This is a genomic window from Salinisphaera sp. T31B1 (assembly GCF_040361275.1).
Classification (GTDB): Bacteria; Pseudomonadota; Gammaproteobacteria; order Nevskiales; family Salinisphaeraceae; genus Salinisphaera.
Genome location: NZ_APNH01000001.1, coordinates 797984 through 912294, shown reverse-complemented (window position 1 = coordinate 912294; position 114311 = coordinate 797984). Strand labels below are relative to the sequence as shown.

Sequence of the window (114311 nt, the reverse complement as noted above, 5' to 3'; positions counted from 1 at the left end):
TTTTTGGGTAAAGTCGATCACGATGCGTGGCAATCCTTCAGCAAGCGCGTTTGCTGAAGCTTCCTGGGCATCCTTGGGTGCGTTCTGATCGATCGCCAGATCGACATACAGCGCGTTCATATTGAATAGCGCGGTCTTGAGCGCCTGGGACCGAAGCAGGTTGTCAGTGCTCGACAGCCCGGATTCGATCGCGAGTTCACGATAGACCGGGTTATCGCTGTCCATCATCAGCTGGAAGGCCGCGAGCCGCAGATTGCGGTCCGGACTGTCCATGACCTTTTTCAGTTCTTCGATTTCACGCGACTGGGCACGCGCCTTTTCGATCAGCTCCGCAGCTGTCAGCGTTTCAGCCTGCACGACAGCTGCTGCGCAAACGAGCGTTGAAAACAGCAATAGAGCAAAAGGGACTCGATATTTCATCTGTTCCTCCCGGCTTACCGTACACACTCTCTCGATACGTCGTACTTGCGCAGCTCTCACCAACGACAGTCAGGCAGCGGGCAACGCCTCCCATTGCCTTCACGCGGGTCGGTTGTCGACCTGATCGCCTTGAAAAGACGCCAGACTCCGTGCGGACGATTCTACGGTTGCTCAGACCCCCAGATACTGGTGCAGTATTTCGGGCTGGCCGTTCAGGTCATCGGGCGTGCCTTCGTAGACCACATGTCCATTGTTGAGAATATAGGCGCGGTGGGCGAACTTGAGCGCGGCATAAACGTTCTGCTCGACCACCACAATGGTCTGGCCTTCGGCCGCAATCCGCTCGCAGACGGCCATCAGGTTCTGGACGATGACTGGTGCAAGCCCTTCGAAGGGTTCGTCCAGCAGAATGATCTCGGGTTTGCGAATCAGCGCGCGTGCGATTGCCAGCATCTGCTGTTCGCCGCCCGACAGCATCTTGCCGCCACTGCGCCGCCGCTCTTCCAGACGCGGGAACAGTTCGTAGATCCGCGCGAGCGGTTCGGCCTGCTCGGCCGAAAAGGCGGCCAGCTTGAGATTTTCCTCGACCGTCAGCGCGCCGAATATACGCCGCTCTTCGGGCACCAGTTGGAGCCCGTGGCGGGCGACCTCGAAGGCCGGTCGGCCGCAGACCTCGTGCTCGCCGAGCCGGATACTGCCGCTGCGCGGCTTGATCGCGCCGGCGATGGATTCGAGCGTCGTCGTCTTGCCTGCGCCGTTGCGCCCCAGCAGCGCCACCACCTCACGGCGTTCGACGGTCAGGCTGACATCGAACAGGACATGCGAATCGCCGTAATAGCTGTTGAGTTTGTCGACCGCGAGCAGACTCATGCCTCGACTCCGCCCAGATAGGCCTGCTGTACTTTCGGATGCGACCGGATCTCTTCCGGCGCCCCCTCGACGAGGATCTCGCCTTCCACCAGTACACTGATGCGATCGGCCAGTTCGAACACCGCATCCATGTCGTGCTCGACCACGATCACCGTACGCCCCTTGCGCAGCGACTTGATCAGCGCCACCGTGCTGGCCCGCTCTTCCGGACCCATGCCGGCGAGCGGCTCGTCGAGCAGCAACAGCGACGGCTGCGTGGCCAGGGCCAGCCCGATTTCGACCCGGCGCTTTTCGCCGTACGGCAGATGCGAGACCGGCGTATCGGCGCGGTGCGACAGTCCCACCAGCGCCAGCGTTTCGTCGATCCGTTCATCGAGACCGGCCACCCGTTCGGCACGGCGCAGCATGTCGAGCTTGAACCGGCCCCGCGACTGGCCGAGGCAGGGGATCATCAGGTTGTCGCGTACCGACAGTCGGTCGAACAGCTGATTGATCTGGAAGCTGGTGCTCATGCCGAGCTGACAGACCCGGGTGACGCCTGCGCCCGTGATATCCCGGCCCTGGAAATAGATGCTTCCCTCGCTCGGCGGCATCACGCCGGCCAGCATCTTGAAGAACGTGCTCTTGCCGGCTCCGTTCGGCCCGATCAGCGCACGCACCTCGAACTCGCGCACCGAGAAATCGATGTCGTGGTTGGCGGCCAGGCCGCCAAAATGCTTGCTCACGCCGCGCGCCTCGAGAATGACCGGCCCGTATTCGGGCAGCGGCTCTGCGACGGACGCATTCGCCGCGTTGACCGCGTGCGCGGACTGATCGGCATCGGCATCGTCGCCTGAGCGCGTTCTGCCCCAGCGCCACTGGCCCAGGCGTCGTGCCTCGCCCAGCAGCCCGGTGGGCAGGAATGTAATCAGAAGCACGAAGATCACGCCCAGCACCAGCTTCCAACTCTGCCCGAGCCCCAGCGTGTGCTGGAGCAGATCCTGCAGATACAACCATACGCTGGCGCCGACCAGTGGCCCGAGCAGCACGCCCGCGCCGCCGATGACGGTCTGGATGAGCAACTGCGCCGAACTTTCGAACGCGAATGCGCCCGGAGGCATATAGTTCTGGAAGATACCCAGCAGCCCGCCGGCCAAGCCGCCGTAGGCTGCCGATAGCACAATGGCCACCAGCTTGTAGAGATGCGTCGCATTGCCGGTGGCCTTGGCTCGTTCCTCGTTGTCGCGTACCGCCACCAGCATGCGCCCGACCGGCGAGGCGACCACGCGCCGGGCCAGAAGATAGCCGCCGAAGAACAGTACGGCCACAAAGTAATACATGCCCAGGCTCGACCGGATGACATACGAGCCGATCAGCGGCACGGGCACGCCGGCCATGCCGTTCTCGCCGCCGGTATAGGCCGACAGCGTCGAGTAGTCCAGATGAAACAGCATCTCGCCGAAGGCCAGCGTGATCATCGCGAAATAGATGCCCTTGCGACGCTCGACGAGCAGCCCGATACCCAACCCCAATACCGCGGCGGCCAGCGTGCCGATGAACAGCGCGACCAGCGTCTGCTCCAGTACACCGTGGGTGAGCAGATAGGCCGTGATGAAGCCACCCGAACCGTAGAACGCGGCCTGGCCCAGTGACAGCAGCCCGGTGAACCCGAACAGGATCGAAAAGCCCAGGCCGAACAGGCCCCAGATCAGGCTCCGGGTCATCACATCCATGGTCATGTTGATCCAGGGCAGCACGAACGGCGCCGCCACGAGACCGACCAGAACGGCAGCCTCCACTGCCAGATGCCCCCACCGACGCGGCCGGGGCGACGGGGCGCCTGCGTTCGCGGTACCGGTAGTCATACCCGGCCCGCCTGTCCGAACAGGCCGCGCGGACGGAAGATCAGGATCAGCGCCATGGCCACGTACAGCATCACCTCGGACAGCGACGGATAGAACAGTGACGTCAGGGTCATGATCTCGCCGGCAATCAGTCCGCCGACGATCGCGCCGGGAAACGAACCCACCCCGCCCAGTACGACGACCACGAAAGAAAACACCAGAAATTTCTCACCACCGTCCGGCGTCGGTGCGGTGATCGGCGCATTGATCACCCCGGCCAGGCCGGCAGCCATCGCGCCGATCGCGAATACCACGAAAAAGGCGCGGAAGACATTGATACCCAACAGACTCACCATGCCGGAGTCTTCGATGCCGGCCCGCACAACCAGTCCGAGCCGGGTCCGGTATAGCACCAGGTAGAAGATCAGCAGGATGATCGCCGACAGCGCGATGGTCTCGATCTTGTAAAGCGGAAACGGATACTGGAGAAAACCGAGCTGCGAAGCGCCCTGGCCCCAGCCGGGCGTGGGCATGTTCTGGCTGGTCCCGCCGAAGAACGCTCGAATCGACTCGACGATGATGATGCCCAGACCGAAGGTCACGATGATCTGGTCCTCGTCGGGTCGCTTGTAGTAATAGCGGATGATGCCGCGCTCGATCACCAGCCCGATGACCAGCGTACCCAGCGCGCCGGCGCCGATGGCCAGCACGAACGAACCGGTGGCCTGGTAGGCCACGAACCCCGCATACGCGCCCAGCGTGTACAGCGCGCCGTGCGCCACGTTGAGCACCCCCAGCGTGCCGTAGACGATCGTTAGACCGGTGCTGATCAGCGCCAGCAGCATGCCTTGCTGCAGGCCGTTGAACATCTGCGCTTCCACCAGCCCCCAGGGCGGCAGACTATTGATGAAATCGGTGAACATCGTGGTGGGGACGACCTGTAACGCGGCCGCGCATGGCGGCCTGATGGACGAACATCAACAAAGCGGCCGCCGATCAGGCCGGCGGCCGCCACATGACTAACCCCGGATCAGGTATACGAGCCGAGCTTGCAGCCCAGCAGGTCCGGCGGCGGCATGACATCGTCGCCCGGCGTGAGGCTGACCAGGTCGAAGTAATCGTCGTCTGAGCGCATCTCCGACGGTTTCTTGCCACGGATGATCGGCACGTCGTGCACCAGTTGATGATCGTTGGCGCGCATGTGCACCTTGCCGAGCATGGTGTCGAGCTGTTTGCCGGCCTCATAAGCCTTGATGACTTCTTCGGGTCGGAACGTGCCGGCTCGCTCGCAGGCCTCGGCATACATCGCCATCTGCAGATAGGCCGCCTCGGCGCCCCATTCCGGCTTGTAGCCGTTCTTCTTCTCGAACTGGGAAACGAACGACTTCGCCAGATCGTTCTTCTCTTCCATCGTCCACCAGAAATCGGTGACGCAATAGATGCCCTGCATGATCTCCGGACCGACTTCCTTGGCCAGAAATGGCGTCATGTAGGGGATGACCATGGTCATCTTGTCGAGAATTCCGAAATTCTTGGCCTGCTTGATCGAGTTGACCGCATCCGCACCGAAGCAGATGTTGACGAACACGTCTGCGCCGGAGGCCGCCGCGTTGAGCAGATAGGAACTGAAGTCGCTGGTACCCAAGGGTGAGAGTTGCTCGGTGGCGGCCGACCAGCCGATCTGCTGGGTGAACTCCTTCATCGAGTCGCGAACCGTATGCCCGTAGGTGTAGTCGGGAATCAGATAGGCGACCTTCTTGTCCTTACCGATCTCGTCGCGCAACACGGGCAGAAGTGCCTTGGAAGCGGTGTAGCCGAATATGCAGGAACGGAAACCGTAGCGCTGACAATCGGCACCGGTGGTTTCGTTGGAGCCGGAAATGCCCGCCAGGTAGATGACCTTTTCGCGTTGGGCAAGTTTTTCACAGGCAATGGCCACCGCCGAGCTGACGCTGCCCGCCGTCATGATCGCCTTGTCCTGATTGATGAACCGCGTCATGCCCTGAATCGCCAGATCCGGCTTGGAGGCGGTGTCCACGTTGCCGTATTCGATCCGCTTGCCGAGAATGCCCTTCTTGGAATCGGGAGAGATCGCACGGACGAGTTCGTTCCCGCTGTTCAGGTGCTCGATCGCTAATTGAAAGCCCTTGAGCATATCGGTGCCCTGGGCGCTGTACGGCCCGGTGGACTCGCAGCCCAGACCGATGAAGCAGCTGTCCTTGGCCACGCCGGCCGGATAATTGCCCAGCGGCGAACCATCAGCGGCCAGCACACGGCCGGGAAACATCGACGTGGCCAGCAGCCCGCCCATGGCCATGGACCCGCTTTTCAAAAGTCCACGGCGGCTGATCGATGTGTCGATCCACTTCTTATTATCGCTCACCTGTTCTCCCCTCTCGTTATGACCTTGATTCAAGGTGAATAACAAATTAAGGAGCCGGCGCGTCCGTGGTAAATGCAACTTTAGTTGCAGGGTGATCGATCAATGCCCGTTCGTCACTTCGAAGCGCTTATTTTCTAACAAATTACGGTCGACCGGTCAGGGCCGGGTCTCGGCTTCGGCCGGACGATGGCCGGCGCGGACAGCGGTGCGGGCAATTCGACAGAGCCTGGCCGGCAGGACCGGGGCCCCGCCACGCCGCGCGATCTCCAGCGGCCGGGATGCGCTCTCGATCCGCGTCCGCGTTAGAATGGCCAAACACTCAGGGTCGAACGACCCGCTCAGACGAGGTATGAGAATGTTGAAAGTCGGATTCGTTGGTTGGCGTGGCATGGTCGGTTCCGTGCTCATGCAGCGCATGCTTCACGACAACGACTATCAGGGTCTCGAGCCGGTATTCTTCTCCACGTCCCAGGCCGGTCAGGACGGCCCGGATATCGGCATGGACGTGCCCAAGCTCCAGGACGCAAAGGACATCGATTCGCTCAAGGCCATGGATGTAATCGTGACCTGCCAGGGCGGCGACTACACCGGCGAAGTCTACGAGCCGCTGCGTTCAGCGGGCTGGAAAGGCTACTGGATCGACGCCGCCAGCAAGCTGCGCATGGCCGACGACGCGACGATCGTGCTGGACCCGGTCAACCGCGACGTGATTGATGCCCAGCTGGCGCGCGGCACCAAGACGTTCTGTGGCGGCAACTGCACCGTCAGCCTGATGCTCATGGGTCTTGGCGGGCTGTTCGAGGCCGATCTGATCGAGTGGATGTCGGCGATGACCTATCAGGCCGCCTCCGGATCCGGTGCACAGCATATGCGTGAGCTGCTCGTTCAGATGGGCGATCTGCGCGACAGCGTGGCCGATCAGCTGGCTACGCCCTCCTCGGCGATCCTGGATATCGATCGTGACGTCACCGCCAAGATGCGCTCGGCGGATTTCCCGGTCGAGCAGTTCGGCCATCCCCTGGCCGGATCGGCGCTGCCCTGGATCGACACGATCATGGAAACCGGCCAGTCCAAGGAAGAATGGAAAGCAGGCGCCGAGAGCAACAAGATTCTGGGCCGCGAGGGCGATCCGATTCCGATGGACGGACTGTGTGTACGTATCGGTTCGATGCGTTGTCACAGCCAGGCGTTCACCATCAAACTCAAGCGCGACGTGCCGATCGACGAAATCGAAGACCGGATCGCTCGTCATAACGAATGGGTCAAGGTCGTGCCCAATGAAAAGGAAGCAACCCTGCGCGATCTGACCGCCACAGCCGTCTCGGGCACGCTGAGCATTCCGGTCGGGCGGCTGCGCAAACTCGCCATGGGCGGCGAATATCTGTCCGCCTATACCGTCGGCGATCAGCTGCTCTGGGGTGCGGCCGAGCCGCTCAAGCGCATGTTGGCCATACTGCGCGAGCACCACTAAACGACCCCGCGCACGCGACAGATCGCGGCCCCGTGAAACGCCTCCTCCGGGAGGCGTTTCTCTTGGAGTCAGCACTCCGGCAGGGAACGGTTGTCGGCTCAGGCTTACGAACGTCGCGGCACTGATCGCCTGCGCGACCGTCGACACACCGGCCTAACGCTCACGGCTTGCCAGTGTGTTGGTCGAATGCCGGCCGGCCTCTAACCGAGGATCCGACACGGGTGCCGTCGCCACCCGGTCACGGCCTTCGGCCTTGGCTCGATACAAAGCCTGATCGGCACGACGGAACAGCATGGCAGCGGTGTCCGGCGCCGCACCCAACTCTGCCACGCCGACGCTGACCGTGGTGCGGATCGGATCCGCGCGCGAGGCGAATGCGCAGCGCAGACGTTCGGCGAGTCGGAGCGCAGCACGGCAATCCGCGCCCGGCGCCAGGATCGCCAGTTCGTCGCCGCCGGGGCGGCCCGGTATCGCCTGGTCGCCGGCGAGCAGCCGAAGCTGCCCGCCGAGCTGGCGCAGTACACGATCGCCCACATCGTGACCGTGCCGGTCATTGATCTGTTTGAAACGGTCGATATCGATGACCATCAGTGACAGCGGGTGGCCAGCCGAATGAGCGCGTTCGACTTCGTCGGCCAGGCGTTCACCGAAGGCGCGCTGATTCACACAACCGGTCAGCTCGTCGGTGGAGGCGAGTTGCTCCAGGCGCAGGCGCAGACGTCTGATCTCGCCTTTTTCCCAGTCCCGGGCCGTGGCCCCGATACCGGCCAGCAGCAACGCGATCGCCAGCGCGATGAAACGGAATATCGCCGTGAACACGTCGGCACCTGGATTCGACGTGACGAATACCGCCGCTGCCCCGGCCAGGATGGCCATGCCGCAGACCAGAACCGCCGGCCTGGGATAACCGATCGCCAGATATACGATCGGCAGGATCAGCAATCCGGCGACCGGGCTGCCGATACCACCGTCCAGCGCGCTGATCGCCAGGATGATTGCTGCAGCCAGGATATCGGCCAGCACCAGATAGACCAGCCGATAGCGCATGGTCACGATCTGATGGCGGCACAGGTAAAAACCCGCGGTGAACGCCAGCGTCGCCAGCAGAATGGCGTTGATCCAACCACGATTGGGCAGCGCCGAAGTCAGCCGGATATAGATATGGACGACGGCCAATACCGACAGGTAACCGGCCAGCGCCGCATACAGCATGGCCAACCAGAAACGCTGCTCGCGGCCGATATCGGTCGTGCTGTCGGCATAGCGCGATGCCGCCTGTTGCCCACGTCCGCCGCGCTTTCCCCGTATGCCTCGTGCCATCGATCGAATCCGAACTGGGCTTCGCACCGAAGACCCGACCTGGCGAACGGACCCGTGCCCGGCTGCTCCTGCCGCGGCCCGAAACCGCCGGATACGTCGTAACCCCCGATGCCTCCGGCCTGCCGCCAAGGGCGCTATCCAGCAGCGCGCAGATGCAATAGGCCAAGCCCCCAGACGATAGCACGCCATATGAATCCGCCCACAATCGTGCCAGGCGGTGTTCATCCGCGCCGCGACGGCGCCGCCGGACCCATCGCCGTACCCTTAGGCACTCGGCGACCACACGCTATCCAAGCCCGGGCGGCGGCTTTGCAACTACGGGCATAGCGGCCGGCCACGATAGCCAACAGGTCTGATCGCATGCCGCCGGAATCGGCCCGCGCGATCACCGGCGGGTACCGGTGTACGGACGTATCGTCTCGAATAAATTCTTGCAAGGCCCTAGGATGGTCGCTCAGCGGAGGCCGAGCCTCGATCGGCTGGCCTGTCGACAGACCTCGAAGGACAATCGAACATGCAGACACAGCTTGCCGGCCGCCGCGCCGTGATTACCGGGGGCAGCCGCGGCATCGGCCTGGCCATCGCCGAGGCCCTGGCCGCAGAAGGCGTTCAGCTATCGATCTGCGCTCGAGACCGGGAAGGACTCGATCAAGCCGCCGAGCGTCTCGGCGTACATGATGTGCCCGTACATACCGCCGTCTGCGATGTGGCCGACGGTCCGGCGCTCACCGCGTATATAGACCAGGCGGCCGACACGCTTGGCGGTCTGGATATCCTGGTCAACAACGCCTCCGGCTTCGGCGAGGGCGACAGCGAAGACGGCTGGGCGACCAGTGTCGAGGTCGACCTGCTCGGCGCGGTACGGGCCAGCCGTGCCGCCCGGCCCTGGCTCGAGGCCAGCGGTGCCGGCACGATCGTGCATATTGCCTCGATCGCCGGCCAGGCCGCGTCTGCACGAACCGCCGCCTACGGTGCCGTCAAGGCCGCGCTGATCCAGTACACCCAGTCGCAGGCGGCTGCCATGGCTGGCCAAGGCATTCGCGTAAACGCCGTCGCCCCGGATTCGATCGATTTCCCGGGCGGGCTCTGGCAGCAGCGCAAGGCGAAAAATCCCGCGCTGTATGAGGCCACGCTGGCCAGCATTCCGTTCGGGCGCTTCGGCCGCCCGGACGAGATCGCTCGAGCGGTCGTGTTTCTGGCCAGCCCGCTGGCCTCCTGGGTCACTGGCCAGACGCTCACCGTGGACGGCGGTCAACTCCTGCGCTGACCCCGCCGCCGGCCGGGCCTATAACGGCAAGACCGGCCATGCGGCGACGACGCCGGCCATCGAGCGGTAGCGGAAGCCGCCGGTTCGGGCGGTTCACTCTGGCCCGACGTGGCCCGCTCTGTTGTCGCTTCGACCACGATCACCGCGTCGACGAGCTTGCAGTCGGCCGCCGCGGGCTCTAGCGTCTCGCGTTGCTCAGCTATCCCACCTCCGGATCGTCATGCCCTACCCGTCCGATCGCCTCGACACACCCCGCTTCCTGGCCAGCGACAACACCTCCGGCATCTGTCCGCAGGCCCTGGAGTATCTCCTGCGAGCCAACGACACCGACGATCTAGCCTACGGAAACGATCGCTGGACGGCGCTAGCCAGCGATCGATTCCGAACGCTGTTCGAAACCGACTGCGAGGTGTTTTTCGTGTTCAACGGCACGGCCGCGAACTCGCTGTCGCTGGCAGCGTTGTGCCAGCCCTACCACAGCGTCATCTGCCATCAGCTCGCCCATATCGAGACCGACGAATGCGGCGGCCCGGAGTTCTTTTCCAACGGTTCCAAGCTGCTCACCGTACCGGGTGACATGGGGCGTATCGGCCCGGATCATATCGAGCGCACCGTCACCCGACGCAACGATATCCACTACCCGCGCCCGAAGGTCGTCTCGCTGACTCAGGCGAGCGAACTTGGCACGGTCTACGACCCCGACGCGCTCCGAGCGATTCGCGAAGTGGCCGATCGGCATGCGCTGCGCCTGCACATGGACGGCGCACGCTTTGCCAACGCCTGTGCCGGGCTCGACCTGGCCCCCGCCGAACTCAGCTGGCGGGCCGGTATCGATGTGCTGACCTTCTCGGGCACCAAGAACGGACTGGCCTTCGGTGAAGCGGTGATCTTCTTCGATCGTGAGCTGGCCCGCGATTTCGACTATCGCTGCAAACAGGCCGGACAGCTGGCATCCAAGATGCGCTATCTCTCAGCGCCCTGGCTCGGCTTGCTCGAAACCGGGGCGTGGCTGGACAACGCGCGTCACGCCAATGCCATGGCCCAACGCCTGGCCGCCGGCGTGCAGCATCTCGACGGCGTCAAGCTGATGTTCCCTGTCGAGGCCAACAGTGTATTCCTGGAGCTCGCCCCGGCCGTCCAACAAAGCCTGCGCGACGAGCGATGGACTTTCTATACCTTCATCGGCGAGGGCGGCGTACGGTTCGTGTGCGGCTGGAACACCACCGCCGAACTGATCGATCGGCTGATCGCCGATCTGTCACATGCGCTGTCGATGGCCTGATGGGCACGCCGCGACCTGCGCGCTCGGCCTCTAGCCGATACCGGCTGCCGCGCGCGGGTCTCGGCAACCCTGACGGCCCGATCGCGGCCGTTCACGGTAGCTACGCCCGGCCGGGCCGGCGGGCCAGCCGGCATGGCCCCCTGATTCGTGCGGGCAGCAGAGCGCTTGACTGACCGCAGTCGATCGCACGTCAGTGCCAGAGTCGATCGCGCGAGCCACCGGCTGCGCGGAGCCGCTCCAGATAATCGTTCCAGTTCGTCTCGTAGGCCGCGCCCAGCTCGCGCAGCGTTTCCCACGAATAGATGCCGGTGTTATGACCGTCATCGAAATGCAGCTGGATCGCATAGTTGCCCACCGGCTCGATTTCGGTCACACCGATCTCGCGCTTGCCGGTGACCAGTTCCATGGGCCCGCCATGACCCCGCACCTCGGCAGAGGGCGAGTACACGCGCAGATATTCCAGCGGTAGGCTGTAGGTGACGCCGTCGGTATAGACCACTTCCAGCGTGCGGGATTTGTTGTGCAGAACGATATCGGTCGGCGCGTCCATGTTCAAAACCTCCGGTGGCAATAAAAAGCCGGCGCAGGGCTGGCCTGCACCGGCTGTTGTCGCACGAATGCCGCGTCGCGGACAAACGCCGCGCCCGTTTTAAAGGATATAGCGCGACAGATCCTCGTCGGCCGCCAGATCCTTGAGCTTGGAATCGACATAGGCGGCATCGATCGACAGCGTCTCGCCCGCCTTGTCCGGGGCATCGTAGGAAATCTCTTCCATGAGCCGTTCCATGACCGTATGCAGCCGGCGTGCACCGATGTTCTCGGTACCTTCGTTGACCTTGAACGCCATTTCCGCGATGCGCGACACGCCGTCGTCGGTGAACGCAAGCGTCACCCCTTCGACGTTCATCAGTTCGCTGTACTGCTCGGTCAGCGAACAGTGAGGCTCGGTCAGAATGCGTACGAAATCCTCGGCCTTGAGCGCGTCCAGTTCGACCCGGATCGGCAGCCGGCCCTGCAACTCGGGAATCAGATCCGAAGGCTTGGCGACATGGAACGCGCCCGAAGCGATGAACAGGATATGGTCGGTCCGCACCATGCCGTATTTGGTGGAGACCGTGGATCCCTCGACCAGCGGCAACAGGTCGCGCTGAACGCCCTCACGGGACACATCGCCGCCCGACGAGCCGCCGGCATCCGAGCGCTTGCAGACCTTGTCGATCTCGTCGATGAATACGATGCCGCCGTTCTCTACCTCGTGAATCGCCTGAGTCTTGATCTGCTCCTCATCGACGAGCTTGGCGGCCTCTTCATCGACGAGCAGCCGATAGGCGTCCTGGATCTTGATCTTCTTGCGCTTGGTCTTCTCCGAGCCGCCCATGTTCTGGAACATGGACTGCAGCTGGTTGGTCATCTCCTCCATACCGGGCGGCGCCATGATCTCGACGCCCTTCTGCGACTGGCGCAGGTCGAGCTCGATTTCCTTATCGTCGAGCTTGCCTTCGCGCAGGCGCTTGCGAAACACCTGACGCGTCGCGGTGGATTCGGTGGCCTTCTGATCCGACTCGGCGGCCTCGTCCCAGTTCTTGGGGCGCGGCAGCAGCGCATCGAGGATACGCTCTTCCGCTGCATCTTCGGCCTTGACCCGTACCTGAGCCTTGGCGGCTTCCCGGGTCATCTTGATGCCGACTTCCACCAGATCCCGAATGATCGAGTCCACTTCCTTGCCGACATAGCCGACTTCGGTGAACTTCGTCGCCTCGACCTTCGTGAACGGCGCATTGGCCAGCTTGGCCAGGCGACGTGCGATCTCGGTTTTGCCGACGCCGGTCGGCCCGATCATGAGGATGTTCTTGGGCGTGATTTCGCCGCGGATCGCCTCGTCGAGCTGCATGCGCCGCCAGCGGTTACGCAGTGCAATGGCGACCGCCCGCTTGGCATCGGCCTGTCCGATGATATGCCGATCAAGCTCGGCGACGATCTCGCGCGGCGTCATTTCGTGTCTGGGCAGCGCGGTCGTCGCGCGCTCATCGACACTCAAGGTTTCAGGGGCTGTATCAGGCATGGTCCAACACCTCGACGGTGATGTGGTGATTGGTATAGATGCAGGTATCGGCCGCGATATGCATGGCAGTCTCGGCGATGGTCGGCGCATCCATGTCGGTATGCTCGACCAGCGCACGGCCGGCTGCCTGGGCGAACGAACCGCCGGAACCGATGGCCATGCAGGCGAACTCAGGCTCCATGACGTCGCCGTTGCCGGAGATCATGAGCGTCGCGTTGGTATCGGCGACCAGCAGCAGCGCCTCCAGACGCCGCAGTGCCCGATCGGTGCGCCAGTCCTTGGCCATGTCGACCGCGGCCTTGACCAGCTGTCCGCCGTGTTGCTGGAGCTTGCCCTCGAAGCGCTCGAACAGCGTGAATGCATCGGCCGTTCCACCGGCGAAACCGGCCAGCACCTTGTCGTCGTAGAGCCGGCGCACCTTGCGCGCATTGCCCTTGAACATGGTATTGCCCATCGACACCTGGCCGTCGCCGGCTATGGCGACCTGCCCCTTGTGTCGAACGGCGAGAATGGTTGTGCCGTCGAATTGTTTCAAAACGTCGAACCGGGTTGATATCGGTCTGACACGACTTGGGGCCGCCGCTCGGGCGATTCAAGCAACGCCGGCCGGACGCCGTTCTGCGCCCGTTCAGCCCAGCGGCTCGCCCCGATCCGGGGGGCCGTCGTCGCCGCCCAGCCGAGCCCGCGGGTGGGCGGCATCGTAGACCCGCGCCAGATGGGCGAAATCCAGATGCGTATAGATCTGCGTGGTCGCGATATGGGCATGGCCCAGCAGTTCCTGAACCGCGCGCAGATCGGCACTGGACTCCAGAACGTGAGTGGCGAAGGAATGGCGCAGCTTGTGCGGATGCAGATGGACCGGCAGCCCGTGCCGCCGTGCCCAGGCGTCCATGCGCGCAGCCACGCTCGAGCGCGAGATGCGTCGGCCGCGCTGGGACACGAACAGCGCCGGCTCGTCCGCATCGGCCCAGCCGGGACGTATCAGCAGCCAGCGTTCGAGCGCGTCGATGGCCCGTCGGCCGACCGGCACCGTGCGCTGGCGCGCGCCCTTGCCAAGGACCCGCGCTTCGCCGGCGCTCGTGTCCAGGTCGACGGTGTCCAGGCCAATGGCCTCGGCCAGCCGCAGGCCGGCCGAATAGAACAGCTCCAGCAACGCGTGGTCGCGTATATCGATCTCGGCCTCGGGCACGACGTCCAGCATGCCGGCCAGATCGTCGACATCCACGGTCTCGGGCAGCTTGGACGCCCGCTTGGGCGCGCGTACGTCGACTGCCGGATTGGCACGCACCCAGCCTTCGCGCATCTGCCACACATAGAAGCTGCGCAGTGCCGAGAGATTGCGCGCCAGACTGGCCGGCGCCAGACCGCCTCGATGACGGGCGGCCATGAATTCGCGCAGATCGGCCGGCGTGACACGCGACCAGTCATCCACCGCGCGTTCGCCCAACCACTCGGCGACCGCGTTGAGATCGCGCCGATATGCGCCGCGGGTATGGGCCGAGGCCCGTCGCTCGTGTGCCAGATGATCGATGAACGTGGCAATACGCTCGGACAGCCGATTCATCGCGGGCCTGCACCCATGGGCCGGTTCACCGCCGGAGAATCCTCACGACAGGGCGTCGTCGCCCAGCAGACGGCGCAGTGCCGCGGTGACCAGTTCGCCGGTGAGCTCCAAAAACAGCGTGCCGGCATCGGGCACGAACCGCTGCGGCTTGCGGCTGGCCAGCACGAGTGCACCATGCACGCCGTGAATACCCAGCGGAATCATCGCCGCGCTCGCCAGGGCCGGCACATCGTTCGTACGGGTGGCGAACAGGGCTTCCGAATGCTCTTCCGACAGCGGCCCGCAGATCGGCTTGCCGCGCCGGAATACGTTGGTCAGCGCGCGGCCGGCCGGGCTGTCGTGATCGATGACCTGTATCTCGCCTTCAGCGTGATCGGCCGGCTTTTCCAGGCCGATATACACGTGGTCGACGTCGAGATGCTGTTTCAGGCAGTAGGCCAGTTCGCGCACGAGCTCGGCCGGCGCGACGGCTGCGACCAGCACACGGGCCAGACGGTTGAGCTGCACCACCCGCTGCTCATTGTCGCGCGCGGTCTCGATGAGTTCGTTGAACCGCGACTGCAGCTGGCGGTTGGTCGCACGCAACGCGCCCACCTGGCGCTCGATCAGCGACACGGCGTTACCGCTGTCGTGACGCGTATCCAGCACCTCCAGCACTTCGGGATGCCGACGCAGAAAATCCGGATGCGCTTCCAGATAGGCTGCGACATCGGCGGCGTCGAGTTCGGGGGTCTGGCGCTGTTGTTCGGCTTCGTTCATGGCAACCATCGTAAGTGGCATCGATACACACCGATACGCATGACAGGCGTCGGGCGAGGCATGAAGTCCGCATTGGCGCGTCTCATGCCCGCACCTCAGACGATACCAGCTTGCCATCGAATACGCGCTCTGCCGGGCCGGAAAGAAATACCGGCTCGCCGTGCCCGGCCCAATCGACCTCGGCACGCCCGCCCGGCAGGTCCACGGCGACATGCGGATCCAGCCGTCCGGCGTCGATGCCGGCCACGACCGCGGCCGCCGCGCCACTGCCACAGGCCAGGGTCTCCCCCGCCCCGCGCTCGAACACGCGCAGGCGAACATGATCACGGGCCACGACCTGTACGAACCCGACGTTCACCCGTTCCGGAAACGCCGGATGCGACTCCAGCGCCGGTCCCAGCACTGCAACGTCGGCGGAGTCGATATCCGGGACCTGGATGATGGCATGCGGATTGCCGATCGCCAGCGCCGCGAAATCCACGGCCTGTCGGCCAGCCACATCGGTCAGGCAATAGTCGGCCGCCCGTTCGAAGCCGGCCAGCGGAATATCGGCCGGCTCGAAGACCGGTACACCCAGCGCCACGCGATAGCGGTGCTCGGCTCCGTCGAGCTGTTCGAGCACCATCTGGCCGTCGCGGATGTCCACCACGATCCGGCGCTTGTCGGTCAGGCCTTGTTCGCGCACGTAACGCGCAAAACAGCGCGCCCCGTTGCCACACTGCCCCGATTCGCTGCCGTCGGCGTTGAGAATGCGATAGCCGAAGTCCGCCTCGGGCGAGCGGGGCGGATCGACGATGAGGATCTGGTCGCAGCCGATACCGAAATGACGATCGGCGATCGCACGTGCCGAGGCGGCATCCAGGGTGATCGCGCGGCGGGTCCCGTCGAGCACGACGAAATCGTTGCCCAGACCGTGCATCTTGGTGAAAGCCAGCGCCATGTCGATCAGCTCGCGGTAGCCGCATCGTCGGCGGCTGCGCCCTCGTCAGCGTGATCGGCCGGTGCCATATCGTGATCCATGGCGTGGTCCATGCCGCGGGCCGTATCCCCCTCGTTCTGCGCGCCCGGCTGCTCGGCACGCACGGTCGCCGCCACCGGCAGTTCCGCATTCTGGCTGCCACAGGCCAGGATCAGCTCGACCTGGTCGCCGGCTGCATAGGGCTGGGTGGGGTTGAACAGCATCACGTGGCGACCACCCGGCTTGAAGTCGATGCTTTCGCCTGCCGGCACGGTCACCTTCTCCAACGGCTGCATGCTTGCCTGACCGTTGTCGTTGACTACGGTCTCGTGCATCTCGGCGCGATCGAACTGGCTGCTGGTCACACCGTTGACGACCACCTTCGCGTCGCCGGTATTGGAGAGCGTGAAATACGCACCCATCACTTCGGCGCCGGCAGGTGCAACGCGCACCCAGGGCTCTTTCACGGTCAATGCGCCGCAGTCCGGGGCCTCTGACTCGCTGCAGCCGGTCAGCGCCAGCGCGGCCAGTGTTGCGGCCAGCCCGACCGTCGCGCATCGAACGAATGTCCTGTGCATCTCGCCCACTCCTTTCCAAATGTTATATATTAACGCTCTGGCCCAACCCAGCCCAGCAGGGAAGCTCCGCTCGTGCGTTCCGACTCGTTCTCCGATTTTACCGGCAAACTGGATAAGACCGCAGTCGCGCTGTCGGGACTCTGCCTGGTGCATTGCCTGCTGCTGCCGTTCGCGATCGCCCTGTTCCCGGTCCTGGGCTTTTCGCTGGTCAGCCACGAGACGTTTCACCAGCTGATCCTGATCCTGGTGGTACCGACCACGGCCGTGGCCTTGGGCTTGGGCTGGGCGCGTCATCGCAGCCGGACCGTCGCCTTGCTGGGGGTGATCGGCATCGCCGCACTCATTGCTGCGGCGTTCATCGTCCACGAATACGGTGGCGAGCGTCTGGAGCGCGCGATCACCGTGGCGGGCGGGCTGGTGCTCGCGGCCGCCCATATCCGCAATTTCCGGCTCAGCCGGCGGCTGCACCGGCATGCGCATCATCGGCCGCCGGGCGTGGCGGTCGAGCCGGACGACCAATGCGGTATCGATCGCTAGAATGCGCGATACTGCGGTTCTGTTTGCGCACTGCCACCGGCCATGACTGAGAACGCCAACGCTTCGGTATTCGACGCCCGCGGACACGATCATTCGGCCTGTATCGCCGATGCACTGGCACGGGCAGACGCTCGATGTGCCCAGCGGGGCCTGCGCCTGACCGCCATTCGCCGGCGCGTACTCGAGCTGATCTGGGACAACCATCGCCCGACCAAGGCCTATGATCTGCTCGACGCGATCAGCGCCGAGCGCGGCAACGCCGCGCCGCCCACGGTCTATCGCGCGCTGGATTTTCTCCTCGACGCGGGGCTGATTCACAAGATCGAATCGCTGAACGCGTTCATCGGCTGCGATGCGCCCCACGAGTCCGGCCATCCGAAATTCCTGATCTGTCGCCAATGCGAGCGCGTCGCCGAGATCGCCAGCCAGCCGATCGATGCCGCGATCGCCGCCGAGGCGCGTCGGGCGGGCTTTGCCATCGACCACGAGACGATCGAAGTCGGCGGTATCTGCGAAGCCTGTTCGCAGCATCGCAGCGACTGATCGCGGCGATTACGCCGGGGGCCGGCGATGTCCGTACCGGCCTCCAATCCTGCGACTAAGGTGGGATAACCCCTGACGCGACCTGCGTCTAGACTGATTTCGCGCGTCTGACCAGGCGCGGCGAGGGGCAATACACCAAAGACTATCTATGGCGCAGGACGACGACACATCGACGGGCGCGGCCCGTTCGCGAACGGCATACCGGCTGTGAGCGAGGCGATTCTTCAGGCCCGTGGGCTGAGCAAGAAGTTCGCCGGTTTCACCGCGGTCGAAAGCATGGATCTGGACGTCCAGCGGGGCAGCATCCATGCACTGATCGGCCCGAACGGGGCAGGCAAGACAACCGTGTTCAACATGCTCACACGGTTCATCGAGCCCTCGGCCGGCAGGATCGTCTACGACGGCACCGATATCACCCGTCACAAGCCGACCGACGTCGCCAATCGCGGCATGGTTCGATCATTCCAGATATCGGCGATCTTTCCGCACCTGAGCGTGCTGGATAATGTTCGCGTGGCGCTACAGCAGCATCTGGGCCTGTCGTATCACTTCTGGCGCTCGTCCAGGGTGCTGGATTCGTTGACCGACCGGGCCATGGCGCTGCTCGAGGAAGTCGGCCTGGCCGAGTTCGCCGAGGTAACCAGCGTGGAACTGGCTTATGGGCGCAAGCGCGCACTGGAGATCGCCACCACTCTGGCGCTCGATCCGCGTCTGATGCTGCTCGACGAACCGACTCAGGGCATGAGCTCGGAGGACGTCGGCAAGGTCACGGCGCTGATCCAGCAGGTCGCTGCCAATCGCACCATTCTCATGGTCGAGCACAACCTCAAGGTGGTGGAGTCGCTGGCCGACCGGATCACCGTGCTCAATCGCGGCGAGATATTGGCCGAGGGCCCGTACTCGGAAGTGTCCCGCGACCCGGCCGTCAGACAGGCCTATATGGGGACCGAGGATGTCTGAACTGCTGCGTATCGAAAATCTCAACGCCTGGTACGGCGAATCGCACATCCTGCACGGCATCGACCTGTCGGTGGCGCGGGGCGAGGTGGTCACCCTGCTCGGGCGCAACGGCGCCGGGCGCACCACCGCACTCAAGTCGATCCTCGCCCTGGTGGACAAGCGAACCGGTTCGATCCGGGTCAATGGCACCGAAATCATCAAGCAGCCGACCCACAAGATCGCGCGTCTTGGCATGCTCGGCTACTGCCCGGAAGAGCGCGGCATCTTCTCGCGCCTGAACGTGGAGGAAAACCTCAACCTGCCGCCGCGCCTGAGCGACGATGGCATGAGCGTGTCCGAGATCTACGAGATGTTTCCGAACCTGGCCGAACGCCGGCGCAGCCTGGGCACGCAGCTGTCCGGCGGCGAACAGCAGATGCTGGCCATGGCGCGCGTGTTGCGCACCGGCGCCCAGCTGCTGCTGCTCGACGAAATCACCGAAGGCCTGGCGCCGGTGATCGTGCAGGCGCTGGGCAACACCATCCGGCAGATCAAGGAGCGTGGCCTGACCATCGTGCTCGTCGAGCAGAATTTCCATTTCGCCGCGCCGCTGGCCGACCGCCACTACATCATCGAACACGGCGAGGTCGCCGAAGTGATCGAGGCCTCACAGGCCAAGGCCAAGAAAGAACGCATCAACCAGTTCCTGAGCGTCTGAACCGGCCGGTGCTCACCCTGAAAGCGATGTCAACGAGGGGATAACCCGATGAACAAGTCACTACTGACCGCGGCGTGCACCGCTGGCCTGATGGCCTTCTCCGGCGCGCAGGCCGCCGACCAGGCCTCCAATGACAGCGTCAAGATCGGAGTCCTGACCGATATGTCCGGGGTCTACAAGGCGATCGAAGGGCCGGGAGCGGTGATCGCTGCGCAGATGGCCGCCGACGATTTCGGCGGCCAGGTACTGGGCGCACCGATCGAGATCGTCTCCGCCGACCACCAGAACAAGGCCGACGTCGCCTCGTCGATCGCGCGCAAGTGGATCGACCAGAACCATGTCGACATGCTCGTGGGCATGGACAATTCGGCAGTCGGGCTGGCTGTTCAGGGCCTGGCCTCGGAAAAGAACACCATCACCATCAACACCGGTGCGGGCTCTTCCGAACTCACCGAAAGCCAGTGCTCCAAGTACGGCATTCACTACGTCTACGACACCTACGCCTTGCCGGTCGGCACGGCCACGGCGATCGTCAAGAACGGCGGCAAGAAATGGTTCTTCATCACCGCCGACTACGCGTTTGGGCATTCGCTGCGTGACAACACCTCGCGCGTGGTCAAGGAACTCGGCGGCGAGGTACTGGGTAGCATCGAAGCGCCGCTGAGCAGCACCGATTTCTCGTCCTACCTGCTGCAGGCCAGCGGCTCCGGGGCGGACGTGATCGGATTGGCCAACGCCGGCGGCGATACCGTCAATTCGATCAAGCAGGCCAATGCGTTCGGCATCGTCGAACGCGGCCAGAAACTCGCCGGCATGCTGGTGTTCCTGACCGACGTGAAGGCACTCGGCCTGGATACCGCCAAGGGTCTGGAGTTCACCACCGCATTCTACTGGGACCGTAACGACGAATCGCGCAAATGGTCGCAACGCTTTTTCGACAAGCACGGCGCCATGCCGACCATGGTCCAGGCCGGCGTCTACTCGAGTGTGACCCACTACCTGGAAGCGATCAGGGCCGCAGGCAGCGACGAAGCCGCGCCGGTACGCAAGCAGCTCGGCGAAATGCAGCTCAACGACTTCTTCGTCAAGAACGGCAAGATCGAAGCCAACGGGCTCATGTCGCACGATATGTATCTGGCCCAGGTCAAGACGCCAGAAGAATCCAAAAGCGACTGGGACCTGCTCAACATCGTGAGCACGATTCCCGCCGAGAAAGCCTATATCGCTCTGTCCGACAGCGCCTGCCCGCTGCTCAAGTGACCCGCCGACGAGTAGTCGAATGACCACGATACGACGCATAAAGCCATGAGTCTCAACGCGATTCTTGCGCAAACCATGTTGGGGCTGAGCACCGGCGTGTTCTACGCCATGCTCAGCCTGGGTCTTGCGATCATCTTCGGGCTGCTGAACGTGATCAACTTCGCCCACGGCGCGCTCTACATGCTGGGTGCGTTCGTGGCGCTGATCGGCTATTCCTATCTCGGGCCGTGGCTGGGTTTCGACGACTACCACATGGGCTTCTGGACCGCGCTCATCGTCGCGCCGCTGGTAGTCGGCATTTTCGGCATGCTCATCGAACGGTTCCTGCTACGCCGTCTGTACGCCTTCGATCATATCTACGGCCTGTTGCTGACCTTCGGCATCGCGCTGATCCTGCAGGGTATTCTTTCGAACTACTTCAATATCTCGGGCACCGCCTACCCGGCCCAGCCCGATGTATTGAGCGGTATCGTGAATCTCGGCTTCATGTATTTCCCGAAATACCGGCTGTTCGCGATCGTGTTCTCGATCGTGGTGTGCTTTGCCACATGGTTCGTGATCGAGCGAACCACCCTCGGCTCGGTGCTACGGGCCGGCGTGGAGAACCCCAAGCTGGTGGAGGCGTTCGGTATCAACGTGCCACGCATGGTGACGCTGACGTTCGGGTTCGGTGTGGCGCTGGCCGCGCTGGCCGGCGTGCTGGCCGCGCCGATCTACTCGGTCAGCCCGCTGATGGGCGCCGATCTGATCATCACCGTGTTCGCGGTAGTGGTTATCGGCGGCATGGGCTCCATTCTGGGCGCGATTGTCACCGGGCTGGGGCTGGGGCTGGTACAGGGCCTGACCCAGGCGCTGTATCCGCCGGCCGCCAATACCGTCATCTTCTTCATCATGGTCGTGGTGCTGCTGATTCGTCCGGCCGGCCTGTTCGGCAAGGAAGTCTGAAACCATGCGTCACATCACCATGAACGGTGTCTTCTGGGTACTGCTGCTCGGCTTCGGCCTGGCCGCGCCGTATCTCGTCTACCCCGTGTTCGCCATGAAGCTGCTGTGCTTTGCGCTGTTCGCCTGCGCATTCAACCTGTTGCTCGGCTACACGGGCCTGCTCTCGTTCGGTCACGCGGCCTTTTTCGGCGGGGCGGCCTATATCACCGGCCACGTCATCAAGGTGATGCAGCTCGACCCGCTGATCGGCATTCTGGCCGGCACGCTGTTCGCGATGGTTCTCGGCGCGATCTTCGGTGCGCTTGCCATCCGGCGTCAGGGCATCTACTTCGCCATGATCACGCTGGCTCTGGCCCAGATCATCTTCTTTCTCGCGCTAAAGCTGCCGTTCACGGGCGGCGAAAACGGTCTGCAGGGAATTCCTCGTGGGCATATGCTCGGGCTGATCGATCTGAACGACCCGCTCGCGATCTACTACGTGGTGTTCGCGATCTTCATGATCGGTTTCCTGATCATCTATCGCACCATCCATTCGCCGTTCGGCCAGATTCTGACCGCCATCCGCGAAAACGAGCCTCGCGCCCGTTCGCTGGGCTACAACGTGGAACGCTTCAAGCTCATCGCGTTCATCATATCAGCCACCCTGGCCGGCACCGCCGGAGCGACCAAGGCGATCATCTTCCAGTTCGCCTCGCTCACCGACGTGCACTGGCAGATGTCGGGCGAAGTCGTGCTGATGACGCTGCTGGGGGGCATGGGCACGCTGTTCGGACCGGTCGCCGGCGCCGGCGTGGTGATTACCATGCAGGACGAGCTGGCCTCGTTCGGCTCGTGGGTTCAGGTCGCCATCGGGGCGATCTTCGTGGTGTGCGTGCTCATCTTCCGGCGGGGCTTCGTCGGTGAACTGGCGCGGCTGCTCAAGGCCAAATCCACCTGATACGCCCGCTCGCAAGGCCTTGGAGCGCACGCAGCTCTTCGGCGCAAGGCCGTAGCACGCCGTGGCCACGCGATCACTCGATCGGCGCGAGCCGTCGTGCTGCGACTCATCGGGCTACCAATTACCTGATCGTACTGATACACGAAAACCGGACATACCGGCCATCCGGGATTCGCCGCCGGTCTTTGGCCCGTGCCCAGCACTGTCGATAAGCACCGGCACCTGCCGTATGCCCGGTTTATGCCGTGCCCCGAACCGGCTGGAGAACGACAATAGCGCTCCGTGCGGACCGTAGCCCGGACGCAATCACGGCCGCAGCGCATGCGCTTGGCAGAACGCGCAACCGGCGTTTTTGACGACAGACAGTGCTCGACCCCGCCATAGCGGATACCGGCTTCGTGCGGGTGTCGCCCCGCCTGTCATCGACCGAGGGCGCCCGAGGCTGACGGCCCGGCGTTCGGGTTCGGGCGCCCGCCAACGCCCAAGAGCGCGTGCGATGCCGCCTATGGGCGCGGCATCACGCAGCCCGTTCCAGCCGAGCTAGACCTTCAATTCGGGGAAATCGCTCTCCGCGTACGCATGTTCGCCGTGCTCGTTGCCGGCTGCATGGGCACGCAGTTCGACCCGCCGAATCTTGCCCGAGATGGTCTTGGGCAGCTCGGCGAATTCGAGTTCGCGGATACGGGCATAGGGTGCGAGCCGCTGCCGGGAAAACTCGAACAGGGCCTTGGCGCTCTCGCGCGACGGCTCGAATCCTCGACGCAACACGACATAGGCCTTGGGCACGCTGAGCTTCATGTCATCGGGAGCCGGCACGACCGCGGCCTCGGCCACTGATTCATGCTCGATGAGGATCGATTCGAGTTCGAACGGGCTGATGCGGTAATCCGACGACTTGAACACGTCGTCGGCACGTCCGACGTACCAGAAATAGCCTTCGGAGTCGCGGCTGGCTACGTCGCCAGTGCGATAGTAGCCGTCACGCATGGCGGCCTTCATGCGCTCGGGATCGTCGCGATATTCAGCCATCAGTCCGAGCGGACGGACATCACGGATGTCGATGGCGATCTCGCCTTCGTCGTGTTCCTGATCGAACGGGTCGAGCAGCGCGATACGGTAGCCGGGCAGCGGTCGCCCCATCGAGCCGGATTTCATCGCCTGGCCCGGCGGATTGCCGATCTGGGCAGTGGTCTCGGTCTGTCCGTAGCCGTCGCGGATCTTGAGCCCCCACAGGCGTTCCACGCGGGCGATGACCTCGGGGTTGAGCGGCTCGCCGGCTCCCACCAGGCTACGCAGCCTGACGTCGTACGCGGCCAGGTCTTCCTGGATGAGCAGCCGCCAGACCGTGGGCGGCGCACACAGGCTCGTCACGCCCTTGTCGGCAATCACCGACAACACCTCCGGAGCGGAAAACCGTGCGCTTCGATACACGAACACCGTACAGCCGGCATCCCAGGGCGCGAACAGATTCGACCACGCGTGCTTGGCCCAGCCGGGCGAGCTGATATTGAAATGCACGTCGTCCGGCTGCAGACCGAGCCAGTACATGGTCGACAGTGAACCGACCGGGTAGCTCTGATGCGTATGCTGCACCAGCTTCGGTTTGGACGTCGTGCCGGAGGTGAAATACAGCAGCATGGGATCGTTGGCGTGGGTCACGCCGCGGGCTTCGAACTCGGTCTCGGCGTGGTAGGCATCGTCGAAGACCAGCCAGTCGCCCGCCGGCTCGCCGACCACGATCCGGGTCAGCCCGCCGGCCACGCCCTCGAACTTGGCCACGTGCTCGTCGGCGGCCACGATATGTGTCACGCCGCCGCGAGACAGCCGGTCGCCGAGGTCGTTCTGCGACAGCAGAGTGGTAGCCGGAATGACGACGGCGCCGAGTTTGATGGCCGCGAGCATGGTCTCCCACAGCGGGGCGACGTTGTCGAGCATGACCAGCATCGTATCGCCGCGTTCGACACCGCTGGCGCGCAGGAAATTGGCCACCTGGTTGGAACGCTGGCGCATCTGCTCGAAGCTGCACTTGGTCTCGCTGCCGTCGGCGTCGACCAGCCACAGGGCCGTCTTGTCGTTGTCCGCGGCGTAGTCGTCGAACCAGTCCAACGCCCAGTTGAACTGCTCCAGCTGCGGCCAGCGGAAGTCCTCATAGGCGCGCGTATAGTCCTCGCGCCGCTCCAGCAGCATCTGCCGCGCGGCCTTGAATGCGTCGATCGATTGCATGCGCTGTGCTCCTCAAGCCCGGCCATACGGTGTGTCGGCACGAGCCAGTCGTTGCGTCGTATACCGGCCCGACAGGCCGGTGCGGATATCAGTGTTCCTGCATTCCGTGCAGCAACTCGAGGATGCTCGAGAAGTCGCGCGCGCCGGCCCCGGAGCGGCTATGGATCGAATACAGGCTGCGGGCCATGGAGCCCAGCGGCGTCGCGACCCCGTTCTTGAGGCTCGAATCCATCGCCAGGCCCAGGTCCTTGAGCATCAGATCGACGCCGAAACCGGGTTTGTAGTCGTTGGACGCCGGCGCATTGTCCATGACGCCCGGGTAGGGGTTATAGACGTTGAGTGCCCAATTGCCGCCCGAGGCATTCTTCATGATCTCCGAGATCACGCTCGGATCGAGCCCGTTGGCCACCGCCAGATTGATGGCCTCCGATGTGCCGGTCATGAGAATGCCGAGCAGCATGTTGTTGCACATCTTGCCGACCTGGCCGGCACCGGCTTCGCCGGCGTGGAAGACGTTCTTGCCCATGACGTCCAGCAATGGCCGCACCCGTTCCAGGCCGGCCGCGTCACCGCCGACCATGAAGGTCAGTCCGCCGGCCTTGGCGCCGTTGACGCCCCCGGACACCGGCGCGTCGAGCATGGTCAGGCCACGCTCGCCTGCCCGTGCGGCGACCAGACGGGCCGTCTCGGCATCGATGGTGCTGCAATCGACAAGCAAAGTGTCGGCGCCGGCGGCGGCGAGAATGCCCTGGCCGGCGTCGTCGGCATCGAGATAGAGCTCGCGTACATGCTTGCCGGCGGGCAGCATCGAGAACACGATCTCGGCGTCGGCCACCGCGTCGACCGCACTGTCGGCGCGTCGTGCGCCCTGATCCACGGCCTCGCCCATGGCGGACTCGACCCGGTCGAATACGGTCAGGCTGTAGCCGGCGGCGATCAGGTTGGCGGCCATGGGCGCGCCCATGTTACCCAGCCCGATGAATGCGACGTTGGCGCTCATCTATGGTCTCCCGTCATGGTTGAGATCGCCCAGAGGATGCCGGCCGTTGTAGTCGGATGGCAGCCGGAAATGGGCATCGATATCGTCGGCCTGCACGTCGGCCAGTTCGGCCGGCTGCCAGGCGGGTTGCTTGTCCTTGTCCACCAGCAGTGCGCGGATGCCCTCGGCCAGATCCGGTCGCCGGGTGCAGGCCACGGCCATGGCATAGTCGGCCTGCAGCACCTGCTCGATGGACATCCGCGGGTCGCCGTCCAGCTGCCGGTGCACCACGGCCATCGACAGCGGCGAGGCGCCGGCGACCGCACGCACGCCGTGTTCGAACAGCGCCGCATGCTCTGCGGCCGCCTGTAGCCGCTCGATGAACGAGGCCACGTCCGGTGCAGCGGCGATACCGGCGATCGCGGACTGGTGTGCGAACAGCGGCGACTCGGCGCAGGCGGTCTGCAGCGCCTGCGCATCGCCGAAGTCGCGCAGGCAATCGGCCAGCGCGGCATCGTCAGCCGCGCGTACGCCCGTCCAGCGAAGCCCGGTCAAGGCATCGAAGACAGGCTCGCGATCCTCCGAGCAGAGCAGGTAGTCGCCCATGTTCAGCCACAAGGCATCGCCCGCGTTCATAGGCGTGGTCGTCAGACCGAGGAAACGCCCGATTCCGGCCGGCATACGCCCGAGAAACCAGCGCGCGCCGACGTCGGGAAACAAACCGATCGTGACCTCGGGCATGGCGATCCGGCTCGCCTTGGTGACCACGCGGTGGGAAGCGCCGGCCATCAGGCCGAGTCCGCCGCCCATGACAATACCGTGGCCCCAGCACAGCACCGGCTTGGGAAACCGGTGGATCGTGTGATCGAGTCGATATTCGGCGGCGAAGAACGCTTCAGCAGTTGGACTGGGCGCCCCGTCGGCGTCCTTCATCGCCTGGTACAGCCCGATGACGTCGCCGCCGGCACAGAACGCCCGCTCGCCGCTGCCATACAGGACCACACAGGCGATATCGTCACGTGCAGCCCAGCGCTCCATCTGCGGCTGCAGCGCATCGATCATCGTCTTGGATAGTGAGTTGAGCGCCTTCTCGGCGTTCAGGCGTGCAAAAGCCACCCGCCGGCCGCCCGGGCATTCACGTTCGTCGAAGACGATGCTGTCGGTGTTATCGGCCATGGGCTATTTCCAGACCGGCTCGCGTTTGTCGAAGAAGGCGGCCACGCCCTCCTTGGGATCGTCGCCCTCGAACAGCGTCGAGAACGCCTCGATCTCGCGTGCATGGCCGGTCTCCAGTGCCTGCAGGCGGGCACTGTCGATCAGGCGCTTGCTGGCGGCGACCGCACGCGGGCTCTGGCGTGCAAGCTTGTCGGCCAGGCCGAGTGCGGTGTCGTAGGCCTGCCCCTTGGCCACGACCTCTTCAACCAGCCGGATACGCAGCGCCGTCTGGGCATCGACCTGCTCGCCGCACAGAATCATGCGTTTGGCCCAGCCTTCGCCGACCAGCCAGGGCAGGCGCTGCGTGCCACCGCCACAGGGCAACAGGCCCACACGCGCTTCGGGCAGCCCGAGCAGTGCGTGCTCTTCACAGATCCGGATATCACAGGCCAGCGCGAATTCCAGGCCGGCACCAAGACAATAACCATTGATCGCGGCCACGGTCAGACCACGGAAACGCGCCAGCCGAGCAGCGGCCGCGGCCAACAGACGGCCGAGTTCACGGGCGCCGGCACGATCGGCTCCGACGAACATGTGCAGGTCATCGCCGGCCGAGAAAAAGGCATCCCCGGCGCCAGTCATCACGATCGCATCGACGCTGCGATCCTGCTCGAGACGCGCGAGCTGGCTGTCGAGCCCGGCCAGCGCGGTCACAGAGAACGTGTTGGCCGGCGGACAGTCCAGCGTCAGCACGGCCACGCGCCCGACTTTCTCGATCTTCGGTTCGCTGTCACTCATCGCAGATTGTCTCCGTTGTCGTCTGCCAGCACCCGACGGGCAATGATCAGACGCATGATCTCGTTGGTACCTTCCAGTATTTGGTGCACGCGCACGTCGCGGACGTGCCGCTCCAGCGGATACTCACGGATATAGCCGTAGCCGCCGTGAATCTGCAGCGCGGCGTTGCAGATGTCGAAACACTGATCGGTCGCCAGACGCTTGGCCATGGCACAAAAGGTCGTCGCCTCGTCGTGGCCCTGGTCGAGCCGCGTGGCGGCCAGCCAGACCATCTGGCGCGCGGCAATCAGCTCGGTCGCCATATCGGCCAGCTTGAACTGCAGCGCCTGGAACTCGGCCAGCGGCCGGCCGAACTGGCGGCGCTCGCTCATATAGCGCCGGGCCGCGTCGAGCGCGGCTTGGGCGGTACCAAGCGAACAGGCAGCGATATTGATCCGCCCGCCATCCAGCCCCTTCATGGCGATTGAGAACCCCTGACCCTCATCGCCCAGCCGGTTGGTCGCCGCCACGCGCACGCCCTCGAAGGTGATCGTGCGCGTGGCCTGGCTGTTCCAGCCCATCTTGGGTTCCTTGCGCCCGTAGCTGATGCCCGGCGCATCGGCGGGCACGACAAAGGTGCTGATCCCGGAGGGCCCCGCATCGCCGGTGCGTGCCATCACCACCAGCACGTCGGTATCGCCCGCCCCGGAGATGAAGCACTTGCTGCCATCGAGCACGTAATCATCGCCGTCGGCGACCGCGCGTGTCTTGAGCGACCCCGCATCCGAGCCGGCACCCGGCTCGGTCAGACAATAGGACGCCAGCTTCTCGCCGGCCGCGAGTTCGCCGCACCAGGTCTCGCGTACCGCGTCGCCGCCAAAGGCCGCGATCATCCAGGTCGCCATGTTGTGGATGCTGATATAAGCCGCGGTAGAGGTGCAGCCGCCAGCCAGGGCCTCGAAGATCATGGCGCTGTCGAGCCGTGCCAAGCCCAGTCCGCCGTATGCCTCCGGGGTATACAGACCACAGAACCCAAGCTCACCGGCCTGCCCGATCACCTCGCGCGGAAAGATCGCTTCGGCATCCCATTGCGCGGCATGCGGGGCGAGCGCCGAGCGGGCGAAGTCCTGCGCCGCCCCGCGCAGGGCGATCTGGGTGTCGTCGAGATCGAAATTCATGGGCCAGCCGTAATCATGTGAGTCCGCGCCGAGAACAGGCCTACTTCATGCTGATGGTCATGTTCGGGCCCTCGGGCACGTCCGCTTCCGGCCAGCGCGACAGCACGGTTCGCGTTTCTGTATAGAAACGCACCGCCTGCTTGCCGTAGGCGTGCAAATCGCCGAAGAACGAACGCTTGGAGCCCGTGAACGAGAAATACGGCGCCGGCACCGGAATCGGCACGTTGATACCGACCTGCCCGACCTCGGTCTCGTGCTGATACTTGCGTGCCGCTGCGCCCGACTTGGTGAAGATCGACGTGCCGTTGCCGTAGGGGCTGGAATTGACCAGCTCGATCGCCTCTTCCAAGGTATCGACATGCATTACGCACAGCGCCGGACCGAAGATCTCTTCGTTGTAGATCCTCATGTCGGTAGTGACATTGTCGAACAACGTCGGGCCGATCCAGTTGCCATCCGGGTAACCCTCGACGGTAGCCTCTGAACCGTCGAGCAACACATCGGCGCCTTCGGCGGCCGCGCCCTGAATAAGCTCACGCACCCGATCGCGGGATTTGCGATTGATCAACGGTCCATAGGCGGCGCTCTCGTCGCCCGGCGCGCCGGGTCGAATAGCGGCCAGCGCCGTCTTGATGTCGTCGACCCATTCGCGGGTGGATTCGCCCACCAGCACCGCCACCGAGATCGCCATGCAACGTTGACCGGCCGCACCGCAGGACGAACCCACCAGACTGGAGACCACCTGGTCGCGGTCGGCGTCGGGCATGACCACCATATGGTTCTTGGCGCCGGCCATCGCCTGGACGCGCTTGAGGTTGTGAGTGCCGCGACGATAGACATGCTCTGCCACCGGCACCGAGCCAACGAACGACACGGCCTTGATATCCGGGTGGTCGAGCAGGAAATCGACCTGCCGCTTGTCACCATGAAGAACCTGTAGCAGACCTTTCGGAAAACCGGCTTCGGCGAACAGCTCGGTCAGCATGGTCGGGGTGAGCGGATCCTGCTCCGAGGGCTTGAGAATGAACGCATTGCCACAGACCACGGCCAGCGGATACATCCACAGCGGGATCATCGCCGGGAAGTTGAACGGCGTGATGCCGGCACAGACCCCGATCGGATGCACGTAGCTGTGGGTGTCGATGTTCCGGGCCACGTTCTCGGTCGTCTCGCCCATCATGTGCGTGGTCATGCCACACCCGTGTTCGACCACCTCGATGCCGCGCCAGACATCGCCCATGGCATCGGCGAAGGTCTTGCCGGTTTCCTCGGACAGCACGCGCGCGATCGCTTCCTGATGGGTCTTGAGCAGGGCCTGATACTTGAACAGATAACGCACGCGCTCGATGGTGGGCACATGACGCCACTCGACGAACGCGGCCTTGGCCGATTCGACCGCCCGCTGCATCTCGGCTTCGGTGGCCACCGGCACCTGGGCGATGACCTCCTGCGTGGCCGGGTTGTTCAGTTCGATCCAGTCGTCGCTGGTGCTGTCGACGAATTCACCGTCGATGAACAAGGGCACCCGTCCGTTGCTGCGAATACGCTCGATCTGCTTGTCGCTCATGAAGACCTACTCTCGAAAAGAACACGTGCCGCTCGGGCGGCACGGCTGTGAGTTGAACATCGTCTGGAATAGAAAAAGCGCCGGCACACGCAGGTGCGCGTACCGGCGCCCGCACAACAACTACTGAACCGCCGCGCAGCCGGAATCGGCCAGCGAGGGATACGCCTGGTCACCCGGAATGGTGCGCTCCAGGGTCACCAGATCCCAGCGGCTCTTGGACTCCGACGGCTCCTTGGCCTTGAGCAGGTACATGTCATGAACCAGCAGGCCGTCGTCGCGGATCTCGCCGCCCTTGGCAAAGAAATCGTCGATCGGCTTGTTGCCGATCGCCTTGCGAACGGCATCGCTTTCATCGGTTCCGGCGGCCTTGACCGCGTTCAGATAGGCCATGGTTCCCGAGTAGAGCGCGGCATGCGGAAACGTCGGCGTGGTGCCGCCGTTGTCGTAATAGCGCTGGGTCCATTTGCGCGAGGCGTCATCGCCGTCCCAGTACCAGCCGGAGGTGAACTGCAGGCCGGCCGCGGTATCCAGGCCGAGGCTCTCGATGTCCGACAGCAGCACCAGCATGCCGGCCAGCTGCTGGCCCCCGGCGACGATGCCGAACTCGTTGGCCTGCTTGACCGAGTTGATGGTGTCGGTACCGGCATTGGCCAAACCGATCACCTGCGCGCCCGAACCCTGGGCCTGCAGCAGATAGGAAGAGAAGTCGTTGGTATTCAGCGGCGCCCGGACTGAGCCGACCACGCTGCCGCCGAGTTCCTTGACCACGTCAGAGGTATTGGCCTCCAAGGCCTGGCCGAAGGCGTAATCAGCGGTGATGAAAAACCATTTCTTGCCGCCGTTCTTGACGATGGCGGTGGCCGTGCCGACCGGCAGCGCGTGGGTATCGTAGCCGTAGTGGATACCGTACGGGGTACAGGCCTTGCCCGTGAGTTCGGACGTCGCCGAGCCCGTATTGATCGTGATGATTCCCTTGGCCGAGGCCAGCTGCTGAACGGCCAGACCGACCGCACTGTTGGTCAGATCCATGATCAGATCGACATTCTCGCGGTCAATCCATTCGCGCGACTTCGCCGACGCGATATCGGCCTTGTTCTGATGGTCGGCGGAGATGACCTCGATCGGCTTGCCCAGCACCTCGCCGCCGAAATCCTTGACCGCCATCTTCACCGCGGCCACCGCCCCGTTACCGGAAAAGCCGGTGGAATACACACCCGACATATCCCCCATGACGCCGATCTTGACACTCCCGTCCGCGTTGCCCGCGGCCTGAGCGGCACCGGCGGCGAGCAGCACACTGCCCGCAGCCAGCGAGATCGCCGAGCGCCATATACCGTTTGTGTTCATCTCCTCTCCTTTTCCGTTGTTTGACAACACCATGCAGCAGGCGATCGACAACGGCCCATTGGACATTGGTATCAGCGCAGGATCATCCACCCTCTGCGCTTACTGGCCAATACAACTATCGTCGATGCCACGTCTTGGCACCCATCCGATAAGGACACTCGAAGCGCGGACGCGGATTCGATCTGCAACGCGGCACCAAACAACACGTTTACGGCCGCCGGGCGCGTCCGGCTTGTTTGGCATTCGGTCCCGGTTCCCACGAACCGATGTCCATTCGTTTCGTTGAAGCCGATGCGGGCCGCGACATACCGCGGTCGCATGACACGTGCGTACGCGTTGTCCGCCGCGAGCCCGGCCGAGCCTTTTTGTCCGTTCCCGCGCACGGCCGGGTATGGCTCGATGGCCGATCCGTGTCCTGTATGGGGTACCGACCGGCCGACGAGCGCGCCAGGCCTCGCCGCGGCAACCCGCGCCGCCAAGGCCTCGGCAGACTGGGCCGCGGCGTCCCGGGGCCGCTAAGATGGGTCGGCCGCGCGGCCGGCCCGACGAAATGCGTCGGCTCCGATTTCCTACCTGGGTACCTCCCATGACCGATTCACTTGCTCACTTTGACCATGCCCGGCTGGCCTGCGACGAGCGCGGTGTCTATACGCTGACGATTACCGATGCGAAGTCGCTCAATATTCTGGGTACGCCGGTGATCGCGAGCCTGATCGACGCGCTGCGCTGGCTGGCCGCACGCAACGATATCCGAGCGCTGGTCCTGCGCGGCAGCGGCGAACGCGCATTCGTTGCCGGGGCCGATATCCATGAAATGGCCGCGCTCGATCCGCAGCGCGCGCGTGTGTTCATCACCGGCGTGCGCGAACTGTGTTGTGCGGTCCAGGCAATGCCCGTGCCCACCGTCGCTCGTATACCCGGCTATTGTCTGGGCGCCGGTCTCGAGCTGGCCGCTTCCTGCGATATACGCCTGGCTTCCACGAATGCGGTCTTCGGCATGCCGGAGGTCCGCGTGGGGCTGCCGTCGGTGGTCCAGGCCGCCCTGTTACCGGGGCTGATCGGCCAGGGTGCTACGAACTGGCTGCTGCTGACCGGCGAGAACGTGGATGCAGAACAGGCGCTGGCCTGGAGACTGGTCGAGTTTCTCAGCGAACCCGATGCGCTGGATGCGACGGTCGAGGCCACGGTCGGGCCCATCGTGGCCAGCGGGCCGCGGGCCATACGCTCGCAGAAACAGCTGTTGCGCTATTGGCAGCATGCCAGCCCGACCGCTGCGATGGATCGCAGCGTCGACCATTTCGGCGCCGCCTTCACCGAGGATGAGCCGGCGCGCTACATGGCGCCGTTCATCAAGCGACGCGCGTGAGTCCGATCCGGTCCGGGCCGCGATGATCGGGCCACGCCAGGAGACCTATCTGCACACGGGCCGGGTGCTGCTGGGCGTGATACTGCTGTGGGCAGCGCTGGCGATGCCCGACCGGCTGGCCGCGCTCACCGCGACCCCGAGCGTGCCCGGGCTGCCGGTCGAGCTATGTATCGCGCTCGCCGTGCTCTGTATCGCGCCGTATCGACTGCTGGCCCCGGCAGCCGGTCTGATCGTGGTGCTGGTCGCCCTGGTCACTGCAATCAAGCTGGCCGATATCGCGACGTTCGCGGCCTTCAACCGAGCCTTCAATCCGCTGCTCGACCATCAGCTGCCGGGCTTTGGCTGGAACGTGCTGTCCACGTCGATCGGTACGCCGCTGGCCGTGCTGAGCGTCGTCGCCGTGCTGACGGTCTGGCTTGTCGTGATGGCGCTCATCGGCTGGGCGCTGGCCGGTCTGCGCGTCTGGCCGGGCCCGACACGAGGCGCCATCGCCGGTCTGTGCCTGGTCGCGATCGTCGTGTCAGCGATCATCCGGACCAGCGCGCCAGGCGCGGCGCCGCTCGAGTTTCAGGCCACCCGGCTGGTAGTCGACCGCACGGTGTCAGTGATCCGCGCGGCACGCGATCTTCATGAGTTCCGCCAGGCATTGGCCAAAGAGGGCTCAGCGCATCCGCCGGATACGCTGTTGGCCGGACTGGCCGGCCATGATGTGCTGCTGGTGTTCGTCGAATCCTACGGTCGTACCGTATTCGAGCGTCCGCTGTATGCCCAAACGATCGGTGCCCGGCTGAGCGCATTCGAGGGACAGATCGCGGCCGCGGGGTTTGACGCGCGCAGCGGCTGGCTGCGCTCGCCGACCGCTGGCGGCCAGAGCTGGCTGGCCCACGGCACGCTCCTGTCCGGGTTATGGATCGACAATCAACCTCGCTACGAAGCACTCGTGGACAGCGAACGGGTATCGCTGAACCGCCAGTTCGCGCGCGCCGGCTGGCGCACGGCCGCGGTCATGCCCGCGATCACCCGCGACTGGCCGCAAGCACGCTGGTTCGGCTACGACCGGCTCTACGATTCACGCAACCTCGGGTATGCCGGCCCACCCTTCAACTGGGTGACGATGCCCGACCAGTACACCCTGGCCGCCCTGGATCGACGCCTGCTCGCGCCAGGTCACGACCGCCCGGTGATGATCGAGACCGCGCTGATCTCCAGCCATGCGCCGTGGACACCGATTCCGCCCCTGATCGACTGGCAACAGGTGGGCGACGGCGCCGTTTTCGACGAATACGCCCGGGCAGGCGACCCGCCCGAGGTGGTCTGGCAGGATGCCGATCGCGTACGCCGCCAGTACCGCAAGGCGATCGACTATTCACTGGCCACGCTCGCCTCGTTCATCACCGAACGCGCACGCGACGATCTGGTGATCATCGTACTCGGCGATCATCAGCCGGCGCCGTTGATCACCGGCGCCGAAGCCACGCGCGATGTGCCGATGCATATCATCGCGCGCGACCCGGCCGTACTCGCGGCTATCGATGCCTGGCATTGGGGTCTCGGCATGACGCCGCCGCCCGACCTCGCGGTCTGGCCGATGGATGCGTTCTACGAACGCTTTCTCATTGCCTTCAGCCAGTCGCCCCATGCGCTCGACGAGACGTCGACGCCATGAGGCTTACCCGCCGATTCGCGTGAGCTGCGCCAGTGTCGGCGGATCAAGCGTGGCCACGCCCGCGCGCCCCTTGTTCTGTGCCTTGAGTCGGCGCTGGCTACCGTCGGCGAACACAAACCGCAGCGCACGTGTCATACCCGCCCGACCGATATGCAACGCGCTGATACGCTCGTATGGCACGGGCTGGCCGTCGGCGATGCCGCCCAGCAACGGCCGCCGATAGAACACCACGGCCTGTTCGGTCACAGCCACGAACCAGCTCTTGATCAGCAGCCCCGCCAGCGGCCCGATCACCAGACACAACCAGAATCGCGGCATCTGTACGGCCTGGAACACGCCGATCAGACGGTCGCCGGCGGCCAGGCGTTTGCGGGCATGGGCCTGTATATCGGTTCGAGTCATGTGCTCCGGGTCATGTGGAGAAACGTCAGGCCGGGGCCATCGTCACCAACAGATCGCCGGCCGCCACGGTCGTGCCACTGCCCACCTGGATCTCGGCGATACGGCCGTCGCGGGGCGCGGAGATGGTGGTCTCCATCTTCATCGCCTCCAGGCCCAGCAGCGCTTCGCCGGACTTGACCTCCTGGCCGGCCTGGACCGCCACGTGCACGACCATGCCGGGCATCGGCGCGCCGACGTGATCGGGATTGGCCTTGTCTGCCTTGGGATGCGCCTCAAGCGCATCGCTGTCGGCGCGCGCGATCCGCACCGGCCGCTGCTGGCCGTTGAGTTCGAAGAACAGCTTGACCAGCCCTTCCTCGTCGGCCTCAGCCTGCCCCTGCAAACTGATGACCAGTCGCTTTCCCGCCTCCAGGTCGACATGGGTTTCCTCTTCGCCGCGCAGGCCGTAGAAGAACACCTGGGTCGACAGACCACTGACTTCGCCATAGCGCGAACGGTGCTCGACGAAATCGCCGAAGACCTTCGGGTACATCAGATGCGAAGCCAGATCGGCATCGCTCAGGTCATAGCCCAGCTTTTCGGACGCAGCCGCGCGCTCGGCGTTAAGGTCGACGGCGTCGAGCAGCGCGCCCGGGCGATCGGTAAGCGGTGCTTCGCCGCGCAATACCTTGTCCTGCAGGGCACGAGGAAAGCCGTCGGCCGGAAAGCCCAGCTCGCCCTTGAACAGGGCGACCACCGAATCCGGAAAGTCGATATCCACGTCCGGGTCGGCGATCTCTTCGGCCGTCCGGTCATTGGACACCATATGCAGCGCCAGATCGCCGACCACCTTGGAGGTCGGCGTGACCTTGACGATATCGCCGAACAGCTGGTTCACCTCTGCGTAGGCCTTGGCGATCTGCGGCCAGCGATCCGCCAGGCCGAGCGCGCGTGCCTGTTCACGCAGATTGGTGTACTGACCGCCGGGCATCTCGTGACGATAGACGTCCGATGTGCCCGCCTTGATGTTGGCTTCGAAAGGCGCGTAATAGCTGCGCACGCCTTCCCAGTAATCGGACAGCTGCTGCATGGCCTCGCGATCCAGGCCCGGATCCCGCTCGCTGTGCTCCAGCGCGGCGGCAATCGAGCCCAGATTCGGCTGCGAGGTCAATCCGCTCATGGAGTCCAGCGCGCCGTCGACCGCATCCACCCCGGCATCGATGGCCGACAACAGCGTGGAGGCAGCGATGCCCGAGGTGTCATGGGTATGGAAGTGGATCGGCAGGCCGACCTCCTGCTTGAGCACACGAACCAGTTCGTGGGCTGCCCGTGGCCGACAGATACCGGCCATGTCCTTGATGCCCAGCACATGGGCGCCGGCCGCCTCCAGCGCCTTGGCCTTGTCGACGTAGTACTTGAGGTTGTACTTGGGCCGGGCGTCGTCGAACAGATCGCCGGTGTAGCAGATCGTACCCTCGCAGACCGCGCCGGATTCGATGACTGCGTCCATGGCCACACGCATGTTCTCGACCCAGTTGAGCGAATCGAACACGCGGAAGATATCGATGCCGTTGGCCGCCGCCTGCTGTACGAAATAGCGAACGACGTTGTCGGGATAGTTGGTATAGCCGACCGCGTTGGACGCGCGCAGCAGCATCTGTAGCGGAACGTTGGGCGCGGCCTCGCGGATCAAATGCAGCCGCTCCCAGGGGTCTTCCTTGAGAAACCGCATGGCCACATCGAAGGTCGCCCCGCCCCAGCATTCGAGCGATAACAGCCCCGGCAGCATGCGCGCGTAATGCGGAGCGACAGCGGCGATATCGCGGGTGCGCATACGGGTGGCCAGCAGCGACTGGTGGGCGTCGCGCATGGTCGTGTCGGTCAGCAGTACGCGGTCCTGTTCGCGCATCCACTGGCCGAAGGCGGCCGGGCCGCGCTCGAGCAATTCGTCGCGCAGGCCGCGTGGCACCGCCGTGCTCAGATCGATCCGGGGCAACGGCGCATCGGCGAACACGGTGTCGGGCACGGTCCGGCCGGCCATTTCCGGGTGGCCGTTGACGGTCACGTCGCCGATATAGCGCAACAGGCGCGTAGCGCGGTCACGCCGGGCCTCGAACTGGAACAGCTCGGGCGTGGTATCGATGAACCGGGTGGTGTATTCGCCAGCTACGAACTGCGGATGGCCGATGACGTTCTCAAGAAACTGGAGATTGGTCGACAGCCCACGAATACGGAATTCGCGCAGGGCCCGGTCCATGCGCGCGATGGTGGCATCGACCGTACGTGCCCAGGTCGTGACCTTGACCAGCAGCGAGTCATAGAACGGCGTGATCACCGCGCCCGTGTACGCCGTGCCGCCGTCCAGGCGCACGCCGAAGCCGGCACAGCTGCGATAGGCGGTGAGCCGGCCGTGATCGGGGGCGAAACCGTTGTCCGGATCCTCGGTGGTCACCCGGCACTGCAGCGCATGGCCGTCGATATGAATATCGTCCTGGGCCGGCAGTGCATCGTCGGCGCCGATGGCCGCGCCTTCGGCGATCCGGATCTGGGCGCGTACGATATCCACGCCCGTGATCTCTTCGGTCACCGTATGTTCGACCTGTATACGCGGGTTGACCTCGATGAAGTAGTACTGGCCGGAGTCGACGTCGAGCAGGAACTCCACCGTGCCCGCGCCGACATAGCCGACGTCGTCGCACAGCCGCAGTGCCGCGGCGCACAGGCCCTGGCGCGTGTCTTCGTCCAGATAAGGGGCCGGCGCACGCTCGACCACTTTCTGGTTGCGCCGCTGTACCGAACAATCGCGCTCGAACAGATGTACGACGTTGCCGTGCGTGTCGCCCAGCACCTGAACCTCGACATGCCGGGCGCGTTCGATGAGTTTCTCGAGATAGACCGCGTCGTTGCCAAAGGCCGAACCGGCCTCGTGGCGTGCGGTCTCCACCTCGCCGAGCAGCTTGTCGGCATCCTCGACCCGACGCATGCCGCGTCCGCCGCCGCCCCAGCTGGCCTTGATCATCAGCGGATAGCCGAGCTCGTCGGCGATCTTGACGATGGCCTCGTCGTCATCCGGCAGCACCTCCGAGGCGGGGATGACGGGCACGTTCGTGCGCTGGGCGGCGTGCCGCGCCGAGACCTTGTCGCCGAACGCCTCGAGCACTTCTGCGGGCGGCCCGATGAAGGCGATGCCTGCGGCCTTGCAGGCGCGTGCCAGTTCGGGATTCTCCGCCAGAAAGCCATAGCCGGGATGAATCGCATCGACACCGGCATTGCGGGCGATATCGATGATCGCCTCGATATCCAGATAGGCCGCGATCGGCTTGGCACCCACGCCCACCAGATAGCTCTCGTCGGCCTTGAACCGGTGCAGCGCAAACCGGTCCTCGTGGGCATAGATGGCGACCGTACGAATCGCCATTTCGTTGGCCGCACGCATGACACGGATAGCGATTTCGCCGCGATTGGCGACCAGAAGCTTACGTACCTGACTTGGCATGGACTCCCCGCAATACGGCATCGTCGCCAGAAAAACCGGCGCGCACCGCGATTAATGTTTAACTGAATACCGTATGCAGTTTAAAGCATGTCGCAGCGACCGTCCGCTCGAATGCCGGAACGAGACAGACAGTTCGACGGAACGTCCCGCGATGTCGGCGGCGATCGCGCTCTTTAACGGCCAGCCTTCATATCCTTCAGGGCGGACAAGCCGTGCTCGAATAACGAGTGACGCCGGCCAGGCGGCCACCTGTAGCGAGCCGCCAACACTTGCACAGCGCTGAGGGTTCGCTCTATCATTTCATCAATTCATGCAATGATGTAAATCAAATGACTGTCATCCAGAGTGCAGCATGCGATCACCATGTCGATCCCGCGCCTGCCAGCCTGCCGGTCGACGCCGATCTTTCGTTGGCCGCCGGCATGTTCAAAGCGCTGGCAGACCCGGATCGGCTGCAATTGCTTGTCCGCCTTGCCGGCGGTGAGATCTGTGTCACCGAGTTGGCAGCGCTCGAGGATCAGAAAGTCACGACGATATCGGCGCGGTTGAAGTTGTTGCTCACCGCCCGGTTGGTCGAGCGTCGCCGCGAGGCCAAGCACATGTACTACCGGCTGACCGACGACCATGTCTTGCAGCTGGTCGTCGCAGCCCTCGAGCATTCAACCGAGGCGACGAGCTCGCGCCGATCGAGTGCGCGAACGACACATCACCCTTCCAATCAGGAGACTCACATGACCGAATGCAGTCACGACCAGCACCAGCCCCATCCGCATACGCACGGCCCGGAATGCGAACACACCGGGGTGCGTCACGGCGACCACGTCGATTATCTGCACGATGGGCATCTGCACCATCCACACAAAGATCATGTCGATGAGCACGTGATCGAGATATCGGCGCAGAATCCGGACGAATGCACGCCGACGCATGATTGCGATGGCCATGACGCGTCGCATACACATGGCCCGGGTTGCGGCCACGAAGCCGTGCCGCACGGCGACCATATCGATTATCTCGTCGACGGCCACCTGCACCATCCCCACGGCGATCACTGCGACGATCACGGCCCGCTGGAAGTCGTGAACTAGGCCTCTCGCAGCAGGCAGCGATTGATGCCCGGGCGTCACGACGCCCGGGCCGGCCTGAAGCGTGCGTGGACCGCGTTCATCGAACGCGACTTTTCCAGCACGAGAATGTAACGTTATAGCATCTATAATCTGCACAGAATCCTAGATGCTTTGCGCCCGCGATATCGTCCACTGTTATGCCCGCGAGCCGGTGATACGACTTCCGCAGCTCAAGGTTGCCGCGGGTGAACAACTCGTTGTTCTCGGACCTTCAGGAAGCGGTAAGTCCACGCTGCTTCATCTGCTGGCCGGTGTACTGCTGCCCACACAGGGTGATATTCGCGTCCGCGAACAGCCGCTCGGCGGAATGAGCGAGGCCGTGCGCGATCGTTTTCGCGGACGTCATATCGGGCTGGTCTATCAGAATCTGCATCTGCTTGGCGCCTTATCGGTGGGCGATAACCTCGCACTGGCCCGCTATCTGGCCGGGCTGCCGCCCGATCCAAGCCGAATCACCGATACACTCGAGCGCGTCGGGCTTGCAGCGTACGAACCCTGCCTCCCGGCGCAGCTCAGTCGGGGCCAACGTCAGCGGGTTGCCCTGGCCCGTGCGCTTGTCAACGAGCCGAGTCTGATCCTGGCGGACGAGCCGACCTCAAGCCTCGACGATGCCAACGCCGCGCGCGTCGCCACTTTGCTTATCGAGCGTGCCGAAGCCGAGAGCGCCGCGCTTATCGTCACCACGCACGATCACCGACTCGCCGATCGCTTTAAACGCCGGCTGACGATCGGCACCGATGGCGTGGCGACATGAATCTCTGGCGACTCAGCCTGGCCTATCTGCGCCACCAGAAACTCACGGCCGGGTTGAATATTGCGCTGCTGGCGCTCGGCAGCGCCATTATCGTCGTGCTGCTACTGGCTTCGACGCAGCTCAAGAATAATCTCGTGCACGATGCAGGCGGCATCGATCTGGTAGTCGGCTCCAAGGGCTCTCCGCTGCAACTGATTCTGTCGAGCGTTTATCACGTGGACGCACCCACCGGAAACATCGACCTGGCCGAGGCGCGCCGATGGTCGCGGCATCGCCTGGTCGATGGCGCAGTACCGGTGGCGCTCGGCGACAGTGTGCAGGGCTACCGAATCGTAGGTACCACGCCCGATTATGTCGCGCTATACGACGCCAAACCGGCCGCTGGTCGTCTATGGACGGCGCCGATGGAAGCGGTGCTGGGTGCACAGGTGGCCGCCGCCACGGGACTGACACCGGGCGATACTTTCGCAGGCGTACACGGCTTCGCCGCCAGCGGTCATGTCCACGAGGACTCGCTCTACCATGTGGTCGGCGTGCTCGCGCCGACCCATAGCGTGATCGACCGGCTGGCCTTGACCGATGTACGCAGCGTCTGGGCGCTGCACCGCGCCCATGACCATGACCATGACCATAACCACGAGCACGAGCACGAGCACGAGCACGAGCACGAAGAGCCTGCCGATCGTGCGACAAATGCCGTAACCGGCGACACACCGATGCCCTCGATCATGGACGCCGATTTTCCGGCGACGGGTCGTCAGATCACCGCTTTGCTATTGCTGTCTGATTCACCACTGGCCAGTCTGACGCTGCCGCGCCTGATCAACCGTGTGTCAAGCCTCCAGGCCGCGGCGCCCGTAGCAGAGATCACGCGCCTGCTTGGCCTGATCGGCTTCGGCCTGGATACGCTGGCCGCCTTTGCCGGGCTGATGATCGCAGCGGCCGCCCTGAGCGTATTCGTTGCCCTGTACAACGCGTTACGGGCGCGACGCGTCGATCTGGCAATCATGCGTTCGCTGGGCGCCTCGCGTGGACAACTGTTGCGCCACATCCTGCTCGAAGGCCAGATGCTCGCGCTAGGCGGGGTTTCGCTCGGCCTGCTGATCGGACATCTGGTAACCGAAGGACTTGGCTTATGGCTCGAAGATGCACAATTGTTTCGCCTGACCGGCTGGGCCTGGCAGCCCGCCGAATGGTGGCTGCTGAGCCTTGCAATCGGCGTCGGGTTGCTGGCCGCGCTGTTGCCGGCGATCCAGGCCTATCGCGTGGACATAGCGCACACGCTGGCCAGCGAATGAAACGCGCCGCGCGGCGGCTCGCAGGTGCGCTGGGCCTGGCGCTGCTGATGGGCACGCAAACGGTCCTGGCAGACACGCCGGCCTCGATCGAGTTGATCTACGAGCAGCTCGCTCCGACAGACGGTGCACCAGTGATTCCGGCCATTCAGAACGACGTCGTCTATCTCGCCGCCGAGGTACGCGATGCCGACGGCGACCTGCTCGACGGCGTGCCGATCACGTTGCGTTCGATCAACAACAATCGGCGCGTCGGCCCGACACCGTTCACCCGCGACGGCGGCTATACCGATATCACCCTGGTCGCCCGTTCGCTGGGCCGCGACACGCTCACGATAACGGCAGGGCCGGTCTCCACGAAGATCGACCTCGATGTTCGCGCGGCTGCAACCGTCGACGAATATGCCGCTACGTTAGACGGCACGGATGCGATCGACGGGATTCTCGGCTGGGCTACGCTGATGCAGGCAAATCTCGACTACGACGAGACGTTTCGCGTATCGGCGACTTACCCGCCCGCCCTGCGAGCACATTTCGGCGATACCGTGCGGTTGGCTGGTTACATGCTGCCGATCCAGATGTCGGCAGAACAGACCCGCTTCATTCTCTCCGCCAATCCACCGGTGTGCTTCTTTCACTTGCCCGGCGGCCCGGCGACCGTCGTCGACGTACACAGTGTGCAGGCCACGGAAATGACCTGGGAGCCGATCGTGGTCGAAGGGCGTCTCGCCGGTGAAACACAATCGGACGACGGCCTGCTCTACCGCCTGACCGATGCGCGGGTGATCCGCCGCTGAATAGACACCGTGGTCGCATCACGCGTGGGTGGCGTTACGAGCCAGGCCTACCCGGCTTTCCTGCCCCTCTCGATTCTCCGAACGAGGCCGGCTGGAACGCCTCGCCCCATACCCGCCTAAAACGAACCCGATGGCGATCAGCGTCAGCGCGACGGCTCTACCGCGGTGAAATACCAGCCGGGAACTCTTCGGCAAGGGCGATCAACTCCGTGCCAGTCCCGGCGCCGACGCAAAGCACGCGCGCATCGGCCGGGAGCTCGGAGAGGATGACGCCGGTCAGCAGATGCAGCACATCGCGTAGCGGTGCCAATCGGGACTGCAGCTGGTCGTAGCCCGACGCGCAGGTCTGATCGAAGAGCGCCTCGATACCGGTCGGTTTCATCGTCATCTCCTATACGGGCTGCTATCGAACATATCTATTCGAACAACCGGCCCCCATGGGCCGGGATCAGCGCCAGACCGGCCAGGGATCGGCCATGGCACGCCAGTGGTTCCAGCCGCCGGCCAGTTCCGCATCGGTGAGCAGGCAGTCGTCGAGGTCTCGTTCTAACGTCACCGGATCGAAATCAACGCCCAGGATCGCAACATGCTGGCGACGGTCGCCGTACAGCGGATGCCAGAGTTGGTTCAGGGCCTCGAGCAACTGGGGATCCTCGGGCGTGCACCCTCCCACCACATCGCTTGCCCACCAATAACCGAAGGGCTGGATGGCGACCGACGTACCGGCCTGCTGTATGTCGATTGCCCAGTCGGGCCGGCTGGCGATCCAGAACTGGCCGCGCGTGCGCAGCGTCCAGGGCCAGCCGTTGTCGAGCAATGTCATCAATCGCTCGGGGTGAAATGGCCGGCGGCGTTTATAAACGCAGCGAGACACCTGGTAGGCGTGGGTCGTCGGCAGAGTTTCTTCGAGGTAGCGCAACCAACCCGGGCCGTAATGAGCACGATCAACGCGTCCGAACAAGTCATCGGCGGCCATGCCCGATTCTTCGAGCTCGCCGAAACGCGTCTGGATTCGCTGCGCGCCGGGATTGAGCACCGTCGCTATATCGCAAACCTCACGCCTGAGCTGAGCGCTGGCGAGATCGGTCTTGTTGAGCACGATCGTATCGGCAGACTCGATCTGCAATGCCACGATGTTGGCCACGGTACGTTCGTCGGACGGCGGTATGCGGCGATCGCGCTCGACCAATGCCTGGGTACTGGCATAGTCGTCCTGCAGACGCGCACAGTCGAGCACGGTCACCACGCGCGCAACATCCAGAAGGTCGACCAGCGCATAGCCCGGCCGTTGCTGGCGTAATGCCGCGACCATCGTGGCCGGGTCCGCGGTCAGCCCCGCCTCGATGAACACACCATCGACGTCGCCGCTGTCCAGCGTGCGGAACAGCTCCTGGCACAGAACATCCTGGCGCGTATCGGTGATCGACTGGCTCAGGAACGCTTCGACAGAACCACGGACATGAAACGCCGTGGCACCGACGCCGCCCACGGCGTTTTCGGGCCGCGGGCTCGTATCAGCGATAATGGCGAATCGACGTTGGCCGTGGGCCTCTATCCATCGCTCGATCAGCGCTGTCTTGCCCGCCCCCGGGGCACCGCACACGATCGTCACCGGTATGGCGCGTCGTGGCGACGACGACAGTCGGCTCAATGCAGGCTGTCTGATTCGGGCAGGCATGATCATCACCTCGTGCTTATTGGTTCGGCAACGAAGATGTCCGCGCCTTCGGCTGCAGTTGGCTGGCATTCGCCACCGGCCTCGTCGCCACGCCCTGACGGTCCGGCTGGCGGCGCGATCTCAGGCAGCCGCAAGCTGCCAGACCGGAAACGGGTCCGGCAGGCGCTGCCAGGCCGCAGGGCCGGCCTCGCATTCGGCCTCGGTCAGCAGGCAGGCATCCAGCCGCGCCTCGATGTCCGCGCGATCCATGCGCAGCCCGATGATCACGATCTCCTGGCGCCGATCGCCCCAGGTCGCGTCCCACAGCTCGCGCACCGTGGCCCGGATCTCCGGGTCGGCCGGGCCATCGCCGGCCAGTTCGCTCGCCCACCACAGGCCGGCCGCCCGATGCGTGAGCGCACCGCCCGCCTGGGCAATCTCGCCCACGTAATCCGGCCGGCTTGCCAGCCAGAACAGGCCCTTGCTGCGCAGCACGCCCGGCCAGTTCTGGTGGAACAGTTCGAGCAGCCGCTGGGGATGAAACGGCCGCCGTCGGCGATAGACGAAACTGCTGATGCCGTATTCCTCGGTCTCGGGCGTATGCTCGCCGGCCAACTCGCGGACCCAGCCAGCCGATTGCGCGGCCCGGTCGAAATCGAAGCGGTTCGTGCCGACGATCTCGGCGACCGGCACGCGGCCCCGGGCCACCTCGAGCACTTGCGCCTTCGGGTTCAGCGCCGCGATCACGCCACGGGCATCGCGACGCTGGGCGTCGGTCGCGATATCGGTCTTGTTGAGCACGATGACGTCGGCGAACTCGATCTGGTCGACGAGCAGATCGACCACGGTGCGCTCGTCCTCTTCGCCCAGCGACTCACCGCGGTCGGCAATGAAATCCTCGCTGGCGTAGTCGGCCAGCAGCGCGGCGGCATCGACCACCGTGACCATGGTGTCCAGCCGCGCCACGTCGGTGAGCGAAAAACCGTCCTCGTCACGCACGGCAAAGGTAGCGGCCACCGGCATGGGCTCCGAGATGCCGGTGGATTCGATCAGCAGATAATCGAAGCGCGCCTCACGGGCCAAGCGCGTGACCTCGGCCAGCAGATCGTCGCGCAGGGTGCAGCAGATACAGCCGTTGGAGAATTCGACCAGCTTTTCGTCCACGCGCGAAAGGGCACCGGTATCGCGAATCTGGGCGGCATCGACGTTGATCTCGCTCATGTCGTTGACGATCACGGCCACGCGCAGGCCCTCGCGGTTGGCCAGCACGTGGTTGAGCAGCGTCGTCTTGCCGGCGCCGAGAAATCCGGACAGAACGGTCACGGGCAGTCGTGTGTCGCGCATTTTGAATCCTTGGAAAGCAGGTGGACAGAAAATCAGCGGCCGCCGCGAAAGGCGCGCTCGCGGGTCTCGGCGTCGGTCTTGACATCGGCACAGGTCGTGGCGGTAGGCCGGGCGAGCAAACGTGGAATACCGATCGCCTCGCCGGATACCTCGCACCAGCCGTAGTCGCCGTCACGAATCGCCCGCAGCGATGAATCGATCTTGTGGCGCAATCGGGCTTCGCGATCGCGCAGGCGCAGGTCCAGCCAGCGGGATTCCTCTGCCATCGCCCGGTCGCCAGGGTCGGCGAACACGCTGTTGTCGTTCAGGCGGACTCAAATATCACGCTCGCGATCGAGCACTTCGACGCGCTGCGCCAGCAGACGATCGCGGAAGAACCGCAGTTGCGCATCGTTCATGTAATCGTCGTCGGACATCGCCCGCAGTTCGTCTTCGTTCATCGCTTTTTATAAAACGTTATAACGTAACAATTCTAATCGCTGATTCGATTGCTGGCAACGGCCGACGACACGTCCGGGCCGCTAGGCGGGCGGACCTTCAGCCGAAAGCGATCCGCAACAGCATCATCAACGCCATACCTGCGCCCACCGGCAGCCAGATTCGCCAACCGGGCGTATCAACCGCCGCATTGACGGCCCCTTCCAAAGCAACGCATTCCAGGCCGACGTGCAGAAAAATGCCTGCGGCCAGCCCCTGACACACCGCGCCGATCGCGGCCGAGGGCGGCAGCACAGTGGTGGCCATGGCGACCGGCACGGCCACCACCCCCACCGCACAGGCGGGCAACGCGATGCCGGCCAGCGCGCCACCCTGGGCACGCAGGCGTCGGGCAATGGCATACCCGGCCGGCAGTTTGTGCGCGACGATGACCGTGCCCAGCCATAGCCCGAGCTCGGGCATCTGTCCGTAGAGCATGCCGATGACCACGCCGGCGCCGGCCGAATGCACGGTCAGCGCGATCAAGCTGGATTCACCCAGTGCGCCCGGCCGCCAGGCACGTTCGCGACAGGCACGATGTAATGCGTGGCCGAACAATAGACCCAGCGCCACGCCGAGACCCGCCAGCGGCGGGTCCAGTGCGATGGCCGCCGGCAGGAGCAGGATACAGGCCGCCGCGATCATCGCTCCGCCAGCCACACCGTCGAGGGCCTGCCACGCCGCACTCGCGCCGGTCGCGCGATAACCGAGCACGGCACCGGCGGTCATCGCGCCGAAGGCGGTCAGTGCAATGAGGGCGACCTTGTCATAACCGGCCAGCGCACCGAATGCCACGACGCAGAAGAAGATGAGCCCGACCGCGTGGCCGGCGCCGCGCCCGAGCGGGTCGGCCGCGGCACCCGAACCGGTATGATCCATCACTAGCCCCCGAACGGCACGCGTGCGGTCAGGCGGATATCACGGCCCGGCGACAACGCATAGCCCTTATAGGTATCCAGGAAACCACGGTAGTCCTCGTCCAGAAGGTTGTTGATCGCAACATCCAGATGCACGGTCTGGCCGGCGATTTGAGGCGAAAACCCGGCGCCGACGTCGACCAGGTAATAGCTGTCGGTAGACGCGCTCCCGAACGGCGCATCGTCGAACTGGGCGAACGGCTCGCCGGGCGCGGCGTCCTTTGAGGCGTAGTAGCTCAGCTTGACCGAGGCCCGCGGATCGCGCAGCCACCCCTCGCTGGCGGGGGTGAAACGTGCCCCGAGACTGACGTTGTCGGCTGGCAGCAGCGGCAGTTCGTCGCCGTTGTCTCGGCGTTCGCCATCGACCGTCTCGCCGGTCAGGGACAGAGTGACGGCATCACTGACATCGGCTTCGATCGACAACTCGGCGCCGATGAGCCGGGCGTCGGTCTGGTCGTTGGCCAGCACCGGCAGGCCGGCCATCGTTTCGCCGGTATCGCGCAGGAAGATGTAGTTATCGATCGCATTGCGATAGACCGTGGCCTTGGCGCGCAGCGCCTCCGAGGCCCAGCGCAGCGACAGATCGGTATTCAGCGAGGTCTCTTCCTCGAGGTTGGGGTCGCCCACCTGGAATGCCGCGACGCCGCCATGCTGACCTGCTGCATACAATTCGAACAGGCTCGGTGCACGGAAACCGCGCCCGACGTTGGCCGCGACGGACAGTCGCTCGGTCAGGCTGTAGATACCGCCCAGCGAGCCGGTGACCACATCGTAGGATTGCTTGTCGGCATCGACCACGCTGGGTGACGGATTGGCCGTCTTGGACGCCTTGCCCTCGACCTCGTGGTGGTCGTAGCGCAGCCCGGCCTGCAGCAGCAGATCGCCGATGCCCTTTTCCTCGAACGCGAAGATCGCGGCGTTGTCGACCGTGCCACCCGGCGACAGCTGGGTGGTCCCGCGTGACTCCTGATCCTTGGTGACGTATTCGATACCCACGGTGCCGCCGTCCAGACCAAGCACCGGACCGTGCTGGCCTTCCAGGCGCGCGGTGTATTGATCGAATTCGATATCGATCGCGTTATCGAACCCGGCCACGCGCGGCGTGCCGGGGGCATTCGAGCGGCGACGATTGTTCTGCCAGACGAGCTTGGGCTTCCAGGTGATGCCGCCGGCTTCTTTCTCGCCCGCCAGTTCGATCTGTTCGTTGTCGATGAACTGGCCGACGCCTTCCTCGCCGGCCGCGGGCGGCAGGTTGCCGGCCGGTGGCGGCAGCAGGAAGTTGTGTTCGTCGTTGAAACGCGAATAGCGCGCGGTCCACACACCGCCGTCGTCGTCACGATAGCCCAGCGCGAAGTCGCCGTTGACCTGATTGAAATCCGTATAGCCGAGTTTGCCGGTATAGGCCGGCGCGTCCCGGAACTGTTCAGCCGGCGGTGGCGGAAAATAGGTTGGCTCGTCCGGGGTTTCGATATCGCCCGCGCTGCGACGGATGATGCCGGCCGAATAACCGAATCGGCCGTTGCCGCCGGTGGCCTTGATGCCGGTATCCCACTGGTCGTTGTTGGTGGAATAACGGGTGAGCGTTTCGCCTTCGACCGGGGTATCCCAAGCGATCTCCGGCGGCAGCAGGTTGATCGCGCCACCCAGCGCGCTGGAGCCGTAGAGTACGCTCGAGGCCCCGCGTACGACCTCGACACGATCGAGCAGGAACGTATCAACGGTGGGCATATGCCGCACACCGAACTGCTGGTGGTCCACGCCCACACCGTCGGACAGAAGCTTGATGCGCTCGCCGGACAGCCCGCGGATGACCGGCTTGCCGACGCTGTTGCCCGTGCTGATCGAATTCACCCCGGCCAGGTCGTCCAGCGCTTCGCCGAGATTGGTCGCGCCCTTGGCCTCGATAGCGTCGGACTCGACCACATCGACATCGGCGGCCTGCGATAACGGGCTCCCCGGCAGCGGCGCGCCGGTGACCGAGATCGGCCCGAGCCCTCGCGTGTCGTCGACGCCCGCCAGCGACAAAGGCTGTGCCGCCTCAGAGGCCGACGACGGCTGCGACCAGGCGGGCGCGAAGCCGCCGAGCGTCAGCAAGACTACACAGGAGCCAGCCGCGGGCAGGCTCAAACCACATTTGGACATGCTTTCCCCAACAAAATACGGATTCGACACGCCGAAGCGTGAGAAATATATGTTATATCGTTACATTTTGTACATCAACCATCCGCGCTGGGCGGCACGCCCGCTCAATCCGGCGTGTGGCTCACCCCGCGCCAGAACACCCGCCAGGCAGACGCTAGACGGCGTGTGTACTCGGCGCGCGAGTAGATGAAGCGCTCGCTATAGAGCCCGTCCATGAGGCAATAAAAAGCGTCCAGGAACACACGCTCGTCAGCCGAACGCCAATGCCCCTCGGTCACGCCCTGGGCATGAAGCGCGCGCAGGGCGGTATCGATTCGCGCCTCGCTGCGGTCGTTGACCGCACGGACCTCGTCGGCCAGCGCATCCGGCGGAAACAGCAAACAGCGCTTGTAGAACGCGCCGCTGTCCTCGGTGAATATGAAATCACTCAGGTCGGTGATCAGCCGATACAACCGCTCGTTTAGCGCCGCGCCGGCGGTGGCGGACAAGCTCGCATCCTGCACCGCGAAGAACTGTGCCTCGACCTGATCGACCAGCGCCAGATAGAGCCCTTCCTTGTGTTGGATATGGTTGTACAGCGACGGCTTGCGGATACCGACCGCGTCGGCGATCTGAGCGAGCGTGGTGGCCTCATAGCCTTGACGGGCAAACAGCGCGAGTGCGGCGTTCTGTATGCGCGCAGCGGTCGGGCGGACAGCGGATTCGATCATCCGCCTATTCTAAGGAGTTGCGAACCCCGGTGTCGTGGCCGCGGTGCACTGGTGAATCGAAGACTAGCCGTCACCCGACCCAAGACCGCGCCGGTCGGCCGCCGCGATCCGGGTATCAGGGGTTGAGAAGCAGTACATCATCGCTATACTAACGACCGTTAGTTCGTTTCAGGCACGAGAGTTTTCCCATGCGTCACTGGATATGGTTGCTGGCCGCAGCCAGCGCTGAAGTCGGCTGGGTCGCCGGATTGAAGACCGCGCACAGCGGCCTTGGCTGGCTGGCGACGGTTGTATGTATCGCGGCCAGCTTCGGCCTCGCGTTGCGGGCCGCCCGCCACATGCCGGCCACCACCGTGTACGTGATATTTGTCGGACTCGGCGCAGCCGGCACCGTTGTGCTCGATCGCCTCGTGTTCGCAGCCCCCGTCCATGCGCCGGCGCTCGGCTTTCTTGCGCTTCTGCTGGCCGGTGTGGTCGGTCTCAAGCTGCTATCCGTCGGGCCGAGCCGACAGGGTTCGTCATGAACTGGCTCATGCTGATCCTGGCCGGTGGGCTGGAAGTTGTCGGCGTGATCGGGTTCGAGCGCCTGACCCAGCGCCGTATCGCCAGCGGCCTGCCGCTGGCGGTGGCGGGGTTCGGCCTTGCGCTGTTTTGTCTGTATCACGCCATGACCACGATTCCCATGGGCGTTGCCTACGGCGTGTTCACCGGCATCGGCGCGGTCGGCAGCACGGTGATCGGCATCCTCTTCTGGGGCGACTCGCCGCGCCCTGCGCGGCTGGCCTGTATCGCGGCGATCGTGGTCGCGGTCGTCGGGCTCAAGGCCACGGTCGGGTGAGGCGCGCGAGCACCGACAGCGAACGAGCGACGCAGCCGCCCCTCCCCTCGTCGGCAGTGGCGCATGCGCCGTGCGCAATCGGCCCGTCCACTGGGCGATCGCAGCCGCGCGCCGCCTGGCAAACGCTCCGGCGCACTGCGCCATCGCCGGCACGTCGCTCGCACCAAACCTCGACACGCCCTAGAATCGGCTACGCCATTCGTCAATCAGGCCCGTCGTGGACAAGAAGCTGCTCGATATTCTCGTCTGTCCGGTGACCGGCGCGCCGGTCACGCTGGCCGATGCCGAACTGCTTGCGCAGGCCAATCGCCGGATCGCCGCAGGCGATCTCCGTCATAGCGACGGCAGTCCGGTCGAGGATGCGCTTAGCGGCGCACTCGTCACCCGCGACGGCGGCACGCTCTATGCGATACACGATGGCATTCCGATGATGCTGCCCGAACGCGGCATCGAGTGGTCGCCGGCCGCGTGAGCGGCGAGCCACTCACGCTTTTCGTCGATCACGTCACCCATATCGACTGTGGCGTTCTCGACCCCGATACCGGCCTGGGCGGACGTACCTGGCTGGTGGATGCCGAGCTCACCGGACGCCGCGACGACAGCGGCATGCTGTTCGACTTCGGCCCGGCCAAACGGTTGCTCAAACGCGAGATCGATGCCCTGCTCGATCATCGTCTGTTGGTTCCGGCCCGTGCGTCGGGGCTGACGTGCCACGGCAACGGCAACGGCCTGAGTTTCGTATGCCGGGCCGGCAACAGGCTGGATTATGCCGGACCACCCAGCGGCATGGCCGCAATCGATGCCGAGCATATTGACAGCGCCGGTCTGACCGCCTGGCTGACCCCACGGGTGGCGGCCGCCCTGCCGGCTCATATCGACCGTCTGCGTCTCACACTTCGGCCCGAGCGCATTGACGGGGCGAGCTACCACTACTGTCACGGGCTGAAAAACCACGACGGCGATTGTCAGCGCATGGGCCATGGCCATCGCTGCCGCCTGGCCGTGGAAATGGACGGCCGCGACCGGCCCGATCTGGCACGCAGCTGGGCCGATCGCTGGCAGGGTGTGTTCATCGGCCAGCGCGAGGACCGCGTCGACATCGCCCCCGACGGGCGCCAGCACTTTGCCTATTCCGCACCGCAGGGTCGGTTCTCGATGCGGCTGGCCGCCGAGCGCTGCGTATTGCTGGACGGCCCGCCGACGGTCGAGAATATCGCCGATCATATTGCCGGCGAACTGGCGGCCGCCCACCCGGGCCACGCGCTGCGGGTACGCGCCTACGAAGGGGTCGGCAAGGGGGCCATCGCCACGCGCGGCTGAACGAGCCCATCCGAAAGCGCTAAAATGGCGGCCCACTCGAACACGGTGCGCCCCGCTCATGTCCAGCTATCTCATCACCAACGCCCGTCTGGTCAACGAAGGCGAGCGACGTGAAGCCGATCTGCTGATCGACAACGGCCGTATTGCCAAGATCGCGCCTTCGATCGAAGCCCCCGCGGGCGCGCAGGTCATCGACGCGGCCGGACGCTTTCTTCTGCCAGGCATGATCGACGATCAGGTCCATTTCCGTGAGCCGGGGCTGACCGACAAGGCCGATATCGCCAGCGAATCCCGGGCGGCGGTGGCCGGCGGCATCACCAGCTTCATGGATATGCCCAACGTCAAGCCGCCGACCATCGACAACGACGCACTCGCCGCCAAGCTGGCGATGGCCAAGGGGCGTTCGGCGGCCAACTACGGCTTCCACTTCGGCGCCACCAACGACAACATCGAACAGATCAAGCGGCTGGATACGCGGCTGGCCGCCGGTGTGAAGATCTTCATGGGCGCCTCCACCGGCAAGATGCTGGTCGACGACGACACCGCCCTGGACCAGATTTTCGAACATTCGCCGCTGACGGTGCTGACCCACTGCGAAGATACGCCCATGATCGAGGCCAACGCTGCCAGAGCACGCGAACAGTTCGGCGATGACGTGCCCATGAGTCAGCACCCGGTGATCCGCTCGCGCGAAGCCTGCTATGCCTCGTCGGCAAAGGCGATCGCACTGGCCAAAACCCACGGCACACGGTTGCATATCCTGCATATCACCACCGCCGACGAGCTCGATCAGTTCGCCGCGGGCCCCATGGCGAACAAGCAGATCACCGCCGAAGCCTGTGTGCATCACCTGTTCTTCACCGAAGCCGACTACGCCGATCGCGGCACGCTCATCAAATGCAATCCGGCGATCAAGTCGGCGGCTGATCGGGATGCGCTGTTGAAAGCCGTGGGCGACGACATCATCGACGTACTGGCCACCGATCATGCACCCCATCAACTGCGTGAAAAGCACAACCTCTATTTCGATGCCCCGGCCGGGCTGCCACTGGTCCAGCACGCGCTGGTATCGCTGCTCGATCATGTCCGCGCGGGTCATTTCACGCTCGAACAGCTGGTGACCAAGACCGCCCACAACGCGGCCGATCGCTTCGGCGTGGCTGATCGGGGCTATATCCGGGAAGGCTACTGGGCCGACCTGGTGCTGGTGGACACCCACGCCGACAGCGTGGTCGACGACGAACCGGTGATCGCCAAGTGCGGCTGGACACCGTTCGCCGGACATACGTTCAAAAGCCGTGTCGTCAGCACGTTCGTGTCTGGTCAACTGGCCTATCATGAAGGTAAACTTAGCCAAGGCTGTACCGGCGAAGCGCTGACCTATCGTCGGTGAGCCGGGCTGACTCATTCAGCGCCGCGGCGGTCGAGATGCATCGAACCGCCGGCATACTCGAGGTGTCGATCCATGCAAACCAGTGATCTGCGCAAGGCCGGGCTCAAAGCGACGCTGCCGCGTCTGAAAATCCTGGAAGTCCTCCAGCGCAACAAGCAGGATCATCTGTCGGCCGAGGATGTCTACCGGCTGCTGATGGACGACGAGGAAGATATCGGCCTGGCCACGATCTATCGCGTTCTGTCCCAGTTCGAGGACGCTGGCCTGGTCATCCGCCACCACTTCGAGGACGGCCATGCCCTGTTCGAGCTCGAACAGGGGCCGCACGATCATCTGATCTGCGTGAAGTGCGGCAAGATCGAGGAGTTCTTCGACGACGAGATGCAGCAGCGCCAGCGCGATGTCGCCCAGAAATCCGGCTTCGACCTGTCCAAGCACACGCTCGTGCTCTACGGCGAATGCCAGACGGCCAACTGCGAAAACGATACCGGCAAGAAAAAGCCCTCCTGAGGGTCTTGATCTAGCCGGCGCTGCGCTCCAGCTCGCCGGCTTCACGCACCAGCTCCAGCATGGCCGACGCGGCCGCCGATAACGGATCGCGACGCCGCAGAATCACGCCCAGGCGCCGTGCAACCGTGGGCTCGACCAGCGGCCGATGTCCGAGCCCACGGCTCGATATCTGACGGAAGCTCAGTGCCGGCAGCACCCCGATGCCCGCTCCGGAGGCCACGATCCGCCCCACCGTGGCAATCTGGCTGACCTCGCAGACGATATCCAGCGTCTGGCCGACCTGCCCGACGGTACGGTCGATATCACGACGCGAACTCGACAGCCGGCTGATGCCGATGAACGGCCAGTCGGCCAGCTGTGCCCACGCGACGGTGGCTTGTTCGAGCAGCGGGTGGCCGACCGGACAGACCGCGACGTAGTGGTCTTCGAGCAGCGGCTCGAACGACAGCAGATCGGTAGCCGCAGGGGGCACGGTCAGGCCCATGTCGGCCCGACCCTCGCGCACCATCTGATCGACCTCCTCGCCGAGCGCATCATGCAAAGCCAGATTGATCCGCGGATAGCGATCCCGGAGGGTGGCGACAAGGCCCGGCAGCAGGCCGGCGGCAAGCGTCGGCAACGCGGCGATGGTGACCTTGCCGCGCTGCTTGGAGAACAGCTCGCCGAGATCCTCGAACGCTTCGGCCCAGTCGTTGAGTAGCCGCGAGGCGACCGGCAGGAAGGTTTCGCCCTCCGGGGTAAGCGACAGCTGGCGCGACGTGCGGGCGAACAAGGGGCCGCCGACCGTGCTCTCCAGCTTACGGATGGCGATGCTCAAGGCCGGCTGCGACAGGTGCACACGCTCGCCGGCCTCGGCCAGACTGCGCGCCTGAGCGACGGCCACGAACGCCTGCAACTGCTTGATACTGGGATTCACTTTTACAATTTAAAACAAAACATAAAAAGTATTCAATATACAAAATTCGTTGGCCGCGCGAGGCTGTCTGCCGGGCCTTGCACAGACAAGGCCGGACATAAATACAAGGGCCGGCGAGCCCAGAGGAGATTCCCATGCAGAAGCGATTCATCGCCCTGGCCGCGCTCGTGCTCGCGGCCATCCTGACCAGCGGCTACGCCCAGGCCCAGACCCGCCTGCTGATCGGCTCGACGTCCAGCTCGTCGAGCCACTACGCATACTTCGTCTCGGTCAATCAGATCATCAACCAGTATGTCGACGGCGTGAGTTCGTCGGTGGTCGAGACCGGCGCGACCGTCGACAACCTGCGTCGACTGAGTCGCAACCAGATCGATCTCGGTCTGGTGACCACCAACACCGGTTACCACGCCTATGAGGGCACCGGCGAGTTCAAGGGCCGAGCGATCGACAGCCGGCTGTTGTGGGTCTATACGGTGGCCCCCCAGAACGTGGTCATGCGCAAAGATGCCAATGTCGACACCCTGGCCGGGCTGGACGGCGTCCGTCTGAACCCGGGCATCACCGGCTCGGCGACCGAGAGCACCACCGAGGCCGTACTGGCCGCTCTGGGGATCGAGCCGGACTACGTCCGCGGCTCGACCACCGACGTGGTCAGCTCGATCAAGGACGGCCGTATTGCCGGTTACGTGAAGTCCGGCGTGGGCAACCAGCTCGATGGCTCGACGCTGGATATCTCGACCTTCACCCCGATCCGGGTGCTGTCGCTCAACGACGATCAGGCCAAGACGTTGCGCAGCGAGATGCCGGACGTGGCCGTGGTCGACGTGCCGGAGAACAAGGCCAACAATCTGCCCCCGTATCGCACCTGGGCCTTCGGTGTGGCCGTGCATGCCAGCCCCGACATGGACGAGGAAACCGCCTATCGCATCGTCAAGGCGGTCATGGAGCATACCGATGCCCAGGCCAACGCCTTTGCCGCGATCAAGGGTACCGACATGGCACAGACCACGCTGGATGTCGGCAGCGTGCCCCTGGCTGCCGGCGCGGCCCGTTATTACCGCGAACAGGGCATGACCATTCCGGACGCTCTCAAGCCCGTCGAATAGACGCCTTACCACCGACATGCGCGATACGCTGACCAAACTGCTGGCGCTGGCGCTAGGCGGGCTGATCGTCTACACCTCGGCGGTCGGCCCGTTCGAAAGCCTCATGCAGCGATCGATCTTCCTGGCGCTGGTGTTGCTGCTGGGCCTGACGATCTATCCGCTGGGCGGGGCCACGCGCTGGCGCACGGCAGGCGCGGTCGTGGACGCCGCGCTGGCCGTGGGCATCGTCGCGGCCTGCGGTTACGTGGCCATGAACCACGAACGTATTCTCACCGAGCTACCCTGGGCCAGCCCGCGCGACATGGTGCTGACGTCCGTTCTGGTCATCGCCATTCTGGATCTGTCACGGCGCGCGATCGGTGTGATCTTTCCGGTGATGGTGCTGATCGGTCTGGCCTACGCATTCTTCGGCGCCTATATCCCGGGGCCGCTCGGCCACCGCGGTTTCGGCCCGGCGTTCGTCACCGAGACACTCTATCTCGGCGACCTGGGCATCTGGGGCATGCTCGTGGGCGTGGCCGCCACGACGATCGCTGCGTTCGTGCTGTTCGGCAGCCTGCTGCTGCATACCGGCGGCGGCCAGGCGTTCATGGATCTGGCCCTGCGAGTGAGCGGCCGTTCGCCCGGCGGCGCTGCCAAGGTCGCCACCGTGGCATCGGGGCTGTTCGGCATGGTCAGCGGCAGCGCGGTGGCCAATGTGGCCACCACCGGCAATTTCACCATCCCGATGATGAAACGGCTGAACTACCCGGCGCCGTTTGCGGCCGGGGTCGAAGCCGTGGCTTCGACAGGCGGGCAGATCGCGCCGCCGATTCTCGGCGCGGCCGCCTTCATCATGGCCGAGATCCTCGGCGAGAGTTATGTGCGTATTGCCCTGGCCGCGCTGCTGCCGGCGATTCTGTTCTATCTCGGGGTGTTCCTGACCATCCACATGGTCGCGCGCCGCCGCCAGCTGCGGGTGGTCCCGGCCGAGGAGATGCCGGCCTGGAGCCACGTGCTCAAACCGGCCCGCATCATACCGATCCTGGCTGCCCTCGGCGGGCTGTTCTACGGCGTGCTCACGGGCCGCTCCATTCAGACGGCCGCCTTCTTCGGCGTAGTCATGACCGTCGTCTCCTATACGTTGTTCGCGTTGGCCGCCGGCATCGGCCCGCGCCAGATCGCGGCCCGGCTGCTCGACGGACTGACCGACGCCGGCAAGGGCATGGTGATCATCGGCGTACTTCTGGCCGGCGCCCAGATTCTCGTGGCGATGATCGGCATGACCGGCATCGGCGTGACCCTGGCGGGGCTGATCGTGGATCTCGGCGGCCAGTCGCTGTTTCTGGTGTCGCTGATCGTCGGCGGTGTCTGCCTGATTCTCGGCATGGGCATTCCCACCACCGCCGCTTACGTGCTGGTGGCCTCGGTGCTGGCCCCGGCGCTCACCCAGATCGGAGTGGAGCCGTTGATCGCGCACCTGTTCGTGTTTTATTTCGCCACGCTTTCGGTGATCACTCCACCGGTGTGCGTGGCGGTGTTCGTCGGCTCGGGTATCGCCCAGACGAACTGGCTACCCGCCGCTGGCGAAGCCGTGCGCCTGGCCGCGGCGATCTATGTCATACCGTTTCTGCTGCTGATTTATCCGGCGCTGGCGGGTTTCGGCAGCTGGCCCCATATCGTGCTGGCCAGCGCCCAGGGCGTGATGTTCGTGATCGCGTTCTCGGCGCTGATGTCGCGCGTGGCCGTCACCGGGCACCGCATCGCCGACGTACTCGCCCTGGCGATCGTGGTGATATTGGCCCTGACGCCCGGCTGGCTGACCACCACCGGGGCCGCGTTGCTGCTGATCGGCCTGTACGGCTACCACCGGCGCCGCCCGGTCGCCGACCGTACCAGCGAAGCGAAGGCTCGATCGGTCGGCACAACGACCCACGGATCGCGTCCATGAGTTTTCTCCTGGGTAGTGGCGCCGGCTTTTCCGGTGACCGGACCGATGCGGCCGGACCGGTGGTGGCCGAACTCATTCGGCGCGGCAGCCCGAGCGCGCTTATTTTCGAAACGCTCGGCGAGCGCACGCTGGCAGCCGCTCATCGCGCCATGCGTGACAATCCCGACGCGGGCTACGAACCTCTGCTCGATGAGCTCATGCGGCCGATCCTGGCGGACTGCCTGGACAACGACATCGCCGTGCTGAGCAACCTCGGCGCCGCCAACCCGCTGGGGGCCTGTCGGCGCGTGGCCGCGATCGCAGAGGAGCTGGGCTATCGAGAGGCACGTATCGCACGGGTCCAGGGCGACGATATTCTCGATCGGCTGACACGACTCGACCTTGCGCCGTGGGAAACCGAGAGTTCGCAATTGCCCGATCCACGGACGTTGATCTCGGCGAATGTGTATCTTGGCGCCGCACCGCTGGCCGAGGCGCTGGCCGACCAGGCTCAGATCGTGATCAGCGGCCGCGTGGCCGACCCCGCGCTGTTCCTGGCGCCGCTCGTTCACCACTTCGGCTGGGCCTGGGACGACTGGGACCGGCTGGCCGCCGGCATGATGGCCGGCCATCTCGGCGAGTGCGGCGCCCAGGTCACCGGCGGGTATTTTTCCGATCCAGGCTACAAGGACGTGCCGGGCATGGCCTGGCTGGGCTACCCGATCATCGAGGTCGAGGCCGACGGGCACCTGATCATCACCAAGCCCCCAGGCACGGGCGGCCAGGTCACCGAACAGACGGTCAAGGAACAGCTGCTCTACGAGGTCCACGACCCGGGGCACTACCTGACGCCGGATGTGGTGGTCGATCTCAGTGCAGCCACGGTCACCCAGTGCGGGCCGGATCGCGTGGCCGTGACCGGCATACGCGGCAAACCGGCCCCGGACCGGCTCAAGACGACGGTGTGCTACGACGGCGGCTACCAGAGCGAGGCCGAGATTTCCTATGCCGGGCCCAATGCCCTGGCCCGGGCCCGACAGGCCGCGGCCGTGCTGCGCGCCCGTCTGGCATTCCGTGCGCCGGCCGATCTGCGCAGCCGTCTGGACATCATCGGTGCGATCAGCGTATTCGACGACGACGAAAGCACGCTCGGCGGCGCCGGTCAGGCGCCGGCCGACGGCGACTACCGGCTGCGTCTGGCCGTCGAGCATGGCCAGCGCCGCTGGGTCGAGCGCGCCACCCAGGAACTGCTGGCACTGTATTGCGCCGGGCCGGCTGGCGGCGGGGGCGTACGCCGCAGTTTCCAGCGCCGGGTGTGCACCGCGTCCTATCTGGTACGGCGCGAGGACGTCGACGCCTTCGCCACCCGACTCACCCCGCAGACCGAGCATCTCGACCGTAGCCATGCCTGAACCCGATGACCAGCACGTGATCGTACGCCTGCACGAGCTGGCTCATGCACGCGCCGGCGATAAAGGTAATCGTCTGAACCTGGCCGTGTTCGCCTATCGAGACGCCTGGTACGACACGCTGATCGAGCAGGTTACCGAACAGCGCGTGGCGGCATGGTTCGCCCATCGCGGCGCCACGGCCGTGCGCCGTTATCCATTGCCCCGTCTGGCCGGCATGAATCTCGTGCTCGACGAGGTCCTGCAGGGCGGCGTCAACGGCGCGCTCAACCTCGACGGCCACGGCAAGACCCTGTCCTTCCGGCTGCTCGAGCTGGATATCGTCATCGACCGCACACTGCTGGACGATCGCTGATCCGCTCGCGCGCAGAGCGCGGCCACGCCCGGCCGGCACGCCTTTTACGTTAGAATCGGGCGCCATCAGCACAGTACCCGATCATTCCGGCCGTGACGACAACGGCCGCCGGGGCTTTTTTCGGTTTTCAATGCAGGCGCAGTTTCGATGATCAAACCGCACGGTTCCGACACGCTCAATCCGCTTTTTGTCGCCGACGATAAGGTTCGCGAGCAGCTGGTCCAGGAAGGCCACGAGTTGCCGGCACTGACCGTCAGTTCTGCGGCCGCGGCAAACTGCGTCATGCTCGGCGCGGGCTATTTCAACCCGTTGTCCGGTTTCATGAGCAAGGCCGATGCACTGTCGGTCGGTGCCCGGCTGGAAACCACCGACGGCCTGTTCTGGCCGGTGCCCATCGTCAACATCGTCGACGATATCGAACCCATCAAGGGCGCGGCCCGTATCGCCCTGAAGGACCCGAACGTACCGGGCACCCCGGTCATCGCCGTCCAGGACATCGAAGGCATCGATGAAATCAGCGATGACGAAATGGCCACGCTCACCGGCCAGGTATTCGGCACCAACGACCCGGAACACCCGGGCGTCGCGACCTTCAACGGCATGGGCCGCTATATCGTGCACGGGCCGATTCAGGTGCTGAACTTCAGCTACTTCGAGAAAGATTTTCCGGACACCTTCCGTACCGCAGGCTCGATCCGCGAGGAGTTCGCAGAACGCGGCTGGGACAAAGTCGTGGCCTTCCAGACCCGCAACCCCATGCATCGTGCCCACGAGGAACTGTGCAAGATGGCGCTCGAGGCCACCGGCGCCGATGGCATCCTCATTCACATGCTGCTCGGCAAACTCAAGCCCGGCGATATTCCGGCTAACGTGCGCGACGCAGCCATCCGCAAGATGGTCGATGTCTACTTTCCGGAAAACTCGGTAATGATCACCGGCTACGGCTTCGACATGCTCTATGCCGGCCCCCGAGAGGCGGTACTGCATGCGGTGTTCCGTCAGAACGCCGGCTGCAGCTATCTCATCGTGGGACGCGACCACGCCGGCGTGGGCGATTTCTACGGCCCGTTCGATGCACAGACGATCTTCGACACACAGGTACCCGACGGTGCACTCGATATCGAGATCTTCGCCGCCGACCATACTGCGTTCTCGAAGAAACTCGGCAAGGTGGTGATGATGCGCGACGTGCCGGACCACACCAAAGACGACTTCGTGATCCTGTCGGGCACCAAGGTGCGCGAGATGCTCGGTAATGGCACCGCCCCGCCGCCCGAGTTCTCGCGTCCCGAGGTCGCCGAGATCTTGATGGACTACTATCAGAGCAAATAACGCCGCGAGGCGCGTGCCGATAAGAAAAAAGCCCGCATCGATCGTCCGATGCGGGCTTTTTTATCTGGTCTTGTCTGACGGTCGCGACTTCAACCGCCGCCGGTGGCCTGCGAGACGTAGTCCGCCACCGCGCGCCGCTGGGCGTCACTCAACGCATCCTTGTACGGCGGCATGGCGCCGACGCCGCCGGTCACCGCCTTGTACACCCGATCACGGCTCGGCTTGAGATCATCCAGATTGGGGCCTATCTGTCCTTGGCTGCCGGCATCCGATAGCGTGTGGCAGACGGTACAAGACGGCTTGGCCTGCTCGGTGAATATCTTCTTGCCGCTAGCCGCGTCTTCGGCCAGCGCCGTCGCCGACATGGCCAGCAGTATCGCAGCGGCCGAACCGCACAGGCGAATGGTGTGGCTCCTGCACATCAGCCGACCTCGACCATCAGCGCATGGTCGCGCCAGCTATTGTTTCCGTAGCCGCGCTCGTTTTCCTGCCGTGCCTCCGGCTGACGCTCACCCGAGGCACTGGTCGCGCGGCTGGCCAGACGATGCGTGCCCGCGGGCAGGTTCGTTTCCAGTGCAAACGTACGCCAGGCATAGGGCCCCATATCCGGGCCGATGAGTTCGGCGGTCTCCCAGGTCTTGCCGCCATCGATCGAGACGTCGACAGACTCCACGGCCTCGTTGCCGCCGAACGCCACGCCGTGAATCACTTGCCGTCCAGATTTCACGGGCAGCGACTCGTCGGCGCCCGGCCCGGTGATCCACGACTTCACGTTCATATCCCACATCGACGGCTGATCCGGTGCGCCAGACACCCCGATCGGCCGGATGCGATAGCTTGTCTGCTGAATCTTGGCCGTACTTTCAGCGCTCGTCAGCGCCACGCGTTTGACGTATTTGACGTTATTGCAGCCATAGTAGCCCGGCACGATCACCCGAAGCGGCCCGCCATGGGCGAGCGGGATGGGCGCGCCGTTCATCTCCCAGGCGAGAAGGACGTCGTCGAGTCCCTTGTCGACTGGAATCGAACGCTCGACCTGTACCAGATCGGGGTCCAGCCCTTCGGGCAGCGCCTCACCGCCGGTGCTGGTAACGAACTTCACCCCATCGACCGGTCCACCGAGTGCTTCGACGACCGTCTTGAGCGGCACACCGCTCCAGATGACGTTCCCGGCCGCGCCGGTACGCCATTGTGAGCCGCTGGTTTCATGCGCGAAAAAGCCGCGCCCGTTGCCCGAGCACTGCAATACCATCGCCACCGATGTCAGACCCATGGTCTTGAGTTCGGCCACACTCAGCGTACGCGGCTGCTCGACGCCTTCGACCGTCAGTTCCCATGCGTTGGGGTCGGCGACGATACGGGCATCGGGTACGGGCAGATTGTTGCGAACATACAGACGGTTAGCCGGAGTGATGCCACTGCTGCCGAACGCGCTGCGCTTGCTCTCCAGGGTGATCGGGCTGCGCCCGTGTAGCACGAACGCATCGGCCTCTTTCCAGCGCACCGCTTCAGGCAACTCGGCCTGGGCCGGGTCGCTCTTGGCCGCGCCGCCGGCCGTGGCGGCCAATGCGGCCCCGCCGGTGGCGCCATAGGCGACCAGCCCACCCCCGATGCCCAGCGTATGGGTGAGAAAACGCCGCCGTGAAGGCGCAACCGGTGCGGACGGCGAATCGAAGGCATCGCCACGTGCCGGGTGTTTTCTCTGATCGCTCATTGTCGTGTCTCCTCAAGGCACACCGATCGATCGTGACGGATCGATGTCTCGTTGCGTATGTTCTGCAGGGGCCGTACTTGGGACGCTGTGCCCAGCGGCAACACGTGTCAATAAACAGCACTTTGTGCCGCATGTCAAAACAATCTGGAGGATACTTGTGTCTGGACCGAAGAACGGCCTTCGACGTATCCGCCACGCACCGTGAAACATGCCGAACACGTCTTGCAGCAGGGCGATCCCGTGAGTCGCGCGTCGTCGATCGACTGTGGAGAATGGGCCAAGGGCCACCCGCACCGAGGTGATGCGGATTCACAGCCGCCCGTCAGGATTCCAGCCGGGCGATATCGCGGCCAACGCAGGCGATGCGTCTATCCGCTACAGGGTCGATGTCTGCTTGCCGCCATGATTCGCTGATGATGGCCGGCTACGGCTTTGACATACTTCATTCCGGATTCGCAAAAGCATTCCTGTATGCGATATTGCGTCAGGACGCCGGTGGCCGATTTCTCGGCGTCGGCGGCCGCCAATTCGGCGCGGGCATTGTATTCGGCCCGTCCACCGGCCAGACAACACTCGACACTCAGCGACCCGACGGCACGACACCAGGGCCGGCCCGTGTTCAGTCCTCGGACGCGGTTGAGGGTGGCTCGTGGGAGACGATTGGATCGGCGAGCAGGGCATCCAGGTTCAGTTCCTGTACCGCACCCACGGCTGCCTCGAACGCGCCCTCGCCGCACAGACCGGCTATCGCTGCCTGCTCGTGCCCGGCAAGCAATGCGCTTAGGCAGGCCTCGCGCACTCGCTCGGCCAACTGACGTGGCGTCTCGTCGTTCATGACCGTTGTTCCAGATAACGCGCGAGCACTACGGCATGGTTGTACTCGGTATCGCGGGCTGCGAACAATAGCGTGACCTGCCCGTCCCTCGCCCGAGCCCGGAGCGCGTCGGCCGGCGCCGGGTCGCAGTCGGCCAGCTCCTCCAGATAAGCCCGACGAAAGCCTGTCCAGCGCTGGCGATCGTGCCCGAACCATCGGCGCAATCGCGTGGACGGCGCCAGCACACGAGCCCACTCGTCGAGCGCCGCGTCTTGCTTGGCGATCCCGCGCGGCCAGATACGATCGACCAACACGCGATAGCCATCGTCGGCGATCAGCGGGTCGTAGATTCGCTTGATCTTGATCGTCACAACGGATTGACCGCCCGACGACATCGCGCCCGGCGAGCGCTGGCAGCGACGAACGCAGAGCGCATCAGGCCCGCGATGCCAGCCCGCAGTCGGCGCCGCCGGCACAGTCGATGGCAGTCTGACGATCTTCCGGCTGCAGCGTCGTATGGGTGATTGCATACCGATCGGCCAGCAGCGCTTGCAGCCGCGGCAGGATAGTCTGCCATTCGGCCAGTCGGGCGATCTCCACATGGGCAGCGAGCGCTCGCTGGCTGGAGGACAGGCTCCAGATGTGCAGATCGTGCACCGATTGCACGCCCTCGACATCGGCCAGTGCACGGCTGACCTGACGGGCGTCCACGCCCTTGGGCACGCCTTCCATGAGTACGTGTACGACTTCCCTGAGCAGCCGCCAAGCGGACACCAGAATCAGCGCGCTGACCAACAGCGAGAGAATCGGGTCGATCGGCATCCAGCCGGTGAGAATAATGATCAGACCGGCCGCCAGTGCGGCCACCGACCCCAGCAGATCGCCGATGACGTGGATGAGCGCGCCGCGGACGTTCATGGTCTGCTCGCCGCGCATCAGGATCACCGCCACGGCGATATTCATCACCAGGCCAATGCCCGCGATGACCATCACCGGTGCGCCGGCCACGGTACGCGGCTCGGCGAAACGCTCAATCGCGGAGACCGCGATCGCGACCACCACCACGATCATGAGCACTGCATTGATCAGGGCGCCCAGCACTTCCGCACGCTGCAACCCGAACGAGTGCACACGCGAGGCTGGTCGCTTGGCCATCCAGGCGGCCACGGCGCCGATCGCCAGCGACGAACTGTCGGTGAACATGTGCCCGGCGTCGGACATCAGCGCGAGCGAATCCGCCCACCAGCCGCCGACCGCCTCCACGAAGGCGAATGCCAGGGTCAGGCAGAGCGAAAACACCAGCACCCGGCCGCTGCCGCCATGGTGATGATGGCCGCCCAGGCCGCCGTGGTCGTGATCGTGGTCGTGGTCGTGTGCGTGATCGTGGCTCATTACAAATCCTGTTCGTCGCTGTGCTCGACCATGTCCCGCAACACCCGCTGTACGTGTGCATCTGCGGCCACGTAGAACACCTGCTTGCCGCGGCGCTCGGCGCGCAGCAACCGCGCGGCCCGCAGAAGCCTGAGATGGTGGCTGGCCAGCGACATCGAGATATCGATATCTGCCGCGAGCGTCTGCACGCTGCGGGGCTCTTCCAGACAGGCATAGACCAGCGATAGCCGATTCGGCTCGCCGAGCAGACGGAACATCTCGGCCAGGCGCGATGTCTGGCCCGTGCTCAGCACTTGCAGTTCGAGATAGGTGGTCGTCATGCGCGCCCCTACAATTGAACAAGCATTGTATCGACCGCGTGACTGTTATGGTATCGCGCCATGGCTCATCGATCGGCGCACGCCGGGAGCCCATGCGATCGCACTATCGGCTGCTGAGCTTCGACGGCGACATGACGCTATGGAATTTCGATGCGGGCATGCGTGCCGCGCTCGAAGCGACCCGTCGGGCGCTGATCGAACGACGGCCGACACTGGCCGCCGCGCTGCCCGATATTCGGCCCATGATGGCCGTTCGCGAGCGCATTCTGGCCGACGCCAGCGCGGCCGGCCTGTCATTCGCCGCGATTCGCCGTCGCGCTTTCCGGACGCTGCTCGTCGAGCACGACGCGGCCGATGATCGGCTCGGCGACCAGCTGTATGCGGTCTATCTCGAACACCGGCTCAAGGCCACGCCGCTGTATCGCGATGTCGTTCCGCTTTTCGCCCGCCTCGACTCCGATCTGCATCTGGCCCTGCTGTCCAATGGCAACACGCATCCGAAGCATCTGGGCATCGCCGACCGCTTTGATGTGATCGCCTTCGCAGGCGCGATGTATCGTGCCAAGCCTTCGCCCGACCTGTTCGATTACGCCTTCGACCACCTTGGCTGCCGCGCCGAACACACGATCCATGTCGGCGATTCGCTGGCGGCCGATGTCGCCGGGGCCCATGCCGTGGGCGCAACCTCTGTCTGGCTCAATCGAGACGGCCGCCCCAACGACACCGCGATCGTGCCCGATCACACGATCGCCAGCCTCGCCGAGCTGAAGGCGTTGCTCTAACCGCTCGAGGCGTCGAATTCGGCGACCGCCGCATCCAGACGCGCCAGCGTGGTCTCGCGTCCGAGCAGGCGCAGGGTGCCGTCGATCGAGGGCGATACCGCCGTGCCGGTGACCGCGATACGAATCGGCTGGGCCACCTTGCCCATGCCCACCTCGTTGTCGGTGGCCACCGCCTTGACCGCCGCGCTGATGGGCTCGTCCTGCCAGTCGATCAGCGTGGCCAGACGATCGCGCACCTGGGCCAGCAGGGCGGGCGAGCCGGTCTTCATGTGTTTCTTGACCGCCTTGGCCTCGTACTCGGCGACGTCGTTGAACAGGAACAGGCTCTGCTCGGCCATTTCGAGCATGGTCTTGCAGCGGCCCTGCTGAACACGCGCGATATCCACCAGATACGAATGATCGTTGCAGGTCACGTCCAGACGCGCCAGGTGCCAGGACAGCTCGATCGCCAGCGCGGCCGGATCGGCGGCCTTCATGTGCTCCTGATTCACCCACAGCAGCTTGTCGGGGTCGAACGTCGAAGCGCCGCCCTGCACGTGAGTGATGTCGAAGTGGGCGATCATCTCCTCCAGCGAAAAGATCTCCTGATCGCCGTGCGCCCAGCCCAGGCGCACCAGATAGTTGAGCAGCGCCTCGGGCAGATAGCCCTCCTCGCGATAGCGCATCACGCCGACCGCACCGTGGCGCTTGGACAGGCGCTTGCCGTCGGCACCCAGGATCATCGGTACGTGGGCATAGACGGGCAGCTCGCCGTCGTCGCCCACGAGTGCCTTGAGGATGTTGATCTGGCGCGGCGTGTTGTTCACATGGTCGTCGCCGCGGATGACATGGGTGATGCCCATGTCCATGTCATCGACCACCACACAGAAGTTGTAGGTCGGCGTGCCGTCGGCGCGGGCGATGACCAGATCGTCCAGCTCGGTGTTGGAGATGGTGATATCGCCCTTCACCAGATCGTGGATCACCGTTTGCCCGTCCAGCGGCGTGGCGAAGCGGATCACCGGATCGACCCCGGCCGGCGGCTCGGGCAGCGTCTTGCCCGGCATCGGCCGCCAGGTACCGTCGTATTTCGGTTTTTCGCCCTTCGCACGGGCGGCCTCGCGCATGGCCTCGACGTCTTCGGCGCTCGAATAGCAGCGATAGGCCTTGCCTTCGTCGATCAGCCGCTCGATGACCGCCGCGTAACGATCGAAACGCTGGGTCTGGTAATAGATCTCGCCGTCATGATCGAGATTCAGCCAGGCCATGGCATCGAGAATCGCGGCCACGGCCGCGTCGGTGGAGCGCTCGCGGTCGGTATCCTCGATACGCAGCACGAATTGCCCACCGCTGGCCTTGGCGTGCAGCCAGGAATACAGCGCGGTGCGCGCCCCGCCGATATGCAGATAACCGGTGGGGCTGGGAGCGAAACGGGTGACGACGGACATACGGGAACTACCTGATCGGGCCGGAATCGGCGGTTGGCCGGCCGAGTAGTCTAACAAGCCGGATACGCTTGACGCGCGCCCGGCAGGCACCACCGGGTCGTCATGGTGAGCGACAAGATCGACTGATACGCGGGTGTTTGGTTGACGTTGGCGACCGGTGGCTCACGGGCGGCGCACCGGCCGTCGGTTAGCCCCTGCATCGCCTGCTGCACGCCTCCCGACGGGCCGCTGCGGATATCGGACTCACCGTACCTCATATCCTTGTGCTCGAGGCCGGTGTCGGCAAGCACATTGCCGGGCGCATGCGCCGGGACAAGGGCGGCGTCGCGCAGCTGGTCAAGGATCTGGCCGGCGAATCGCTGATCGGGCGGCGCGTGCATCCGACCGACCGCCGCAACCGCCGACGGGTGCCGACCCGCCCCCGGGCCCGCGATGCGCCAGTGCATGGTCGCGATCGAAGCATCGCCGGGCGCGCCCTGGCCGCCTGGCTGCCCACGGCCGATGCCGTCGTGTCTCGAACCGGCCAAGTCGATGATCACCCGTCTCGAACCGATACGGGCTGGCCCATGAAACGCAGTCCTCTAGCGCGTAGCTTCACCGTACTCGCCAAGAACGCAATCACCCCTACATGCTGCGCGTCACGCTCGGCGGCCAAGCCATGGCCACGCTTGTGCTCGATCAGCCCAGCACATGGGCCAAGCTGTGCTTTGCGCGGGCCCCCAACGACCGCCTGCTGCGGCGCATCGACACGATCCACTCACGGACCGGTGCACGTTGCGCGGACACGCCGCCTGTGGCCTCAACCCGGTCGGTAGATGGCGTCGAACTGCTTGCGCAACTGATTCTTCTGCACCTTGCCCATCGTGTTGCGCGGCAGTTCGTCGATGAAGAACACGCGCTTGGGCTGCTTGTAGCGGGCCAGGCGGTCGCGGAGCGCAGCAATCACCTGGCTTTCGTCGATTGTCGCACCGTCGTTGGGCACGACCACCGCGGTCACCCCTTCGCCCAGATCCGGATGAGGGACGCCGATCACCGCTGATTCCAGCACTCCGTCCATTTCATCAATGGCCTGCTCGACCTCCTTCGGATAGACGTTGTAGCCGCCCGAAATCACCAGATCCTTGTCGCGCCCGACGATCTGTACGTAGCCTTTGTCGTCGATCTTGGCCAGATCACCGGTGACGAAGAAGCCATCCTCGCCCAGTTCCTCGGCCGTCTTCTCGGGCATGCGCCAATAGCCGACGAACACGTTCGGGCCTCGCACCTTGAGCATGCCGGTCTCGCCGGTGGGCAAATTCGCCCCGGTTTCGCGATCGACCAGCTGGATCTCCACGCCCGGCAGCGGCAGGCCGACGGTGCCGGCAATACGGGCGCCGTCGTACGGGTTGGACGTATTCATGCCGGTCTCGGTCATGCCATAGCGCTCAAGAATGGCGTGGCCGGTACGGCGTTCGAACTCCGTATGGGTGTCCGCGGTCAGCGGCGCAGAACCGGAGGTGAACAGGCGCATGTTCCGTGCCAGCTCTGGCGTCAGCCGCTCGTCAGCAAGCAGCCGCGTGTAATAGGTCGGTACACCCATGAGCGCGGTGCCGCGCGGTATCTCGTCGAGAACGGCGTCGATATCGAACTTCGGCATGAACAGCATGGCCGCGCCCGACATCAGCACGACGTTGCAGGCCACGAACAGTCCGTGGGTATGGAAAATGGGCAGCGCGTGGATGAGACGATCGTTGGCATCGAAACGCCAGGCTTCGACCAGTGCCTGCGCGTTGGAGGCCAGGTTGCGATGGGTCAGCATCGCGCCCTTGGAACGCCCCGTGGTACCCGAGGTGTAGAGGATCGCTGCGAGGTCGTTCTCGTCGCGTGACTCGATCGACTCCATTGGCTCGGCCTGTTCAGCCAGCTCCATGAGGCGGCCGTCGCCCTGTGTGCCGAGAGTGACCACCTGCGGACAGCCGGCCTCGCGCGCCACCCGTTCGGCTTCATCGGCCGCGGCAGGCCGACACACATACAACGCGGGTTCGGCATCGCCGAGAAAATAATCGATCTCGGTGCTCGTATAGCCGGTGTTCAAGGGCAGATAGGCGCCGCCGATCCGCAGGCAGGCGAGATAGAGCAGAATGGCTTCAGGGCTCTTGTCGACCTGTACGGCCACGCGGTCGCCGGGCTTGACGCCGAGCGAGGCCAGCGTACCGGCCAGGCGCTCGCTCGCTGCCAGCGCCTGGGCGTAGGAGTAGCGCCGTCCCTCACGGGTGACGATGAAATCGGCGTCGCCGCGAGCGGACATGCGCTCGGCAAAGGACTCGAACAGATTGTGGCTCATGAATTGATGTCTTCGTTTTGCGGGTTCATGCCCGGCGTCGTTCGTGCCGCCCGGTTACTAGCCCATGATCACGTCCGGCAACCATGTGGCGATTGCCGGAAAGAAGCACAGAAGCACTATGCCGAGCACCATGCACAACGCATATGGCAAGCTGCCCAGCAGCACGTCGCGTAGTGCAATGTCTGGTGCGATACCGTTGATTATAAACAGGTTCAGCCCGACGGGCGGCGTGATCAGCCCGATTTCCAGGTTGATCGTGAGCACTACCGCAAACCAGTACGGGTCGAAGTTCGCCTGCAGGATGATCGGCAACAGGATCGGCGCGGTCATCACGATCACCGCGACCGGCGGCAAGAAGAAGCCGGCAACCAGCAGGAACAGGTTGATCACACCCATCAGCACCCAGCGGTTGACCTCGAGATCGGCGATGCCGCCGGCGATGGTCTGGGTGATGAACATCGACGACAGGGCATAGGCGAAAATCTCTGCCGCGGCGATGATCAGCATGATCATCACGCTTTCCCGCAGGCCGTCGCGCATGATCAGCTTGAGCGGCTTTACCTGCCACATGCGGTAGACGAAGATCGCCAGCGCCAGGCACAGGAATGCGCCCACCCCGGCGGCCTCGGTCGGCGTCGCCACGCCGCCGTAGAGCGCGAACAGAATGCCCGTGACCACGACGATGAACGGCAGCACCCGCACGAGCGCCTTGAGATTGCCCTCGACGTTGGCTTTGGCCTGTTCGGCCGCCGATGCCAGCGGGTTGTCGTAGCCGCCGGCAAGCTTGCAGGCGATGACGGTCCAGACCATGAACAGAACGGCCAGCATCAGACCCGGCAATGCGCCGGCTATGAACAGCCGGCCGATCGAGGTCTCGGTGGAAATCCCGTAAACGATCATGGTCACCGACGGCGGAATGAGGATACCGAGCGTGCCGCCAGCGGCGATACAGCCTGCCGCGACGCCGTCGGGATAACCGCGCTTGCGCATTTCGGGAATGCCGAGCTTGCCGATGGCCGCACAGGTAGCCGGCGAAGAGCCCGATAACGCCGCAAAGATCGAGCAGGCACCGATATTTGAGATCGCAAGCCCGCCGGGCACGCGCCCGAGCCACAGATCCAGCGACCGGTAAAGATCGCGTCCGGTGGGCGATGACGCCACCGCCGAGCCCATCAATATGAACATCGGAATCGCCACGAAACCGAACGAGGCGATGCTGTTGTAGAAGGTCTCACCGAAATAGACGAGTTCGGTCATGCCGCGCCCGAGCACCAGCGCGACCAGCGATACACCGCCCAGTGCGAACGCGATCGGCGTGCCGATAGCCATGAGCGCGAACAAGGCGACCGCGATCAGAATGCCACTGGTGACCGGGTCCATCATGCACTCTCCGATCCGGCGGCCACCAGGACGTCTGCCAGGCCGGTACGACCTGGCCAACCAGCCAGGCGCACCTCGGCCCGGCCGAGATGGCTACGAGCACCTCTCACCCGTGCGGGCAAATCGGGCATCGGTGCGTGTCCGGGCGGTGACATCGGCTGCTCGGGTGCAATGACCACACGGCTCTCCTATTCCTTGCCGGTCGCATGGCGAACAGGCGCCACGGCCGGGATGACTGAATCAAGACTCGCTCTTGTCCTCGGGTCGCAGGATTTCGGCCACGTACTGCAGCGACAGCAGGCTTACGCCGATCGGTAACGGCAGCAGGATCGGCCAAAGGCGCGGATTCCAGACAGTGCCGGTGGTCCAGCCGGTGCTATAGGCCTCGATGAAGTAGTGCCACGACCCATAACTCAGCGCCAGACAGAACGCCAGGCCGACGAGCGATGCCGCGTACTGCATGAGCCGCCGTGCCCTGCCACCGAGCGCATCCGGCAGCGCGGTGATCGCAACATGGCCGCCGGTGGCCAGCACGTATGGCGCGCCCAGCAGCATCGCACCGCTGATCGCTGCGGTGGTGAACTCTGTCTGCCAGATGGTGCTCTGTCCCAGCAGATAGCGCATGAAGATCATGTGGCACACGGCCAGTACACCGGCGACCATCAGCGCGCCGGCGACCACCGCGACCGCACCCGACAGCCAGTCCACGGCGCGGATAAACGGCCGGAGGACGCCGGGGCTGCCGGCGTTACGCGCAGTCACGCTGGCCGACGAAGCAGCCACGTCATCCCCGTCCCGAGCCGCCGGATGATTCCTGTCGACCGACCCATGCATGCCCCGGTCGACTCCGTACTACTTGACCGAGAGCGCGGCATCGATCAGCGCCTGGCCGTTCGGCACCTTTTCGGCGAAGTTCTTATAGGAGCTCTTTTTCGCCACGTCGAGCCATGCCTGATAGTCCTCCGGGCTCATGGTCACGACTTTCACACCGTTTTCCTTGAACACGTCCACCATCTTCTGATCGAGACCGGCCGCCTCGTCGGCAAAGAACGCCTCGGCCTTCTTGCCGGCCGCCGTCAGCGCCTTCTGCTGTTCCGGCGTGAGGCGCTCCCAGCTGCGTTCGGAGATCAGGATCGGCTCATACATGAACCAAAGCGCGTTCTCGCCCGGCGCGGTGAGGCATGTCGCCTGTTCGTAGATCCGATACGACACGAACGAGCCCGATGAAGTGTTCGCGCCGTCGAGTACGCCGGTCTGCATGCCGGTATAGATCTCCGAGGACGGCATGGAGGCGATCGAGGCGCCGGCTGCCGCCAGCATCTGCTCGAAGGCCGGGCCGGCGGCACGCAGCGTCTGGCCTTCGACCGTGTCCGGCGACGTGATGCAGCGCTTGTTCGAGGCGAACCCGCCGGCCAGCCAGGCGTCTGCCAGGACTCGCGCGCCAGCCTTGTTGATCGTGTCCTTGATCATGTCCATGAACTTGGAATCGTTCAGGCGCTGTGCACGCTCGTGGCTTCGCACCAGGCCCGGCATCAGGGTCGCCGAAAACTCCGGATGCCGGCCACTGGCATAGTCCAGCGGGAACGAGGTCATGTCGAGGCGGCCGCGCACCAGAGCGCTCCACTGTTCCTTGGCCTTGAACAGCGACTCGCCCGGGTAGACCTGGATCTTGAGACCCACGTCGGCGTCGGCGACCTCACGGGCCATGAGCTGCACCATCTCGTCGCGTACGTCACCCTTGCCGCCGGGGAATTGATGCGATGCGCGCAACACCGTTTCGGCCAGTGCGGTACCGCTGACTACCAGCATCAGGGTGGCGGCCGTCAAGGCCAAGAGACTGAATGGACGTGCCATGGCGGATCTCCTCCAAATAATTTTTATTGCGCGCCGTGTTGTTTTTCGATGCATCGGCGGCTTTTTGGCAATCGATTATCCGGTTCAACGAGCGCTCGTTGGCGTAATCGATTCCCCCACAATGCATCATGGTGAAACCGCGCGGAACCGGAATAGACCAAAGTATGAGGGCGCGCGACCCGGTGTCGGTCGTCATTGTTTGATATACCAAGCAAAGCGAAACACACCTGCGGACAATCACCCGGTGGATATGACGGATTTTCTGGCGTGCTCCGCCTGCGAGCGCGTGGCGGCCCTGGCTGGCGACGCGGCCGAGCACCTTGTGCTGAAGTCGACGCTGTCCGCGGCCATGGGCAGCGACGGCGATCATCGATATCTGGTCGCGGCCACCGACCCGACGGTTACCAGCGGCGCAATCGGCGTCGCTGAAGCGCTGGATCTGCGCGCGCTGATCGAGCGCGCCCGACGAGACACGGGCGTGCTGGTGCTGGTGATCGATTCCGCCGGCGCCCGCGTCAGCGAAGGCGTGGCAATCCAGGGCGGCCTGCGACGCCTGTTCGCAGAGCTGTTCGCTGCTCGCGCCGGCGGCCTGCGTTCCATCGCGATACTCGGACGCAACGTGTTCGGCGGGGCCAGCATGCTGGCAATGGCCTGCGATCTGCGTGTCTATGCCGAACGCACACGGCTGGCGATGACCGGGCCGGCCGTGATCCAGAACCATAACGATGTCGGCCCGGCAACCGTGGGCGAAGCGATCGGCTCGGCCCGACGGCTCGAACACGATACACAGGGCATGCGCGCGGGCCACGACGGGCCGACCGGCCTGCGACCTGTCATGCGTCGCGCCCTGGCGCAGCGCACGCCGGATTTCGAGTGTTGGCGGCACGCACGGGACAGCGAACTACGCACCCGCCTGGGCGCCGGCCCGGCCGGCGACACGGGCCGGGCGATACAGGTGGTCGACCCCGGCACGATAAAACTTGTCGGGCAACGCTTGGCCGGACCGCACGACGTCATGCAGCTCATCGATACGCTAAACACGCTGGCGGCCGACGGCGACCGGATCGTTATCGACTGCGAATGGGCCTGCCACAGCATGGCGCTGGCCGACGAGCAGCGGCTGCTCAGCCAGTATCTCGTCCATCTGGGGGCAGTGATCCATTCGATCGAGGCGCACGGCACCCGGGTGTGTCTGCGAATTGCGCAGACGCTCTCGGGTGGGTTGTATATCGCCCTGGCGAGCGCGGTCTCTGACGTCCGGCTCGCTGCTGGCGCGCGCGTACTGACGCTGCCACAGGATATTCTCGACGCCTTCGTGAAGCAGCCGGCAGCGCCCGAGCTCGACGCCGGACGGCTCGTCGATTTCAGCGTCATCGATACGATCGAGCCTAGCAACACACCACCCGGGAGGCACCCGTGATCGAAGTCTGGGGGCGTAGGAATTCCATCAATGTGCAGAAAGTGCTCTGGTGCTGCGATGAGCTCGATCTGGCCTATCGGCTGGTCGAGGCCGGCGGCGCCTACGGGCGTACCGCCGAGCCCGACTATCGAGCCCTGAACCCGACCGGGCTCGTGCCCACGCTCGTCGACGACGGGATCGTGGTCTGGGAGTCGAACGCGATCGTGCGATATCTGAGTCGCCGCTACGGCGCCGGCACGCTCTGGCCCGACGATGCGCAGGCCCACGCCCGGGCCGAGAGCTGGATGGACTGGCAGACCACCGCCTGGCTGCGTTTGCGTCCGGCATTCATCGGTCTGATCCGCACCCCGGAGGCTGAACGCGACAGGGCGAGTATCGAGGCCGCCCTGGAAACGACCGCTGGCCACATGCAACTGCTCGAGTCGCATCTATCCGAGCATGACTATATTGCCGGCCACGCCTTCAGTATGGGCGACATCCCGCTCGGCGCGACCGTCAACCGCTGGCTCAAGCTCGATATCGCACGCCCCTCGACGCCGGCCCTGACGGCCTGGGAACAACGGCTGTCGCAGCGACCGGCCTATACCGATACGGTGCGTTCCATACCGTTGTCCTGACCGCCGAGCGGTGCCCGATGCGAGCCGGCCGGGCGTTGCGTGACTCCGTCGGCGTATCGCCGCGCGGTACCGGCGACAGCAATGAGAGCCGCCCCGGCGAACGGGGCGGCGCACAGGGTCTGGCTTGGAATCAGGCAGCCCTGGCCTGACGCAACGTGCGTGCGGCATCCACCATATGTTCGAGCGCCGGCTTGACCTCGGCCCAACCGCGGGTCTTGAGCCCGCAGTCCGGATTCACCCAGATCCGTTCGGGCGGCAGCACCTCGGTGGCTTTTTTCAGCAGATCGATCATCTCGGCCTTGGCGGGTACGCGCGGGCTGTGGATATCGTAGACGCCCGGCCCGATCTCGTTGGGGTAGTCGAACTTCACGAAGGCATCCAGCAATTCCATCTGCGAGCGCGAGGTCTCGATGGAAATACAGTCGGCGTCCATGGCAGCGATGGCCTCGATGATATCGTTGAACTCCGAATAGCACATATGGGTATGCACCTGGGTGTCGTCGGCCACCCCGCCTGCGGTCAGCCGAAAGGCCGCGGTCGCCCAGGCGAGATACTCGGCCCAGGCCGAGCGGCGCAGCGGCAGGCCTTCGCGGAACGCCGCTTCGTCGACCTGGATGGCCGCAAGCCCGGCGGCTTCGAGATCCACGACCTCGTCGCGGATGGCCAGCGCCACCTGCTTGACGGTTTCGGCTCTGGGCTGGTCGTCGCGCACGAACGCCCACTGCACCATGGTCACCGGGCCGGTGAGCATGCCCTTCATGGGCTTGTCGGTCAGCGACTGCGCATATTTCGACCATTTCACCGTCATGGCCTGCGGCCGTGAGACATCGCCGAAGATGATCGGCGGTTTGACGTAGCGCGAGCCGTAGCTCTGGACCCAGCCGAACTTGGTGAATGCATAGCCTTTGAGCTGTTCGCCGAAATACTCGACCATGTCGTTGCGCTCGAATTCACCGTGGACGAGCATGTCGAAGCCCATGTCTTCCTGCATTTTCACCGCATCGGCGATCTGGGCCTCCAGGAAGGCGTCGTAATCGGCATCCGACAGGTCGCCGCGCTTGTGGGCCGCGCGTGCGGCGCGCACTTCGCCAGTCTGTGGAAACGAGCCGATGGTCGTGGTCGGAAACACGGGCAGCTCGAGCTTGGCGTGCTGACGGGCCGCGCGCTCGGGATAGGCCGACAAGCGCTTGTAGTCGGCGTCGGTCACGCCGGCCGTACGCTGCTGGACCGTCTTGTCGTGGATACGCACCGATTGCGCGCGATCGGCCATGGCGGCCGTGTTGGCAGCCAGCTTTTCCTTGTCGACCCGGCTGTCCATGGCATGGGCAAGGAAGACGATCTCGTCGAGCTTTTCCTCGGCAAAGGCCAGCCAGTTGAGCAATTCATCGTCCAGCTTGCGCTCGCTGCGCAGGGTGACCGGGCTGTGCAGCAACGAGCAGCTGGGGCCAACCATCAGCCGATGGCCGCCGATCTGGTCGTGAACCGGCTGCAAGGCCGCCATCGCCCGCTGCAAATCGGTCTTCCAGATATTGCGGCCGTCGACGATACCCACCGACAGGGTCTGTTCGTCGCTCAGGCGGGCAGCCACCGCCGCGATCTCGGCCACACCGCGCACGCCGTCGACGTGTAGGCCCCCCACCGGCAGCGATGTGAACAGTTCCATGTTGTCGGCCAGTTCGCCAAAGTAATTGGCGACCAGAATCCTGATGCCGCGCACCCTGGACAACGCGTCGTATGCTTTGCCGATCACCTCGCGCTGCGCGTCGTTAAGATCCAGGGAGAATATCGGCTCATCCACCTGGAGCCACTCGGCGCCCTCAGCCGCCAGCTGCGTGGCGATCTGTACATAGACCGCGATCAGTTCGTCGGCCAGCGCGAACTTGTCCATGTCCGAGCCGTCGGTCACCTTGCCAAGCGTCAGATAGGTGGCCGGCCCCACGATCACCGGCTTGGTGACGATCCCCTGGGCCTTGGCCTCGAGGAACTCATCGACGATCTTGGAACCGGCGAGGTGGAACGAAGTCGCCCGGGTGAATTCGGGCACGATGTAGTGGTAGTTGGTATCGAACCACTTGGTCATCTCGCAGGCGATCGCCCCGTCGGTGCCGCGCGCCATGTCGAAGGCGACATCGATATTCATGTCGGTGCCGTCCCAGCCGAAGCGCTCGGGCACGTTGCCGATCAGACAGGACAGGCCCAGCACCTGATCGTAGAAGGAGAAATCGTTGGACGGGATGAGATCGATGCCCGCGGCTTTCTGTTTCGCCCAGTTGGCGCGTCGCAGTTCGGCGCCCGTGGCTTCCAGCCCGGCGTAATCGAGATTGCCCTTCCAGTAGGCTTCGGTGGCTTTCTTGAGTTCGCGGCGTTCACCGATACGGGGGAAACCGAGGTTCTGGGAAATCGTCATGGATACTCCGGTACGTTGCCGGCCTGTCTGCATGCGCAGCGCATACGCTCGCGTCAGGCCTGGCGATAGTCGACGACCAAAACTCTATCCCGAACATTCAATGAATAAAATTGGTATATTTGAATTGATAGATGATTAAAATTCATTGATTGTATGATCGAACGCATGCACCTGAGCATTCTTCGCGAGATCGAGCGCGAGGGCTCGCTGACCGCGGCCGCGCGATCGCTGCATCTCAGCCAGTCGGCACTCAGCCATGCCATTCGCAAGCTGGAAACGCGTTCGGGCACGGCAATCTGGGTACGCGAAGGCCGACGGGTGCGTCTGACCGCGGCCGGCGAACATCTACTCGCCGCGGCCAATCGTCTGCTGCCACAGCTCGAACGCGTCGACGCGGTACTCGCCGAACATGCCACCGGCGAACGCGGCGCACTGCGTATCGGCATGGAATGCCACCCCTGCTATCGGTGGCTGCTCAAGATCGTCGAACCCTATCTGCGCGCATGGCCGGGCGTGGATATCGACGTGGTGCAACAGTTTCAGTTCGGCGGCATGGCGGCGCTGTTCAACCACGAGATCGATATCCTCGTCACGCCTGATCCGCTACGCAAGAAAGGCGTGCAATTCGAGCCGGTGTTCGGCTACGAACAGGTGCTGGCGGTCGCCGCCGATCATCCGCTGGCCGCGCGGGATGTCGTGCAGGCCGAAGATCTCGCCGGCGAGACGTTGTTGTCCTACCCGGTCGATCCCAGCCGGCTGGACCTGTACGTATCGATGCTCACCCCGGCCGGTGTCGCCCCGCATCGCCACAAGACGGTGGAATCCACCGATATCATGCTCCAGATGGTCGCCGCGCAACGCGGCGTAGCCGCCCTGCCGCGCTGGCTGGTCGAGGAATATCGACCCCAACTCGCGATCGTGGCGCGGCGGCTGGGCGCTACCGGGATCGACAAGCAGATTCATCTGGGCGTGCGGCGCAGCGATCGCGGGCTGCCTGCACTGGAAGGGTTCCTTGAACTGGCCGCTGCGCATCGGGGAACGGTCTGATCCGCAATCAATGCGTTGATCCAGAACGCTAGGCTGGTTAGGGGTGTTTTTTACCGCTTGCGAGTTAGCCGTCCCCTTTTGTTTGGCACAACAATGCGACAACCCAAGCCCAAATCAACCTAAGCAGTTGATTCAAAGCCAAACGCATAAGGACACGAGGCTAGTCATAAAGAGCCACAAGAGACGCCTTAACGTCAGACACGCAAAAGCCGACCGACGCATGGCACGCCGATCGGCTTGGACTTGCAGGCGTCGCGCACCGCCGTAGCGAAGCGCCAGGGCGAGAAGCCTTACTGCTTCTTGGCGCCCTTCATCATGGCAAAGCGCCGGTTGAAGCGCTCGACCTTGCCGGTCGTGTCCATGATGTTCTGCTTGCCGGTATAGAACGGGTGCGTCGCACTCGTGACTTCCAGCTTGACCAGCGGGTATTCGTTGCCGTCGTCCCACTCGATCGTCTCGTTGGACTCGATGGTCGAACGGGTCAGAAAGGCGAAATCGCCGCCCATGTCCTTGAATACCACCGGACGATAGTTGGGGTGGATGTCTTTTTTCATGATGGCCTGCTGTCTATGACAATGCGGTTGTACGCGTTAGAACTCGTTTGTCGGTCACCGGAGCCGTCTACGACGGCCGGCGGGTCAGCGCCAGGGTGATGGCCGCGCCATCGATATCGAAGCGCTCGACCACCTCACCTTCCGGGTCTGTGCTTGCCACGTAATCCGTGGCCAGCGTTTCCTTCGCGATCGTCACGCCGTGCGCAACGATCGCCTGCGCCAGACTTTCGTCGGCGCTGTACACCACGCGGATACGGTCTGCGACATGAAAGTCGGCCTGCTTGCGCAGGCGCTGCACGCGGTTGATCACCTCGCGCGCCAGCCCTCTCTCGCGTAGCGAGCCGGTCAGTGTACTATCAAGTGCCACCGTGACGCCATCCTCGCGTCCGACGAGCCAGCCCTCGACGCCTTCGGCGGATACGATCAGATCGCCCTCGCCGAGTTCGATGGCCTCGCCGTTGGCGGTTACGGTAATCGCGTTGTCACGCATGTAGGCGGCGATGGCGTCGTCATCCAGCGCGGCCACGGCGGCGGCCACGGCTTTCATCCGCTTGCCCAGACGTTTGCCCAACACCCGGAAATCCGGTTTGACGCTGCGGCTGACCAGATCGCCTGCACCGGCGACGAACTCGATGCTATCGATATTGACTTCATCGCGAATGATCGCGGCGACCGCTTCGATATCCGCACGCGCGACCGCTGGCTCTTCGACCACGAGAATACGGGCCAGCGGCTGGCGTACGTTGATCGACGCTTGGTTGCGCAGTGCCAGCACGTTGGCCACCACGGCCCGGGCCAGTCCCATGCGACGCTCCAGATCGGTATCGATCAGCGTGGCATCCGGCGTCGGGAAGTCCGCCAGGTGTACCGACGCCCGCGCGCCCTGCTCGGCCGAGACGCTGGCAAACAGCCAGTCGGCGAAGAACGGCGCGATCGGCGCCATCATGGCGGCGACATCGCGCAGACAGGTCAGCGTGGTGTGGTAGGCCGCGCGCTTGTCGGCGACTTCGGCCTCGCTGGCATCCCCGCCGGCATCGGCACGCGCCCCTGCCCAGAAGCGAGCCCGCGAGCGGCGGATATACCAGTTCGACAGCGCTTCGATGAACCGCTCGATCGCGCGTGCGGCACGCGTCGGATTGTAGTCGTCGAGTGCTGCCGAGGCCTCGGCGGACGTGGACTGAAGGCGCGAGAGGATCCAGCGATCCAGCTCGGGCCGGTCGGCTACAGCCGGGGCCGGTGTATCGGCGGTGAAGCCATCGATATTGGCGTAAGTCGCAAAGAACGAATAGACGTTCTCCAGCGTGCCGAACACCTTGGTGCGCGTTTCGCGCAGGCCGCGATCGGCGTATTTGGTGTTGTCCCACGGCTGGCTGCTGGCCAACATGTACCAGCGGATGACGTCCGCGCCGTGTTCGTCCAGGGCCTCGAACGGATCAACCGTGTTGCCCTTGGACTTGGACATCTTCTCGCCGTTGGCATCCAGCAACAGGCCGTTGACGATGACGTTCTTGTAGGCCGGTGAATCCTTGATCAGCGTGCCGATGGCATGCAACGAGTAGAACCAGCCGCGGGTCTGATCCACACCTTCACAGATGAAATCCGCCGGGAAGTTCGCCTCGAAGATGTCCTGATTCTCGAACGGATAGTGCCACTGGGCGAACGGCATGGCGCCAGAATCGAACCAGACGTCGATGATTTCCGGCACGCGGCGCATGGTGCCGCCATCCGCGGCTTTCCAAGTGATCTCGTCGACCTGGGGCTTGTGCAGATCGAGGCTATCGTCGTCGGCGACCTGGTCGCCGGCGTATCGACGCAGTTCGTCGATCGAGCCGATCACCACGATATCGGCCGGATCGTTGTCGTTGACCCAGATCGGCAGCGGCGTACCCCAGTAACGATGCCGGGACAGCGCCCAGTCGACGTTGTTGGCCAGCCAGTCGCCGAAGCGACCGGTGCCGACATGCGGCGGATGCCAGTGGATCCGGTTGTTGTACTCGACCAGCTTGTCCTTATGGGCTTGCGTCGCCACGAACCAGGACTCGACCGGGTAATTCATCAAGGGCGTGCCCTTGCGCCAGTCGTGCGGGTAGTTATGCACCGTGACCTGTTGGCCGAACAGCAGTCCGCGATCCTTCAGATCGCGCGCGATCGGCTTGTCGGCGTCCTTGAACCACAGCCCGCCGACCAGCGGGAAATCGGCGCGGAAACGGCCATCGCGCTCGATCGGATTGAACACCGGCATGCCGTATTCGCTGGTCACGCGGAAGTCATCGGCGCCGAACGCCGGGGCTTCGTGCGCGATGCCGGTGCCGTCGTCGGTGGTGATGAAATCGGCCGCGATCACGCGCCAGGCGTGGTCCGCCTCGGGATGATCGGCGAAGCAGTCGTACGGCGGGGTGTAGCGCTTGCCGATCAGCGCGTCGGCGCCGAAGATTTCGAGAATCTCGGCGTTCTCGCCCAGCGTAGCCGCTACGCAGTCCTTGGCAACAATATAGACCGAGCCGTCCTCGGCCCGTGCCTTGGCGTATTCGATCCCGGGGCCGACGGCCACCGCGACGTTGGACGGCATGGTCCAGGGCGTGGTCGTCCAGGCCAGGATCGCCACATCCGGCTCGTCCTCCAGGAAGAACTTCACCGTGATCGACGGGTCCTGCACTTCCTTGTAGCCGAGGCTGACCTCGTGCGAGGACAGCACCGTCCCCGAGCCCGGCGAATACCAGTGGATCTTGTGGCCCTTGTAGAGCAGGCCCTGCTCGTGCAGCTGCTTGAGCAGCCACCAGACCGATTCGATGTATTCGTTGGAAAACGTCACATACGGCGCATCGAGATCGACCCAGTAGCCGATCCGGCGGGTGAGTTCGTCCCACTGGTTCTTGTAGCGCAGCACCGACTCGCGACAAGCCGCGTTGTACTTGTCGATGCCGTAGGCTTCGATGTCCTCGCGCGATTGCAGGCCGAGCTCTTTCTCGACCTCGATCTCTACCGGCAGGCCGTGCGTGTCCCAGCCGGCCTTCCGATCCACGCGATAGCCGCGCATGGTCTTGTAGCGACAGAACGCATCCTTGATGGTGCGCCCGAGCACGTGATGGATACCCGGCCGGCCATTGGCCGTGGGCGGGCCTTCGTAAAAAGTGAACGTCGGGCCGTCGGCGCGTGCGGCCGTACTGGCCTCGAAGACCTGCTCGGCTTCCCACCAGGCACGGATCTCGGTATCCAGCGAGGACAGGTCCAGGGGCTTGTGTTCGGCGAAACCGGTCATGGAACGAACGCGTTGATAGGGCGGGCCATCGGTCGAAGCGCGACACTATAAACCCTGTCGCGCCCTACTGCACCGGCGCCGACCGGTTCACCCGCGCCGGCGACGAGCGGCTCGGGGCGGCACGGGGTCGAAACCGCCTTCGTTGAGCGGATGACAGCGCACGATACGCCGGATCGCCAGCCAGCTGCCCCGCCAGGGGCCGTGGCGCTCCAGGGCGGTCATCGCATAGGCCGAGCAGGTCGGCATGAACCGGCAACGGGGGCCGATCAGCGGCGAGATCAGATAGCGATAACCCAGGATCGGCAGCTGCAGCAGGCGGACCGCCAGCCAACGCAGTCCGACCCGGCAGACCGATACGATCCGGTGCATGCTCATCGGGCCAGTGTATCCGAGCTGCCGCGCTGCCGGCACGATCAATCAGCCTGGTTGGCCGCCAGCGGCACCGCGAGCCGTACGGCAAGCCCCGGCCCGGCCTGACGTTCCAGATGAAAGCGACCGCCTAGCGCGGCAATACGCTCGCGCAGGCCGGTCAGCCCCAGCCCGAGACAGGCCTGTCCGGACATGCCCTGACCGTCGTCGACGACCTCGATGGTCAGCGTGCGCTCGTCGCCCGACGCGACGAGTCTGAGTGCCACAGCCACCGATCGCGCGCTGGAATGACGTGCGGCGTTGGTCAGGCATTCCTGAACCGCGCGATAGGCGGTCACCCGTACCGCATCGCTGAGATCGTCGTCGCAGACATCCACATCGAGCCGCCACTCGGTCGCGGGCATGCGACGCTGCCAATCCTCGACCAGATAGACCAGCGACTCTCGCAGGCCGAAATCATCGAGCACCGCGGGCCGCAGACGGCTGAGCAGGCGTTTGACACGCAGTTGCAGCAGGCTCACATGCTCCTGAACGGCATCGATACGCTGCAGCGCGGCGGCCTGTTCGTCGCGCCCCAGGGCCCAGCTCATGGCCTGAATCTCGGTACGGATCCCGAACAGATAAGGCGCCATCTCGTCGTGCAGCTCGCGGGCGATCGCGCGGCGTTCTTCCTCTTGCATGCTTACCAGTTTCTGGGTGAGCAGACGACGCTCACGGGTTGCCTCGCGCAGTACGCCCACCACGTGATTGAACTTGGCCTGGGTGTCGGCAAGCTCGGCAACCGCTGGCCCGCACACCGGCGCACCGAAGTCGCCGGCGGCCAGCCGGGCGAAGCCGGCATGCAGATCCCGAAGCGGCTTCAGCCCCAACCAGAGACCGAGATAGGTCAGCACACAGACCGCCACCAGCAGCCAGAACGCCAGCCAGAACAGGTCGTAGACATCGCGCCAGACCTCGGCGATCTCGTCTTCGGTCCGTGCGCTGATCCGGATCCGCCCGAGTTCGCTGTCGCCGGCGAACCGGATCGTGGCGAAACCATGCTCAGGCGGTACGATGAGCCGTTCGAACCAAGCCGGAGCCGGGTCCACCGGGGAGGCAGGTGTCAGCGAGCGCCAACGGCCGTCGTCGTCCTCGATTTCGACCTGTACATGACGCAGATCCTCGAAAGCGCGAGAGAGCAGCACCAGCGCGTCGGGCCGCAGCGGACGGCTCAGATCGGCCACGAAAAAGCCGACCAGTCGCTGGCTGAAATCCAGGTTCGCCTGAATCTCGTCCAGCGTCGCTTCGCGTGCGTTGTGCAGGATGATCGCCGCGCCCCCGACCAGCCCCAGACCCAGGATGCCCGCCACGATGGCCACCAGCCGGCCTTTCAAGGAAATACGCCGTGTGCGTATCAACATCGCCCCCTTTTCGTATACGCCCCATACGCCTCTGCCCTGCTCGGGCGCGTGCGCCGCTGTCAGGGCGACGACCCGCCGTGGGACGGCCGAATATAGAACGTCCCTGCCGGCGGCCCCTACCGTTCGGCCTCGTCGATCATGATGCGGTGGCCGCCCGGCGCCGTCGGCGCAGCCCCCGGATCGCGCACGAGCGGTAAACGGCCGGGCCGCCCCGCCCACAGGACATAGCCAGGCCGCTGCAGCTCGATTGCCCGATCGGCCGCGTCCCTTGCGACGCTGACCGGACGCCCCCGACCGCGCGCGCACGCAGTATCGACTGTGTTGCTGCGTCGCATCGGCCGAACCCGTGTCTTGTGCAGCGTGCGCCTGACGTACCGGCGTCGTGCAGCAGAAGATCGCCACCGCGGCCGGATACCGCCATCGGGTGAATATTCGCATATTTGATTCCGGCCAGCCTCGGCCACGGCCGGGAACACCCACGCGGCCTGGCCCGAACAGGCCGTGGAACAGCTGCATCCGGCGTACGGCCGGTCGGCACGACACGGACATCAATGAATGAAACGCCCGAACCCGCGCGGCCCGCGACCAACCTTCAGAACGGCCTGCTCGCCTCCATCGACCAAATCGATGATCGAGACGGTATCGTCGAACCAGTTGGCGACCACGGCCCGATGACTGGCCGCATCGACGGCCACGCCGTCCGGCTGCGCGCCGACCTCGATCTCGCCGAGGCGGCGGCCGCTGGCCGTGTCGAAGCGTGCCAGCCGACCGGCTCGCTGCTCGGTCACCAACAGCGTCCGGCCCTCATCGGCCATCGCCAGACCGTAGGGGAACAGGCCCGTGGCAATCGCTGCGACCGTCATTCGACGCGGGATATCGATTACGCTGACCGTATCACTGCGTACGTTGGCGACATAAGCGCGCCGACCCTCGGGCCCGATCAGCACGGCGAACGGCGCACGCCCGACATCGACAGCGGCCACTACCCGGCCTGCCCGCGCGTCGATGATCGATACGCGGTCGCTTTCTCGGTCGGCGGTGAGCACGGTGGCACCATCGGGGGTTGCGGCAACGCCGGCGGGCGCCTTGCCGACGGCCACCCGGTCGAGCCGTTCACCGCTGTCGGCGGCATAGATATCGACGCAGTTGCCGGCCCAGTCGGTGACGAAAACACGGCCGGCCGACTCCGACAGCGCCACACCGAACGGCTCGCCGCCGATTTCCCAGAGTTCTTCGAGCGTGCGATCGCGGCGATCGATTACGCTCAACCGGCCGCGCTCCGGATGGGTGACATACACTCGGTCCGAACCGGTGGCGACGCCGACCGGGCCGTCGGCGACGTCCACGCGCGCGACGATCTCGGCGGCTACCGTATCGATAACGACCACCTGGTTGGCTGCCTGAACTGTGATCCAGGCCTGTCCGGCAAACGATGCCCCCGATACCGACAGTATGACCAGGGCGCCGATCAGCGCATCCCGATAACCTCGCGCCATCAGCCGCCCTCGACCGTCTGCTTGAGCTTGCTCAGCCCCTGCTTGAAGAAGCCGTGCATCGCCTTTTGTGCAGCCTCGTCGCTCTGGTCGTCGGGCGGAAAATTGCCCGTATCACCCCGATAGAAACGCGCGCTCCACACGATCTCGCTGCCCGAATCGAGCGGCAGCGCCTGGATGGTCGCGGTATAGAAGCTGACGGCAAACACCGATGGATCCTCCTTGAGCAGCCGATAGCCGAGGTAGTGTTCATCGGGCTTGTATTCGTCGATGCTTTCGGTGATCTCGCCACCGCCATCGGCAAATACCAGCACACGCTCGGCGCCGACCGCGTCAGCGATGGTGTCGTTGCCCTGGCTGGGATGCACCGCAGACAACATCGGCTGCCAGTCGGCCAGGGCCGACACATCGCCGATCACCTGCCAGACCTCGGCCGGGGTAGCGTCGATACGAATCCGCTCTTCGGCCTTCTGGGGCGTCGGACCGTGGGCCAGCGCGGTCGCCGACAGCCCGAGCCATGCCCACACCAGCAGACAACCGACGTTCGATAGGGATCGCGTCATCAAGCACTCCTTGCATTGGTTTGGTTGGAACGAAGCAGGTTGCGATAGCGGTGCAGATCGGCAACGAGGGTGGCCAGTGGCACCAGCGTCGCCAGCGCCAGCGCAATGACGGCCAACAGCCAGCGAATATCGGTCGGGCGCGTGCGTATGGCCGCCCAGGCGCGCGGCGTGACCGCGCGATACATCGCGGTATCGTCATCGAGATGGATATAGTCGAAGCCGGCCTTCGCCGCGATCGCCTGCAGATGCGGCTCGCGAACCGACGACAGATGCTCGCTGCCGTGCTTGTCCGCCCGGCCCCAGGGCGCGTTGCGCGGGACATAGCCTTCGATGGCCTCGGGATTGGCCGGCTGGCCGAAATTGGCGGCCTGCGGCACGTCATCCTCGGCATAGACGCCGATACGCTCGCCTTCCGGGCTGTATTTGGGTATCGGCACCGGTGTGTAGCCGCCCACACCCACGATCAGACCGTACAGGGGCGCACTGTCTGCCGGTGGTGCCCCGGGTTCGCCTTCTTTCTTGCCCGGCACCAGCAAGGCGGGGTCGGGCTCGTAGCGCGGATTGACGGGCGGCGCCTCTTGGCCGTCGGTGAGAAAAACCAGGCTCGTGGTGTCGTCGATGCCGTACGCGCCGCGCAGCGTCCGCAGCTTGGCCATGCCATCGACCAGCGCACGGTTGACGTTGCTGTCTGCCGCCCAGGCCATACGCCAGTCGATCAGTTCGAGACTGGCCTGCAGACTGTTGAAGTGCGCACAAACCTCGATCGGCATCAGCGTGATGTTGACCGTGCGCTCGGTGAACAGCGCCAGACCCGCGTTCGAGCCACACGGCAGCCGTGCAATCGCACCGGCGACGGCGGCCTTGGCGCGCGCCAGGCGCGTGACCGGCTCGCCGGCCGCGCGGTAGTCGGCGACGTTCATGCTGCGCGTGATGTCGATCACGAACAGCGTGCTGTAGACCGGCTGGCGCAGCGGCCAGCGGGGCGCCACGAAGCTCGACAGCAACAACAGCACCGCAAGCACCATCGCCCACAGCCGCGGATCACCCAGACAGCCGCGCTCGATCATGGCAGCCCCCGCGGGAAGCCCGGCATCTGCGACCAGACATCCTCGGCCGGCTTTTCACCTTCTTCAGGCTCGCCCTCGTGCTGCGGCAGGTCGCGTACCAGACGCTGAGCGGCCTCGAAATTGTGCTTGGCCTGCCAATAGTCGGGCCAGGCTCGCAGCGCATCGCGATAGGCCTGCTTGGCCAGCTCCGCCAAGGTACGTGCGCCGTCCACATCGAAGGTCTCGGCAGCGGCCACCGCACGCCGGGCATAGAGATTGCCGAGGTTGTAGCGACTGCGGGCCGCCCATCCTTCGGGGTCGTCGTGGCGCCCGCCGTCGGTGCGTATCCAGACTGTCTGATACGCCGCGCCGGCCTGCCGGAAACGATCCAGTCGCGTCTCGCCATAGCCTTGTGCGAACAGCACCGCCAGCGACTCGTCCGGACCGATCTCGACGGCCTGATGCGTCAGCGCCGCGCGGATCAGCCGGTTGTCGCGCCCATGATCGAACCACACCACGCCCTGCCATACAGCGACCGCGATCGCGGAGACTGCAACGGCCAGACAGAGCCAGCGCACCGGACGCGCGCGGCTCATGCGATCACCCGCCGTTCGACGATCTTGGCTAACAGGCCGACCAGCAACAGCACGAGGGCAATCGCATAGGCCCAGCCACTCAGATCACGGCGCGGGATCCGTTGCGCGTAGACCAGTGGCCGGGTCTCCAGACGATCGATATCGGCGATCGCCTGGGCGAGCGCCGCCGGGTTGTCGGCCTCATAGGGGGTGTAGGGCACCTGCAGCGTATTGAAAAACAGATGCAGGTAGCGCTCCGGCATCGCCTTGGCGTTGTCGTTGCGCGCGTCGTCAGGCTTTTCGAACAGGCCCGGGCTACCCGCGGTGCGCAGGAAGATCCAGTACAGCGAGGCATCGTATTCGGCAAAGCGGGCTCGCAGTCGTTCGGCGCTGCGAAAATCGATCTCGGCGGCTCCGTCCGAGATCAGCACGATGGCCCGCGAGGCACTGGCGCGGCGATCGCGGAAGTACGACAGCGCCATGAACAGCCCCTCGGCCACATTGGTGAACGCCAGCCCCGGCGTGGCTGCGGCATCCACCGCGGCGCGCGCGGCCACGCGATCGTCCGACAACGGCACCACGGCCATGGGCCGGGTGCTGAACGAGACCACGCCGAACAGGTCGTGTTCACGCTCGCCGATGAATTCGGTGAGCAATCGGCGCGCGGTTTCGCTCTTGGATTCCTCGCCGCCTTGCGGATTACGCCCGGCGAAAGTCTGGTCCATGCTCAGACTGCGATCCAGCGTCAGCACGAGATGGGCGCCGCGGGCGACCTTCTCGATCGTCTGAGCGCCGAGAAAGGGCCGGGCCAGACCGAACACCAGCGCAGCGATCGCCAGAGAGGCAGCCGCCCGCAACGCCAGATCGAGCACGACCGACAGCCGATCTGCGGGCAGCATGACCAGTGCGGCCGGCTCGCTGGTGGCCAACGGCAGCCGCCACCAAGGCAGCAGCGCCAGCCACAGCGCGGCCAGTACGGCCGGGTGATCGAAGACGAGGCTCATGTGCCGCGCTCCCGTCGTCGGCAACGTCTGACCAGACGTTCCAGACGCGCGACCATCGCCTGGCTGTCGCGATCGACGCACGCCGACGCCGAGAAAAAATAGCGGCGCGAGAAATCGAAGAAACTGGCGATATCGTCTGCCAGATCGGCGAAGCTCGGATGGGCGGCGATGAAAGCGTCGAGATCATCGGCGAACACGGCCCGGTGCGCGGTTTCGTCGAACGCGCGATGCACCGTCCGCAGCGCCGTAGCGGTGGTATCCGACATCGCTGGCCTGCGCCGCAGCTGCCGCAGCCGCGTCGCGGCCCGGGCAAACGGGCCGCGGGCCGGCCCCGGCAGCCATCCGGCTGTCCAGGCCCAGCTCAAACCCGCGAGCAAGGCAATCCCCAGCGCACCGAGCGTCATCCGACGGGGGCCGTTCACCGCCTGCGACGACGGGCGTTCGTCGGCGAGCAGCAGGTCGTTGTCCGGGTTGCCGAACTCGGCGTCGGGGTCCAGCTCAAGGATCGGCGACATGGTAAAACCGAACGCCGGCACCGGGGTCACCAACCGCTCACCGGCGGCATTGACCGCTGCGATCTCCAGGGCGGGCAACGCCCGCCGTGATGTCTGCAACGGCGCATAGAACAACTGGTAGTCGAGGACGACCACCACCACGCCGCCGGTAGCCGGCTCGGCCTGCACCTCCGCGGCCACGAGTTCGAGCCAGTACGATTGCTCGCCCGCCACCGGCAATGAGCTGCGCTCCAGCCGGTAACCGTCCGGCAGTCGCAGGCGTAGCGCGCGCTCGATTCGGTCGCCGACAACATGGCCGTAGGCACGCGGTTCGTCGATCGACAGACCGATGGCCGGCGGCTGCGCCACTGCGGCGAACGCGAGCGCCCACAGCACGAGCGTGTGGCGCAGTACCGATGCCGGCGGTCGTGGGCGCCTGATCATGCGCTACGCAAGAAATAATCGGTGAACGCGCCCGGCCTGAAGCGCTCGCCGGCGAACAGCGGCGGCCGCCCGCTGCGGTGGAAACAGCGCACCAGATGGGCACGCCGCTCGGCATAGGCATCGCGCCAGCGTTCGGCCAGTGCGCGACGCATGAAAAGCATGCGGCGACGGCCGGTCTCCGGGTCGAACAGGCTCAGCAGGCCAGTCCGGGGCAGCGACGCGTGTTCGCGCGGATCCCATAGGACGACGGGCACCACATCGTGGCGCGACAGCAGCGCCAGCATCCGCTCCAGCCTGGGCGGCTGCCAATGGAAATCCGACAGTAGAAGCACCAGCGCCCGGCGCGTGGGCAGTCGAACCGCCATGGCCTCGATATCGTCGACGGTGCGACCCGGCGGCAGGGGCTCGGCCAGCTGGCGTGCCAGCGTCTGTGCCGCCCCGGGACGAAAGCTCGGCGCCAGATACGTTGCTTGATGACGCGGCCGGCCCGGGCGACCGGACGACGACTCGCCGATGCCGATGAAGCCGAACGCGTCGCCGCAGGCATGCGCCGAGCGAGCCGCACAGGCTACGCAATCGGCGATATAGCGCTGCTTGGCGCCGAAGCGCATCGAGGAAGACAGATCCGCGATCACGATGAGGCTGATCGCCGTACGCTGCCGATAGACTCGTGTATAGAGCATGCCGAAGGGGTCACGTACGCTGGCGCGGACATCGAGTCGACGCGGGTCCGGGTAATCCAGCAGCGAGGCATAGCCGGAAAACAGTTGCCCCATACCGGCATGCCGGCTGGTGTGCGCTCCCGGGCGTATGCCGCGGGCCGCCCACCGCACGCGGTAGACGAACTCGGCCGCGTCCGGGGGCGTCTGACTCACGGGGCGGCCACGCGCTCCAGCGCCGCGCCGAGCAGACGGCCGACGATCTCGTCGCGACGGATCTCGTACACCGGATTGAAGAAAATGCGATGCGCGGTGGTCGCCAGGAAGACGGCACGGATATCCTCGGGCACCACCATTTCGCGGTCGGCCAGCCAGGCATTCACGCGCGCAGCCCGAATCATCATGCTCATGCCGCGAGGGCTGCCACCGCCGGCGATGAGCGCCTCGGTATCAACTCCCTCGAGCTCGATACCGTGTCCGGCCGGCTCGCGTACGGCGTTCCAGAGATCTAGTGCGTAGTCCTGGAGCGTCTCGCTGACCGTCACCGCCTCCTGCAGCGTCTGTGCGAACGCGTTCAGAGCCGTGTAGTCGACCAGCCCCGGTTCGATACCGGCAATCAGTGCATCGGCGTCATGAAAACGCGTATCGAACATCAGGGCGCGTTGGGCATCGCGAGTCTCGGGCGCGGTGATACCGATTTCCATGAAGAATCGGTCGCGGGCCGCGGCGGGTAGCTCAAAGGTCTCCTCGCGCTCGACCCGGTTGCGGTCGGCGAATACCAGCAGATGCGGAAACCGGTATTCCCGATTGAATGCGTGCATCGAGCGCTCGGCCATCAGGCGCAACAGCAACGAGTGGACCTGCGGCCGTGCCCGGTTGATCTCGTTGAAAAAGAATGTGGCCAGCGCCTGGCCGTGCCGCAGTACCGGGCCGGGCTCCACGCGGGGCCGGCCGTTGTCGTCTATGAAGGTGTGATAGGCCAGATCCGATGGCATGAGATCCACCGTGCCCTCCAGACGTTCATACCCGCCGCCGAGCCCCCGCGCCATTGCCCGCAGCAGCGTGGTCTTGCCGACGCCCACATCACCTTCGAGCAGGACATGGCCGCGCGCAAACACGGCAATGAGCAGACGGTGGACGGCTTGCCGCTGGCCGACCACGACGGCGTTGATCTGGTCGGCCAGCCGGATCGCGCGTGAGCGCCAGTCGGCGAGCTGGTTATCCCCATGCATGGATGGCATTCCCATGGCCGGCGACGCGTGGACAACGCCGGGTGTGAGTCACTGCGGCCTCGAGGCCGATACCTCGAAGCCGCAGCCCGGGCGCAGGTGCAAGCGTCAGCTCTGCTCGTCGTCCTTCATCGACTGCTGGAGTTCCAGCTCATCGGTGTCGTTGACCCACTCACCGGTTTTCTTGAAATGCTCTACGCGCATGGCGTTGCGTTTCTCCATCGCCTGGATGGACTCCTGCTGCTTGTTGAGCTCGCTCTGGCTGTGCTTGGGATCGTATTTGCTGCCCTCGATCTTGTCCGGATAGCCCGGCTTTGGCTCCCAGCAAACCCCGGGCTCGCTGCAGTTGGTGCCGTCGTAGGCCACGGCGCTTCCGGTGGCAAACAGCCCCCCGGCCGCGATCAGTGACGCGCTGATAAGCAGATGATGATTACGCATGATGTCTCTCCTCATTTCGCCTTGGCGTTGTTTTTATTCCTGCCGGGCGGATGCCCGGCGATTCGTCTACTCGTCATCGCGATCGGCCTTGCCGGTCCGCCGTTTTTCCAGCAGCGCCTTCTTCTGTTCCAGCGTCAGCCATTTCGCCTTGGAGGCTTTGCCTTCATAGATATCGCGGATATAGGCCATCGACTCCAGCATCTGGGTCTTGGTCATGGACATGTAGTGCGGCCCCATCTGGGCACGGGCGCCGCCGTAGATGGTGGAGAACAGCCCGGCATCGGTCTCGTTGGTCTCGTATGTCCAGTAATCGTCGACCAGCGAGGGCCCGATCTTGCCCTTGGCGTGATGACCGTGACAGCCGGCGCAGGCAACCAGGAATTCGTCCTTGCCTTTCTGAATGGCCTGCGCGTTGCCATTGAGCGGGTTCCTGCCGGTCTTTTCGAATTGCTCGACTGCGTCCGGGTTGTCGCCCACCTCGGCCTTCGACAGATCCAGTACCTGGCCGTCCACGGTGTTGCGAAATGTTTCAGCAGCGCCGGCGCACAGGGCGATGCCCGAAAGCATCCATACGGCGGCAGCCGCAGCTCGGTGTAGGCCGTTGTTCATCAGGACGACGCTCCCTTGGTGTCGGTTTGATCGCCGGACGACGGGCTTGATGTGTTTACATCCAGCAGAGGGAAGCCTTCCTCGGCCAGCACGGCCTGAATCTCGCCATGCTTGGCTTTCAGGGCCTTGTCGAGGGCATCGCGCAGCTCGGTATCCTCGCTGCGAACGGCCATGGCCTGGGCATAGCTAAACTCCAGCCGTTGTTCGCGCCGCGTATGGGTGTCCGGCACGACCTTCATGGCCAGCGGTTGATCGGCCACCTCGACATAGCGTGCCGCTTCCGGCCCCCACAGGATGGCGATATCGGCGTGCCCGTCGACGACTTCCGAAATCATCTTCTCTGGGTCGTAGCGCACGTATTCGTTACGCCGCGACTTGAATCCGATCAGCGAATACATGTAGTTGAGGTTGTCGTCCCATTTGTTCATATCGCGCAGCTTCGGCTCCACCGGGCTGTAGGGCGAAACCGCGAAGCGGGTCATCCGGGCCAGGTCCGGGCTGTCCCAGTCGGTGACCTTCACGGGTCCGTCCTGCGGATAGATAAAGACATAGCTGGAGCGGTAATACGCTTCGGTGGTGGCCACGCGCGGATCGCCGGCGTCGACGCCGGTGATCACATCGCACTTGTCCTTATTGAGATAGTCGGGCACCAGATAGATGCCCGGTTCGTCGACCCAGACGAATTCGGGTTGGCGACCCATGCCCTCGGCCACGATACGCGCGATGCGGTTCTCGAAGCCGCTGCCGCTGCGGGCCGAAAAGGGCAGTTCATCCTGTGCGGCGCAGATACGTAGCGGCTCGGCTGCCTGGGCCTGTGTCGGGCCGGCGAGCACGCCGGTCGCCGCCGCGAGGGCCAGAGCGAACGTCTTGCCTTTAACTGTCATGCTCGAACACTCCGATCGATGAGAAATAGGTGCCGACGGGCGCACGCGCCCGTCGGCCACCGCGCCTTGACGTCAATCAGTTGCTCGCCTGGTACTCACCGGTCTGAATGTCCTTCGTATAGGGGCTCTCCCCTTCGAGCGAGAAGGCGATGAAGCCACCGCCCATCTGGGTGTGATTGGCCAACTCCTTGAAGGCGCCGACCGCACCCAGCCCGGCCGACGGGTCGTTCAGGTCGAACACCAGCCCCACACCCGGCCAGCCGCCGACGCCGTAATTGATGCCCACATACTGGGTACCGTCGTGCATGTAGGTGATCGGATGACCGATGACGCCGGAAGGCAGCTTGAACTTCCACAGCAGGTCGCCGTTACGCGAGTCGCGCGCCTTGATGAACCCGTCCAGCGTGCCGTAGAAGACCAGATTGCCGGCCGTGGCGGTGGTACCGCCCCAGACCGCGAAGCGCTCCATCTTTTCCCACCTGAACTCGCCGGTCTTGGCATCGTAGGCCTTGATCTGACCCGAACCGGTGCCTTCTTCGCGGTTGCCCTTCGGCCCGGGATAGGTCCAGACGTTGGCCCCGACAAAGAACTGACCGGCACGGTAAGGCAGCATGTAGGGTTCCCAATCCATGCACAGATGGTTCATGCCGATGAAGAACAGCTGCTGATTCGGATCGTACGAATCCACGCCCTGGTTGTGATACCCCATGGCCGAAGGACAGATATCCTTGGATCGGTGATCCATCCGGGTCCCGTATTCCGGATCACGTACCGGCTGACCGGACTCCATATCGACGTGCTTCACCCAGTTGACGGTGTCGTCCATCTTGTCGGCCCGCACCAGGTCGCCGTTGGTCCGGTCGAGGCTGTAGAGGATGCCGTTGCGATCCGGATGGGTGAGCAGTTTGCGTTTCTTGCCGTCAATCTCCTGCTCGGAGAGCATCATCACGTTGACGCCGGCATAGTCCCATTCGTCGTGCGGGGTCTTCTGATAACCGAACTTGGCCTTGCCGGTCTCCAGGTCGCGGCCGAAGATGGTCATCGTCCACTTGTTGTCGCCCGGACGCATGGTTTCGTTCCACGGCGCCGGGTTGCCGGAACCGTAATAGAACAGCTCCTCTTCCGGGTCATAGGCGTACCAGCCCCAGTTGGTGCCGCCGCCGATCTTCCAGGCCTCGCCTTCCCAGGTCTTGGTACCCAGGCCCTGCTGGCCATACTGCGGATTGTTTATATTGAAGTCGTCGGCCAGCAGCAGGTCCTCGTCCGGGCCGGTGGCATAGGCACGCCATTCCTGCTCGCCGGTCTTGACGTTGAAGGCGGTGACCACACCGCGCACGCCCAGCTCGGCCCCTGACGAACCCACGATGACCTTGTCCTTGACCACGTACGGCGACTGGGTGAGCGTCTGACCCACGGACGGGTCCATGACTTCCAGTTTCCAGTACTGTTCGCCCGTCTCGGCATCGAGCGCCAGCAGATGCCCGTCGAGCAGCGTCTCGATCACCAGGGCCGGTGTGTCGCCGTCGCCCGGGTAATAAGCCAGGCCACGATTGACGACATCGCAACATGCCACCGAACGCGCCGCCGGATCCTGCTTGGGCTTGTATTGCCAGACGATCCGATTGGGGTCGTCCAGATCGAGCGCAAACACGTTGTTCGGGAACGGGCCGTTGATATACATCATGCCGTCGACCACGATGGGCGCACCCTCGTGGCCATTGAGCACGCCGGTAGAGAACGACCACGCCGGGCTCAGTTTCTTGACGTTGTCAGTATTGATCTGCGTAGATTCACTGAAATGGTTGCAGTCGTAATTCTTGCACTGCATCACCCAGTTCTGTTCGTTCTTCGACAGCTCGTCCAGCTTGTCGGCCTGGGACTGCTGAGCCGCAGCCGGACCGGCCGCGACACAGACTGATACGGCGGCCAGGGCAAAACAGCCCCGACGCATCGGCATACGCCTTGATCGTGCCATGTGGTGATCTCCTCTTTGCGCTTGTTGTTATGTCGTAATTCTTTTCGTCTCGCGAGCGACACGGACGACGGTCTACTAGGTATAAAACAACGCCTGGCGCACGGATACGGACAAAAAACCTCGATTTGTTTAAATCAAATCCCCAATCGCACCGCGTTTTGTCCTCACACGCCCGGGACATATTCCCGCGTGCAGCAGCGGTGACAGGCTGGCTGTGTGTTGTGCAAAGCGAAAAAACGTCGAGGGCTCGGCGGGTTGCAAGGTCAGGCCGCTGGGATCGACATCGCCTGGGGAATCACCGCCGGGCGCCGACACAGTGCCTGCCAAGCGCGGTCGACAACATCAATTAAGGAGAATATCCCGACAAGAAGTTGGCTAGCATGGCCGGCACGGCCAGCCGACTCAGGACGACAAGACCGAATCATGAAGGCATCGATACTGCTGGTGGATGACCATGAAATCGTGCGGCGCGGCTGCCGGGAACTGCTCGTGCACGCCGACTATCAGGTCACTCACGAAGCCGCTTCGGGCGAAGACGCGTGGCGGCTGTTTCTGGCCGAGTCACCACAGGTGATGATGCTGGACCTGTCGATGGACAATATGGGCGGCCTTGAAATCATCCGCCGCGTGCATGCCCACGACAGCCGCACCGCGATCATCGTGTTCACCATGCACGACGAGCCCACCTATGCCACGCGCGCACTCAAGGCCGGTGCGATGGGCTACATCACCAAGACCAGCCCGCCGGAGAGTCTGCTCGAAGGTATCGAGAAGGTACTCAAGGGGTCGATCTATCTCAGCCAGGACATCGCCCAGGCGATCGCGCTCAGCGAGCTTTCGATCCACGACAACCCGGTGAAGGCCTTATCGGCACGCGAATTCGAGGTCTTCCAGCTGCTGGTCGACGGGCATAGCAACCCGCAGATCGCCCAGACCCTTTCGCTGAGCCACAAATCGGTTTCCAACTATGTGGTGCGCATCAAACATAAACTGGCCGCCGACAGCATCGCCGATCTGGTGCGGCTGGCCATCAACCAGGGGCTGACCAAGCACAACATGGCGCCTGACCGCGGTCTGAAGACAGCCCACTAGACGATCCGGCCGAGCCTACGGCTTGACTGTAGGACGGCCAGACCCAACCGTTGATGCAACACTTGCAACGGCGCGCGCCCGGATTCAATGGACACACGGATCGAGCAACTCAAGACCACCTTCGACATGCTCCCCGATTGGGAGGAGCGCTATCGCTACATCATCGATCTGGGCCGCAAGCTCGAGCCGCTCGAGGATGACGAGCGCAACGAAGCGACCCGTGTACGCGGCTGCATGAGCCAGGTCTGGCTCGTGGCCGATGACGACGGGGCCGACCAGACGCTGCATTTCCGCGGCGATTCCGATGCCCATATCGTACGCGGGCTGATCGGCGTGCTGCTGATGATCTACTCGGACAAAACCCCCGAGCAGATCGCCGATATCGATATCAATCAGATCTTTGCGGACCTGAATCTCGAGCAGCACATCACCATGAATCGCCGCAATGGCCTGTATTCCATGGTTGAGACCATCCAGCGCACGGCCCAGCGACGTCTGGACGCCTGAATACGCATGCCCGCGGGCGTACTCTTCCGCCTTGCGAACCCTCGGGGCCGTATGCGGCTCGCGCCCGTCACCGGTTGACAGAAATTCTTCGACGGGCACTATGTTTGCCAGGGTTATACGATAATTTCGCCTGGCAGAACAAAATGAGAGAACACCCCGACGAGCCCTCCAACGGAGAAAAAGACCGTAAATTCGTCACCGCCCTAGCGCGCGGGCTGGACGTACTGCGAGCATTCGAGCCACGCGAGAACCTGTTGGGCAATCAGGAGATCGCCCGTCGCACCGGGCTGCCCAAACCGACCGTCACCCGTCTGACCTATACCCTGACCAAGCTAGGCTATCTGTCCTACAACAAGGATCTTGAGCGCTATCAGCTCGGTATGGGCGTGCTCGCACTCGGCTATGCCACGCTGGCCAATTTCGGCATCCGTCAGATCGCGCGACCCTACATGCAGGAACTGGCCGAACAGGTCAATGCATCGGTTGCGCTGGGCGCGCGTGAAAAGCTGTCGATGATGTACCTCGATCACCGTCGCGCAAGCAGCGAAGTCACCCTCCGACTCGACGTCGGCTCCCGGATTCCGCTGGCCACCACGGCCATGGGCCGGGCCTTCCTTGCCGCCCTGCCCGAAATCGAGCGCGGCTATCTGATGACCCATCTGGAAAAGCGTCTCGGCCCGGAACAGTGGCCATCGGTGCGCGAGGGCATCGAACGCGGCTGCGAGCAGTACGCCACCCATGGCTATGTCACATCCGTGGGCGACTGGGAACGCGAGGTGAACGCCGTCGGCGTACCGCTGATCGAGACCACCAACGGCGATATATTCGCTTTCAATGTGGGCGCGCCGGCATTCCTTCTGCCTGCCGAGCGGTTGGAAAACGAGGTCGCGCCCAGGCTGAAATATCTGGTACAGAACGTCCAGGCGGCGATTGCACGTATCTGATGCAATACATTCGTTGCCCTGCCCCGCCGATGGAGATGACCGCATGAACACGGCTCGCCCCGTCGCGCTGGTGACCGGCTCGTCGTCCGGTATCGGCGCCGCCACTGCCCGACTGTTCGCCCAGCGCGGCTGGCATGTCGTGATCAACTACGCCCGCAGCGCCGAGGCCGCCGAGCGCGTAGCCTTGGACTGTCGAAACCACGGTGTCGATGCGCTCGTGGTTCAGGCCAACGTGGCCGAAGACGCCGATTGTCGCCGGCTGGCCGAGGCGGCCGAAAGCGAATGGGGGCGAATCGATGCGCTGGTCAACAATGCCGGCACCACACGGTTTTGTGCACACGACGATCTGGAAGGCCTGAGTGCGGCCGATTTCCACGATATCTATGCCGTGAACACGGTCGGCGCCTATCAGATGGTTCGCGCGGTCGCTCCGGCGATGCAGCGCGCAAATACCGGCAGCGTGGTCAACGTCGCGTCGATCGCCGGCGTCCGCGGCTTTGGCAGCTCGATTGCCTATGCCGCCTCCAAGGGCGCACTGATCACCATGACGCGTTCGCTGGCGCGCGCACTGGGCCCGGCGCTACGGGTGAACGCAGTGTGCCCGGGCTTCGTCCGCGGCGAATGGCTGGCCCAGGGCATGGGCGAATCGCGCTACCAGGCAATGGTCGAGCATCTGGAGGCCACCACCCCTCTGGGACGGGTGTGCAGCGCCGAGGATGTGGCCGAGGCGATCGTCTATTTTGCCACCGGGGCGCCGCTGACTACCGGCGAGACCCTGCTGCTGGACGGCGGCACGCACCTGGGCCGGCTTTAAAGACCGACGCGCCCGGTTCGCAGTTCACGCACGGCTTAGCCTGCCAGCGATGCGCGCGTCATGTCGTCGAGACGGGCCACACCGCAAAGCGCCATCGACAGGTCGGTATCGGCAAGCAGGCGCCGCAAGACTTCTGCCACACCGGCCTGGCCCGCACAGGCCAGACCCCAGGCGAACGGCCGGCCGACCAGCACCGCATCCGCGCCCAGCGCCACGGCCTTGAGAACATCCGAACCGTGCCGGATACCGCTGTCGAACAGAACGTCCATCCGGCTACCCACGGCATCGACCACCCCGGCCAGCGCATCGATCGCGGCAATGCTGCCATCGACTTGGCGACCGCCATGGTTGGATACGATCACGCCCGCCATGCCGGCATCACGCGCCCGAATCGCATCGTCGGGATGCAGCACGCCCTTGAGCACGATCGGCAGGTTCGTGGCCTCGCGCAGCCTGGCCAGATCGTTCCAGGTGCGCGCGGGTGCGGCGAACACGTTCGACCAGTGTTTGACCGTGGCCCGCAGGTCGTCTTCAGGGGCCTGATCCAACCCGGCCCGGAACACCGGGTCCGAGGTGTAGTTGGCCAACCCCTTGCCCTGCAGAAACGGTAGATAGGCACCGTCGAGATCGCGCTCGCGCCACGCCAGCATCTTGGTATCGAGAGTGACCACGATCGCCTCGTAGCCGGCCGCCTCGGCCCGCTGAACCAGACTGGTCGCCAGCGCATCGTCGTTGGGCCAGTACAGCTGATACCAGCCCGAGGTTGCGCCCAGGGCCTGGTGCACGTCTTCCAGCGGATACGACGACACGGTCGACAGAATCATGGGTATATCCACCTCTGCAGCAGCCCGCGCGACCGCCAGTTCCGCCTCGTCGTGGATGATCTCCTGTACGCCCAGCGGTGCAATCATCAACGGGGTGGCCTGACGCTTGCCGAGCACGGTCCGCCCGAGGTCACGCTCGCTGATATCGGTCAGCATCCGCGGCAGCAATCGGTAGCGATCGAACGCGCTGCGATTGGCCCGCATCGAATCCTCACCCGCGCCGCCGGCGACATACCAGTAGGCCTCGGGAGACAGGCATTCCCGCGCGCGCCGCTCCAGATCGTCGTAGCGCAGCGGCAACGTCGGCAGCTGCCCCTTCAGGCCCTGCGCGTAGATGCTCAACTGATGATTGCCGTAATGCGTGAACGCCTGCGCCACTGCGATTCTCCCGGGTTGTCGTCTGGTTGGCTCGTATAGGCCGGCCATGAAAAAGCCGGCTCGCGGCCGGCTGGAATCAAAACAGCATTCCGGAACACGCGCAACCCGAGGTTGCGCGTGCCGACCCGATCACTCGAGACCGTATTTCTTGCCGCCCTTTTCCTTATTCCATGGCCGATCGTTCGACGAGTCGCTGTTCATCACGGCATCGCGATTGGGCGCCGCGGCCGTGTCCGTATGCTCTGTCTCTGCGGCCGCCGCATTCCGCACGGGCGGCGCGGCGGGCTCGGCGCGCGTTTCATCGTGGCGATCGGCGTTCGCCTCGCGGGTGATCGCCTCCGGTGCCGGCGGGGGCGTGACGAGCTTTTCCGGATGCATGTCGGCAAGTTTTTCGGCGCCATCGGACAGGTGCTCGTACATGTCGCGATAGTCGTCGACCATGCGCGACATGATCGCCGAGGTCTGCTCGAAATGCTCACGCACGTCGTTGCGGTAGCTGTCGTGTTTCTCAGTGGCTTCTTTCATCGCGACCGATTTCTTGCCGCCGAACCGGCTGCCTAGGAAATACCCGATCACCAGCGCGATGACGACGCCGACAACGAGAATGAGGATCAGAACGACGGGGCTCAGATTGGCCATATAAACGACTCTCCCTGGATTTCGACCGGACGCGTAACGGCCTCCATACTGTGTCGTTGCAGCGCCGACAGCAAGTCGGGCGGCATAACGGGACGACGTGCGATCGGTCCGGCCCGGCGTGTCGCGCTTTACGGGCAGCGCTCGAGTACGGTATACAGTCGACCGATAATCTGCTGCGCTATTCGTCATGCCCCATCGCCGCCCCGACCCGCTTGCCGTCAAGACCCTGCTCGAGCCCCGGGCCGTGGCGGTCATCGGCGCATCGGCCGAGCCCACCCGGATCGGCGGACGGCCGGTGGATTACCTGAAAAAGTCCGGGTATGCCGGGCCGATCTACCCCATCAATCCCTCCCGCGACGTGGTTCAGGGGCTGACTGCGTATGCATCGGTCCGCGATACGCCGGAGTGCCCCGACCTGGCGATCATCGCCGTCCCGGCCAAGGCGGTTGCCGATGCGCTGACCGACTGCGGCGAACGCGGTGTGAGCGCGGCGGTGATCTTCAGCGCGGGGTTTGCCGAAGTCGGCGCCGAGGGCATGGCCCTGCAGCAACAGCTGCTCGACATCGCCGAGCGCTACGGTTTGCGCCTGCTGGGGCCAAACTGTCTGGGCGCGATGAATATTTCGCTAGGCCTGATCGCGACCTTCTCGAGCTCGGTTCAGAGTGGCTTGCCGCATACCGGTCGGATCGGCTTCGTCACCCAGAGCGGCGCCTTCGGCTCTCACTGCTTCGCGCTGGCACGCGAACGCGGTCTGGGCATCAGCCGGCTGGTGACTACCGGCAATGAAGCCGACCTGGATGCCGCCGATTGTCTGGCCTATCTGGCCGATGACCCCGACACCCACGTCATCGCCATGCATCTGGAAGGCTGTCGTGACGGCGAGCGCATGAAGCTGGCCCTGGATGCCGTACAGGCCGCGGGCAAGCCGGTGATCGTGCTCAAGGGCGGCGAGTCGGATGTCGGGGCCGCCGCGGCGATGTCGCACACGGCCAACCTCGCCGGCGCCGATGAAGCCTACGATGCACTGTTCCGGCGTTATCCGGTATTCCGCGCCCGCAGCATCCGCGAATTCATCGATATCGCGCATGCCGCCGCCCAGGCCACCCTGCCGCGCGGCAATCGGCTCGGGCTGATCACGGTTTCCGGCGGGGTCGGCATTCTGATGGCCGATACGGCCGCACGGCTGGGCCTGGACATCGCGCCCATGCCGCAGGCCGCCCAGGACGAATTGCACGCGATGTGGCCGCCCGCGGCCACGCGCAACCCGGTCGACACCACTGCACAGCCGGTGGCCGACCCGGCGATGCCGGCAGATTTTCAGCGCATCATGCTGCGCGACGGCAACTACGACGTGCTGATCAACTTCCTGTCGATGCTGCCGTTGGCGCCGGCGCTGGCAGACAAGCTGCGCGGCCCGCTGCAGGCCCTGCGCGCCGACTATCCCGACGCCGTGCTGATGATCGCGGCCCTGTGCACGCCCGAGGCGCGCCGCGGCTTCGAGGACGACGGTTATCTCGTCTACGAGGATCCGACCTCCGCGGTCGAGGCGGCCTCGGCGCTGACCCAGCTCGGCCAGCGTATGGCCGAATCCCGCCCATGGGAGCGCGGCGATGCGCCCCATGCAGGCGACCGCCCGTCGCCACGGCTGGAAGCCGGCCGTCGCTATAGCGAATACGACTGCCTGCAGCAACTGGCCGAGGCCGGCGTGACCACCGTCGCGGCCGCCCAGGCCACCAGTGCTGGCGAGGCCGCGCGCGCGGCCGAGCGGATCGGGTTTCCCGTGGTGCTCAAGATCGCCTCGGCCGACATCCTGCACAAATCCGATGCCGGCTGTGTGGAACTGAGCCTGGCCGATGCCGCCGCGGTCGAGGCCGCCTACGAACGCATCACCGCCAACGCCCGTCGCCATCACCCGGATGCCGCGATCGACGGCGTACTGATCGCCCGCATGCTCAGCGGCGGCGTTGAGATGGCCGTCGGCGTGAGCGTCGACCCGACCTTCGGCCCCATGGTGATGGCCGGCCTGGGCGGCGTATTCATCGAGATCCTCGAAGACGTGACCTTCGAGCTCGCGCCCTTCGACGATACCCAGGCCAAGGCCATGCTCAAGCGGCTGCGTGGCTACGGCCTGCTGACCGGCGCCCGCGGACGACCGGTGGCCGATATCGATGCACTCGCGGCCACACTCGTACGCCTGTCCGAATATGCCGCGGCCAACGCCGACGTGGTGCACTCCATCGACATCAATCCGCTGATGGTGATGACCGCCGGCCAGGGCGTGGCTGCCGCCGACGCCGTCATTCTCACTCAGGAGACCGACCCATCATGACTCGAGACGTTGTAATCGCCGGCATTGCCGAAGCCGGCCTGAACAAGGGCGTGTTCGCCGAACCGGTATCCGTGCTCGATATCCAGGCCCAGTGCGCCACACGCGCAGTCGCCGACGCCGGCCTGACCATGGCCGATGTCGATGGCCTGCTGACCGCCGGGCTTTGGGGTATTCCCGGTGCCGGCACGATCATGCCGCTGTCGGTAGTCGAACATCTGGGCATCAAACCGCGCTTCGTCGACGGCACCAACATCGGCGGCTCGGCCTTCGATGCCCATGTGGCCCATGCGGCCATGGCCGTCGAGCGGGGCTACTGCGATGTGGCGGTGATCACCTACGCCAGCGACCAGCGCAGCGCGTCCGGGCGCAATCTCGAAGGCAAGCCGCCGCATCTGAACATGCAGTTCGATTCGCCCTTCGGCCTGCTCACCCCGATCGGCAGCTATGCGCTGGCCGCCCACCGGCACATGCACGAATACGGCACGACCTCGGAGCAGCTGGCCGAGATCGCCGTCGCGGCCCGGCGCTGGGCCCAGCTCAACCCCGATGCGACCAAGCGCGACGACCTGACCATAGACGGCGTGCTGGAAAGCGCGATGATCAGCGACCCGCTGCACAAGCTCGATGCCTGTCTGGTCACCGACGGCGGTGGCGCCGTGGTGGTGACCACGCCGGAAAAACTCGGCGCCGCCGCCCGCAAACGGGCGGTCTATGTGCGCGGCTACGGAGAATCGGTCTCGCACTGGACGATCAACAGCATGCCGGACCTGACCACCACGCCCGCGGCCAAGAGCGGACCGGCGGCAATGCAGATGGCCGGGGTGAGCCACGACGATTTCGATGTAGTCCAGATCTACGACTCGTTCACCATCACCGTACTACTCACGCTCGAAGCCCTGGGGTTCTGCAAGCCCGGCGAAGGCGGCGAGTTCGTGGCCAATGGCCGCATTGCCCCCGGCGGCGCTTTTCCCATGAACACCAGCGGCGGCGGTCTGTCGTGTTCGCACCCGGGCATGTACGGCATGTTCCTGTTGTTCGAAGCGGTTCGCCAATTGCGCGGCGATGCCGGCGAACGCCAGCTTGAAAAAGCCACCACGGCGCTGGTCAACGGCACCGGCGGCGGCCTGTCGAGCACCGCCACGTGCGTGCTGAGTAACCGATAAGGAGCATCGACATGAGTCAGGACGCCACACCCAACCGCCCGATCCCGATCACCGACCCGACCACTGCGCCGTTCTGGGCCGCTGCCAGCCGGGGCCAGCTTTCACTGCCTCGCTGCGGCGACTGCGACCGGGTGCACTATTACCCGCGGGCGGTCTGTCCGCACTGCGGCAGCGAATCGCTGGCCTGGGAGACTCTCAGCGGTCGCGGCACCATCCATTCCTGGACCGTCTCCAGACGCCCGGCCGGCGCCGGCTTCAAGCCGTACGTGCCCTATGTCGTCGCCCTGATCGACCTGGAAGAAGGCGCACGCATGCTGTCGAACGTGCGCGCCGACGATATCGAATCGGTGGCCATCGGTCAGGCCGTGGTCGTCGATTTCGAGGAGATGGCCGAGGATATCGCTCTGCCGGTATTCCGCCCGGCCGATTGATCTAGGACGCGCGGCCCCTCCCAGGCGGCTTGATAGCGGCCTGAGTGTTTGCCCGGATCGCTCGGCGATCCGGGCATTTTTTCGTACCACCGAAACGCGGCCCGGCTCAGTCCTCGGGCCAGCGGAATGCCGGGGCGCGCTTGTTCAGAAACGCATCGATCGCGGCATGATGGTCGTCGGTGGAAAACGCCACGCCCTGACCCATGTACTCGATCTCCAGCATGGTTGACAGATCATTGAGCTGGGAGCCGTTGAGCGCTCGCTTGGTCAACGCAAAGGCCTCAGACGAGGCGCCGGCCAGGCTGTGCGCGATCGCCGCGGCACGCGCATCCAGCGCATCGGGCGCGACCACTTCCAGGGCGATTCCCAACGCCACCGCCTCGGCGGCATCGATGACCCGGGCCGAGAACATGATCTCCTTGGCCCGGGCCAGGCCCACGACCCGTGGCAGGGTGTAGAGCGCGGCGAAATCGGGAACCAGGCCGACTTTCATGAAGGCCATACAGAACTTGGCCCGCTCACTGGCCACGATCAGGTCGGCGGCCAGCGCCAGGCCGAAGCCGGCCCCGAACGCGGCCCCATCGACCGCAGCGATGACCGGCTTGTCCAGCTCGATCAACGGCTTGAGCCAGGCGTGATGAAAACGCATGCGCGCACGCCGGGCTTCGGGGTTGTCCCGGTCGGCCAGCATGGCCTTGATATCGCCGCCGGCCGAGAAGGCGCCGCCGGCACCGCCGATGACCAGTGCTCGGATGGCCTCGTCACGTCGTACCTGCTCGACGACTGACGCCATGGCTTCGGTCATGCTGCGATCGATGGCGTTCTTGTGTTCGGGCCGGTTGAGCGTGACTGTGGCCACGCCCTCGGCGACGCTGAATTCGATACTGTCCATGAATGGCTCCTGCAGGCGCTATTCGGGCCGAATATGGGCCGTGGCTTCGTCTTCGACCCGCTGCCATAGCTCGATGCCCATCGGGTTCTCGGACTCTTCGAGAATATGACCGACCAGGCCGATGGCCCGTGCCATCACGCCGAACCCGCGCACGATATGGCCGGGAAAGCCGAACTCGCAGCAGATCGCGCCGATCGCACCGGTGGCGTTGATCGGCAGCTGCTTGCCCGAGGCCGCTTCGGCTTCGGCCTGTATCTTCTGCATGAGTTCGACATAGCGGCCCGACAATCCGTTTTCCTCGGCGATGGCGAACAGACGCGGCGTACGCGGGTCGACCGGCTTGTGCAGCGGATGGCCCAGCCCCGGAATGATCTTCCTGGCCGCGCGGTGGTCGGCGACCGTCTGTCTGGCGATGGCATCCAGATCCGCATCGGCCGCATCGGTCGGCAAGACCTCATAGAGCATCTTCGAGGCGCCTTCCATGCTGCCGACGAACACCGTACCCAGGCCGCACAGCCCGGCGGCCACGGCGGCCTGCAGCGATTCGGGCGCGCCGGCATAGGTCAGCCGGGCCGCCAGCGCCGAGGGCGTGATGCCGTGCTCGACCAGGGTGATGACGATCGCGTTGAAGACTTTCGATTCGGCCGCGGTCGGGGTCTTGCCGGTCAGCTGCAGATAGGCCAGATCACCGAGATTGAAATGACCGAGGATCTCGTCCGGCAGGCTCTTGCCACGGACCTCGATACGGTCCTTGGTGCTCCAGGCGATATCCGAACGGATGGGCTTGTTCTGGCGGCTCATGAGGCTCCTCGAAAAGATTGCAGGGTAGGAAAGGACAGGGTCCGGGCAATGCCCGGCTTCAGGCCGGTTCGGACGCCCGATGGCGGGGGCTTTCGCGCAGCGCGAACGAGCCCCGTCCGGTGGCCAGTCTGCGTCGGTCGGCATCGAACACATCGGCCACGCCGACCACAATCTGGCGGCCCATCTTGACGATCGTCGCGCTCGAATAGATCCGACCCTTGCCGGACGGCCGTAGGAAACTGACGTTCAGGTCGATGGTCAACGGACCGATATCCTGCTGGAAGGCCGATCGCACCGCCGTGCCCAGCACGGTATCGATGAGGGTGCAGTGGATGCCGCCATGGACCATGCCGTAGGCCTGCACCAGGTTGTCGTTGACTACGAGCGAGATCTCGCAGTCGCCCGAGCCGTCGCGACTCACACGTTCGATGTCGACCCCGAGATGTACCCGAAAAGGGTTGCGCGTCGTCCACGCGATCTCGTCTTCCAGCGTCCAGGCCATGCGCGGATTATCCTTGTGCTTGTCGAGCGGTTCCGGCGCCCGGCGCGATCAACGGCGCGCCGGTGGCCTTCTGTACGGTGTCGAAATCGTTGCCGGCCAGCAGCTCGACCACGGCCAGGCCGGCGTCGGTGACCTCGATCACCGCCAGGTCGGTATAGATACGGCTGACCACGCCCGCGCCGGTCAGCGGATAGCTGCAGCGCTCGACGATCTTGGGCGTGCCGTCTTTCAGGGTATGGCGGGTGATCACGTATAGCTGCCGGGCGCCGACCACCAGATCCATCGCCCCGCCCACGGCCGGCGGGTAGGTTTCGCTGCCGGTCGACCAGTTGGCCAGATCGCCGTTGGCACCCACCTGGTAGGCGCCGAGCACGGAGATATCGATATGGCCGCCGCGCATCATCGCGAACGAGTCGGCATGGTGAAAGAACGAGCCACCCGGCTGCATGGTGATGTGCTGCTTGCTGGCATTGATCAGCTGCGGGTCCTCCTCGCCTTGCGCCGGTGCCGCGCCGAAGCCCAGCACGCCGTTTTCACTGTGATAGACGACCTCGCGATCGGCGGGCACGTGATTGGCCACTTCGGTGGGCATGCCAATGCCCAGATTGACGATGGCACCGTCGGGGATATCCATCGCCAGGCGCCGAGCCATCTCCACGGGCGTGAGTCGATTCATGGGATCACCGTTTCCAGTTCGATGACATGATCGACGAACAGGCCGGGGGTGATCACGGTCTCCGGATCCAGCTCGCCGAGTTCGACCACCCGGCTGGTTTCCACGATCACGGTGGTCGCGGCCGTGGCCATGATCGGGTTGAAATTGCGGGCGGTCTTGTAATAGGTGAGATTGCCCCAGCGGTCGGCCCGTTCAGCCTTGAGCAGGGCGACATCGGCGGCCAGCGGCGTCTCGAAGACGTGGCCGATTCCGTCGATGATCTCGGTGCGTTTGCCTTCGGCCAGGGCGGTGCCATAGCCGGTCGGCGTGAAAAAGCCGCCGATGCCGGCACCGGCGGCGCGGATACGTTCGGCCAGGGTGCCCTGGGGCACCAACTCCAGTTCGATCGCCTTCTCCTCGAAGCGACGCTCGAACCAGATCGAGCCGGGCGAACGCGGATACGAACAAATGACCTTCGCCAATCGCTTTTCGCGCAGCAGCTTGGCCACGCCGGTGTCGGCGACACCGGCGTTGTTGGCTACCACGGTCAGATCGCGCGCCCCATGATCCAGCAGGGCATCGATAAGATTGAACGGTATGCCCGAACTGCCGAAACCACCGCACATCACGGTATCTCCGTCAGCGATCGTGGCGATCGCCTGGGCAGCGGAATCACGGATTTTATCGATCATGGGGAACGCGAGTCCTGGGTCAGACGTGGTGGATTACAGGCTGTCGATCGCAGCCTGACGATTCTTTTCCCATACCGACTGGAAGGCATCGCCGGTCTTGTCGCCCGCCTCGTCCTGGGTCTTCTTCCAGGCTTTCTGCAGCGCTTTCAGACGCGCCAGGCGGTCGTCGTTCCAGCTTTGCATCTCGTCGGTCCAGATACCCTTTTCCTTCAGGTACTTGATCGCACCCGGGTGGAACGGCGCATCGATCGGCGGCGTGCCCGCCTCACTCAGCTTCCAGCGCGGCATCACCGAAGTCGCGTCCTTGTACATGTCGTAGGTTTCGTCCATGGCCTTGGTGAAGTCGTAGACGGCCTCGTCGGACATATCGGCCCGGACCGTGAGCACCGGATAGCGATAGGCCATCAGCGGAACCGGCTTGTCCTTCTCGATGCCGGCGCCGAGCGTCTCCTTGTAGGGTTTGAAGAACGGTGCGACCTCACGTACCCGTTCCCAGCCTTTTTCGTCCGAAGCCGGCAGCGGCACCCAGTAGATGCCGCGTGGCGATTCGGCCAACTCGTACATCTGGCTGGGCGTGGTGGTGGTGCAGGTGGCATCCGACTGGCCCTGGGCCAGCGAACTCATCGCCGCGCCATAGGTCGGGAACATGCGGGCATCCACGTCGTCGCGGGTCAGCCCGGCAAAGGCCAGCAGCGCGTCGCACTTCACGTTGACCGACGGGTTGCCGGCGACATAAGCCACCCGCTTGCCCTTGACGTCGGCCAGCTTGCGGATGTTCGCATCGGCTGCCGTGGGCATGCCGAACGACGAGGGCCGGCCGGCAATCACACGCAGATCCTGCGGTCCCCAGCGCGGGTCGGCGAAATCGAAGATGCCTTCAGTGGCGAAATAGGTTTCCGTGGCCAGGAAACTGTAATCGGCTCGCTTTTGCAGCAGCGGCTGCAGGCGGCCGATCGACGAGCCGGACGGCTGAATCCGGATGCGGGTGTCGTATTTCTTGCCGAAGGCGTCTGCCATGGCCGAGGCCTCGGCGTAGCCGGCCGAGCCGACGTCGTACGACGACCAGGTCATGCTGCGCGGCAGGTCGGCGGCAAACGCGCCCGGTGCGGCGACCGTTGCCGCAACGGCCGCGGTCGCTGCCATCTTGATGAATTTATGCATGGTCTTTCTCTCCTCCTGTGGTTTCGTCATTGCCGGCTGATGGGCCGGCGCCCCTGGTGCTCTAGTGAGTATCGTCCAAACCGTCGAGTGCCTTCTCGCGCGCGTTTGCCCAGGCCTGGGCAAACGCCTCGTCGTCGGCGTCTTCATGGGAGGCTACGGTGTTCTTCCAGGCCGCCCTCAACGTCTTCAACCGGGCCAGACGCCGATCATTCCATTGCTGATCGGCATCGCTCCAGATGCCTTTTTCCTTGAGATATCGGATCGCACCGGGATGGAACGGCGCATCCACCGGCGCATGCCCGGCCCTTTGCAGGTCCCAGCGCGGCATGGAGGCCGTGGCGTTCTTGTACAGATCGAAGGTCTGATCCAGCGCCTTGATGTATTCATAGACCGATTCGTCGCTCTGATCGGCGCGTACCACCACCATCGGGTATCGATAGGCCATCAGCTCGACCGGGTCGTCTTTGGAAATGCCGGCACCGACGGTTTCCTCGAACGGCGCGAAGAACGGCGCAATCTGCTGCAGCCGCTTCCAGCCCGCGGCGTTGTCGGCCGGCAGATCGGTCCAGTGGATGCCGCGCGGCGACTCGGCCAGCTCGTACATCTGGCTGGGGGTGGTCAGCGTGCAGGTCGCATCGGCCTGGTTCTGAGCCAGCGCGCTCATCGCTGCACCATAGGTCGGGAACATGATCAGGTCGACGTCGTCGCGGCTCAGCCCGGCAAAGGCCAGCACCGCATCGCATTTGATGTTGATCGACGGATTGCCGGCCACATAGGCCAGCCGCTTGCCCTTGACGTCGGCGATGGTGTCGATATGAGCGTCGGCTGCCGTGGGCATGCCGAACGACGACGGACGACCCGCGACCACACGCAGATCCTGTGGGCCCCAGCGACGGGTCGAGAAATCGAACAGCCCCTCGGTGGCAAAGAACGTCTCGGTGGCCAGATAGCCGTAATCGACCCGGCCGGAAATCAGCGGCTGCAGACGGCCGATAGCCGAACCCGAGGGCTGGATACGTACACGCGTGCCGTATTCCTTGCCGAAGGCGTTGGCGATCGCCGAGGCCTCGGCATAGCCGGCCGAACCGACATCATAGGACGACCAGGTCATGGTGGCCGGCAGATCCACCGAATCGGCGGCCAGAACCGGCTGGCTCAGTACCCCGGCAGCCATCGCCAATATCAGACCCGACCATCGCTTCATCATGTTCTCCATTTGAATTTCACGGTTTCGATTCACGGATGCGCCGGCGCGGGGCGCCTGCGACAAAAAGGTCCCGCCTACCCGTCGACGAGCGTCAGCCGGGTCAACGGATCCGCCCTTCCTTGCTGGCCACATAATCACGCAGGGCCCGGCCGGCGGTCGCGATATGCGCGCGCATGGCCTCACCCGCCGCCTTGGCGTCGCGTGCCCGCAGCGCGCTCAGGATGTCGCGATGCTCATAGGCGGCCTGAACGAGCCGATCCTCGATGGTCATCGGCGTGAGTGGCGGCAGGCCCTGCCAGAGGCCGTAGATCAGCCGTGACAGCCGAGGCTGGTCGGCGCTGTCGTAGAGCTCGCGATGGAACTCCTGGTTGAGCCGGACATAGAGCTCCTTGTCGTCGGCCTCCGCGGCGGCCTCGATCTCGCTCTGGAGCCGGTCGAGCTCGTCGAGCTCGTCTGCGGTAAGCTGCGGGGTGGCCTTGATTACCGCATGCGCTTCGAGCATCTCGCGCAGCGCATAGATTTCCTCGACGTCCTCGATACCGAAATGGCTGACATGGCACACGCCGCGATCGTCGGCGTCGACCAGGCCGTCGAAGACCAGCCGCTTGAGTGCGTCACGTACCGGGATACGACTGGTACCGAACCGGCTCGCCAGGTCTTCGTGCACCAGACGTTCACCGCCTTCGATCTCGCCGCGCAGGATCGCCTCGCGAAGACGCATGTAGACCTCGTCCTCGATGGAACGTCTTCGGACCGGCCCGAAACTGGATTTGCTGCTCATGGGGTTGTCGGTTTCACTGGTTGAACCAATTCAAAACGCTAACACAGGCCAGGTATACGGTTGACATCACGGCGGCTAGAACAGCGTCCACAGGTTTTCGGACGCCGCCAGTTCGTCGGGATCGGCCTCGTGGGTGATCCGTCCGCCCTTCATCAGATAGACACGATCCGAGGCGGCCAATGCCTGGCCGACATTCTGCTCGACCAGCAGTACGCTCATCTGTTCCTCATCGCGCAGGCGGCGGACCAGCGCCATGATGTCGTCGACCAGATTCGGCGCCAGCCCCGTCGAGGGCTCGTCGAGCAACAGCATCTTCGGACCGGCCAGCAGGGCCCGGCCGATGCTCACCATCTGCTGCTGACCACCCGACAGATTGCCGGCCTTGTCGCGCCGCCGTTCATCCAGCAACGGCAGATAACCGAGCGCGCGCTGCAACCGGCGTTCGTACTCCGCGGCCTCGTTCGCCCCGCTTGCCCAGAAGCCCATCTTGAGATTCTCTTCGACGGTCAGGCTCGGAAACACGCCGCGGTCCTGCGGCACGAGCACCATCCCGCGCCGGGTGAGCGCGCGGGTGGACAGCCCGCTGGCCGCCGCACCGTCGAACTCGACCCGGCCCCGACACGCGCCGAGCACGCCGAACAAGCCCTTGAGCAGGGTCGACTTGCCTGCGCCGTTGTGCCCGAACAGGGCCACGATCTCGCCGGGTCCGACCTCAAGATCGGCCCCGGCGACGACCGGCACCGACGGATAGCCGGCATGAAAATCGCGCACGCTCAGCATGTCGCGGCCTGCTTTTTGCCCGAGGTGCCGAAATACAGCTCGGTGAGCTGTGTGTTGGCAAATATCCGTTCGGGCGTGTCGAAGGCCATGACCTCGCCCTTGTTGAGAAAGGCGATGCGATCGGAGACCTCTCGCACGATATCCAGGTTGTGCTCGATCAGCAGCACGGTATGGCCGTCGCGCTTGAGTGAAGCCAGCAGTTCATGAAAGGTCGTGCGGGACGGCCCGTCCAGCCCGGAGGCCGGCTCGTCGAGTAGGAACAGATCGACATCCAGCGCCATGATGCGCGCCAGATTCAGAAACTTGCGTTCGGCGTAGGACAGATCCGCCGCCCGCGTGCTCGCCTTGGCGGCCAGCCCGACGCGCTCGAGCACCGCTTGCGTGTGCTTGCGCGCGGCCGCTCGTGTCCACAGGCGCAGGCTCGCCTCCTGGCTGACCAGCACGTTCTCGAACACGGTCATGTCGTTGAACAGCTTCAGATCCTGGAACGAGCGCGCCATGCCCAGTCGGGTGATCCGCTGCGGCGACAGCCCGACCAGATCGCGTTCCTTGTAGTGCACGCTGCCCGCATCCGGGCGAAGAAAGCCCGTGATCAGATTGAACAGGGTCGTCTTGCCGGCGCCATTCGGGCCCACCAGCGACGTGATCAGGCCGCCGTCCAGGGCGAGCGTGACGTCCGGGATGATGACATTGCCGCCGAAGGCCTTGCGCAGACCGCGTATATCGAGCACCGACATGGCGGCTAGCGCTCCCCGCCGGCCGGCACGTCGCCGCGACGCGCGGGGACCAGCAAACGCCAGGCGTTGGCCAGACCGCTCGGCCAGAACACCATCAGCAGCACAATGGCCGCGCCGTAGATCAGCTGTTCGAGCGGGCCGACATACTGGCTGGGCAGGTGCAGAAAATTCAGCAGGGCGGGGAATACGGTGATGAAGATCGCGCCGACGATCGGCCCGGCCAGCGAGCCGGCGCCGCCGATGATCACCATGGCCAGGACCAGCACCGAATAGTCGAGCGTGAAACTCTCCGGATTGACGAACGACACGTGGAACGCATAGATCGACCCGGCCACCGCCGCCAGCGCACCCGACAGCGTGGTGGCAGCCACTCTGAGGACCAGCGGATCCTTACCCAGCGCGATCGCCGCGGTCTCGTCGTCGCGGAAGGCCTTGAGCGCGCGCCCGAAAGGCGAATGGACCAGCGCCGCGATCAGGCCGACCACCAGCACCACGCATACGCCGGTGAGCACCATCATGTCGACCGAGCCGTCAAGCTGCCAGCCCAGTATCCGTGCCGGCGGAATGCCGGCCAGCCCGCCCATGCCGCCCGTGACCACGGTCCAGCTGGTGAAGATGGTCGACGCCACGATCTGGAATCCGATCGAGGCGACCACGAAATATTCCTCGCGCACCCTGAGCACCGGCACCGCCAGGATGAACGATACCGCGCCGGTGACGAGCATCGCCGCGGCGGTGGCAATGAGAAACGAGTCGGTCATCCCCAGCGCCACCTTGGCCGCCGTATAGGCACCCACGCCGTAGAAGACCGCGTGCGCCACCGAGAAGATGCCGGCATAGCCGACCATCAGGTTCAGCGACGAGGCCAGAATCACGGCGATACCCAGCAGCACCATCAGGTTGGAGAGGTAGGCGATCATGACCGGCGCGTAGCCGCGCCCAGCAGTCCGTCGGGCTTGACCATCAAAAACACCAGCAACACGCCGAAGGTGATGGCGGGCTTCCAACTCGACGACAGCTGCCAGACGCCCAGATTCTCGGCGATGCCCAGCAGCAGGCCGCCCAATGCCGCGCCCCAGAGATTGCCGATGCCGCCCACGATCGCCCCGGCGATAGCCAGCAGCGTGATCACCGCGCCCATCGACGGGGTCAACCCCGAGCTGTAGCTGGTCAGGATCGCGGCCGGCACGATCATCGCCGAACCCAGCCCGAAGGCGATCATGCCGTAACGCCGATCGCCCAGCCCGAATACGCCGACCAGAGGCGCATCGTCCATCATCGCACGCAGGATCACGCCGGTCCGGGTCGCACGAATGAACCAGCCAAGCGCGCCGATCATCAGCACGGCGGACGCCATCGCCAGCAGATTGACCTTCGAGACGAACACCGGCCCGATCAGAAAACCCTGGCT

At 64.6% G+C, this 114311-nt stretch carries 112 protein-coding genes and 1 pseudogene (2 of these 113 running past the window's edge); 39 read left to right on the top strand and 74 right to left on the bottom strand.

The genetic code is table 11. The annotated features are described in order from the left end of the window. The 5 genes from T31B1_RS04210 to T31B1_RS04190 form a co-directional block, all read right to left on the bottom strand. Positions 1-447, bottom strand: partial view of a hypothetical protein gene (locus tag T31B1_RS04210; protein ID WP_353248202.1) — the 5' portion only. Its footprint begins 186 nt before the window's first position; only the first 447 of its 633 coding nucleotides appear in the window; it begins with the start codon at positions 445-447; its stop codon lies beyond the left edge, outside the window. 144 nt (positions 448-591) lie between these two features. Next, positions 592-1290, bottom strand: coding sequence for an ABC transporter ATP-binding protein (locus T31B1_RS04205; RefSeq protein ID WP_353248201.1), 699 nt, complete (start codon positions 1288-1290; stop codon positions 592-594). Beyond that, positions 1287-3008: a branched-chain amino acid ABC transporter ATP-binding protein/permease gene (locus T31B1_RS04200; RefSeq protein ID WP_502950928.1), complete on the bottom strand. Its 1722-nt coding sequence runs from the start codon at positions 3006-3008 to the stop codon at positions 1287-1289. The genes T31B1_RS04205 and T31B1_RS04200 overlap by 4 nt, the downstream gene beginning before the upstream one ends. A 122-nt stretch (positions 3009-3130) precedes the next feature. Next, positions 3131-4036: a branched-chain amino acid ABC transporter permease gene (locus T31B1_RS04195; RefSeq protein ID WP_353248199.1), complete on the bottom strand. Its 906-nt coding sequence runs from the start codon at positions 4034-4036 to the stop codon at positions 3131-3133. 107 nt (positions 4037-4143) lie between these two features. Continuing rightward, complete coding sequence (locus tag T31B1_RS04190) at positions 4144-5496, bottom strand: substrate-binding protein (protein ID WP_353248198.1); 1353 nt, start codon at positions 5494-5496, stop codon at positions 4144-4146. A 355-nt stretch (positions 5497-5851) separates the two neighbouring features. Here T31B1_RS04190 and asd point away from each other — a divergent pair, with 355 nt between their 5' ends. Continuing rightward, positions 5852-6967: an aspartate-semialdehyde dehydrogenase gene (asd, locus tag T31B1_RS04185; protein ID WP_353248197.1), complete on the top strand. Its 1116-nt coding sequence runs from the start codon at positions 5852-5854 to the stop codon at positions 6965-6967. Between the two features lie 153 nt (positions 6968-7120). On the opposite strand, the gene T31B1_RS04180 is transcribed toward asd, so the two are convergent. Continuing rightward, positions 7121-8287, bottom strand: a complete 1167-nt coding sequence (locus T31B1_RS04180) for a GGDEF domain-containing protein (protein WP_353248196.1) — start codon at positions 8285-8287, stop codon at positions 7121-7123. A 514-nt stretch (positions 8288-8801) separates the two neighbouring features. Between T31B1_RS04180 and T31B1_RS04175 the strand changes: the two genes are divergently transcribed. After that, positions 8802-9554 carry an SDR family NAD(P)-dependent oxidoreductase gene (locus T31B1_RS04175; protein WP_353248195.1) on the top strand — a complete coding sequence of 251 codons (753 nt, stop codon included), beginning with the start codon at positions 8802-8804 and terminating at the stop codon, positions 9552-9554. A gap of 220 nt (positions 9555-9774) precedes the next feature. Beyond that, positions 9775-10836, top strand: a complete 1062-nt coding sequence (locus T31B1_RS04170; RefSeq protein ID WP_353248194.1) for a threonine aldolase family protein — start codon at positions 9775-9777, stop codon at positions 10834-10836. 190 nt (positions 10837-11026) lie between these two features. Here the strand turns inward: T31B1_RS04170 and T31B1_RS04165 are convergent, their stop codons facing one another. From T31B1_RS04165 to T31B1_RS04135, 7 genes are all read right to left on the bottom strand, one after another. Beyond that, complete coding sequence (locus T31B1_RS04165) at positions 11027-11386, bottom strand: gamma-butyrobetaine hydroxylase family protein (protein WP_353248193.1); 360 nt, start codon at positions 11384-11386, stop codon at positions 11027-11029. A 99-nt stretch (positions 11387-11485) separates the two neighbouring features. Then, complete coding sequence (hslU, locus tag T31B1_RS04160; protein ID WP_353248192.1) at positions 11486-12898, bottom strand: ATP-dependent protease ATPase subunit HslU; 1413 nt, start codon at positions 12896-12898, stop codon at positions 11486-11488. Then, positions 12891-13433: an ATP-dependent protease subunit HslV gene (gene hslV, locus T31B1_RS04155; RefSeq protein ID WP_353248191.1), complete on the bottom strand. Its 543-nt coding sequence runs from the start codon at positions 13431-13433 to the stop codon at positions 12891-12893. The genes hslU and hslV overlap by 8 nt, the downstream gene beginning before the upstream one ends. Before the next feature lie 93 nt (positions 13434-13526). Further along, positions 13527-14462 carry a tyrosine recombinase XerC gene (gene xerC, locus T31B1_RS04150; RefSeq protein ID WP_353248190.1) on the bottom strand — a complete coding sequence of 312 codons (936 nt, stop codon included), beginning with the start codon at positions 14460-14462 and terminating at the stop codon, positions 13527-13529. Between the two features lie 42 nt (positions 14463-14504). Continuing rightward, positions 14505-15221 carry a DUF484 family protein gene (locus T31B1_RS04145; protein WP_353248189.1) on the bottom strand — a complete coding sequence of 239 codons (717 nt, stop codon included), beginning with the start codon at positions 15219-15221 and terminating at the stop codon, positions 14505-14507. 82 nt (positions 15222-15303) lie between these two features. Continuing rightward, positions 15304-16161: a diaminopimelate epimerase gene (dapF, locus tag T31B1_RS04140; RefSeq protein ID WP_353248188.1), complete on the bottom strand. Its 858-nt coding sequence runs from the start codon at positions 16159-16161 to the stop codon at positions 15304-15306. A 5-nt stretch (positions 16162-16166) separates the two neighbouring features. Further along, entirely contained in the window at positions 16167-16757 is a 591-nt protein-coding gene (locus T31B1_RS04135) for a copper chaperone PCu(A)C (protein WP_353248187.1), read from the bottom strand. Between the two features lie 72 nt (positions 16758-16829). Here T31B1_RS04135 and T31B1_RS04130 point away from each other — a divergent pair, with 72 nt between their 5' ends. The 7 genes from T31B1_RS04130 (at position 16830) to T31B1_RS04100 (ending at position 22636) form a co-directional block, all read left to right on the top strand. Then, positions 16830-17294: a MerC domain-containing protein gene (locus T31B1_RS04130; protein ID WP_353248186.1), complete on the top strand. Its 465-nt coding sequence runs from the start codon at positions 16830-16832 to the stop codon at positions 17292-17294. Between the two features lie 42 nt (positions 17295-17336). Then, on the top strand, positions 17337-17837 hold the full coding sequence (locus T31B1_RS04125; protein ID WP_353248185.1) for a Fur family transcriptional regulator: 501 nt from the start codon (positions 17337-17339) through the stop codon (positions 17835-17837). A 207-nt stretch (positions 17838-18044) separates the two neighbouring features. Then, positions 18045-18797, top strand: coding sequence for an ABC transporter ATP-binding protein (locus T31B1_RS04120; RefSeq protein WP_353248184.1), 753 nt, complete (start codon positions 18045-18047; stop codon positions 18795-18797). Further along, positions 18790-19494: an ABC transporter ATP-binding protein gene (locus tag T31B1_RS04115; protein ID WP_353248183.1), complete on the top strand. Its 705-nt coding sequence runs from the start codon at positions 18790-18792 to the stop codon at positions 19492-19494. The genes T31B1_RS04120 and T31B1_RS04115 overlap by 8 nt, the downstream gene beginning before the upstream one ends. 48 nt (positions 19495-19542) lie before the next feature. Beyond that, entirely contained in the window at positions 19543-20754 is a 1212-nt protein-coding gene (locus T31B1_RS04110; protein WP_353248182.1) for an ABC transporter substrate-binding protein, read from the top strand. A gap of 45 nt (positions 20755-20799) precedes the next feature. Next, on the top strand, positions 20800-21699 hold the full coding sequence (locus T31B1_RS04105; RefSeq protein WP_353248181.1) for a branched-chain amino acid ABC transporter permease: 900 nt from the start codon (positions 20800-20802) through the stop codon (positions 21697-21699). Between the two features lie 19 nt (positions 21700-21718). Further along, on the top strand, positions 21719-22636 hold the full coding sequence (locus tag T31B1_RS04100; protein WP_353248744.1) for a branched-chain amino acid ABC transporter permease: 918 nt from the start codon (positions 21719-21721) through the stop codon (positions 22634-22636). A 540-nt stretch (positions 22637-23176) separates the two neighbouring features. Here T31B1_RS04100 and T31B1_RS04095 read toward each other — a convergent pair. The 7 genes from T31B1_RS04095 to T31B1_RS04065 form a co-directional block, all read right to left on the bottom strand. Beyond that, a complete protein-coding gene (locus tag T31B1_RS04095) occupies positions 23177-24859 on the bottom strand; it encodes an AMP-binding protein (RefSeq protein WP_353248180.1) in 1683 nt (560 codons plus the stop codon). Positions 24860-24947: 88 nt separating this feature from the next. Next, a complete protein-coding gene (mmsB, locus tag T31B1_RS04090; RefSeq protein WP_353248179.1) occupies positions 24948-25859 on the bottom strand; it encodes a 3-hydroxyisobutyrate dehydrogenase in 912 nt (303 codons plus the stop codon). Continuing rightward, complete coding sequence (locus tag T31B1_RS04085) at positions 25860-27014, bottom strand: enoyl-CoA hydratase/isomerase family protein (RefSeq protein WP_353248178.1); 1155 nt, start codon at positions 27012-27014, stop codon at positions 25860-25862. Positions 27015-27017: 3 nt separating this feature from the next. Further along, positions 27018-27791, bottom strand: coding sequence for an enoyl-CoA hydratase (locus tag T31B1_RS04080; RefSeq protein ID WP_353248177.1), 774 nt, complete (start codon positions 27789-27791; stop codon positions 27018-27020). Next, the gene (locus T31B1_RS04075; protein ID WP_353248176.1) at positions 27788-28948 is read right to left on the bottom strand and encodes an acyl-CoA dehydrogenase family protein; all 1161 of its coding nucleotides are present in this window, start codon (positions 28946-28948) and stop codon (positions 27788-27790) included. The genes T31B1_RS04080 and T31B1_RS04075 overlap by 4 nt, the downstream gene beginning before the upstream one ends. 40 nt (positions 28949-28988) lie before the next feature. Continuing rightward, on the bottom strand, positions 28989-30515 hold the full coding sequence (locus T31B1_RS04070; protein WP_353248175.1) for a CoA-acylating methylmalonate-semialdehyde dehydrogenase: 1527 nt from the start codon (positions 30513-30515) through the stop codon (positions 28989-28991). 120 nt (positions 30516-30635) lie between these two features. Beyond that, a complete protein-coding gene (locus T31B1_RS04065) occupies positions 30636-31862 on the bottom strand; it encodes an ABC transporter substrate-binding protein (RefSeq protein WP_353248174.1) in 1227 nt (408 codons plus the stop codon). Between the two features lie 586 nt (positions 31863-32448). Between T31B1_RS04065 and T31B1_RS04060 the strand changes: the two genes are divergently transcribed. Further along, positions 32449-33228 carry an enoyl-CoA hydratase gene (locus tag T31B1_RS04060; protein ID WP_353248173.1) on the top strand — a complete coding sequence of 260 codons (780 nt, stop codon included), beginning with the start codon at positions 32449-32451 and terminating at the stop codon, positions 33226-33228. Between the two features lie 22 nt (positions 33229-33250). Further along, positions 33251-34894: an alkaline phosphatase family protein gene (locus T31B1_RS04055; RefSeq protein WP_353248172.1), complete on the top strand. Its 1644-nt coding sequence runs from the start codon at positions 33251-33253 to the stop codon at positions 34892-34894. 3 nt (positions 34895-34897) lie between these two features. Here T31B1_RS04055 and T31B1_RS04050 read toward each other — a convergent pair whose 3' ends face one another. After that, complete coding sequence (locus tag T31B1_RS04050) at positions 34898-35296, bottom strand: hypothetical protein (protein ID WP_353248171.1); 399 nt, start codon at positions 35294-35296, stop codon at positions 34898-34900. A 25-nt stretch (positions 35297-35321) separates the two neighbouring features. Then, the gene (locus T31B1_RS04045) at positions 35322-38771 is read right to left on the bottom strand and encodes a pyruvate carboxylase (protein WP_353248170.1); all 3450 of its coding nucleotides are present in this window, start codon (positions 38769-38771) and stop codon (positions 35322-35324) included. A gap of 329 nt (positions 38772-39100) precedes the next feature. Between T31B1_RS04045 and T31B1_RS04040 the strand changes: the two are divergent. The 5 genes and pseudogenes from T31B1_RS04040 to T31B1_RS04020 all read left to right on the top strand — a co-directional run. After that, a pseudogene (locus T31B1_RS04040) lies at positions 39101-39349 on the top strand (ArsR family transcriptional regulator); the annotation flags it as partial. Positions 39350-39502: 153 nt separating this feature from the next. Continuing rightward, the gene (locus T31B1_RS04035; protein WP_353248743.1) at positions 39503-39859 is read left to right on the top strand and encodes a hypothetical protein; all 357 of its coding nucleotides are present in this window, start codon (positions 39503-39505) and stop codon (positions 39857-39859) included. Positions 39860-40004: 145 nt separating this feature from the next. Then, positions 40005-40652 carry an ABC transporter ATP-binding protein gene (locus T31B1_RS04030; protein WP_353248169.1) on the top strand — a complete coding sequence of 216 codons (648 nt, stop codon included), beginning with the start codon at positions 40005-40007 and terminating at the stop codon, positions 40650-40652. Further along, positions 40649-41950: an ABC transporter permease gene (locus T31B1_RS04025; RefSeq protein WP_353248168.1), complete on the top strand. Its 1302-nt coding sequence runs from the start codon at positions 40649-40651 to the stop codon at positions 41948-41950. Before T31B1_RS04030 ends, T31B1_RS04025 begins: the two co-directional genes overlap by 4 nt. Continuing rightward, entirely contained in the window at positions 41947-42744 is a 798-nt protein-coding gene (locus T31B1_RS04020; RefSeq protein WP_353248167.1) for a DUF3299 domain-containing protein, read from the top strand. Before T31B1_RS04025 ends, T31B1_RS04020 begins: the two co-directional genes overlap by 4 nt. Before the next feature lie 157 nt (positions 42745-42901). On the opposite strand, the gene T31B1_RS04015 is transcribed toward T31B1_RS04020, so the two are convergent. The 8 genes from T31B1_RS04015 to T31B1_RS03985 all read right to left on the bottom strand — a co-directional run bounded on the left by T31B1_RS04015 (position 42902) and on the right by T31B1_RS03985 (position 49991). Continuing rightward, positions 42902-43126, bottom strand: a complete 225-nt coding sequence (locus tag T31B1_RS04015; protein ID WP_353248166.1) for a class I SAM-dependent methyltransferase — start codon at positions 43124-43126, stop codon at positions 42902-42904. Positions 43127-43192: 66 nt separating this feature from the next. Further along, entirely contained in the window at positions 43193-44422 is a 1230-nt protein-coding gene (locus T31B1_RS04010) for a CobW family GTP-binding protein (protein WP_353248165.1), read from the bottom strand. 120 nt (positions 44423-44542) lie between these two features. Beyond that, complete coding sequence (gene zigA, locus T31B1_RS04005; RefSeq protein WP_353248164.1) at positions 44543-45745, bottom strand: zinc metallochaperone GTPase ZigA; 1203 nt, start codon at positions 45743-45745, stop codon at positions 44543-44545. 32 nt (positions 45746-45777) lie between these two features. Further along, complete coding sequence (locus T31B1_RS20065) at positions 45778-46038, bottom strand: TraR/DksA C4-type zinc finger protein (RefSeq protein ID WP_502950913.1); 261 nt, start codon at positions 46036-46038, stop codon at positions 45778-45780. 21 nt (positions 46039-46059) lie between these two features. After that, positions 46060-46185, bottom strand: a complete 126-nt coding sequence (locus tag T31B1_RS20060; RefSeq protein WP_502950912.1) for a hypothetical protein — start codon at positions 46183-46185, stop codon at positions 46060-46062. Between the two features lie 97 nt (positions 46186-46282). Next, the gene (locus T31B1_RS03995; RefSeq protein WP_353248163.1) at positions 46283-47101 is read right to left on the bottom strand and encodes a ZIP family metal transporter; all 819 of its coding nucleotides are present in this window, start codon (positions 47099-47101) and stop codon (positions 46283-46285) included. A gap of 2 nt (positions 47102-47103) precedes the next feature. After that, on the bottom strand, positions 47104-49281 hold the full coding sequence (locus tag T31B1_RS03990; protein ID WP_353248162.1) for a TonB-dependent receptor: 2178 nt from the start codon (positions 49279-49281) through the stop codon (positions 47104-47106). Positions 49282-49385: 104 nt separating this feature from the next. Next, complete coding sequence (locus T31B1_RS03985; protein ID WP_353248161.1) at positions 49386-49991, bottom strand: TetR/AcrR family transcriptional regulator; 606 nt, start codon at positions 49989-49991, stop codon at positions 49386-49388. Positions 49992-50179: 188 nt separating this feature from the next. Here T31B1_RS03985 and T31B1_RS03980 point away from each other — a divergent pair, with 188 nt between their 5' ends. From T31B1_RS03980 to fur, 6 genes are all read left to right on the top strand, one after another. Then, the gene (locus T31B1_RS03980; RefSeq protein ID WP_353248160.1) at positions 50180-50515 is read left to right on the top strand and encodes a DMT family transporter; all 336 of its coding nucleotides are present in this window, start codon (positions 50180-50182) and stop codon (positions 50513-50515) included. Then, entirely contained in the window at positions 50512-50829 is a 318-nt protein-coding gene (locus T31B1_RS03975) for a DMT family transporter (protein WP_353248159.1), read from the top strand. The genes T31B1_RS03980 and T31B1_RS03975 overlap by 4 nt, the downstream gene beginning before the upstream one ends. A gap of 217 nt (positions 50830-51046) precedes the next feature. Then, entirely contained in the window at positions 51047-51301 is a 255-nt protein-coding gene (locus tag T31B1_RS03970) for a Trm112 family protein (RefSeq protein WP_353248158.1), read from the top strand. Beyond that, positions 51298-52149 carry a 6-carboxytetrahydropterin synthase gene (locus T31B1_RS03965; RefSeq protein WP_353248157.1) on the top strand — a complete coding sequence of 284 codons (852 nt, stop codon included), beginning with the start codon at positions 51298-51300 and terminating at the stop codon, positions 52147-52149. The genes T31B1_RS03970 and T31B1_RS03965 overlap by 4 nt, the downstream gene beginning before the upstream one ends. Before the next feature lie 58 nt (positions 52150-52207). After that, positions 52208-53542 carry a dihydroorotase gene (locus T31B1_RS03960; protein ID WP_353248156.1) on the top strand — a complete coding sequence of 445 codons (1335 nt, stop codon included), beginning with the start codon at positions 52208-52210 and terminating at the stop codon, positions 53540-53542. Positions 53543-53614: 72 nt separating this feature from the next. Beyond that, positions 53615-54052, top strand: a complete 438-nt coding sequence (gene fur / locus T31B1_RS03955) for a ferric iron uptake transcriptional regulator (protein WP_353248155.1) — start codon at positions 53615-53617, stop codon at positions 54050-54052. Between the two features lie 10 nt (positions 54053-54062). On the opposite strand, the gene T31B1_RS03950 is transcribed toward fur, so the two are convergent. Then, a complete protein-coding gene (locus T31B1_RS03950) occupies positions 54063-54968 on the bottom strand; it encodes a LysR family transcriptional regulator (protein ID WP_353248154.1) in 906 nt (301 codons plus the stop codon). Between the two features lie 134 nt (positions 54969-55102). Between T31B1_RS03950 and T31B1_RS03945 the strand changes: the two genes are divergently transcribed. The 5 genes from T31B1_RS03945 to sat all read left to right on the top strand — a co-directional run bounded on the left by T31B1_RS03945 (position 55103) and on the right by sat (position 61079). Continuing rightward, on the top strand, positions 55103-56074 hold the full coding sequence (locus T31B1_RS03945) for a TAXI family TRAP transporter solute-binding subunit (RefSeq protein ID WP_353248153.1): 972 nt from the start codon (positions 55103-55105) through the stop codon (positions 56072-56074). Positions 56075-56090: 16 nt separating this feature from the next. Continuing rightward, complete coding sequence (locus tag T31B1_RS03940) at positions 56091-58004, top strand: TRAP transporter permease (RefSeq protein WP_353248152.1); 1914 nt, start codon at positions 56091-56093, stop codon at positions 58002-58004. Further along, on the top strand, positions 58001-59395 hold the full coding sequence (locus tag T31B1_RS03935; protein ID WP_353248151.1) for an acyclic terpene utilization AtuA family protein: 1395 nt from the start codon (positions 58001-58003) through the stop codon (positions 59393-59395). Before T31B1_RS03940 ends, T31B1_RS03935 begins: the two co-directional genes overlap by 4 nt. Then, positions 59388-59747 carry an AtuA-related protein gene (locus T31B1_RS03930; RefSeq protein ID WP_353248150.1) on the top strand — a complete coding sequence of 120 codons (360 nt, stop codon included), beginning with the start codon at positions 59388-59390 and terminating at the stop codon, positions 59745-59747. The genes T31B1_RS03935 and T31B1_RS03930 overlap by 8 nt, the downstream gene beginning before the upstream one ends. A gap of 147 nt (positions 59748-59894) precedes the next feature. Then, positions 59895-61079, top strand: a complete 1185-nt coding sequence (gene sat / locus T31B1_RS03925; RefSeq protein WP_353248149.1) for a sulfate adenylyltransferase — start codon at positions 59895-59897, stop codon at positions 61077-61079. A gap of 89 nt (positions 61080-61168) precedes the next feature. Here the strand turns inward: sat and sorU are convergent, their stop codons facing one another. The 6 genes from sorU to T31B1_RS03895 form a co-directional block, all read right to left on the bottom strand. Further along, entirely contained in the window at positions 61169-61501 is a 333-nt protein-coding gene (gene sorU, locus T31B1_RS03920; RefSeq protein ID WP_353248148.1) for a SorU family sulfite dehydrogenase c-type cytochrome subunit, read from the bottom strand. Then, complete coding sequence (sorT, locus tag T31B1_RS03915; protein ID WP_353248147.1) at positions 61501-62793, bottom strand: SorT family sulfite dehydrogenase catalytic subunit; 1293 nt, start codon at positions 62791-62793, stop codon at positions 61501-61503. The genes sorU and sorT overlap by 1 nt, the downstream gene beginning before the upstream one ends. Before the next feature lie 619 nt (positions 62794-63412). Beyond that, a complete protein-coding gene (locus T31B1_RS03910; protein ID WP_353248146.1) occupies positions 63413-63628 on the bottom strand; it encodes an acetyltransferase in 216 nt (71 codons plus the stop codon). Further along, positions 63625-63978 carry a DUF488 domain-containing protein gene (locus T31B1_RS03905; RefSeq protein ID WP_353248145.1) on the bottom strand — a complete coding sequence of 118 codons (354 nt, stop codon included), beginning with the start codon at positions 63976-63978 and terminating at the stop codon, positions 63625-63627. Before T31B1_RS03905 ends, T31B1_RS03910 begins: the two co-directional genes overlap by 4 nt. Before the next feature lie 64 nt (positions 63979-64042). Beyond that, complete coding sequence (locus T31B1_RS03900; RefSeq protein WP_353248144.1) at positions 64043-64999, bottom strand: cation diffusion facilitator family transporter; 957 nt, start codon at positions 64997-64999, stop codon at positions 64043-64045. Beyond that, positions 64999-65319, bottom strand: coding sequence for an ArsR/SmtB family transcription factor (locus T31B1_RS03895; RefSeq protein ID WP_353248143.1), 321 nt, complete (start codon positions 65317-65319; stop codon positions 64999-65001). Before T31B1_RS03895 ends, T31B1_RS03900 begins: the two co-directional genes overlap by 1 nt. A gap of 92 nt (positions 65320-65411) precedes the next feature. Here T31B1_RS03895 and T31B1_RS03890 point away from each other — a divergent pair, with 92 nt between their 5' ends. Continuing rightward, a complete protein-coding gene (locus T31B1_RS03890; RefSeq protein ID WP_353248142.1) occupies positions 65412-66101 on the top strand; it encodes an HAD family hydrolase in 690 nt (229 codons plus the stop codon). On the opposite strand, the gene gltX is transcribed toward T31B1_RS03890, so the two are convergent. From gltX to T31B1_RS03860, 6 genes are all read right to left on the bottom strand, one after another. After that, on the bottom strand, positions 66098-67528 hold the full coding sequence (gltX, locus tag T31B1_RS03885; RefSeq protein ID WP_353248141.1) for a glutamate--tRNA ligase: 1431 nt from the start codon (positions 67526-67528) through the stop codon (positions 66098-66100). The genes T31B1_RS03890 and gltX overlap by 4 nt on opposite strands. Positions 67529-67578: 50 nt before the next feature. After that, positions 67579-67974, bottom strand: a complete 396-nt coding sequence (locus T31B1_RS03880) for a hypothetical protein (RefSeq protein WP_353248140.1) — start codon at positions 67972-67974, stop codon at positions 67579-67581. Between the two features lie 353 nt (positions 67975-68327). Beyond that, positions 68328-69851 (bottom strand): malonate--CoA ligase, encoded by a 1524-nt coding sequence (locus tag T31B1_RS03875; protein WP_353248139.1) that lies wholly within the window; start codon positions 69849-69851, stop codon positions 68328-68330. A 57-nt stretch (positions 69852-69908) separates the two neighbouring features. Then, entirely contained in the window at positions 69909-71231 is a 1323-nt protein-coding gene (locus tag T31B1_RS03870; protein ID WP_353248742.1) for a TRAP transporter large permease, read from the bottom strand. A 240-nt stretch (positions 71232-71471) separates the two neighbouring features. Continuing rightward, positions 71472-72014: a TRAP transporter small permease subunit gene (locus T31B1_RS03865; RefSeq protein ID WP_353248138.1), complete on the bottom strand. Its 543-nt coding sequence runs from the start codon at positions 72012-72014 to the stop codon at positions 71472-71474. Positions 72015-72083: 69 nt separating this feature from the next. Beyond that, a complete protein-coding gene (locus tag T31B1_RS03860; RefSeq protein WP_353248137.1) occupies positions 72084-73085 on the bottom strand; it encodes a TRAP transporter substrate-binding protein in 1002 nt (333 codons plus the stop codon). Positions 73086-73335: 250 nt separating this feature from the next. Between T31B1_RS03860 and T31B1_RS03855 the strand changes: the two genes are divergently transcribed. Together T31B1_RS03855 and T31B1_RS03850 are read left to right on the top strand one after the other, a co-directional pair. Next, positions 73336-74505, top strand: a complete 1170-nt coding sequence (locus tag T31B1_RS03855; protein WP_353248741.1) for a carboxyl transferase domain-containing protein — start codon at positions 73336-73338, stop codon at positions 74503-74505. Then, entirely contained in the window at positions 74502-75122 is a 621-nt protein-coding gene (locus T31B1_RS03850; RefSeq protein ID WP_353248136.1) for a glutathione S-transferase family protein, read from the top strand. Before T31B1_RS03855 ends, T31B1_RS03850 begins: the two co-directional genes overlap by 4 nt. Positions 75123-75252: 130 nt before the next feature. Here the strand turns inward: T31B1_RS03850 and metE are convergent, their stop codons facing one another. Continuing rightward, positions 75253-77529, bottom strand: a complete 2277-nt coding sequence (gene metE, locus T31B1_RS03845) for a 5-methyltetrahydropteroyltriglutamate--homocysteine S-methyltransferase (RefSeq protein WP_353248135.1) — start codon at positions 77527-77529, stop codon at positions 75253-75255. Between the two features lie 153 nt (positions 77530-77682). Here metE and T31B1_RS03840 point away from each other — a divergent pair, with 153 nt between their 5' ends. Beyond that, positions 77683-78576, top strand: a complete 894-nt coding sequence (locus T31B1_RS03840) for a LysR family transcriptional regulator (RefSeq protein ID WP_353248134.1) — start codon at positions 77683-77685, stop codon at positions 78574-78576. Between the two features lie 290 nt (positions 78577-78866). Here T31B1_RS03840 and T31B1_RS03835 read toward each other — a convergent pair whose 3' ends face one another. The 16 genes from T31B1_RS03835 to T31B1_RS03760 form a co-directional block, all read right to left on the bottom strand. Beyond that, positions 78867-79130 carry a type B 50S ribosomal protein L31 gene (locus T31B1_RS03835; protein ID WP_353248133.1) on the bottom strand — a complete coding sequence of 88 codons (264 nt, stop codon included), beginning with the start codon at positions 79128-79130 and terminating at the stop codon, positions 78867-78869. Positions 79131-79197: 67 nt separating this feature from the next. Further along, positions 79198-82389, bottom strand: a complete 3192-nt coding sequence (ileS, locus tag T31B1_RS03830; protein ID WP_353248132.1) for an isoleucine--tRNA ligase — start codon at positions 82387-82389, stop codon at positions 79198-79200. Positions 82390-82476: 87 nt separating this feature from the next. Then, positions 82477-82764 (bottom strand): membrane protein insertion efficiency factor YidD, encoded by a 288-nt coding sequence (gene yidD / locus T31B1_RS03825; protein ID WP_353248131.1) that lies wholly within the window; start codon positions 82762-82764, stop codon positions 82477-82479. Positions 82765-82802: 38 nt separating this feature from the next. Beyond that, on the bottom strand, positions 82803-84158 hold the full coding sequence (locus T31B1_RS03820; RefSeq protein ID WP_353248130.1) for a histidine kinase: 1356 nt from the start codon (positions 84156-84158) through the stop codon (positions 82803-82805). 548 nt (positions 84159-84706) lie between these two features. Next, the gene (locus T31B1_RS03815) at positions 84707-85654 is read right to left on the bottom strand and encodes a YncE family protein (protein WP_353248129.1); all 948 of its coding nucleotides are present in this window, start codon (positions 85652-85654) and stop codon (positions 84707-84709) included. Beyond that, positions 85654-86214 (bottom strand): SRPBCC family protein, encoded by a 561-nt coding sequence (locus T31B1_RS03810; protein WP_353248128.1) that lies wholly within the window; start codon positions 86212-86214, stop codon positions 85654-85656. The genes T31B1_RS03815 and T31B1_RS03810 overlap by 1 nt, the downstream gene beginning before the upstream one ends. Then, entirely contained in the window at positions 86214-87281 is a 1068-nt protein-coding gene (locus T31B1_RS03805) for a VWA domain-containing protein (RefSeq protein ID WP_353248127.1), read from the bottom strand. The genes T31B1_RS03810 and T31B1_RS03805 overlap by 1 nt, the downstream gene beginning before the upstream one ends. Next, positions 87278-87856 (bottom strand): hypothetical protein, encoded by a 579-nt coding sequence (locus T31B1_RS03800; protein WP_353248126.1) that lies wholly within the window; start codon positions 87854-87856, stop codon positions 87278-87280. The genes T31B1_RS03805 and T31B1_RS03800 overlap by 4 nt, the downstream gene beginning before the upstream one ends. Further along, complete coding sequence (locus tag T31B1_RS03795; protein ID WP_353248125.1) at positions 87853-88839, bottom strand: vWA domain-containing protein; 987 nt, start codon at positions 88837-88839, stop codon at positions 87853-87855. The genes T31B1_RS03800 and T31B1_RS03795 overlap by 4 nt, the downstream gene beginning before the upstream one ends. Continuing rightward, positions 88836-89777 (bottom strand): nonribosomal peptide synthetase MxaA, encoded by a 942-nt coding sequence (locus T31B1_RS03790; protein WP_353248124.1) that lies wholly within the window; start codon positions 89775-89777, stop codon positions 88836-88838. The genes T31B1_RS03795 and T31B1_RS03790 overlap by 4 nt, the downstream gene beginning before the upstream one ends. Beyond that, the gene (locus tag T31B1_RS03785; protein WP_353248123.1) at positions 89774-90652 is read right to left on the bottom strand and encodes a DUF58 domain-containing protein; all 879 of its coding nucleotides are present in this window, start codon (positions 90650-90652) and stop codon (positions 89774-89776) included. Before T31B1_RS03785 ends, T31B1_RS03790 begins: the two co-directional genes overlap by 4 nt. After that, the gene (locus T31B1_RS03780; protein ID WP_353248122.1) at positions 90649-91668 is read right to left on the bottom strand and encodes an AAA family ATPase; all 1020 of its coding nucleotides are present in this window, start codon (positions 91666-91668) and stop codon (positions 90649-90651) included. The genes T31B1_RS03785 and T31B1_RS03780 overlap by 4 nt, the downstream gene beginning before the upstream one ends. A gap of 105 nt (positions 91669-91773) precedes the next feature. Then, positions 91774-92103, bottom strand: a complete 330-nt coding sequence (locus T31B1_RS03775) for a methanol dehydrogenase [cytochrome c] subunit (RefSeq protein ID WP_353248121.1) — start codon at positions 92101-92103, stop codon at positions 91774-91776. Between the two features lie 66 nt (positions 92104-92169). Then, positions 92170-92712: a cytochrome c(L), periplasmic gene (moxG, locus tag T31B1_RS03770; protein WP_353248120.1), complete on the bottom strand. Its 543-nt coding sequence runs from the start codon at positions 92710-92712 to the stop codon at positions 92170-92172. Next, positions 92712-93596, bottom strand: coding sequence for a methanol oxidation system protein MoxJ (gene moxJ / locus T31B1_RS03765; protein ID WP_353248119.1), 885 nt, complete (start codon positions 93594-93596; stop codon positions 92712-92714). The genes moxG and moxJ overlap by 1 nt, the downstream gene beginning before the upstream one ends. A 76-nt stretch (positions 93597-93672) precedes the next feature. After that, complete coding sequence (locus tag T31B1_RS03760; protein ID WP_502950911.1) at positions 93673-95571, bottom strand: methanol/ethanol family PQQ-dependent dehydrogenase; 1899 nt, start codon at positions 95569-95571, stop codon at positions 93673-93675. Positions 95572-95994: 423 nt separating this feature from the next. Between T31B1_RS03760 and T31B1_RS03755 the strand changes: the two genes are divergently transcribed. From T31B1_RS03755 to T31B1_RS03740, 4 genes are all read left to right on the top strand, one after another. Beyond that, positions 95995-96663, top strand: coding sequence for a response regulator (locus tag T31B1_RS03755; RefSeq protein ID WP_353248118.1), 669 nt, complete (start codon positions 95995-95997; stop codon positions 96661-96663). Positions 96664-96750: 87 nt separating this feature from the next. Further along, positions 96751-97170, top strand: coding sequence for a SufE family protein (locus tag T31B1_RS03750; RefSeq protein WP_353248117.1), 420 nt, complete (start codon positions 96751-96753; stop codon positions 97168-97170). A gap of 143 nt (positions 97171-97313) precedes the next feature. Continuing rightward, on the top strand, positions 97314-98114 hold the full coding sequence (locus tag T31B1_RS03745; RefSeq protein ID WP_353248116.1) for an IclR family transcriptional regulator: 801 nt from the start codon (positions 97314-97316) through the stop codon (positions 98112-98114). Between the two features lie 43 nt (positions 98115-98157). Continuing rightward, on the top strand, positions 98158-98928 hold the full coding sequence (locus T31B1_RS03740) for an SDR family NAD(P)-dependent oxidoreductase (protein WP_353248115.1): 771 nt from the start codon (positions 98158-98160) through the stop codon (positions 98926-98928). Between the two features lie 35 nt (positions 98929-98963). Here the strand turns inward: T31B1_RS03740 and T31B1_RS03735 are convergent, their stop codons facing one another. Together T31B1_RS03735 and T31B1_RS03730 are read right to left on the bottom strand one after the other, a co-directional pair. Beyond that, positions 98964-100130, bottom strand: a complete 1167-nt coding sequence (locus T31B1_RS03735; RefSeq protein WP_353248114.1) for an alpha-hydroxy-acid oxidizing protein — start codon at positions 100128-100130, stop codon at positions 98964-98966. 129 nt (positions 100131-100259) lie between these two features. Beyond that, entirely contained in the window at positions 100260-100769 is a 510-nt protein-coding gene (locus tag T31B1_RS03730) for a Z-ring associated ZapG family protein (protein ID WP_353248113.1), read from the bottom strand. Between the two features lie 187 nt (positions 100770-100956). Here T31B1_RS03730 and T31B1_RS03725 point away from each other — a divergent pair, with 187 nt between their 5' ends. The 3 genes from T31B1_RS03725 to T31B1_RS03715 are packed head-to-tail and all read left to right on the top strand — an operon-like array spanning position 100957 to position 104692. After that, positions 100957-103098 (top strand): acetate--CoA ligase family protein, encoded by a 2142-nt coding sequence (locus tag T31B1_RS03725; RefSeq protein WP_353248112.1) that lies wholly within the window; start codon positions 100957-100959, stop codon positions 103096-103098. Further along, positions 103095-104261, top strand: a complete 1167-nt coding sequence (locus T31B1_RS03720; protein ID WP_353248111.1) for an acetyl-CoA acetyltransferase — start codon at positions 103095-103097, stop codon at positions 104259-104261. Before T31B1_RS03725 ends, T31B1_RS03720 begins: the two co-directional genes overlap by 4 nt. Positions 104262-104272: 11 nt before the next feature. Further along, positions 104273-104692: a Zn-ribbon domain-containing OB-fold protein gene (locus T31B1_RS03715; protein WP_353248110.1), complete on the top strand. Its 420-nt coding sequence runs from the start codon at positions 104273-104275 to the stop codon at positions 104690-104692. Positions 104693-104798: 106 nt separating this feature from the next. Here T31B1_RS03715 and T31B1_RS03710 read toward each other — a convergent pair whose 3' ends face one another. The 12 genes from T31B1_RS03710 to T31B1_RS03655 form a co-directional block, all read right to left on the bottom strand. Next, positions 104799-105584 carry an enoyl-CoA hydratase/isomerase family protein gene (locus T31B1_RS03710; RefSeq protein WP_353248109.1) on the bottom strand — a complete coding sequence of 262 codons (786 nt, stop codon included), beginning with the start codon at positions 105582-105584 and terminating at the stop codon, positions 104799-104801. Positions 105585-105602: 18 nt separating this feature from the next. Next, on the bottom strand, positions 105603-106385 hold the full coding sequence (locus T31B1_RS03705) for a citryl-CoA lyase (RefSeq protein WP_353248108.1): 783 nt from the start codon (positions 106383-106385) through the stop codon (positions 105603-105605). Positions 106386-106443: 58 nt separating this feature from the next. Continuing rightward, positions 106444-106887, bottom strand: coding sequence for a PaaI family thioesterase (locus tag T31B1_RS03700; protein ID WP_353248107.1), 444 nt, complete (start codon positions 106885-106887; stop codon positions 106444-106446). A 7-nt stretch (positions 106888-106894) separates the two neighbouring features. Further along, a complete protein-coding gene (locus tag T31B1_RS03695) occupies positions 106895-107563 on the bottom strand; it encodes a 3-oxoacid CoA-transferase subunit B (RefSeq protein ID WP_353248106.1) in 669 nt (222 codons plus the stop codon). Continuing rightward, positions 107560-108234 (bottom strand): 3-oxoacid CoA-transferase subunit A, encoded by a 675-nt coding sequence (locus T31B1_RS03690; RefSeq protein WP_353248105.1) that lies wholly within the window; start codon positions 108232-108234, stop codon positions 107560-107562. The genes T31B1_RS03695 and T31B1_RS03690 overlap by 4 nt, the downstream gene beginning before the upstream one ends. Before the next feature lie 33 nt (positions 108235-108267). After that, positions 108268-109395, bottom strand: coding sequence for a TAXI family TRAP transporter solute-binding subunit (locus T31B1_RS03685; RefSeq protein ID WP_502950910.1), 1128 nt, complete (start codon positions 109393-109395; stop codon positions 108268-108270). Positions 109396-109456: 61 nt separating this feature from the next. Further along, positions 109457-110599 carry a TAXI family TRAP transporter solute-binding subunit gene (locus T31B1_RS03680; RefSeq protein WP_353248738.1) on the bottom strand — a complete coding sequence of 381 codons (1143 nt, stop codon included), beginning with the start codon at positions 110597-110599 and terminating at the stop codon, positions 109457-109459. A gap of 103 nt (positions 110600-110702) precedes the next feature. Then, positions 110703-111383, bottom strand: coding sequence for a GntR family transcriptional regulator (locus tag T31B1_RS03675; protein WP_353248104.1), 681 nt, complete (start codon positions 111381-111383; stop codon positions 110703-110705). Positions 111384-111458: 75 nt separating this feature from the next. After that, positions 111459-112163, bottom strand: a complete 705-nt coding sequence (locus T31B1_RS03670) for an ABC transporter ATP-binding protein (protein WP_353248103.1) — start codon at positions 112161-112163, stop codon at positions 111459-111461. Next, positions 112157-112900, bottom strand: a complete 744-nt coding sequence (locus T31B1_RS03665) for an ABC transporter ATP-binding protein (RefSeq protein ID WP_353248102.1) — start codon at positions 112898-112900, stop codon at positions 112157-112159. Before T31B1_RS03665 ends, T31B1_RS03670 begins: the two co-directional genes overlap by 7 nt. Before the next feature lie 5 nt (positions 112901-112905). Next, positions 112906-113820 carry a branched-chain amino acid ABC transporter permease gene (locus tag T31B1_RS03660; RefSeq protein WP_353248101.1) on the bottom strand — a complete coding sequence of 305 codons (915 nt, stop codon included), beginning with the start codon at positions 113818-113820 and terminating at the stop codon, positions 112906-112908. After that, positions 113817-114311 carry the 3' portion of a branched-chain amino acid ABC transporter permease gene (locus T31B1_RS03655; protein ID WP_353248100.1) on the bottom strand. It continues 381 nt past the right edge of the window, so the window shows 495 of its 876 coding nt (coding positions 382-876); its start codon lies off the right edge, out of view — the gene reads right to left on this strand; it ends in the stop codon at positions 113817-113819. Before T31B1_RS03655 ends, T31B1_RS03660 begins: the two co-directional genes overlap by 4 nt.

What these genes read in the sequence shown, in the direction of transcription:
- ileS (WP_353248132.1), bottom strand. Translation starts at nt 82,389, where the DNA reads ATGACCGGTTTCGCCGAACACAAGCCCCTGGACCTGTCCTCGCTGGAT.
- T31B1_RS03810 (WP_353248128.1), bottom strand. Translation starts at nt 86,214, where the DNA reads ATGACGCGATCCCTATCGAACGTCGGTTGTCTGCTGGTGTGGGCATGG.
- T31B1_RS03930 (WP_353248150.1), top strand. Translation starts at nt 59,388, where the DNA reads ATGCCTGAACCCGATGACCAGCACGTGATCGTACGCCTGCACGAGCTG.
- moxG (WP_353248120.1), bottom strand. Translation starts at nt 92,712, where the DNA reads ATGAACAACGGCCTACACCGAGCTGCGGCTGCCGCCGTATGGATGCTT.
- T31B1_RS04205 (WP_353248201.1), bottom strand. Translation starts at nt 1,290, where the DNA reads ATGAGTCTGCTCGCGGTCGACAAACTCAACAGCTATTACGGCGATTCG.
- T31B1_RS03730 (WP_353248113.1), bottom strand. Translation starts at nt 100,769, where the DNA reads ATGGCCAATCTGAGCCCCGTCGTTCTGATCCTCATTCTCGTTGTCGGC.
- T31B1_RS04055 (WP_353248172.1), top strand. Translation starts at nt 33,251, where the DNA reads ATGATCGGGCCACGCCAGGAGACCTATCTGCACACGGGCCGGGTGCTG.
- T31B1_RS03700 (WP_353248107.1), bottom strand. Translation starts at nt 106,887, where the DNA reads ATGGCCTGGACGCTGGAAGACGAGATCGCGTGGACGACGCGCAACCCT.
- T31B1_RS03945 (WP_353248153.1), top strand. Translation starts at nt 55,103, where the DNA reads ATGCAGAAGCGATTCATCGCCCTGGCCGCGCTCGTGCTCGCGGCCATC.
- sorU (WP_353248148.1), bottom strand. Translation starts at nt 61,501, where the DNA reads ATGTGCAGGAGCCACACCATTCGCCTGTGCGGTTCGGCCGCTGCGATA.
- T31B1_RS04010 (WP_353248165.1), bottom strand. Translation starts at nt 44,422, where the DNA reads ATGCCTGCCCGAATCAGACAGCCTGCATTGAGCCGACTGTCGTCGTCG.
- T31B1_RS03875 (WP_353248139.1), bottom strand. Translation starts at nt 69,851, where the DNA reads ATGAGCCACAATCTGTTCGAGTCCTTTGCCGAGCGCATGTCCGCTCGC.
- T31B1_RS03805 (WP_353248127.1), bottom strand. Translation starts at nt 87,281, where the DNA reads ATGATCGAGCGCGGCTGTCTGGGTGATCCGCGGCTGTGGGCGATGGTG.
- T31B1_RS04085 (WP_353248178.1), bottom strand. Translation starts at nt 27,014, where the DNA reads ATGGCCGATAACACCGACAGCATCGTCTTCGACGAACGTGAATGCCCG.
- T31B1_RS04080 (WP_353248177.1), bottom strand. Translation starts at nt 27,791, where the DNA reads ATGAGTGACAGCGAACCGAAGATCGAGAAAGTCGGGCGCGTGGCCGTG.
- dapF (WP_353248188.1), bottom strand. Translation starts at nt 16,161, where the DNA reads ATGGCGCTGGCTTTCACCAAGATGCACGGTCTGGGCAACGATTTCGTC.
- T31B1_RS04050 (WP_353248171.1), bottom strand. Translation starts at nt 35,296, where the DNA reads ATGACTCGAACCGATATACAGGCCCATGCCCGCAAACGCCTGGCCGCC.
- hslU (WP_353248192.1), bottom strand. Translation starts at nt 12,898, where the DNA reads ATGCCTGATACAGCCCCTGAAACCTTGAGTGTCGATGAGCGCGCGACG.
- T31B1_RS04095 (WP_353248180.1), bottom strand. Translation starts at nt 24,859, where the DNA reads ATGCAATCGATCGACGCATTCAAGGCCGCGCGGCAGATGCTGCTGGAG.
- zigA (WP_353248164.1), bottom strand. Translation starts at nt 45,745, where the DNA reads ATGCGCGACACACGACTGCCCGTGACCGTTCTGTCCGGATTTCTCGGC.
- gltX (WP_353248141.1), bottom strand. Translation starts at nt 67,528, where the DNA reads ATGTCCGTCGTCACCCGTTTCGCTCCCAGCCCCACCGGTTATCTGCAT.
- T31B1_RS03720 (WP_353248111.1), top strand. Translation starts at nt 103,095, where the DNA reads ATGACTCGAGACGTTGTAATCGCCGGCATTGCCGAAGCCGGCCTGAAC.
- T31B1_RS03795 (WP_353248125.1), bottom strand. Translation starts at nt 88,839, where the DNA reads ATGAGCCTCGTCTTCGATCACCCGGCCGTACTGGCCGCGCTGTGGCTG.
- T31B1_RS04035 (WP_353248743.1), top strand. Translation starts at nt 39,503, where the DNA reads ATGACCGAATGCAGTCACGACCAGCACCAGCCCCATCCGCATACGCAC.
- T31B1_RS04030 (WP_353248169.1), top strand. Translation starts at nt 40,005, where the DNA reads ATGCTTTGCGCCCGCGATATCGTCCACTGTTATGCCCGCGAGCCGGTG.
- T31B1_RS03715 (WP_353248110.1), top strand. Translation starts at nt 104,273, where the DNA reads ATGAGTCAGGACGCCACACCCAACCGCCCGATCCCGATCACCGACCCG.
- T31B1_RS03985 (WP_353248161.1), bottom strand. Translation starts at nt 49,991, where the DNA reads ATGATCGAATCCGCTGTCCGCCCGACCGCTGCGCGCATACAGAACGCC.
- T31B1_RS03685 (WP_502950910.1), bottom strand. Translation starts at nt 109,395, where the DNA reads ATGCATAAATTCATCAAGATGGCAGCGACCGCGGCCGTTGCGGCAACG.
- T31B1_RS03755 (WP_353248118.1), top strand. Translation starts at nt 95,995, where the DNA reads ATGAAGGCATCGATACTGCTGGTGGATGACCATGAAATCGTGCGGCGC.
- T31B1_RS03990 (WP_353248162.1), bottom strand. Translation starts at nt 49,281, where the DNA reads ATGTCCAAATGTGGTTTGAGCCTGCCCGCGGCTGGCTCCTGTGTAGTC.
- T31B1_RS03675 (WP_353248104.1), bottom strand. Translation starts at nt 111,383, where the DNA reads ATGAGCAGCAAATCCAGTTTCGGGCCGGTCCGAAGACGTTCCATCGAG.
- T31B1_RS04105 (WP_353248181.1), top strand. Translation starts at nt 20,800, where the DNA reads ATGAGTCTCAACGCGATTCTTGCGCAAACCATGTTGGGGCTGAGCACC.
- T31B1_RS03815 (WP_353248129.1), bottom strand. Translation starts at nt 85,654, where the DNA reads ATGGCGCGAGGTTATCGGGATGCGCTGATCGGCGCCCTGGTCATACTG.
- T31B1_RS03680 (WP_353248738.1), bottom strand. Translation starts at nt 110,599, where the DNA reads ATGAAGCGATGGTCGGGTCTGATATTGGCGATGGCTGCCGGGGTACTG.
- T31B1_RS03665 (WP_353248102.1), bottom strand. Translation starts at nt 112,900, where the DNA reads ATGTCGGTGCTCGATATACGCGGTCTGCGCAAGGCCTTCGGCGGCAAT.
- T31B1_RS04200 (WP_502950928.1), bottom strand. Translation starts at nt 3,008, where the DNA reads ATGACCATGGATGTGATGACCCGGAGCCTGATCTGGGGCCTGTTCGGC.
- T31B1_RS04020 (WP_353248167.1), top strand. Translation starts at nt 41,947, where the DNA reads ATGAAACGCGCCGCGCGGCGGCTCGCAGGTGCGCTGGGCCTGGCGCTG.
- T31B1_RS03660 (WP_353248101.1), bottom strand. Translation starts at nt 113,820, where the DNA reads ATGATCGCCTACCTCTCCAACCTGATGGTGCTGCTGGGTATCGCCGTG.
- T31B1_RS03710 (WP_353248109.1), bottom strand. Translation starts at nt 105,584, where the DNA reads ATGGACAGTATCGAATTCAGCGTCGCCGAGGGCGTGGCCACAGTCACG.
- T31B1_RS04125 (WP_353248185.1), top strand. Translation starts at nt 17,337, where the DNA reads ATGACTGAGAACGCCAACGCTTCGGTATTCGACGCCCGCGGACACGAT.
- T31B1_RS03980 (WP_353248160.1), top strand. Translation starts at nt 50,180, where the DNA reads ATGCGTCACTGGATATGGTTGCTGGCCGCAGCCAGCGCTGAAGTCGGC.
- asd (WP_353248197.1), top strand. Translation starts at nt 5,852, where the DNA reads ATGTTGAAAGTCGGATTCGTTGGTTGGCGTGGCATGGTCGGTTCCGTG.
- T31B1_RS04070 (WP_353248175.1), bottom strand. Translation starts at nt 30,515, where the DNA reads ATGAGCGACAAGCAGATCGAGCGTATTCGCAGCAACGGACGGGTGCCC.
- T31B1_RS04025 (WP_353248168.1), top strand. Translation starts at nt 40,649, where the DNA reads ATGAATCTCTGGCGACTCAGCCTGGCCTATCTGCGCCACCAGAAACTC.
- metE (WP_353248135.1), bottom strand. Translation starts at nt 77,529, where the DNA reads ATGACGATTTCCCAGAACCTCGGTTTCCCCCGTATCGGTGAACGCCGC.
- T31B1_RS04075 (WP_353248176.1), bottom strand. Translation starts at nt 28,948, where the DNA reads ATGAATTTCGATCTCGACGACACCCAGATCGCCCTGCGCGGGGCGGCG.
- T31B1_RS03935 (WP_353248151.1), top strand. Translation starts at nt 58,001, where the DNA reads ATGAGTTTTCTCCTGGGTAGTGGCGCCGGCTTTTCCGGTGACCGGACC.
- T31B1_RS03760 (WP_502950911.1), bottom strand. Translation starts at nt 95,571, where the DNA reads ATGGCACGATCAAGGCGTATGCCGATGCGTCGGGGCTGTTTTGCCCTG.
- T31B1_RS04060 (WP_353248173.1), top strand. Translation starts at nt 32,449, where the DNA reads ATGACCGATTCACTTGCTCACTTTGACCATGCCCGGCTGGCCTGCGAC.
- T31B1_RS03725 (WP_353248112.1), top strand. Translation starts at nt 100,957, where the DNA reads ATGCCCCATCGCCGCCCCGACCCGCTTGCCGTCAAGACCCTGCTCGAG.
- T31B1_RS03960 (WP_353248156.1), top strand. Translation starts at nt 52,208, where the DNA reads ATGTCCAGCTATCTCATCACCAACGCCCGTCTGGTCAACGAAGGCGAG.
- T31B1_RS03840 (WP_353248134.1), top strand. Translation starts at nt 77,683, where the DNA reads ATGATCGAACGCATGCACCTGAGCATTCTTCGCGAGATCGAGCGCGAG.
- T31B1_RS03740 (WP_353248115.1), top strand. Translation starts at nt 98,158, where the DNA reads ATGAACACGGCTCGCCCCGTCGCGCTGGTGACCGGCTCGTCGTCCGGT.
- mmsB (WP_353248179.1), bottom strand. Translation starts at nt 25,859, where the DNA reads ATGAGCGCCAACGTCGCATTCATCGGGCTGGGTAACATGGGCGCGCCC.
- T31B1_RS03745 (WP_353248116.1), top strand. Translation starts at nt 97,314, where the DNA reads ATGAGAGAACACCCCGACGAGCCCTCCAACGGAGAAAAAGACCGTAAA.
- T31B1_RS04180 (WP_353248196.1), bottom strand. Translation starts at nt 8,287, where the DNA reads ATGGCACGAGGCATACGGGGAAAGCGCGGCGGACGTGGGCAACAGGCG.
- yidD (WP_353248131.1), bottom strand. Translation starts at nt 82,764, where the DNA reads ATGAGCATGCACCGGATCGTATCGGTCTGCCGGGTCGGACTGCGTTGG.
- T31B1_RS03910 (WP_353248146.1), bottom strand. Translation starts at nt 63,628, where the DNA reads ATGAACGACGAGACGCCACGTCAGTTGGCCGAGCGAGTGCGCGAGGCC.
- T31B1_RS04165 (WP_353248193.1), bottom strand. Translation starts at nt 11,386, where the DNA reads ATGGACGCGCCGACCGATATCGTTCTGCACAACAAATCCCGCACGCTG.
- T31B1_RS03895 (WP_353248143.1), bottom strand. Translation starts at nt 65,319, where the DNA reads ATGACGACCACCTATCTCGAACTGCAAGTGCTGAGCACGGGCCAGACA.
- T31B1_RS03695 (WP_353248106.1), bottom strand. Translation starts at nt 107,563, where the DNA reads ATGAATCGACTCACGCCCGTGGAGATGGCTCGGCGCCTGGCGATGGAT.
- T31B1_RS03705 (WP_353248108.1), bottom strand. Translation starts at nt 106,385, where the DNA reads ATGAGCCGCCAGAACAAGCCCATCCGTTCGGATATCGCCTGGAGCACC.
- T31B1_RS04065 (WP_353248174.1), bottom strand. Translation starts at nt 31,862, where the DNA reads ATGAACACAAACGGTATATGGCGCTCGGCGATCTCGCTGGCTGCGGGC.
- T31B1_RS03975 (WP_353248159.1), top strand. Translation starts at nt 50,512, where the DNA reads ATGAACTGGCTCATGCTGATCCTGGCCGGTGGGCTGGAAGTTGTCGGC.
- T31B1_RS03800 (WP_353248126.1), bottom strand. Translation starts at nt 87,856, where the DNA reads ATGAGCCGCGCGCGTCCGGTGCGCTGGCTCTGTCTGGCCGTTGCAGTC.
- T31B1_RS04100 (WP_353248744.1), top strand. Translation starts at nt 21,719, where the DNA reads ATGAACGGTGTCTTCTGGGTACTGCTGCTCGGCTTCGGCCTGGCCGCG.
- T31B1_RS03750 (WP_353248117.1), top strand. Translation starts at nt 96,751, where the DNA reads ATGGACACACGGATCGAGCAACTCAAGACCACCTTCGACATGCTCCCC.
- sat (WP_353248149.1), top strand. Translation starts at nt 59,895, where the DNA reads ATGATCAAACCGCACGGTTCCGACACGCTCAATCCGCTTTTTGTCGCC.
- fur (WP_353248155.1), top strand. Translation starts at nt 53,615, where the DNA reads ATGCAAACCAGTGATCTGCGCAAGGCCGGGCTCAAAGCGACGCTGCCG.
- T31B1_RS03820 (WP_353248130.1), bottom strand. Translation starts at nt 84,158, where the DNA reads ATGTTGATACGCACACGGCGTATTTCCTTGAAAGGCCGGCTGGTGGCC.
- T31B1_RS03780 (WP_353248122.1), bottom strand. Translation starts at nt 91,668, where the DNA reads ATGCATGGGGATAACCAGCTCGCCGACTGGCGCTCACGCGCGATCCGG.
- sorT (WP_353248147.1), bottom strand. Translation starts at nt 62,793, where the DNA reads ATGAGCGATCAGAGAAAACACCCGGCACGTGGCGATGCCTTCGATTCG.
- T31B1_RS04170 (WP_353248194.1), top strand. Translation starts at nt 9,775, where the DNA reads ATGCCCTACCCGTCCGATCGCCTCGACACACCCCGCTTCCTGGCCAGC.
- T31B1_RS04015 (WP_353248166.1), bottom strand. Translation starts at nt 43,126, where the DNA reads ATGAAACCGACCGGTATCGAGGCGCTCTTCGATCAGACCTGCGCGTCG.
- T31B1_RS03890 (WP_353248142.1), top strand. Translation starts at nt 65,412, where the DNA reads ATGCGATCGCACTATCGGCTGCTGAGCTTCGACGGCGACATGACGCTA.
- T31B1_RS03670 (WP_353248103.1), bottom strand. Translation starts at nt 112,163, where the DNA reads ATGCTGAGCGTGCGCGATTTTCATGCCGGCTATCCGTCGGTGCCGGTC.
- T31B1_RS03995 (WP_353248163.1), bottom strand. Translation starts at nt 47,101, where the DNA reads ATGGATCATACCGGTTCGGGTGCCGCGGCCGACCCGCTCGGGCGCGGC.
- T31B1_RS04045 (WP_353248170.1), bottom strand. Translation starts at nt 38,771, where the DNA reads ATGCCAAGTCAGGTACGTAAGCTTCTGGTCGCCAATCGCGGCGAAATC.
- T31B1_RS03880 (WP_353248140.1), bottom strand. Translation starts at nt 67,974, where the DNA reads ATGCACTGGCGCATCGCGGGCCCGGGGGCGGGTCGGCACCCGTCGGCG.
- xerC (WP_353248190.1), bottom strand. Translation starts at nt 14,462, where the DNA reads ATGAATCGGCTGTCCGAGCGTATTGCCACGTTCATCGATCATCTGGCA.
- T31B1_RS20060 (WP_502950912.1), bottom strand. Translation starts at nt 46,185, where the DNA reads ATGAACGAAGACGAACTGCGGGCGATGTCCGACGACGATTACATGAAC.
- T31B1_RS04175 (WP_353248195.1), top strand. Translation starts at nt 8,802, where the DNA reads ATGCAGACACAGCTTGCCGGCCGCCGCGCCGTGATTACCGGGGGCAGC.
- T31B1_RS04145 (WP_353248189.1), bottom strand. Translation starts at nt 15,221, where the DNA reads ATGAACGAAGCCGAACAACAGCGCCAGACCCCCGAACTCGACGCCGCC.
- T31B1_RS03900 (WP_353248144.1), bottom strand. Translation starts at nt 64,999, where the DNA reads ATGAGCCACGATCACGCACACGACCACGACCACGATCACGACCACGGC.
- T31B1_RS03835 (WP_353248133.1), bottom strand. Translation starts at nt 79,130, where the DNA reads ATGAAAAAAGACATCCACCCCAACTATCGTCCGGTGGTATTCAAGGAC.
- T31B1_RS04135 (WP_353248187.1), bottom strand. Translation starts at nt 16,757, where the DNA reads ATGCACAGGACATTCGTTCGATGCGCGACGGTCGGGCTGGCCGCAACA.
- moxJ (WP_353248119.1), bottom strand. Translation starts at nt 93,596, where the DNA reads ATGACAGTTAAAGGCAAGACGTTCGCTCTGGCCCTCGCGGCGGCGACC.
- T31B1_RS03940 (WP_353248152.1), top strand. Translation starts at nt 56,091, where the DNA reads ATGCGCGATACGCTGACCAAACTGCTGGCGCTGGCGCTAGGCGGGCTG.
- T31B1_RS03860 (WP_353248137.1), bottom strand. Translation starts at nt 73,085, where the DNA reads ATGGCACGTCCATTCAGTCTCTTGGCCTTGACGGCCGCCACCCTGATG.
- T31B1_RS03775 (WP_353248121.1), bottom strand. Translation starts at nt 92,103, where the DNA reads ATGCGTAATCATCATCTGCTTATCAGCGCGTCACTGATCGCGGCCGGG.
- T31B1_RS04110 (WP_353248182.1), top strand. Translation starts at nt 19,543, where the DNA reads ATGAACAAGTCACTACTGACCGCGGCGTGCACCGCTGGCCTGATGGCC.
- T31B1_RS03790 (WP_353248124.1), bottom strand. Translation starts at nt 89,777, where the DNA reads ATGATCAGGCGCCCACGACCGCCGGCATCGGTACTGCGCCACACGCTC.
- T31B1_RS03855 (WP_353248741.1), top strand. Translation starts at nt 73,336, where the DNA reads ATGACGGATTTTCTGGCGTGCTCCGCCTGCGAGCGCGTGGCGGCCCTG.
- T31B1_RS03690 (WP_353248105.1), bottom strand. Translation starts at nt 108,234, where the DNA reads ATGATCGATAAAATCCGTGATTCCGCTGCCCAGGCGATCGCCACGATC.
- T31B1_RS04195 (WP_353248199.1), bottom strand. Translation starts at nt 4,036, where the DNA reads ATGTTCACCGATTTCATCAATAGTCTGCCGCCCTGGGGGCTGGTGGAA.
- T31B1_RS04115 (WP_353248183.1), top strand. Translation starts at nt 18,790, where the DNA reads ATGTCTGAACTGCTGCGTATCGAAAATCTCAACGCCTGGTACGGCGAA.
- T31B1_RS03870 (WP_353248742.1), bottom strand. Translation starts at nt 71,231, where the DNA reads ATGGACCCGGTCACCAGTGGCATTCTGATCGCGGTCGCCTTGTTCGCG.